Origin of the sequence: Nakamurella sp. UYEF19 (assembly GCF_040546275.1) — a bacterium.
In the GTDB taxonomy this organism is placed as follows: domain Bacteria; phylum Actinomycetota; class Actinomycetes; order Mycobacteriales; family Nakamurellaceae; genus Nakamurella.
Map to the genome: position 1 here is coordinate 1 of NZ_JBEPNO010000016.1, position 115,343 is coordinate 115,343.

At 69.0% G+C, this 115,343-nt stretch carries 94 protein-coding genes, 1 tRNA gene, 1 rRNA gene, 1 pseudogene and 2 riboswitches; of the genes and pseudogenes, 78 read left to right on the forward strand and 19 right to left on the reverse strand.

What is annotated here, in order from left to right; translation table 11 throughout:
• The first annotated feature begins 146 nt into the window (after positions 1 to 146).
• From rrf to der, 19 genes are all read left to right on the forward strand, one after another.
• Positions 147 to 263, forward strand: a 5S ribosomal RNA gene (rrf, locus tag ABIB25_RS19440).
• A 2,428-nt stretch (positions 264 to 2,691) separates the two neighbouring features.
• Positions 2,692 to 3,789 carry a tetratricopeptide repeat protein gene (locus ABIB25_RS19445; protein ID WP_354530170.1) on the forward strand — a complete coding sequence of 366 codons (1,098 nt, stop codon included), beginning with the start codon at positions 2,692 to 2,694 and terminating at the stop codon, positions 3,787 to 3,789.
• Positions 3,786 to 4,838: an HAD-IIA family hydrolase gene (locus tag ABIB25_RS19450; protein ID WP_354530171.1), complete on the forward strand. Its 1,053-nt coding sequence runs from the start codon at positions 3,786 to 3,788 to the stop codon at positions 4,836 to 4,838. The genes ABIB25_RS19445 and ABIB25_RS19450 overlap by 4 nt, the downstream gene beginning before the upstream one ends.
• A gap of 125 nt (positions 4,839 to 4,963) precedes the next feature.
• A complete protein-coding gene (locus tag ABIB25_RS19455) occupies positions 4,964 to 5,377 on the forward strand; it encodes a hypothetical protein (protein ID WP_354530172.1) in 414 nt (137 codons plus the stop codon).
• A 1-nt stretch (position 5,378) separates the two neighbouring features.
• Positions 5,379 to 6,185 (forward strand): TlyA family RNA methyltransferase, encoded by an 807-nt coding sequence (locus ABIB25_RS19460; RefSeq protein WP_354530173.1) that lies wholly within the window; start codon positions 5,379 to 5,381, stop codon positions 6,183 to 6,185.
• Positions 6,182 to 7,075 (forward strand): NAD kinase, encoded by an 894-nt coding sequence (locus ABIB25_RS19465; RefSeq protein WP_354530174.1) that lies wholly within the window; start codon positions 6,182 to 6,184, stop codon positions 7,073 to 7,075. Before ABIB25_RS19460 ends, ABIB25_RS19465 begins: the two co-directional genes overlap by 4 nt.
• A gap of 269 nt (positions 7,076 to 7,344) precedes the next feature.
• Positions 7,345 to 9,102 (forward strand): DNA repair protein RecN, encoded by a 1,758-nt coding sequence (recN, locus tag ABIB25_RS19470; protein ID WP_354530175.1) that lies wholly within the window; start codon positions 7,345 to 7,347, stop codon positions 9,100 to 9,102.
• 156 nt (positions 9,103 to 9,258) lie between these two features.
• Entirely contained in the window at positions 9,259 to 10,425 is a 1,167-nt protein-coding gene (gene steA, locus ABIB25_RS19475) for a putative cytokinetic ring protein SteA (RefSeq protein WP_354530176.1), read from the forward strand.
• Entirely contained in the window at positions 10,425 to 11,363 is a 939-nt protein-coding gene (locus tag ABIB25_RS19480) for a copper transporter (protein WP_354530177.1), read from the forward strand. Before steA ends, ABIB25_RS19480 begins: the two co-directional genes overlap by 1 nt.
• 281 nt (positions 11,364 to 11,644) lie before the next feature.
• Positions 11,645 to 13,432 (forward strand): CTP synthase, encoded by a 1,788-nt coding sequence (gene pyrG, locus ABIB25_RS19485; protein WP_354530178.1) that lies wholly within the window; start codon positions 11,645 to 11,647, stop codon positions 13,430 to 13,432.
• On the forward strand, positions 13,429 to 14,100 hold the full coding sequence (locus tag ABIB25_RS19490) for an NUDIX domain-containing protein (RefSeq protein WP_502919857.1): 672 nt from the start codon (positions 13,429 to 13,431) through the stop codon (positions 14,098 to 14,100). The genes pyrG and ABIB25_RS19490 overlap by 4 nt, the downstream gene beginning before the upstream one ends.
• A 55-nt stretch (positions 14,101 to 14,155) precedes the next feature.
• Positions 14,156 to 15,079 (forward strand): site-specific tyrosine recombinase XerD, encoded by a 924-nt coding sequence (locus ABIB25_RS19495; RefSeq protein ID WP_354530264.1) that lies wholly within the window; start codon positions 14,156 to 14,158, stop codon positions 15,077 to 15,079.
• Positions 15,080 to 15,262: 183 nt separating this feature from the next.
• Complete coding sequence (locus ABIB25_RS19500) at positions 15,263 to 16,435, forward strand: ParA family protein (RefSeq protein ID WP_354530179.1); 1,173 nt, start codon at positions 15,263 to 15,265, stop codon at positions 16,433 to 16,435.
• The gene (locus tag ABIB25_RS19505) at positions 16,432 to 17,289 is read left to right on the forward strand and encodes a segregation and condensation protein A (protein ID WP_354530180.1); all 858 of its coding nucleotides are present in this window, start codon (positions 16,432 to 16,434) and stop codon (positions 17,287 to 17,289) included. Before ABIB25_RS19500 ends, ABIB25_RS19505 begins: the two co-directional genes overlap by 4 nt.
• Positions 17,286 to 17,882 (forward strand): SMC-Scp complex subunit ScpB, encoded by a 597-nt coding sequence (scpB, locus tag ABIB25_RS19510; protein ID WP_354530181.1) that lies wholly within the window; start codon positions 17,286 to 17,288, stop codon positions 17,880 to 17,882. The genes ABIB25_RS19505 and scpB overlap by 4 nt, the downstream gene beginning before the upstream one ends.
• On the forward strand, positions 17,875 to 18,708 hold the full coding sequence (locus ABIB25_RS19515; protein ID WP_354530182.1) for a pseudouridine synthase: 834 nt from the start codon (positions 17,875 to 17,877) through the stop codon (positions 18,706 to 18,708). Before scpB ends, ABIB25_RS19515 begins: the two co-directional genes overlap by 8 nt.
• Positions 18,705 to 19,439, forward strand: coding sequence for a (d)CMP kinase (gene cmk / locus ABIB25_RS19520; RefSeq protein WP_354530184.1), 735 nt, complete (start codon positions 18,705 to 18,707; stop codon positions 19,437 to 19,439). The genes ABIB25_RS19515 and cmk overlap by 4 nt, the downstream gene beginning before the upstream one ends.
• Positions 19,436 to 20,122, forward strand: a complete 687-nt coding sequence (locus ABIB25_RS19525; RefSeq protein WP_354530185.1) for a lysophospholipid acyltransferase family protein — start codon at positions 19,436 to 19,438, stop codon at positions 20,120 to 20,122. Before cmk ends, ABIB25_RS19525 begins: the two co-directional genes overlap by 4 nt.
• The gene (der, locus tag ABIB25_RS19530) at positions 20,119 to 21,579 is read left to right on the forward strand and encodes a ribosome biogenesis GTPase Der (RefSeq protein WP_354530186.1); all 1,461 of its coding nucleotides are present in this window, start codon (positions 20,119 to 20,121) and stop codon (positions 21,577 to 21,579) included. The genes ABIB25_RS19525 and der overlap by 4 nt, the downstream gene beginning before the upstream one ends.
• Positions 21,580 to 21,586: 7 nt before the next feature.
• Here der and ABIB25_RS19535 read toward each other — a convergent pair whose 3' ends face one another.
• Positions 21,587 to 22,336: an ABC transporter permease gene (locus ABIB25_RS19535; RefSeq protein ID WP_354530187.1), complete on the reverse strand. Its 750-nt coding sequence runs from the start codon at positions 22,334 to 22,336 to the stop codon at positions 21,587 to 21,589.
• Positions 22,337 to 22,442: 106 nt separating this feature from the next.
• Here ABIB25_RS19535 and ABIB25_RS19540 point away from each other — a divergent pair.
• Positions 22,443 to 22,516: transfer RNA gene (locus tag ABIB25_RS19540), tRNA-Pro, on the forward strand.
• A 145-nt stretch (positions 22,517 to 22,661) separates the two neighbouring features.
• Here the strand turns inward: ABIB25_RS19540 and ABIB25_RS19545 are convergent.
• Positions 22,662 to 26,330 (reverse strand): glycoside hydrolase family 2 TIM barrel-domain containing protein, encoded by a 3,669-nt coding sequence (locus ABIB25_RS19545; RefSeq protein ID WP_502919858.1) that lies wholly within the window; start codon positions 26,328 to 26,330, stop codon positions 22,662 to 22,664.
• A gap of 678 nt (positions 26,331 to 27,008) precedes the next feature.
• Here ABIB25_RS19545 and ABIB25_RS19550 point away from each other — a divergent pair.
• Together ABIB25_RS19550 and ABIB25_RS19555 are read left to right on the forward strand one after the other, a co-directional pair.
• Complete coding sequence (locus ABIB25_RS19550) at positions 27,009 to 27,299, forward strand: hypothetical protein (RefSeq protein WP_354530188.1); 291 nt, start codon at positions 27,009 to 27,011, stop codon at positions 27,297 to 27,299.
• Between the two features lie 842 nt (positions 27,300 to 28,141).
• On the forward strand, positions 28,142 to 28,579 hold the full coding sequence (locus ABIB25_RS19555; protein ID WP_354530189.1) for an OsmC family peroxiredoxin: 438 nt from the start codon (positions 28,142 to 28,144) through the stop codon (positions 28,577 to 28,579).
• 80 nt (positions 28,580 to 28,659) lie between these two features.
• Here the strand turns inward: ABIB25_RS19555 and ald are convergent, their stop codons facing one another.
• Entirely contained in the window at positions 28,660 to 29,772 is a 1,113-nt protein-coding gene (ald, locus tag ABIB25_RS19560) for an alanine dehydrogenase (protein WP_354530190.1), read from the reverse strand.
• 135 nt (positions 29,773 to 29,907) lie between these two features.
• Between ald and ABIB25_RS19565 the strand changes: the two genes are divergently transcribed.
• From ABIB25_RS19565 to ABIB25_RS19640, 16 genes are all read left to right on the forward strand, one after another.
• Positions 29,908 to 30,510: an Lrp/AsnC family transcriptional regulator gene (locus ABIB25_RS19565; protein WP_354530191.1), complete on the forward strand. Its 603-nt coding sequence runs from the start codon at positions 29,908 to 29,910 to the stop codon at positions 30,508 to 30,510.
• 45 nt (positions 30,511 to 30,555) lie between these two features.
• Positions 30,556 to 31,968 (forward strand): UTP--glucose-1-phosphate uridylyltransferase, encoded by a 1,413-nt coding sequence (locus tag ABIB25_RS19570; RefSeq protein ID WP_354530192.1) that lies wholly within the window; start codon positions 30,556 to 30,558, stop codon positions 31,966 to 31,968.
• Positions 31,969 to 31,971: 3 nt separating this feature from the next.
• A complete protein-coding gene (locus ABIB25_RS19575) occupies positions 31,972 to 32,523 on the forward strand; it encodes an NUDIX domain-containing protein (RefSeq protein ID WP_354530193.1) in 552 nt (183 codons plus the stop codon).
• A gap of 32 nt (positions 32,524 to 32,555) precedes the next feature.
• Entirely contained in the window at positions 32,556 to 33,659 is a 1,104-nt protein-coding gene (locus tag ABIB25_RS19580; RefSeq protein WP_354530194.1) for a DUF881 domain-containing protein, read from the forward strand.
• Positions 33,660 to 33,795: 136 nt separating this feature from the next.
• Positions 33,796 to 34,128 (forward strand): small basic family protein, encoded by a 333-nt coding sequence (locus tag ABIB25_RS19585; protein WP_354530195.1) that lies wholly within the window; start codon positions 33,796 to 33,798, stop codon positions 34,126 to 34,128.
• Positions 34,125 to 34,985 carry a DUF881 domain-containing protein gene (locus tag ABIB25_RS19590; protein WP_354530196.1) on the forward strand — a complete coding sequence of 287 codons (861 nt, stop codon included), beginning with the start codon at positions 34,125 to 34,127 and terminating at the stop codon, positions 34,983 to 34,985. Before ABIB25_RS19585 ends, ABIB25_RS19590 begins: the two co-directional genes overlap by 4 nt.
• A 40-nt stretch (positions 34,986 to 35,025) precedes the next feature.
• Complete coding sequence (gene gcvH, locus ABIB25_RS19595; RefSeq protein WP_354530198.1) at positions 35,026 to 35,409, forward strand: glycine cleavage system protein GcvH; 384 nt, start codon at positions 35,026 to 35,028, stop codon at positions 35,407 to 35,409.
• Between the two features lie 243 nt (positions 35,410 to 35,652).
• Positions 35,653 to 36,033 (forward strand): oxoglutarate dehydrogenase inhibitor Odhl, encoded by a 381-nt coding sequence (gene odhI / locus ABIB25_RS19600; RefSeq protein WP_354530266.1) that lies wholly within the window; start codon positions 35,653 to 35,655, stop codon positions 36,031 to 36,033.
• Positions 36,030 to 36,755 carry a transcriptional regulator FtsR gene (gene ftsR, locus ABIB25_RS19605; RefSeq protein ID WP_354530199.1) on the forward strand — a complete coding sequence of 242 codons (726 nt, stop codon included), beginning with the start codon at positions 36,030 to 36,032 and terminating at the stop codon, positions 36,753 to 36,755. Before odhI ends, ftsR begins: the two co-directional genes overlap by 4 nt.
• A 195-nt stretch (positions 36,756 to 36,950) precedes the next feature.
• On the forward strand, positions 36,951 to 37,472 hold the full coding sequence (locus ABIB25_RS19610; RefSeq protein ID WP_354530201.1) for a bifunctional nuclease family protein: 522 nt from the start codon (positions 36,951 to 36,953) through the stop codon (positions 37,470 to 37,472).
• A gap of 351 nt (positions 37,473 to 37,823) precedes the next feature.
• Positions 37,824 to 38,366 carry a MerR family transcriptional regulator gene (locus tag ABIB25_RS19615; RefSeq protein WP_354530202.1) on the forward strand — a complete coding sequence of 181 codons (543 nt, stop codon included), beginning with the start codon at positions 37,824 to 37,826 and terminating at the stop codon, positions 38,364 to 38,366.
• 235 nt (positions 38,367 to 38,601) lie between these two features.
• Positions 38,602 to 39,129: a MarR family winged helix-turn-helix transcriptional regulator gene (locus tag ABIB25_RS19620; RefSeq protein ID WP_354530203.1), complete on the forward strand. Its 528-nt coding sequence runs from the start codon at positions 38,602 to 38,604 to the stop codon at positions 39,127 to 39,129.
• A 26-nt stretch (positions 39,130 to 39,155) separates the two neighbouring features.
• Entirely contained in the window at positions 39,156 to 40,469 is a 1,314-nt protein-coding gene (locus ABIB25_RS19625; RefSeq protein ID WP_354530204.1) for an MFS transporter, read from the forward strand.
• A 35-nt stretch (positions 40,470 to 40,504) separates the two neighbouring features.
• A riboswitch (glycine riboswitch) is annotated at positions 40,505 to 40,603 on the forward strand.
• Positions 40,604 to 40,731: riboswitch (glycine riboswitch) on the forward strand.
• 105 nt (positions 40,732 to 40,836) lie between these two features.
• The gene (gene gcvP / locus ABIB25_RS19630) at positions 40,837 to 43,743 is read left to right on the forward strand and encodes an aminomethyl-transferring glycine dehydrogenase (protein WP_354530205.1); all 2,907 of its coding nucleotides are present in this window, start codon (positions 40,837 to 40,839) and stop codon (positions 43,741 to 43,743) included.
• A 23-nt stretch (positions 43,744 to 43,766) separates the two neighbouring features.
• Positions 43,767 to 44,654, forward strand: coding sequence for a hypothetical protein (locus ABIB25_RS19635; RefSeq protein WP_354530206.1), 888 nt, complete (start codon positions 43,767 to 43,769; stop codon positions 44,652 to 44,654).
• Between the two features lie 64 nt (positions 44,655 to 44,718).
• Positions 44,719 to 45,609: a hypothetical protein gene (locus ABIB25_RS19640; RefSeq protein ID WP_354530207.1), complete on the forward strand. Its 891-nt coding sequence runs from the start codon at positions 44,719 to 44,721 to the stop codon at positions 45,607 to 45,609.
• A 169-nt stretch (positions 45,610 to 45,778) separates the two neighbouring features.
• Here ABIB25_RS19640 and ABIB25_RS19645 read toward each other — a convergent pair whose 3' ends face one another.
• Complete coding sequence (locus tag ABIB25_RS19645) at positions 45,779 to 47,746, reverse strand: VWA domain-containing protein (RefSeq protein ID WP_354530208.1); 1,968 nt, start codon at positions 47,744 to 47,746, stop codon at positions 45,779 to 45,781.
• A 423-nt stretch (positions 47,747 to 48,169) separates the two neighbouring features.
• Between ABIB25_RS19645 and ABIB25_RS19650 the strand changes: the two genes are divergently transcribed.
• From ABIB25_RS19650 to rny, 7 genes are all read left to right on the forward strand, one after another.
• The gene (locus tag ABIB25_RS19650; RefSeq protein WP_354530209.1) at positions 48,170 to 48,979 is read left to right on the forward strand and encodes a PspA/IM30 family protein; all 810 of its coding nucleotides are present in this window, start codon (positions 48,170 to 48,172) and stop codon (positions 48,977 to 48,979) included.
• The gene (pspM, locus tag ABIB25_RS19655; RefSeq protein WP_354530210.1) at positions 48,979 to 49,833 is read left to right on the forward strand and encodes a phage shock envelope stress response protein PspM; all 855 of its coding nucleotides are present in this window, start codon (positions 48,979 to 48,981) and stop codon (positions 49,831 to 49,833) included. The genes ABIB25_RS19650 and pspM overlap by 1 nt, the downstream gene beginning before the upstream one ends.
• Before the next feature lie 160 nt (positions 49,834 to 49,993).
• Entirely contained in the window at positions 49,994 to 52,162 is a 2,169-nt protein-coding gene (locus ABIB25_RS19660) for an Hsp70 family protein (protein WP_354530211.1), read from the forward strand.
• Positions 52,163 to 52,193: 31 nt separating this feature from the next.
• A complete protein-coding gene (locus ABIB25_RS19665) occupies positions 52,194 to 52,403 on the forward strand; it encodes a DUF3046 domain-containing protein (RefSeq protein WP_354530212.1) in 210 nt (69 codons plus the stop codon).
• A 307-nt stretch (positions 52,404 to 52,710) separates the two neighbouring features.
• A complete protein-coding gene (gene recA, locus ABIB25_RS19670; protein ID WP_354530213.1) occupies positions 52,711 to 53,748 on the forward strand; it encodes a recombinase RecA in 1,038 nt (345 codons plus the stop codon).
• Between the two features lie 390 nt (positions 53,749 to 54,138).
• Complete coding sequence (locus ABIB25_RS19675) at positions 54,139 to 54,666, forward strand: regulatory protein RecX (RefSeq protein ID WP_354530214.1); 528 nt, start codon at positions 54,139 to 54,141, stop codon at positions 54,664 to 54,666.
• Between the two features lie 276 nt (positions 54,667 to 54,942).
• Positions 54,943 to 57,060: a ribonuclease Y gene (gene rny / locus ABIB25_RS19680; protein WP_354530215.1), complete on the forward strand. Its 2,118-nt coding sequence runs from the start codon at positions 54,943 to 54,945 to the stop codon at positions 57,058 to 57,060.
• A 122-nt stretch (positions 57,061 to 57,182) separates the two neighbouring features.
• On the opposite strand, the gene ABIB25_RS19685 is transcribed toward rny, so the two are convergent.
• The 5 genes from ABIB25_RS19685 to ABIB25_RS19705 form a co-directional block, all read right to left on the reverse strand.
• On the reverse strand, positions 57,183 to 57,983 hold the full coding sequence (locus ABIB25_RS19685) for a TIGR03084 family metal-binding protein (RefSeq protein WP_354530216.1): 801 nt from the start codon (positions 57,981 to 57,983) through the stop codon (positions 57,183 to 57,185).
• 151 nt (positions 57,984 to 58,134) lie between these two features.
• Complete coding sequence (locus tag ABIB25_RS19690; RefSeq protein WP_354530217.1) at positions 58,135 to 59,052, reverse strand: amino acid ABC transporter permease; 918 nt, start codon at positions 59,050 to 59,052, stop codon at positions 58,135 to 58,137.
• Positions 59,049 to 59,750 carry an amino acid ABC transporter permease gene (locus ABIB25_RS19695; RefSeq protein WP_354530218.1) on the reverse strand — a complete coding sequence of 234 codons (702 nt, stop codon included), beginning with the start codon at positions 59,748 to 59,750 and terminating at the stop codon, positions 59,049 to 59,051. Before ABIB25_RS19695 ends, ABIB25_RS19690 begins: the two co-directional genes overlap by 4 nt.
• Positions 59,751 to 59,787: 37 nt before the next feature.
• Complete coding sequence (locus ABIB25_RS19700; RefSeq protein WP_354530219.1) at positions 59,788 to 60,768, reverse strand: glutamate ABC transporter substrate-binding protein; 981 nt, start codon at positions 60,766 to 60,768, stop codon at positions 59,788 to 59,790.
• A 95-nt stretch (positions 60,769 to 60,863) separates the two neighbouring features.
• Entirely contained in the window at positions 60,864 to 61,592 is a 729-nt protein-coding gene (locus ABIB25_RS19705) for an amino acid ABC transporter ATP-binding protein (protein ID WP_354530267.1), read from the reverse strand.
• A gap of 300 nt (positions 61,593 to 61,892) precedes the next feature.
• Between ABIB25_RS19705 and miaB the strand changes: the two genes are divergently transcribed.
• The gene (gene miaB / locus ABIB25_RS19710) at positions 61,893 to 63,410 is read left to right on the forward strand and encodes a tRNA (N6-isopentenyl adenosine(37)-C2)-methylthiotransferase MiaB (protein ID WP_354530268.1); all 1,518 of its coding nucleotides are present in this window, start codon (positions 61,893 to 61,895) and stop codon (positions 63,408 to 63,410) included.
• Between the two features lie 105 nt (positions 63,411 to 63,515).
• Here miaB and ABIB25_RS19715 read toward each other — a convergent pair whose 3' ends face one another.
• Both ABIB25_RS19715 and ABIB25_RS19720 read right to left on the reverse strand, forming a co-directional pair.
• Entirely contained in the window at positions 63,516 to 64,187 is a 672-nt protein-coding gene (locus ABIB25_RS19715) for a nucleoside/nucleotide kinase family protein (protein WP_354530220.1), read from the reverse strand.
• 23 nt (positions 64,188 to 64,210) lie between these two features.
• A complete protein-coding gene (locus ABIB25_RS19720; RefSeq protein ID WP_354530269.1) occupies positions 64,211 to 65,749 on the reverse strand; it encodes a DUF349 domain-containing protein in 1,539 nt (512 codons plus the stop codon).
• 514 nt (positions 65,750 to 66,263) lie between these two features.
• Between ABIB25_RS19720 and ABIB25_RS19725 the strand changes: the two genes are divergently transcribed.
• The 3 genes from ABIB25_RS19725 to dapF all read left to right on the forward strand — a co-directional run bounded on the left by ABIB25_RS19725 (position 66,264) and on the right by dapF (position 68,997).
• Positions 66,264 to 67,112 (forward strand): class III extradiol ring-cleavage dioxygenase family protein, encoded by an 849-nt coding sequence (locus ABIB25_RS19725; protein WP_354530221.1) that lies wholly within the window; start codon positions 66,264 to 66,266, stop codon positions 67,110 to 67,112.
• A 52-nt stretch (positions 67,113 to 67,164) separates the two neighbouring features.
• Positions 67,165 to 68,073 carry a tRNA (adenosine(37)-N6)-dimethylallyltransferase MiaA gene (miaA, locus tag ABIB25_RS19730; RefSeq protein ID WP_354530270.1) on the forward strand — a complete coding sequence of 303 codons (909 nt, stop codon included), beginning with the start codon at positions 67,165 to 67,167 and terminating at the stop codon, positions 68,071 to 68,073.
• A 63-nt stretch (positions 68,074 to 68,136) separates the two neighbouring features.
• A complete protein-coding gene (gene dapF, locus ABIB25_RS19735) occupies positions 68,137 to 68,997 on the forward strand; it encodes a diaminopimelate epimerase (RefSeq protein WP_354530222.1) in 861 nt (286 codons plus the stop codon).
• On the opposite strand, the gene ABIB25_RS19740 is transcribed toward dapF, so the two are convergent.
• Positions 68,963 to 70,357 carry an MFS transporter gene (locus ABIB25_RS19740; RefSeq protein WP_354530223.1) on the reverse strand — a complete coding sequence of 465 codons (1,395 nt, stop codon included), beginning with the start codon at positions 70,355 to 70,357 and terminating at the stop codon, positions 68,963 to 68,965. The genes dapF and ABIB25_RS19740 overlap by 35 nt on opposite strands.
• Positions 70,358 to 70,478: 121 nt before the next feature.
• On the opposite strand from ABIB25_RS19740, the gene hflX reads away from it, so the two are divergent.
• Both hflX and tatA read left to right on the forward strand, forming a co-directional pair.
• Positions 70,479 to 71,915, forward strand: a complete 1,437-nt coding sequence (gene hflX, locus ABIB25_RS19745; protein WP_354530224.1) for a GTPase HflX — start codon at positions 70,479 to 70,481, stop codon at positions 71,913 to 71,915.
• Between the two features lie 218 nt (positions 71,916 to 72,133).
• A pseudogene (gene tatA, locus ABIB25_RS29250) lies at positions 72,134 to 72,400 on the forward strand (Sec-independent protein translocase subunit TatA); the annotation flags it as partial.
• A 306-nt stretch (positions 72,401 to 72,706) separates the two neighbouring features.
• On the opposite strand, the gene lexA reads toward tatA, so the two are convergent.
• On the reverse strand, positions 72,707 to 73,471 hold the full coding sequence (lexA, locus tag ABIB25_RS19755) for a transcriptional repressor LexA (RefSeq protein ID WP_502919859.1): 765 nt from the start codon (positions 73,469 to 73,471) through the stop codon (positions 72,707 to 72,709).
• 312 nt (positions 73,472 to 73,783) lie between these two features.
• Between lexA and ABIB25_RS19760 the strand changes: the two genes are divergently transcribed.
• The 6 genes from ABIB25_RS19760 (at position 73,784) to ABIB25_RS19785 (ending at position 83,023) form a co-directional block, all read left to right on the forward strand.
• Positions 73,784 to 74,383 carry a LysM peptidoglycan-binding domain-containing protein gene (locus ABIB25_RS19760; RefSeq protein WP_354530226.1) on the forward strand — a complete coding sequence of 200 codons (600 nt, stop codon included), beginning with the start codon at positions 73,784 to 73,786 and terminating at the stop codon, positions 74,381 to 74,383.
• Positions 74,384 to 74,697: 314 nt separating this feature from the next.
• On the forward strand, positions 74,698 to 75,150 hold the full coding sequence (nrdR, locus tag ABIB25_RS19765; protein ID WP_354530227.1) for a transcriptional regulator NrdR: 453 nt from the start codon (positions 74,698 to 74,700) through the stop codon (positions 75,148 to 75,150).
• 183 nt (positions 75,151 to 75,333) lie between these two features.
• Positions 75,334 to 78,243, forward strand: coding sequence for a vitamin B12-dependent ribonucleotide reductase (locus tag ABIB25_RS19770; RefSeq protein ID WP_354530228.1), 2,910 nt, complete (start codon positions 75,334 to 75,336; stop codon positions 78,241 to 78,243).
• 162 nt (positions 78,244 to 78,405) lie between these two features.
• Positions 78,406 to 80,259 carry a substrate-binding and vWA domain-containing protein gene (locus tag ABIB25_RS19775; protein WP_354530229.1) on the forward strand — a complete coding sequence of 618 codons (1,854 nt, stop codon included), beginning with the start codon at positions 78,406 to 78,408 and terminating at the stop codon, positions 80,257 to 80,259.
• Positions 80,260 to 80,294: 35 nt separating this feature from the next.
• Positions 80,295 to 81,008: a hypothetical protein gene (locus ABIB25_RS19780; protein WP_354530230.1), complete on the forward strand. Its 714-nt coding sequence runs from the start codon at positions 80,295 to 80,297 to the stop codon at positions 81,006 to 81,008.
• A gap of 275 nt (positions 81,009 to 81,283) precedes the next feature.
• A complete protein-coding gene (locus ABIB25_RS19785; protein ID WP_354530231.1) occupies positions 81,284 to 83,023 on the forward strand; it encodes a DUF885 domain-containing protein in 1,740 nt (579 codons plus the stop codon).
• A 153-nt stretch (positions 83,024 to 83,176) separates the two neighbouring features.
• Here the strand turns inward: ABIB25_RS19785 and ABIB25_RS19790 are convergent, their stop codons facing one another.
• A complete protein-coding gene (locus ABIB25_RS19790) occupies positions 83,177 to 83,782 on the reverse strand; it encodes a GNAT family N-acetyltransferase (RefSeq protein WP_354530232.1) in 606 nt (201 codons plus the stop codon).
• A gap of 370 nt (positions 83,783 to 84,152) precedes the next feature.
• Between ABIB25_RS19790 and ABIB25_RS19795 the strand changes: the two genes are divergently transcribed.
• Positions 84,153 to 84,584, forward strand: a complete 432-nt coding sequence (locus ABIB25_RS19795; protein ID WP_354530233.1) for an SAV_6107 family HEPN domain-containing protein — start codon at positions 84,153 to 84,155, stop codon at positions 84,582 to 84,584.
• Between the two features lie 32 nt (positions 84,585 to 84,616).
• Here ABIB25_RS19795 and ABIB25_RS19800 read toward each other — a convergent pair whose 3' ends face one another.
• Positions 84,617 to 85,396, reverse strand: coding sequence for a ParA family protein (locus tag ABIB25_RS19800; RefSeq protein ID WP_354530234.1), 780 nt, complete (start codon positions 85,394 to 85,396; stop codon positions 84,617 to 84,619).
• Between the two features lie 161 nt (positions 85,397 to 85,557).
• Here ABIB25_RS19800 and ABIB25_RS19805 point away from each other — a divergent pair, with 161 nt between their 5' ends.
• The 3 genes from ABIB25_RS19805 to ABIB25_RS19815 all read left to right on the forward strand — a co-directional run bounded on the left by ABIB25_RS19805 (position 85,558) and on the right by ABIB25_RS19815 (position 88,132).
• Entirely contained in the window at positions 85,558 to 86,319 is a 762-nt protein-coding gene (locus ABIB25_RS19805) for a class I SAM-dependent methyltransferase (protein WP_354530235.1), read from the forward strand.
• 3 nt (positions 86,320 to 86,322) lie between these two features.
• Entirely contained in the window at positions 86,323 to 87,639 is a 1,317-nt protein-coding gene (gene dinB, locus ABIB25_RS19810) for a DNA polymerase IV (protein WP_354530236.1), read from the forward strand.
• A gap of 115 nt (positions 87,640 to 87,754) precedes the next feature.
• A complete protein-coding gene (locus ABIB25_RS19815; protein WP_354530237.1) occupies positions 87,755 to 88,132 on the forward strand; it encodes an SCO2097 family morphological protein in 378 nt (125 codons plus the stop codon).
• Between the two features lie 280 nt (positions 88,133 to 88,412).
• Here the strand turns inward: ABIB25_RS19815 and ABIB25_RS19820 are convergent, their stop codons facing one another.
• The 3 genes from ABIB25_RS19820 to ABIB25_RS19830 all read right to left on the reverse strand — a co-directional run bounded on the left by ABIB25_RS19820 (position 88,413) and on the right by ABIB25_RS19830 (position 93,466).
• On the reverse strand, positions 88,413 to 90,872 hold the full coding sequence (locus ABIB25_RS19820) for a transglutaminase TgpA family protein (RefSeq protein WP_354530238.1): 2,460 nt from the start codon (positions 90,870 to 90,872) through the stop codon (positions 88,413 to 88,415).
• A gap of 265 nt (positions 90,873 to 91,137) precedes the next feature.
• On the reverse strand, positions 91,138 to 92,463 hold the full coding sequence (locus tag ABIB25_RS19825) for a DUF58 domain-containing protein (RefSeq protein WP_354530239.1): 1,326 nt from the start codon (positions 92,461 to 92,463) through the stop codon (positions 91,138 to 91,140).
• A complete protein-coding gene (locus ABIB25_RS19830; protein ID WP_502919860.1) occupies positions 92,450 to 93,466 on the reverse strand; it encodes an AAA family ATPase in 1,017 nt (338 codons plus the stop codon). Before ABIB25_RS19830 ends, ABIB25_RS19825 begins: the two co-directional genes overlap by 14 nt.
• Positions 93,467 to 94,235: 769 nt before the next feature.
• Between ABIB25_RS19830 and mraZ the strand changes: the two genes are divergently transcribed.
• From mraZ to ABIB25_RS19890, 12 genes are all read left to right on the forward strand, one after another.
• Positions 94,236 to 94,688 (forward strand): division/cell wall cluster transcriptional repressor MraZ, encoded by a 453-nt coding sequence (mraZ, locus tag ABIB25_RS19835; RefSeq protein WP_354530240.1) that lies wholly within the window; start codon positions 94,236 to 94,238, stop codon positions 94,686 to 94,688.
• Between the two features lie 218 nt (positions 94,689 to 94,906).
• The gene (gene rsmH / locus ABIB25_RS19840; RefSeq protein WP_354530241.1) at positions 94,907 to 95,977 is read left to right on the forward strand and encodes a 16S rRNA (cytosine(1402)-N(4))-methyltransferase RsmH; all 1,071 of its coding nucleotides are present in this window, start codon (positions 94,907 to 94,909) and stop codon (positions 95,975 to 95,977) included.
• The gene (gene ftsL, locus ABIB25_RS19845; protein ID WP_354530242.1) at positions 95,974 to 96,795 is read left to right on the forward strand and encodes a cell division protein FtsL; all 822 of its coding nucleotides are present in this window, start codon (positions 95,974 to 95,976) and stop codon (positions 96,793 to 96,795) included. Before rsmH ends, ftsL begins: the two co-directional genes overlap by 4 nt.
• A 2-nt stretch (positions 96,796 to 96,797) precedes the next feature.
• Positions 96,798 to 99,095 carry a peptidoglycan D,D-transpeptidase FtsI family protein gene (locus ABIB25_RS19850; protein WP_354530243.1) on the forward strand — a complete coding sequence of 766 codons (2,298 nt, stop codon included), beginning with the start codon at positions 96,798 to 96,800 and terminating at the stop codon, positions 99,093 to 99,095.
• 59 nt (positions 99,096 to 99,154) lie between these two features.
• Positions 99,155 to 100,813 (forward strand): UDP-N-acetylmuramoyl-L-alanyl-D-glutamate--2,6-diaminopimelate ligase, encoded by a 1,659-nt coding sequence (locus ABIB25_RS19855; RefSeq protein ID WP_502919861.1) that lies wholly within the window; start codon positions 99,155 to 99,157, stop codon positions 100,811 to 100,813.
• Positions 100,810 to 102,339: a UDP-N-acetylmuramoyl-tripeptide--D-alanyl-D-alanine ligase gene (locus ABIB25_RS19860; protein WP_354530245.1), complete on the forward strand. Its 1,530-nt coding sequence runs from the start codon at positions 100,810 to 100,812 to the stop codon at positions 102,337 to 102,339. Before ABIB25_RS19855 ends, ABIB25_RS19860 begins: the two co-directional genes overlap by 4 nt.
• On the forward strand, positions 102,336 to 103,430 hold the full coding sequence (gene mraY, locus ABIB25_RS19865; RefSeq protein ID WP_354530246.1) for a phospho-N-acetylmuramoyl-pentapeptide-transferase: 1,095 nt from the start codon (positions 102,336 to 102,338) through the stop codon (positions 103,428 to 103,430). Before ABIB25_RS19860 ends, mraY begins: the two co-directional genes overlap by 4 nt.
• The gene (murD, locus tag ABIB25_RS19870; RefSeq protein WP_502919862.1) at positions 103,423 to 104,835 is read left to right on the forward strand and encodes a UDP-N-acetylmuramoyl-L-alanine--D-glutamate ligase; all 1,413 of its coding nucleotides are present in this window, start codon (positions 103,423 to 103,425) and stop codon (positions 104,833 to 104,835) included. The genes mraY and murD overlap by 8 nt, the downstream gene beginning before the upstream one ends.
• Entirely contained in the window at positions 104,832 to 106,502 is a 1,671-nt protein-coding gene (ftsW, locus tag ABIB25_RS19875; RefSeq protein ID WP_354530247.1) for a putative lipid II flippase FtsW, read from the forward strand. Before murD ends, ftsW begins: the two co-directional genes overlap by 4 nt.
• The gene (locus ABIB25_RS19880; protein WP_354530248.1) at positions 106,499 to 107,650 is read left to right on the forward strand and encodes a UDP-N-acetylglucosamine--N-acetylmuramyl-(pentapeptide) pyrophosphoryl-undecaprenol N-acetylglucosamine transferase; all 1,152 of its coding nucleotides are present in this window, start codon (positions 106,499 to 106,501) and stop codon (positions 107,648 to 107,650) included. The genes ftsW and ABIB25_RS19880 overlap by 4 nt, the downstream gene beginning before the upstream one ends.
• Entirely contained in the window at positions 107,647 to 109,155 is a 1,509-nt protein-coding gene (murC, locus tag ABIB25_RS19885) for a UDP-N-acetylmuramate--L-alanine ligase (protein WP_354530249.1), read from the forward strand. Before ABIB25_RS19880 ends, murC begins: the two co-directional genes overlap by 4 nt.
• Positions 109,152 to 109,874 (forward strand): cell division protein FtsQ/DivIB, encoded by a 723-nt coding sequence (locus tag ABIB25_RS19890; RefSeq protein ID WP_354530250.1) that lies wholly within the window; start codon positions 109,152 to 109,154, stop codon positions 109,872 to 109,874. Before murC ends, ABIB25_RS19890 begins: the two co-directional genes overlap by 4 nt.
• A 123-nt stretch (positions 109,875 to 109,997) precedes the next feature.
• Here the strand turns inward: ABIB25_RS19890 and ABIB25_RS19895 are convergent, their stop codons facing one another.
• Entirely contained in the window at positions 109,998 to 110,828 is an 831-nt protein-coding gene (locus tag ABIB25_RS19895; protein ID WP_354530251.1) for a sulfite exporter TauE/SafE family protein, read from the reverse strand.
• Between the two features lie 306 nt (positions 110,829 to 111,134).
• Here ABIB25_RS19895 and ftsZ point away from each other — a divergent pair, with 306 nt between their 5' ends.
• The 5 genes from ftsZ to wag31 all read left to right on the forward strand — a co-directional run bounded on the left by ftsZ (position 111,135) and on the right by wag31 (position 115,116).
• Positions 111,135 to 112,334: a cell division protein FtsZ gene (gene ftsZ, locus ABIB25_RS19900; RefSeq protein ID WP_354530252.1), complete on the forward strand. Its 1,200-nt coding sequence runs from the start codon at positions 111,135 to 111,137 to the stop codon at positions 112,332 to 112,334.
• A complete protein-coding gene (pgeF, locus tag ABIB25_RS19905) occupies positions 112,331 to 113,077 on the forward strand; it encodes a peptidoglycan editing factor PgeF (protein WP_354530253.1) in 747 nt (248 codons plus the stop codon). The genes ftsZ and pgeF overlap by 4 nt, the downstream gene beginning before the upstream one ends.
• Before the next feature lie 113 nt (positions 113,078 to 113,190).
• Positions 113,191 to 113,865 carry a cell division protein SepF gene (locus ABIB25_RS19910; protein WP_354530254.1) on the forward strand — a complete coding sequence of 225 codons (675 nt, stop codon included), beginning with the start codon at positions 113,191 to 113,193 and terminating at the stop codon, positions 113,863 to 113,865.
• 45 nt (positions 113,866 to 113,910) lie between these two features.
• Positions 113,911 to 114,210, forward strand: a complete 300-nt coding sequence (locus ABIB25_RS19915; protein WP_354530255.1) for a YggT family protein — start codon at positions 113,911 to 113,913, stop codon at positions 114,208 to 114,210.
• Positions 114,211 to 114,261: 51 nt separating this feature from the next.
• Entirely contained in the window at positions 114,262 to 115,116 is an 855-nt protein-coding gene (gene wag31 / locus ABIB25_RS19920; RefSeq protein ID WP_354530256.1) for a DivIVA-like cell division protein Wag31, read from the forward strand.
• Positions 115,117 to 115,343 lie beyond the last annotated feature (227 nt).

Consider the following 115,343-nt stretch of genomic DNA (forward strand, 5'->3'; position numbering starts at 1 on the left):
GCAACGCATGCAGCTGACTGGTACTAATAGGCCGAGGACTTACCACAAAAATGCTACGCGTCCACTGTGCGGTTCTGAAGACACGGAACCGCTGCGCCCTGCCCACAGCCACGGGCAGGGGTGCGCACCGAACATCTTCACAGAGTTACGGCGGTCATAGCGAGAGGGAAACGCCCGGTCCCATTCCGAACCCGGAAGCTAAGCCTTTCAGCGCCGATGGTACTGCACCCGCCAGGGTGTGGGAGAGTAGGTCGCCGCCGGAACACCATTCCCACGAGGGGAGGTTGTGTGCGAAATAGTTCGCACCCAGCCTCCCCTTTTGGCGTCCCCAAAAAATTGGTTTCGGCCACCGCCAGCCTCCGCTGAGCCTCCGGCCAGCCTCAGCGGCTCCGCCCGCGGACATCACCGGGTTACCCGTGATCTCACAGCACGTCATCCGGAACGATGGCGCACACTAGAGGGGCTGGCACGCATGATCGTGGTCCGGATGAAGTACCCGTGCCGCCACCACCGAACGAAGCATGGTGCGGCGAGGCAGCACTGAAGCGACGACAGCACTCAGCACCTCGGCAACACGAAGCTCTTCCAAATACACAGTGACGGAGTAGCACCATGACAAATCCCGATGACCGCGTCAGGCCGAGTCGTACGAACGGCTCGCGCGACGGCCGAACTGATGGTCATGGTGGTGCAGGTGGTGACAGTCCCCGCGAGAAGCGCCATGAGGGGACCGACAACCCCGCCGCTCGACCCGCACGAACCGATCGTCCTGCATATGGCCGCGCTGACGACCGTTCCGGTGATCGGGCCCCTCGCAGAGAGGACCGCCCTCAGTCCGATCGATCAGCCGTCGCTCGGGACCGTCCTTTTGCGGACCGCAAGCCGGTGCGCGATGATCGGGCGGCATCTGATCGCCCTCGCGCCTGGGCAGATCGTGGAACAAGCCGTCCCCGGACCGGCGCGACCGGTTCGACCACAGATGGTTCCGAACGAGGTAGCTTGGGTGCGCGGGACGAGAACCGGTCCGCACAGGAGCGTTCAGGATTTGACCGTCGTGATCGTCCTGATGCAGATCGGGCTGGGCGTCGTCGCCAGACCGCAGATGATCGCATTTTTGGGAGCCGCCCCTCACCGGACAACGATCGACCGGCTCGCGACAACGATCGGCGACCCTCTCGTGACGGCGATCGTCCCAGCTACGGTTCCAGTCGGGCTCGTGACGGCGACCGTCCCGGTTACGGAGCGCGGCCCGCTCGCGAGGCGGATCGGCCCGCTCGCGATGGCGACCGTCCCAGCTACAGTGCGCGGCCCGCTCGCGATGCGGACCGTCCGACCTACAGCAACCGGCCGCCTCGCGAGGCGGATCGGCCGGCCCGCGATGGCGACCGTCCCAGCTACGGTGCGCGGCCCGCCCGTGACGGTGACCGCCCGAGTTACGGTGCGCGGCCCGCTCGCGATGCGGATCGGCCCGCTCGCGATGGCGACCGTCCCAGCTACGGTGCGCGGCCCGCCCGCGATGCGGACCGTCCGACCTACAGCAAGCGGCCGCCTCGCGAGGCGGATCGGCCGGCCCGCGATGGCGACCGTCCCAGCTACGGTGCGCGGCCCGCCCGCGATGCGGACCGTCCGACTTACAGCAACCGGCCGCCTCGCGAGGCGGATCGGCCGGCCCGCGATGGCGACCGTCCCAGCTACGGTGCCCGACCCGCCCGCGAGGGCGACCGCCCCGCAGCCTTCGGTGATCGCCGCCCTCAGCGAGACAGCGACCGCCCCAACTACGGGCGCCCGCCGCGTGAGGGAGATCGGCCGTCGTACGGCCGGCCCGCTGGTGATCGCCGCCCTCAGCGAGACAGCGACCGCCCCAACTACGGGCGCCCGCCGCGTGAGGGAGATCGGCCGTCGTACGGCCGGCCCGCTTCCGAGCGGACCGGGGGTGAGCGGACCGGGGGTGATCGCGCGGACCGCACTGAGGGACGCAGCAGTCGTCCGGCATACAACCGCGATCCGCAGCCGCGGGATCGAAACGAGCACCGATCCGGGGAGAGCACCCGCCCCGTGCGCCCGGTGACCGACTTCGGTAGTGACCAGAGCAAGAGTTTCGCCGCCGATGCACGCTCGTGGGCCGCACGCCCCGAGCCGGACCGATCCGAGCGTTCCGATCGTCGGGCTTCTAGTCGGGATGATTCGTCCCCGGCTCCGCGTCGTGAAGGTGGCCCTTCCGGCCCACCTCGTGACGATCGGCAGTCGGCCAGAGACGTGGCCGCGGCTCGTCCGTGGCAGGACCGTTCAACTCCTGATCGCTCGACTCCTGATCGCTCGACTTCGGATCGGCTGCGTTCGGATCGGCCAAGTTCGGATCGGCCAAATTCAGATCGGCCGCGAGGTGACCGGCCCTACTCCGACCGCGCGAATGTGGACCGGTCGAACGCGCTTAGCGCGAGTCGTCCTCGTCCGGAGGCCGACCGACCGTCTTGGCGGGACAGGCCCGCGACTGATCGTCGGCCCTCGACCGGTTTCGACCGGGCCACGCGGCCGGCGTCCGGTTTCGACCGCGGTTCTCGTCCGGAATCCGACGCTCCTCGATTCGAGCGGCGCGAGCCGGACCGCGGATCGCGTGTTCGCGAGGAGGAAATCGGTGAACGCTGGCCGGACATCCCGGAGTGGGCCGATGCCCGTGAGCTGGACCCCGAAGTGCGCCGAGATCTCCGTGGACTGAGCAAGGAAGGCGCCGAGTTCGTCGGCGCGCACCTATTCATGGCCGGCATGCTCGCCGAGGAGGACCCGGCCTCGGCATGGCGTCACGCACGAGCGGCCAGGTCCAAGGGCGGACGGATCGCCGTCGTCCGGGAGACGGTTGGCCTGGTTGCCTACCGTGCCGGCGAATGGGCCGAGGCGATCGCCGAGCTGCGCGCCGCTCGTCGGATGAGCGGTGGCCCCGGGCAGTTGCCCGTGATGGCGGACTGCGAGCGCGCTCTCGGTCACCCGGAGAAGGCGATCGAGATGTCGAGGTCCGCCGAAGCTGCCGAGCTCGATCCCAGTTCTGCCGCTGAGTTGCGGATCGTCGTCGCCGGCGCGCGCGCCGATCTGGGCCAGCTCGATGCCGCGTTGGCCCACCTGGAAGCGGCAGTGCGGTCGGAAGTCGTCGAGCCGTACAGCGCGCGGCTGTTCTATGCCTACGCCGACCTGCTCCTGCAGGCCGACCGTAGAGCGGAGGCCGTCGACTTCTTCATGAAGGCTGCGGAGGCGGACGCCGACGAGGAGACCGATGCCGGCGACCGTCTGACGGAACTGGCCGGCGGAGAAGTCGGCGCGACCGATGCCGAGATCGTCGAGCTGGACGGCGAGTTCACCGATGGAGACGACGTCGCCGGCAGGTACTCCGACGAGACGGATCCGCTCACCGAGGAAGTCACGGACACCCTGGAAGTCACGCTCGAAGACGAACGGGACGACGTGGACGAGGGGTCCGCGGGTGGTGTCGACCAGGGGTCCGACTACTCGCTCAACGACATGGATCTCGACGACGATCAGGCGCATGCAATCGTGAACGCCCCGGCCGAGGTCGACGCCCCGGCCGACGTCGACGCCCCGGCCGAGGTCGAGGTCGGGACCGAAGAGAGCTCGGCCGACGAGAGCTCGGCCGACGAGAGCTCGGCCGACGAGAGCTCGGCCGAGGAATCAGGGGCGACCCAGCTGGATGACGTCCTCAGCGAGCCGACACCGGCCCGTCCGGCGACACCGCCGTCATCGATGAGCTCGCTGTTCAGTCACAACGAGGGGGGCCTGTGACGGTGCTGGTGGAGGAGTCGGACGCGCTCCTGCTGGATCTGGACGGCACGGTGTACCTCGGTGGCCAGGTCATCCCGCACGTGGTTCCGACCCTGATCGAGGCCGCGCGGCGCGGGGCCAGGCCGATGTTCGTCACGAACAACGCTTCGCGCCCACCGGCCGAGGTCGCCGCTGCGCTCAACGAGATGGGCGTAGCTGCAAATGAAGTCGACGTGCTGACCTCTCCGGAGGCGGCTGCCACCATGCTTGCGCAGACCCACCCGGCCGGATCGCCGGTGCTCATCGTGGGTGCCAAGGCGCTCTCCGATGCGGTGGCGAACGTCGGGCTCGTACCCGTCCGACTGGTCACCGACAATCCGGTCGCGGTGGTGCAGGGACATTCACCCGACACCGGTTGGCGCGATCTCGCCGAGGCGTGCATCGCAATCCGATCCGGCGTCGACTGGGTGGCCAGCAACACCGACACCACGCTGCCGACCGACCGGGGACTGCTGCCCGGCAACGGTGCGATGGTTCACGCGCTGATGGCCGCGACCGATAGGACGCCGAGGGTTGCTGGCAAGCCGAACCGGCCGCTCTTGGACGAGGCCGTCCGCCGGGCGGCGGCGACGAGTCCGTTGGTGGTTGGCGACCGTCTCGACACGGACATCGAAGCCGCCGTGTTGGCCGACATGCCGAGTCTGTTCGTGCTCACCGGGGTTTCGACCCCGGCCGACCTGTTGGCGGCGCCGCCTGCGCGCCGGCCGACGTACGTCGCGTTCGACCTTCGCGGGCTGGTGGACAGCACCAGGGTGGCGAAGATTCCGGCGTCCGATGTAGGGGCCGACCGGTCGGCGGCGGCCAGTGCGTGGACCGTGGAAGCCTCGGACTCCGTCCTTCTGCTGCATGCGGTCGATGCGGCCGCAACGAAGCGGGACGACGGCGTCGATCTGGCTGCCCTTGCCCTGCTCGCTGCGCTGGCCTGGTCCACCGGCACAACCGACGTACGAGGTTCTGACGCCACGGCCGCCGCAGTTCTGGAACGATTCGGCTTCCCGACGGCAGCGTGATTCGACCCGGCCGGGCGCTGGTCTAGCGTGGTGTGAGGGCCGGTGATCGAACGCGCTGCACCCTACCGCCTGCCGGGATTGCCTTTCCGCAGGTTGCAACTGTGAACGAGAGCATGAGGAGAGCGATGGATCCGCGGAACGCCCCGCCCAGCGGATCGGGACTCCCGTCGCCGTCAGCCAACCCGTCGCCGATGCCGGTCCGTGCTCCCACCGCAGCCGTGACTGCTGAGGTCGCGGCACCGACCCCGGCCGAGATCGACGCCGAGTTGGCACGACTGGTGGATCTGCCACTCGCCGGGCACGTCGAGGTCTTCGCCGCGATCCATCATCGGCTGACGACCTCGCTCGCCGTGACCGGACAGGCCGGCCACAGCGACAACTCCCAGCCGGGCCATCAGCAGCAGCGTCCCGGCCAACCTCGGCCGGGCGACCAGCTTCCCGGCCAACCGCGGCCTGGGGACCAGCTTCCCGGCCAACAGCATCGTCCAGGTGAGCTGCGGCCAGACCAGAATCGTCCGTTCCAGGACCGGAGCCGCTGACGTGCGTCGCTCGCGTCTGGATGCCGAACTGGTACGACGGGGGCTGGCCAGATCCAGGGAGCAGGCGGCCGAGCTGATCAGATCGGGGCGGGTGCTCGTGTCCGGTCAGGCCGCCACCAAGGCGGCGACCGCCGTCGATCCGGCAGCGCCGCTGCACGTCACACCCGACGTGGCCGACGAGAACTGGGCCTCCCGCGGTGCACACAAGCTCATCGGTGCGCTGGACGCGTTCCCGGAGGTCGTCGTGGAAGGGCGCCGTTGCCTGGACGCCGGCGCCTCGACCGGTGGATTCACCGACGTGCTGCTGCGCCGGGGCGCCGCGCAGGTGGTGGCCGTCGACGTCGGGTACGGCCAGCTGATCTGGCGGCTGCAGAACGACGAGCGGGTCGACATCTTCGACCGGACGAACGTCAGGACATTGACCCCCGAGCTCATCGGTGGCCCGGCCGGGTTGATCGTCACCGACCTGTCGTTCATCTCGCTGTCCCTGGTGCTGCCGGCACTGACGGCCTGCGCCGGGGTCGGCGCCGACTTGGTCCCGATGGTGAAACCGCAGTTCGAGGTCGGCAAGGAACGGCTCGGGGCCGGCGGAGTGGTGCGGGATCCGGCACACCGCGCAGCTGCGGTAGCCGAGGTGGCCGCGGCCGCCGGACGACTGGGCTGGGGAGTGGCCGGCGTGGTCGCCTCGCCACTGCCGGGTCCCAGCGGCAACGTGGAATTCTTCGCCCACCTTCGCGCGAACGCACCGGTCGACGAGGACCGCACCGCTGCACTGATCCGAATCGCCATCGAGGAAGGCCCGTCATGACCGACCGCCGTGTTCTGCTCGTCGCGCACACCGGGCGTGCCGACATGTATGTCACCGCAACGCATGTGCAGAAGGTGCTGGAGGCTGCGTCGATCGAACTGCTGGCGTTGCCCGGCGAGGGAAGAGAACTCGACCTCACCATGCTCGACGAGAGCGTGGCGAACGGCGGCACGCAGGAGTCGCCGGTGGAACTGGTCCTTGCGCTCGGTGGTGACGGCACCCTGCTGCGAGCGGCCGAGGTCGCGCGTCCGCTGCGCACTCCGGTGATCGCGATCAACCTCGGCCGGGTCGGGTTTCTCGCCGAGGCCGAGGCGGACCATCTGGACGACGTGCTGACCCTCATCATCGACCGGAACTACACGCTCTCCCGGCGGATGACGGTCGACGTGGTGATCGAGCACGAGGGACAGGTCATCGACACCTGCTGGGCGCTCAACGAGATCAGTGTCGAGAAGACAACCAGGGAACGCATTCTCGACGTCGTCATCGAGGTGGACGGGAAAGGCGTGTCGGCGTTCGGCTGCGACGGCGTGCTGTGCGCCACCCCGACCGGGTCCACCGCCTACGCGTTCTCGGCCGGCGGTCCGATCATGTGGCCGGACGTCGAGGCGCTGCTGGTGGTGCCCTCGAATGCCCATGCCCTCTTCGCGCGGCCGATGGTGGTGTCGCCGCAGTCGACCGTCTCGATGCACATCGACCCGTCCGGTCACGACGCGATCGTCACGTGTGACGGCCGGCGTACCCACGAGGTGCCTCGCGGTAGCAAGGTGCACGTGCGACGCGGAGTCCACCCGGTCACGATGATCAAGCTGGGGGACCAGTCCTTCACCGACCGCCTGGTCGCCAAGTTCTCCCTGCCCGTGCACGGCTGGCGCGGCCGCAGTCACTGACCGGCGAAAGGGCGGGAACGACGGCGCCCTCGCGATACGGCGCCGACGGGCTCGGGCTAGCGCAGAAGGGTGTGGGCTAGCGCAGACGGGCGTGGGCTAGCGCGCATACAGGACTGCCCGAAATCAGGTGAAATCCGCGATTTTGGGCAGAAACGTATGCGCCGGGCCTTTCTGTATGCGCAGGGGGCGGGCAGGGGCGGGGGGAACACGCGTTCGACACGGGGGAGTGGTGGGGGCCGTTGGTCGGTGCGGTCCGATAGCGTGAAGTCGTGCTCACCGAACTCCACATCAGCGGCCTCGGAGTGATCCAGGACGCTGTGATCGAGCCTCATCCGGGGCTGACGGTGGTGACGGGCGAGACCGGCGCCGGCAAGACCATGGTGGTCACCGCGCTCGGTCTGCTGACCGGAGGTCGGGGTGACGCGGGTCGGGTCCGGACGGGGGCCGACCGGGCCGTGGTGGAAGCAAGGATCGCTGGTCCGCTGGCCGCGGGGCCGCTCCGGGTGCTGGACGCGGTCGGCGGCACGGCCGACGAGGACGGCTCGGTGATCCTGGTCCGATCGGTCGGGGCGGATGGTCGTTCGCGGGCGCACATCGGTGGCCGCTCGGCCCCGCTGTCGACCCTGTCCGAGATCACCGATCCGCTGATCGTCGTGCACGGCCAGTCCGAGGCGATCAGCCTACTGCGGGGCCCGGCCCAACGCGCGGTGCTGGATCGGTTCGCCGGTTCCGACCGCGACCTGACCGCCTACCGCGCCGCTCGTTCCCAGTGGCAGGCGGCGGTGGCCGATCTCGCGGATCGGACGTCCAACGCGCGTGAACGGGCCCAGCGGGAGCAGATGCTGCGGCTCGGCCTGGACGAGATCGACAAGATCGACCCCAAGCCTGCCGAGGACGTCGAGCTGATCGCCGAGGTCCGCCGGCTGGAGAACGCCGATGCGCTGCGGGCCGGCGCCCAGGCCGCTCTGGACGCGCTGACCGGCGAGGCGATGCCGGACGGCGCGAACGCCGTCAGCCTGATCCAGGGGGCTCGGAAGGTGCTCGAGTCCGCCGGCGACGAACGGCTGGAAACCCTTGCTGCGCAACTGCATGCGGTGTCCGCGGTGCTGGTGGACAGTGCGTCGGACCTGACCGGATTCCTCGGGGAGCTCGATGCCGACCCCGAACGGATGGAGAGCCTGCTGTCGCGGCAGTCAGTCCTCCGCGGTCTGACCAGGAGGTACGGCGCGGATGTCGACGCCGTCCTCGAGTGGCGCGGGCAGGCGCAGGCGGAGCTGCAGAGCCTCGACTCCTCCGACGAGGCGCTGACCCAGCTGCGTGATCGGGTCGGGTCGTTGGCCGAGGTGGTCGCGGGCGCGGCCACGGCGCTGACCCGACGGCGCCGGACCGCCGCGAAGAAGCTGGGCGAGGAGGCCACGCAGGAACTCGTCCACCTGGCGATGGGCCGCGCGACGCTCCTGGTCAACGTCACCCATCGGCCTGCCGAGGCGGAGGCCGCCGACGCCGTTCGCATCGGCAAGTCCTGGGTGGTGGCGGGCGCGGACGGTGTCGACCACGTCGAGTTCGCGATGGTGGCGCACCACGGCGCCCCGGAACTGCCGATCGCCAAGGGTGCGTCGGGCGGTGAGCTGTCCAGGGTGATGCTCGCTCTCGAAGTGGTGCTCGCCGCATCGGACCCGGTGGCCACCATGGTCTTCGACGAAGTGGACGCCGGGGTCGGTGGCCGTGCGGCGACCGAGATCGGCCGGCGGCTCGCCATGCTCGCCCGCGACCACCAGGTCATCGTGGTCACCCACCTCGCGCAGGTCGCGGCCTTTGCCGACCGCCACTACCTGGTCGACGCCGGGCCTGGTGATGCGGTGGGGTCGTCGGCCGTCCGGGAGGTCTCCGGAACGCAGCGCGAACTCGAGTTGGCCAGGATGCTCGGTGGCACCGACGGGGTCACCGCACGGGCCCATGCCGCCGACCTGCTGACGGCCGCCGTCGCAAAGCGCAAGCGCAGCAAGACGTCGACCTCCCGCACCTGACACCCTCTGGCAGCGATCGATCCGTTCCCGCAGAGCGATCGGGCCTTCTCCTGCAGAGCGACCGAGCTCTGTCCTGCGGAAAGATCAAGCCCTCTCGTGCCGAAAATCTCGACGCGCCTCCCGCGTTTTGCGTAGCGAGGCTGTCACCATCGGCTCATGAAACTCTTGTCACGCCAGTCACGCGCGTTGCCAGGAGTCACAGGCGTCGCACGGGTGTCGCGACGCAGTGACACCTTGCTGAGCAAGTTGAGCGACGGCGACATCGCCGTCATCGACCACATCGACATCGACCGGGCGACTGCTGACGCCCTGGTCCGGTCCGGGGTCTCCGCGGTGGTCAACTGCGCGCCGTCGATCTCCGGGCGCTACCCCAACCTCGGCCCGGAGATCCTCGTCGCCTCCGGCGTGATCCTCATCGACGACGTCGGGGAGAAGATCTTCACCCGTCTCAAGGACGGCGCGAAGATCCGCCTCGACGGAGCTGCGGTGTACCTGGGTGAGGAACTGGTCGCCGAGGGCGTCGAGCAGACTCCCGAGTCGGTGGCCGATCTGCTGATCGAGGCCAAGGCCGGCATGTCCGCCCAGCTCGAGGCGTTCGCGGCCAACGCCATCGAGTACATGAAGCGCGAGCGCTCATTGCTGCTGGACGGCGTTGGCATCCCGGAGATCGCGACCAAGATGGCCGGTCGTCAGGTGCTGATCGTCGCGGCAGGGGCCGAGACCAAGGCAGAACTCAAGTCGCTGAAGAAGTACATCGCCGACTACCACCCCGTACTCGTCGGCGTCGACGGGGGCGCCGACGCACTTCGTGAGGCCGGCTACAAGCCGAACCTGATCATCGGCAACCCGGAGGAGGTCGGTCCCGACACCCTGCGCGGCGGTGCGGAGGTCGTCATCCCGGCAGACATCGACGGGCACGCACCGGGTCTGGAACGACTGCAGGATCTCGGCCTCGGCGCCGTGACCTTCCCGGCTACCGGGACCACCGAGGATCTCGCCCTGTTGCTGGCCGATGCACGCGAGGCCAGCCTGATCGTGACGGTCGGCATGCACACCACCCTGACCGATCTGCTGGACCACAAGGGCGGTGCCGCGTCGACCTTCCTGGTCCGGATGCGGGTGGCCAACAAGATCGTCGAGGCGCCCGCCGTCGCGCGGCTCTACAAGGCGCGCATCTCCTGGTGGTTGGTGGCGCTGCTGATGATCGTGGCGATCGCCGCCATCATCGGGGCCCTACTGGTCTCCGACGTCTCGCACACCTACGTCGATCTCGCCCGGCAGTGGTGGAACGACTTCGCCAACTGGGTCAAGGGGCTCTTCTGATGATCTCCATGCGATATCACATCGTCTCGCTGGCCGCGATCTTCCTGGCGCTCGCCCTGGGCATCGTCCTGGGTGCCACCAAGATCTCATCGCCCATCCTGGCCGGGCTGCAGACGGACAAGACCGACCTCTCCAGCCAGAACGAAACGCTGACCAGCAACAACACCTCGCTGGGCGCCAGGGTCTCCTCCGACGACAAGTTCGCGTCTTCGGTCGGAGCACTGGCCGTTCGCGGCACCCTGCCGAACGCCACCGTCGTGCTGATCACCACGGCCGACTCCGACCCGGGTGCCCGCGATGCCCTGCTGTCCCTGCTGGCCCGCGCCGGCGCGAAGGTGACCGCGCAGATCCAGCTGACCGCCGACTTCACCGATCCGAGCCACGCCGACGACCTGCGCACGCTGTCCGCGCGCATGCTGCCGACCGGCGCGAAGCTGCCGGCCGTCTCCCAGGTGGGTGCGGTGGCCGGCGGGCTGCTCGCCTCCGTCCTGCTGACCGACAAGACCGGCAAGACCACCACCAAGGCCGACCAGGCCACGGCGGCATTGTCCGCGTTCGCCAGCGGCGGGTTCCTGCAGGCGTCCGGCACGGTGGTGCCCGGCCGTCTGGTCGTCATCCTCACCGGCGGCGCTCTCACCGGCGGCTCCGAGGCGGACCGCGCCGCCGCCATCGCTGACCTGGCCGCTCAGCTCAAGCAGTCCGCGGGCGGTGTCATCGTCGCCGGCAGCTCGGGGTCCGACGGGACCACCGGCAGCGTGGGCGTGATCAGGGGCAACACCGCCAGCTCTGCCGTGGTCAGCACCGTCGACAACGTCGACACGCCCTCCGGCCAGCTCGCCACCGTGCTCGGCCTGGTCGAGCAGAACGGTGGGGGAGTCGGACGATACGGCTTCGCCGCCAGCGCCCAGGCGCAGATTCCCACCCTCGGCGTCGGCTGAGACTCGCTTCGCCAGACGGACTACGGCCCGGCTTCTCCTCGCGCGACGGGGAGGAGCCGGGCCGCTGCCGTTGCCGCGCTGATCATCCGGGCCGCGCGCTTATCATCTTCGTCGGCGCTCATGATCGGGTCGATTCGCGTCCCACCGGTCCCAAAACCGCGACGTTCATGAGCGCGGGCCGTCGCGGACGCCTCGGCCCGACTCGCCCGGGAAACGGCGCCGGGGTGTTAGGGTCAAATTCCGTGGAGTGATGGTCAAAAGACCGGTCACCTGCATCGAGAATGCCTCAGGCCTTCGAGCACACGGGAGTCGTCTTGCCGGTATCGGTACACATCACCAAGCACATCTTCGTCACCGGCGGAGTCGCATCCTCCCTGGGCAAAGGTCTGACGGCGTCCAGCCTCGGCCGGCTGCTCACCTCCCGCGGTCTGCGGGTCACCATGCAGAAGCTGGATCCCTACCTCAACGTCGACCCCGGCACCATGAACCCCTTCCAGCACGGCGAGGTCTTCGTCACCGAGGACGGCACCGAGGCCGACCTGGACATCGGCCACTACGAGCGGTTCCTGGACCGCGACCTGTCCGCCGACGCCAACGTCACCACCGGCAAGGTCTACTCCCGCGTCATCGCCCGGGAACGCCGCGGTGAGTACCTCGGCGACACCGTCCAGGTCATCCCGCACATCACCAACGAGATCAAGGACCGGATCACGGCGATGGCCGAGCCGGGTCCTGATGGGAACAGCCCGGACGTCGTGATCACCGAGATCGGTGGCACCGTCGGCGATATCGAGTCCCTGCCGTTCCTCGAGGCGGCCCGCCAGGTCCGTCACGACCTGGGCCGTGACAACGTCTTCTTCCTGCACGTCTCGCTGATCCCGTACCTCGCGCCGTCGGGCGAGCTCAAGACCAAGCCGACCCAGCACTCGGTCGCCGCGCTGCGCAACATCGGTATCCAGCCCGACGCGCTGGTCTGCCGTGCCGACCGTGACATCCCGGAAGGTCTCAAGCGCAAGATCTCGCTGATGTGCGACGTCGACGCCGAGGCCGTCATCGCCTGCCCCGATGCGCCGTCGATCTACGACATCCCGAAGGTGCTGCACACCGAGGGCCTCGACGCCTACGTCGTCCGGCGGCTGGGCCTGTCGTTCAAGGACGTCGACTGGACGCTCTGGGGCCAGCTCCTCGAGCGCGTGCACCACCCGTCCGAGACCGTCCGGATCGCGTTGGTGGGCAAGTACATCGACCTCCCGGACGCCTACCTTTCGGTGACCGAGGCGCTGCGCGCGGGTGGGTTCGGCAACGACGCCCGGGTGGAGATCGTCTGGGTCGCCTCCGACGACTGCGGCACGCCGGCCGGTGCCGCCGCGGCGCTCGGGGACGTGCAGGGGGTGCTGATCCCCGGTGGTTTCGGCGTCCGCGGCATCGAGGGGAAGCTCGGCGCGATCCAGTACGCCCGGACCAACAAGGTCCCACTCCTGGGACTGTGCCTCGGCCTGCAGTGCATCGTGATCGAGGTGGCCCGCAACCTGGCGGGTCTCGGCGGGGCCAACTCGGCCGAGTTCGACGCGAACGCCGCCGATCCGGTGATCGCGACGATGGCGGACCAGACCGATGTGGTCTCCGGGGTCAGGGACATGGGCGGCACCATGCGCCTGGGTTCGTACCCGGCGCGGCTCGCCGAGGGCAGCCTGGTCGCAGAGATCTATGGAGCAACGTCGGTCACCGAACGGCATCGTCATCGCTACGAGGTCAACAACGCCTACCGCGACCGTCTGGAGGCTGCCGGTCTGCACCTGTCCGGGACGTCGCCGGACTCGTCGCTGGTGGAGTTCGTCGAGCTCGACCGCTCCCAGCACCCGTACCTGGTCGCGACCCAGGCGCACCCGGAGTTCAAGTCGCGTCCGACGCGGCCGCACCCGCTGTTCTCGTCGTTCGTCAGGGCGGCCCTCGACTACCTGGAATCCGAGCGACTGCCGCTCTCCTCGCGCGACGAAGCCGATGCCACTGCGGCGGTCGGGACCGACATCGATGTGCTGGAAATGCCCGAACCCGCGGTCGCCCGGTGACCGATCCGGAGATCTTCTCCGTCATCGACAGCGAGGTGGCCTTCCGTGGACGCATCGCCACCGTCCGGATCGACACCCTGACGATGCCCGGCGGCGGTACCGCCAAGCGTGAGGTGGTCGGGCACGATCGCGCGGTCGCCGTGGTGGCCGTCGACGACGCGGGTCGGGTGGTGATGATCGAGCAGTTCCGCCATCCGATGCGCCGCCGGCTGTGGGAGCTGCCCGCCGGACTGATGGACATCGACGGGGAGTCGGCCCAACCCGCCGCGGCCCGGGAACTGGCCGAGGAAACGGGGATCGAGGCCACCGACTGGTCGGTCCTGCTCGACGTCGCCACCTCACCCGGGTTCACCGACGAGGTGGTCCGGGTCTTCCTGGCCACCGGGCTGACCGACATCGGCCGGCAGGGCGCCATCGAGCACGAGGAGGCCGACCTGAAGATCTCCCGGGTGGCGCTGGCCGATGCCGTGCGCGCCGCCCTCGCCGGGGACATCGTCAATGCCTCCGCCGTGGCCGGCCTGCTGGCCGCCTCCATCGTGCTGGGGATCGCTCCGTCTGGTGGTCCCGGCGTCCTGCGTCCGGCGGACGCGGACTGGACCTCTGGCGCCGGCGTCGTGCACACCGGTCCCGGGGTGCCGGACGCGCCGGTGCTGCGCCACGGTGGCTGATTCCGGCGTTGTCGACCAGACCGCCACCGACGAGCGGGCCGTTCCTTCACCCGCGCTGACGTCCGCCCTACGCGGATATCTGGACCACCTGGCCGTCGAGCGTGGTGTGGCTCGCAACACCCTGCTGGCCTACCGCCGGGACCTCGAGCGCTACCTGTCCTACTGCGCCCAGCAGGGCATCCTGGCCGTGTCCGACATACGGGCGACCGATGTGAGCGGATACCTGGTGTCGCTGCGCGAGGGCTGGCTCGGGCATCCCGCACTGGCCCCGTCGTCCGCGGCCCGGGCGGTGGTGGCCGTCCGCGGGTGGCACCGTTTCCTGCTCGCCGAATCGGCGACCACCGTCGATCCCTCCGGTGACGTCCATCCGCCCGCGGCAGGCCGGCGCCTACCCAAGGCGCTGCCGGTCGAGCTGATCACGGCGATCCTGGAATCGGCGTCGGGCGATGATCCGCGTTCGCTGCGGGACCGGGCGCTGCTGGAGTTCCTCTACGCCACCGGAGCGCGGATCAGCGAGGCGGTGGGACTGGTCGTCGATGACGTGGCCGACCTGTCCTCCCACCCGGTGGTTCGCCTGCGCGGCAAGGGATCCAAGGAGCGGATGGTCCCGGTCGGCTCGTTCGCCTCCGTGGCGATCTCCGCCTATCTGGTCCGCGGTCGGCCGGCCCTCGCAGCGGCCGGCAAGGGAGATCATGCGGTGTTCCTCAACGTCCGCGGCGGCCGGCTGTCCCGCCAGTCGGCGTGGCAGGTGCTCCGCGATGCGGCGGAGAAATCCGGTGTCTCCGCCGAGCGCGGGCCGGTGTCGCCGCACACCCTCCGCCACTCGTTCGCAACCCACCTGCTGGAGGGCGGTGCGGACGTCCGGTCGGTGCAGGAACTGCTCGGCCATGCATCGGTGACGACCACGCAGATCTACACGCTGGTGACGGTCGACGCGCTGCGCGAGGTGTACGCGATGGCCCACCCGCGGGCTCGCTGATCTGCTTGTCCGCGCTGCAGTTCTCGTGTCATCCTCCAGGCCTTGATCGGCGCCGGACACTGGTCGGGAACGAAGCGGGTCGGCCCTCCACCGCGGGTCGCATTGGTCCTTTCGACCTCGCCCGCCTACCCTGGGGAGGTCGTCGGGATGACGACTGGAGATGAAGTGGGAGTTTGACGACCGATGAGTGATTCGGACGACGCAGCGTGGATCGCCGCCGCCGGGGCTCCACGGCCACAGACCAGCAGCCCTTTCTCCTTCCAGAGCTCTGCCCCGGACGACCAGCCGTTCTCGAACGGTGCTGCCGGTGAAGAGTCGGCTCCCGATCAGGTCGTTCCCGCCGACGACACTGCTCCTGACGACGAGTTGGCCGCTGCCCAGAAAGTTGCGGTGTCCAATGCCGAGCCCGACACCGATGCCAACGGTGCCGGCTCGAATGGTTCTATCCGGAACAGTGCAGTGACGCCGGCCGAGGACGAGGTCGTCCCGGCGCTGATCGCCAAGCCCGAACCGCCAGAATCCGAGATGGGCCCGACCGGTCGGCCGCGGCGTTCCATCCCCGAACCGGCGGTCCTCAACTCACACGGACCGGCGCGGGTCATCGCCATGTGCAACCAGAAGGGTGGCGTCGGCAAGACCACGTCGACCCTGAACCTGGGTGCGGCGCTCGCCGAGTACGGCCGGCGTGTCCTGCTCGTCGACCTGGACCCCCAGGGCGCACTGTCCGCCGGACTCGGGATCGGGGTGCCGCCCCACGAACTCGACCGCACCATCTACAACCTCATGCTGGAGAAGAACACCACCATCACCGACGTGCTGGTGCCGACCCGCGTCGAGGGTATGGACCTGCTGCCGGCCAACATCGATCTCTCGGCCGCCGAGGTGCAGCTGATCAACGAGGTCGGGCGCGAGCACACCCTGGCCCGTGCGCTGCGCCCGATGCTCCACGAGTACGACTACATCCTGATCGACTGCCAGCCGTCGCTGGGCCTGCTCACCGTCAACGCCCTGGCCTGCGCCCACGGCGTGATCATGCCCGTTGCGGCCGAGTTCTTCTCGCTTCGCGGGGTCGCGCTGCTGGTGGACACCATCGACAAGGTCAAGGACCGGATCAACCCGGACCTCGAGATCGACGGGGTCCTCATCACCATGTTCGACGGCCGCACCGTGCACGCCCGCGAGGTCGTCGCGATGTTGGTGCAGCGCTTCGGCGATGACGTCTACGACACCGTCGTGGCCCGCACGGTGAAGTTCCCGGAGACCACGGTGGCCGGCGAACCCATCACCACCTATGCACCGACATCGCCTGCGGCAGAAGCATTTCGCACCCTCGCACGGGAAGTGATCGCGAGATGACCGCGCGGGCGGGGGTCATCACCCCGGCCGCAGCGTCGCCAGATTCTCCAAGCACACCGGAGCTGGTTGGCGCGCGGCCGTCATTCCACGTGCACCTGGCCAACTTCGAGGGTCCGTTCGACCTGCTGCTGCAGTTGATCGGGCAGCACCGGATGGACGTCACCGAAGTGGCGCTGCACACCGTCACCGACGACTTCATCCGCCACATCCGCACGATGGGCAAGGATGTCGACCTCGGCGTCGTCACCGAGTTCCTGGTGGTGGCCGCCACCCTGCTGGATCTCAAGGCCGCAAGGCTGCTGCCCGACGGCGAGGTCGAGGACAACGCGGACATCGATCTGCTCGAGGCCCGTGACCTGTTGTTCGCGCGGCTACTGGCCTATCGGGCCTACCAGCAGGTCACCGTGCTGTTCCAGGAGCTGGAAGCCGCTGCGCTGCGGCGCTTCCCGCGGGCCGTCACGCTCGAGGACCGCTACCTCGGGTTGCTGCCCGAGGTGCAGATCGGCATGGACGCGGCACGTTTCGCTGAAATGGCGGCCGGGGTGTTCCTGCCCAAGCCGCCGCCGCCTTCGGTGTCGCTGGATCACATCCACTCCTCCCCGGTCTCCGTCGCGCTGCACACCGCAGCCATCCGGGAACTGTTGGCGGCCAGGGGTCAGGCGACGTTCGGCGAGCTGATCGCCGGGTGCACGCAGACCATGGAGGTGGTGGCCCGGTTCCTCGGGCTGCTGAACCTGTATCGCGAGGCCGCGGTGGCGTTCGACCAGCCGGAACCGTTGGGGCTGTTGATGGTTCGCTGGACCGGCGACGTCCCCGACCCGGCCGGTGTGATCGTCGACGAGGAGTACGAATGACCGCCCCGGAGGAGCTCGCCGAGGAGAGCCCGATCGAGGCCACCGTCGGCATCGTCCCGGAGCACGATGTGGTCGGCGCGCTCGAGGCCGTGCTGCTGGTGGTCGACTCGCCGGCCACCGAATCCACCCTGGCCACGGCCATCGGGCTCGGCGCCGACCGGGTCAGGGCGGAATTGATCGCGCTGGCCCAGCGCTACACCGAGGCGGGCTCTGGCATCGAGCTCCGTCAGGTGGGCGGCGGTTGGCGTTTCTACACCCGCGACCGGTTCGCGCCGGTGGTGGAGCGGTTCGTCCTCGACGGCCAGCAGGGGCGGCTCTCCAAGGCCGCCCTGGAGACGCTGGCCGTGATCGCCTATCGGCAGCCGGTCACCAGAGCACGCATCGCCGGTGTCCGCGGTGTCAACGTCGACGGCGTCATCCGCACCCTGGTCGCCCGCGGCCTGATCGAAGAAGTCGGGCAGGACTCCGAAACCGGTGGCCTGCTGTACCGCACGACCGAGTTGTTCATCGAACGGCTCGGGCTCTCCAGCCTCGAGGACCTTCCTTCCCTTGGCCCCCTGCTCCCGGAAATCGACACCCTCGAAGATGAATGACAACCCTCCCGCCAAGAAGCGGAACCCCTCCACCAGGCTCAAGAACACCGGCCGGATCAACCCGGGCGACCTCGAATTCGACTCGGGCGACGACGCCAACGCCGAGGGGGTCCGCCTGCAGAAGGTGCTGGCCGCTGCCGGTGTCGCCTCGCGCCGCAAGGCCGAGGAACTGATCAAGCTCGGCCGGGTCAAGGTCGACGGCGTCGTGGTCAAGGAGATGGGTCTGCGCATCGACCCGGACAACGCCGTGGTGCACGTGGACGGCAACCGGATCGTGGTCCGCGAGGACCAGGTCTACCTGGCGCTGAACAAGATGCCCGGCATGCTGTCCACCATGTCCGACGAGCTCGGCCGGCCGCACATCGGCCAGCTGCTGGTCGACCGTCCGGAGCGGCTGTTCCACGTCGGACGGCTCGACATGGATTCCGAGGGTCTGCTGCTGCTGACGAATGACGGTGAACTGGCCCACCGGCTGACGCACCCGTCCTACAGCGTCATGAAGACCTACATGGCCGAGATCCCGGGCCCGGTCCCGCGCGATCTTGGTCGGCGCCTGCGCGCCGGGATCGAACTGGACGACGGCATCGCCAAGATCGACCACTTCGACGTGGTCGACCTGCACGCCGGCCGCGCGGTCGTCGAGGTAGTGCTGCACGAGGGCCGCAAGCACATCGTCCGGCGGCTGCTCGGCGAGGTCGGCCACCCGGTGTCGCGGCTGGTACGCACCAAGATCGGTGACGTGCAGCTCGGGCACCAGCGTCCGGGCACCCTGCGCAAGCTGAACCCGGTCGAGATCGCCCTGCTGTACAAGGCTGTCGGCCTATGAGCCGGGGCGGCAGCCGGACCAGCGGTGAGAGATCAGGCGAGGCAGGCACTTTCATCATCGCGATCGATGGCCCATCGGGGACGGGCAAGTCCACCGTCGCGCGTCGGGTGGCCGCCGCGCTCGGGGCCGGCTACCTGGATACCGGGGCGATGTACCGCATGGTGACGTTGGCCGTGCTGCGCGCCGGGGTCGATCCGGTGGACTCGACGGCGGTGGTCGAGGTGCTCGAGGGGCTCAACTTCTCCTCGCCGCAGGGGCCGGGCCACCAGGCCCACATCCTGCACGGCGTGGACGTCAGCGACGAGATCCGCGGGCAGGACGTCACTCTCGCGGTGACGCCGGTGTCGGCGAACCCGTCGGTGCGGGCCTGGCTCTTCGATCGGCAGCAGCTGCTCGCACATTCGGGGCGAATGGTGGTGGAGGGCAGGGACATCGGGACGGTGATCGCGCCCGAAGCCGACCTGAAGATCTACCTGACGGCCGATGCGGCCGAGCGCGCCCGTCGTCGGCATACCCAGAACGTCGGTGCAGCAGCCGGTTCGCACGTGTCGGGACTCGATCTCGCGGCGGTGGCCCAGGATCTCGAGCGCCGCGACACCCACGATGCCACCCGAGCCCATGCTCCGCTCCAGGCAGCGGCTGACGCAGTGGTGCTCGATTCGTCCTCGCTCGAATTGTCCGAGACGGTCGACGAGGTGCTGGAACTGGCCCGGTCCCGGGGCATCCGATGAGGTGGTGGCACCTCGGTGGTGATGACGACCCGACGCCGGAGTCTGCCGGCCACAAGGGCATGGACCGCGGGCGCCGCATCGGTATTGCGCTGTCGCTGCTGATGTACCGGCAGCGGGTGACGGGTGCCGGACGGGTGCCCGCGACCGGCCCACTGGTCGTCGTCGCGAACCACTCGAACTTCTTCGACGGTCCGGTGCTCTTCGGCGCGCTGCCGCGCCGGGTCTCGTTCCTGATCAAGGCGGAGGCGGTGACCGGTCCGATGGGCTGGTTGCTGAGGAACGTCGGACAGTATGCGATCCACCGCGACGTCCCGGACCGGAAACCGTTGCTGGATGCGCTGTCCCAGCTGAAGGCCGGCGGGGCGATCGGAATCTTCCCGGAAGGCACCCGCGGTGACGGCACGGTGCAGAACATCTCCGGCGGTGCCGGTTGGCTGGCCACCAGGGCCGGAGCGGCCGTCCTGCCGGTGGCCGTCCGCGGTACCGCGCGGCCCGACGGTTCCCGCCGGCGGTTCCGGCCGCCGGTGCGCGTGCTGATCGGTGACCCGTTCCCCATCCCGGCCGGCGCCGGCAGGAAAGCCGTCGACGCCGCCACAGACCTGATACGAGATCGGTTGTCCTCGCTGGTGATCCAGCTCGACAAGGCGATCAGCAGCACCACGAATGAGAAGGCAAAGAAATGACTGAATTCAGCGAGGGCAAGGCGTTCAGCGACGGTATTGCGGAGTCGGCTGCGGGCGACGGCATCTGGACCGAGGAGTCGGAATTCGCCGGCTGGGAGAACGACATCGACGGCGAAGGCGAAGGGGGACCGGTCGTCCCGGCCCCGACGCTGGCCATCGTCGGCCGGCCCAACGTCGGGAAGTCGACGTTGGTCAACCGCATCATCGGCCGCCGCGAGGCCGTCGTCCAGGACATCCCCGGAGTCACCCGGGATCGCGTGTCCTACGACGCGCTGTGGGCCGGACGCCGGTTCACCGTGGTCGACACCGGCGGTTGGGAGCCCGACGCGCAAGGTATGGCCGCCGAAGTCGCGCTGCAGGCCGAACGGGCGATGAAGACCACCGACGCCGTGCTGGTGGTGGTGGACGCCTCGGTCGGCGCCACCCACACCGACGAGGCCATCGCGAAGGTACTCCGCCGGTCCAAGGTGCCCGTCATCCTGGTGGCGAACAAGGTCGACGACGAGCGCACCCTCGCCGACGCTGCCGCGCTGTGGAACCTCGGGCTCGGCGAGCCGTGGCCGGTGTCCGCGTTGCACGGCCGCGGATCGGGTGACCTGCTCGACGCGATCATGGCGGCCATGCCCGAGGCTCCGTCCGAGTTCGCCGCGAACCAGGGCGGCCCGCGACGGGTCGCGCTGCTCGGTAAGCCCAACGTCGGTAAGTCCTCCCTGCTGAACAAGCTGTCGGGCGAGTCGCGCTCGGTGGTCGACTCGGTCGCCGGGACCACCATCGACCCGGTCGACTCGCTGGTCGAACTGGACGGCGAGATCTGGCGTTTCGTCGACACCGCGGGCCTCCGCAAGCGGGTGCACCAGGCCAAGGGCATGGAGTTCTACGCGTCGCTCCGGACGCAGTCCGCGCTGGAATCGGCCGAGGTCGCGGTCGTGCTGATCGACTCGTCCTCGCCGCTGTCCGAGCAGGACCAGCGGGTGATGACGATGGTGATCGAGTCCGGCCGGGCGCTGGTGATCGCGATGAACAAGGCCGACCTCGTCGACGGCGACCGTCGTGAGGAGATCGAACGTGAACTGGACCGCGACCTCAACCGGGTGCAGTGGGCCGAGGTCATCAACATCTCCGCCAAGACCGGCCGGGCCGTCCACCGGCTGGCGCCGGCGCTGCGAACCGCGCTCGACTCGTGGGACAAGCGGATCCCGACCGGACAGCTGAACAACTGGCTCGGCACGCTGATCCAGGGCACCCCGCCGCCGGTGCGCAGCGGCAAGCAGCCGCGGGTGATGTTCGCGACGCAGGCCGGCAACCGCCCGCCGACGTTCGTGCTGTTCACCACCGGTTTCCTCGAGGCCGGCTACCGCCGGTTCATCGAGCGTCGTCTCCGCGAGGACTTCGGCTTCAAGGGCTCGCCGGTCCGCGTCAACGTCCGCGTCCGGGAGAAGCGCGGCGCCAAGAAGTAGATCCGGTCTACTCCGGCAGCACTGCGCCGCCGGCGGGCAGGAGGCCGGCGGCGATCAGTTCGACCGTGACGGCCACTGCGATGGACTGGACCAGCAGCAGAGCCACCAGGACGAGCACCTGGGTGGCGCCGGCCTGCCAGGGCGAGGCGCCGGCCAGCAGGACGCCGACGAAGGCGCCGGGCAGTGTCACCAGACCGACGGTCCTGGTCTGGTCCATCCCGGGGATCAGCGCCAAGGCGGCGGCGGGGCGAGCCACCAGGATCACCGCGTCCCGCCGCAGGAAACCGAGCGAGAGTGCCGCCTCGTACTCACCTCTCCGCGACGTCAGCTCTTCCGCGGTGCGGCGGCCGGCCAGCGAGGTGGCCGTCATGGCGCCGCCGATCAGGATGCCGGCGCTGGGCAGCACCGCGACGGGGTGCAGCGGGACGACGGTGCTGGCCAGGATCAGCGTGAGCGTCGGGAGCAGGCCGGCCAGGATCGGCACCACCGCCCACCAGGATCGGAGCCGCAAGGACCCGGTGATCCGCTTCGCGGAGGTCCCGCCGCCGACGACCGTCATCAACGTCAGGAACGCCGCAGTCAGCCACCATGACCGGAGGACGAACCCGATGATGAGCGAGACGGCGGCCAGTTGGACGATGGCACGGGCGACGGCGATCAGGGTGTCCCGGGCCCGCCCCAGCTCGAGCAGCTTGACGATCAGCGCGGCCGCAGCGGCGATCACCACGAGGAGGACCGCGAGCAGCGGGCCGATCATGACGGTGTTCAGCGCATCTCCTCGTGAGTCCGGCCCGGGGCGTGCGGGCGGTCCGGACCATCATGCGCGCTGCGGTAGTCTGGTCAGGCCCGGCATGCCGGGCGGCCGGGATGTGGCGCAGCTTGGTAGCGCACTTGACTGGGGGTCAAGGGGTCGCAGGTTCAAATCCTGTCATCCCGACTAGGCCGCAACGACTCTCACTCAGAGTGGTTGCGGCTTTCGTCGTTCTGGCCCGGACCATCCGGACGCTCCAGCGCAGCCGACGGAAGTTCCCGTCGGCCGCGCTGGTCCGGATGCTCATTCAACAGAACGTCCCGCTTGCTGATCAGCCGACCGGGTCGGCCAGCACCTCCAGCCGGCTGATCCGGACGAAGCCGTCCGAGGCACCCGGCGCAGCACTGGTCATCGTCAGGCGGAGTTGGGTGGTGTTCACCGGGTCGAAGGCGAAGACCGTCGGGTCGCCGGCGGCCGCCCCCGGGGTGGTGGTGAGCCCGGTGACCGCAGACCAGGCCGCACCGTCCCAGAACTGGACCTGGGTGGTTTGCGGTGCCGCGTACCTGCCGGCGGTGACGGTGAAGGCAGCGGTGGCCGAGGACACCGTGTGGGCCGCCGGCCAACTGACCGACACCCAGTCAGCGGCATTCGCCTTGCTGACCGCCGGCAGCAGCGCGGTCGCCGACTTGTTGTAGTAGTTCGACCAGGCGGTGGTGGCCGAGTCATCCAGCAGCGCAGCCGGAACGGTGTCGCCGGCCCCGGAGTAGCTGGCGTCCGCGCTCGATTCGAACGCCGAGCCTTGGCTCGCGATATCGGTAGGGGCGCCGGCCGCGACCACCTCGATCCGGGCGCTGGCCCGGTAGTGGGTGCCGACGAGCTTCCCGGTGACGGTGACGGTGTGTCCGGCGGTGAGATCCGTTGCCGCGGGGCGGTTCCATTCTACGGCTGTGTCCGCCTGGTAGCCATCGGTGTAACCGACCCGGATGGTGCCGGGCAGCAACGGCGCCACCCCGACCACCGTCGTTCCTGCGTACCAGCCGATGTCCTGCACGTCGTAGACCGTCACCACCGCCGTAGCGGCAAGCTTCGACCCAGTGACCTTGCCGATGATCCGGTGGGTACCCGGCTCCGCCCAGCTGCCCGTCTTCTTCCAGACCACCGGCAGCGCGCTCGTCCTGCCGTTGGCGGCGACCGCGGTGATCTTCTTCGGCAGCGTCGGCGTGCCGCCGATGGCGACACGCACGTGCACCGGTTGAATGCCGACCGTGGCCTCGGAGCTGGTTCTGGTCGGGAAGATCGTGGTCGACTGCGGAGTCAGGTTCGCTCCGGTGACCGTCACCGTGATCGGCTCCGCCGAGCCGTTGGATTGCACGATGGCCAGTGCCTTGCCGTTGAAGGCCGAACGATCGGAGGACTTGTAGTTCTCGGCGCTCTCCTGCCGACCGTTGTCCAGCCCGACCAGGGTGCCGCCACCGGTGACCGAGAAGTGCAGGGGGTCATCGGCATCGGGAACCATGGTGCCGGCCTTGTCGACGACATCGACGGTGATGTAGGACAACGACCTGCCGTCGGCCGGGATCGCGGCCCGGTCGGGAGTCAGGCTCGTGGTGGTCGCCCTGCCCGCAGTGGTCAGCTTGTCGGTCGCGATCACCTTGCCGTTCCTGGTGGCGACCGCCTCGAGCGTTCCGGCCTCGAACGGCACGTTCCAGGCGAGGTGCAGCTTGCCGGTGCTGCCGTTCGGGCTGGTGTAGCTGCCGCCGGGGAAGGTCTTGTCGTCGCCGGTCGGTTCGGTGGTTTCCAGATAGCTGCGGCCGTCGGTCGTGGTTTTGTGGTCGAAGGTCCGGACGCCGAGAGACTTGCCGTTGAGGAAGAGCTCCACGGTGTCGGCGTTTGAGTAGGCCCAGACCGAGACCGGCTGCCCCGGCTGGTAATCCGTCCAGTTCATCGGCAGCAGGTGCACCATCGGTGTAGGCGACCACTGGCTCTGGAACAGGTAGAACATGTCCTTGGGGAAGCCCGCAGTATCGACCGCCCCGAAGTAGGACGACTTGACGGGGAACACGTCGTAGGGGGTCGGCTCGCCGATGTAGTCGAAGCCCGACCACAGGAATTCGCCGAGGAAGTACTTGCGGTCGCGGTCCTTCTTGAGTCCGTACTCGCCGCTCATCGTCCAGGACGCAAGGTTGTTGTCGTAGGACGACGCATTGCGCTTGCCCGGCGTGTAGTTCTCACCGGTGTTCGGGTAGGCCGGGTCCTGGTAGGAGCCCCGGGTCGAGGTCTCGGAGGAGGACTCCGACTCGAACAGGAACTTCGTGGGGAATGCGGCGTGCAGCGCATCCACCGACTTGGCGGTGTTGTAGTTCAGACCGAGACCATCCAGGTTGTTCAGGATCTGGGCGGTCGCCGAGGTGGGCGATGGCACCGAACGGTACTTGTCCGAGCCGATGACCACGGGCCGGGTGTCGTCCACTGCCTTGATATCCGCGATCAGCTTCTTGGAGATGGTCAGCCCGGCGGCGCTGGTGGAGTCGGGGATCTCGTTGCCGATCGACCACAGGATCACCGACGGCGAATTGCGGTGCGCGTACACCATCTCCTTGATGTCGGAGTCGCTGTTCGCGTCGAAGAACCGGCCGTAGTCGTAGGTGCGCTTGGGGGTGTGCCAGGTGTCGAACGCCTCCACCATCACCACGATGCCCATCTCGTCGCAGAGCTGCATGATCTCCGGCGAGGGCGGGTTGTGCGAGGTGCGGAAGGCGTTGACGCCCATGTTTTTCATGATCGTCAGTTCGCGGCGCAGCGCGTCCATGTTGGTCGCCGAGCCCAGCGCCCCCTGATCGTGGTGCAGGTCGACACCCTGCAGCTTGAGGTGTTTGCCGTTGAGAGTCATCCCCTGGTTCGGGTCGATGTCGTAGTAGCGGAAACCGAAGGACGTGGTGGTGCTGTCCACTGTCGCGCTGCCGACCTTGACGTCGGTTCGGACCCGGTACAGGTACGGATCTCCGGTCGACCACAGGTGCGGCCTGCTCACCGGAATGGTGGCCGGCACGGTCTGCTGTCCCACCGGCAGGGTGAACTTCGACGAGGCCTTGCCGACCGGCTTCCCGGTGGCATCCAGCACAGTGGTGACGACAGTGGTTGCGGCGTTGCGCTTCCCGTCATTCGAAATGGTGGTCTCGACGTGCGCGACCCCACGGCGTTGGGCGAGGTCGGCCTCCAGCGTCGGGGTGGTGACATACGTTCCCCAGCGGGCGACGTGTACCGGGGCGGTGACGGTCAGGTGGGTGTTGCGGTAGATGCCGCTGCCGGAGTACCACCGGCTGCTCGGCAGCTTGTTCTGCACCTTGACCGCGATCACGTTGGGGGTGCCGCCGGTATGGGCCAGCGTGGTCAGATCGACGCTGAAGCCGGTGTACCCGTAGGGGTGGGCTGCAGCCAGTGTGCCGTTGACGTAGACAGACGAGTCCATGTAGACGCCGTCGAACTCGACCGTGATCTGCTTTCCGGCATCGGCCTTCGGGAGGGTGAAGGTCTTGCGGTACCAGCCGAGACCACCCTGCAGGAAGCCGGTGCCGCTGTCGGTGCCGGCCTCGGCCACCGGGTCGAGGCCGATGCTCCAGTCGTGCGGGAGCTTGACCGCATCCCAGGTGGTGTCGTCGTAACCCGGGTCGGCCGCCCGTGCGTACGCCCCGGTCGGATCGGTGATGTCCTGGGAGTTGACGAGGGCAAACCGCCAGTCGTCGTTGAAGCTGACGGTGCGGGTGCCGTCGTCGAGGGTGCCCTGGATCTTGTCCGACCCGGCCGGCTGCGGTGCAACGGCGGCGACAGGCGCCGACGTCGCTACCGCGAGGCCTGCGGAGGCCTGGGCGGCCTGACCCGGTGGGGCTGCGGCCGAGGGTTGCGCTCCAAGCGGGACCAGTAGTCCCGCCGCCAGAAAAAGGGCGAACGTGGCTGCAAGGCGACGTCGGACCGGACGGGCTCGGCGATCAGCGTTGACCAAGGCAAACCTCCACAAATGGGAATGACGTGCGGTGACCGTATCGTCACGTGTAGACATAGGTCAACAGATCCGAACAGGTTTCTATCAGAGTCGGTTTCGAACTCGACATTTTAGGACAAATACCGTCAAAGATTTCGGCGTCGGTTCCCGGGCCTGCGCGGGGAGAGCGACTGTCGCGACCCGGCGACCACACCGAATCTGCTTCGACCCGGCGACCATGTCGAACCTGCTTCGACTCGGCGGCCCTGGGCCCGACGTGCGAAGCGAGGCAACCCGGCGCGGTGCACACCGATGGTCGGTAAACCCATCGCCGTGGACAGCGGATCGTAGTCAACTGAGTGCGTGGAGCTATATTTGACGGCCGATCCCCGGTCGGGTTCACAGCACGCTGTGGAGTCTTGGGGTCTGGTCGGGAGGTCGGATGGACGTCGCCGAACCCGGTCGCCGCAGACTGGATCGAACCGGTCCGGGGGTAGCCGAGCCGGAATCCCATCGCTCCCCGGACCCGTTGGCCGACATCGGTTTCGGTGCGGATGGTGCCGAACCGAGGCGAAGTCTCCAGCCGCTGGTCTGCCTCAGATCCGGCCGCCGGCGCCGACTCGCGTCTGGAAGAAGAGGGGCCGCCCGCTAGTGCCGACCGACAGGGCGATCAGGACCATCAGCGGGACGATCACCGGGATGCTCAAGACGGTCAACGCGAGGTCCGCGCACCGTTTCACCCGCTCGCCGGAGCGACCGCTCCGCCGGCTGATCGGCAACCAGGGCAAGGCGGCAGGCTTGGGACCTCGACTCGCCCAGGATCGAGTCGAGGCGACCGAGGTCCACCGGAAGATCGAACTGCTCGAGCAGGTGCAATTCGCGGCTCAGTGCCGGTGTCAGCGGTGGCGACTCCGGCCCACCGACGGTGACGGCGCACCAGCGCATCGAGGACTTCCGGCCGGCTGGGGCGTCGTCGGGGCCGGCCGGTAACAGGGTCAACGTCGCCGGGCTCGGTCGTTCCGATGAGGTTGACGAGTTGGGCAGGGCGAGGTACGGATCGACCTCCGGTGGCCCGGATCTCGACGGATGGCCGGGTACGACAGGGCTGGTGGTGATGTGGCACCCACTTGAGTTCAGGTGATGCTCGTGGCCGATAGGACCAGGGGTGCGAGGAGAGCTTTCCAACTCCGGGTAACGAGACGCTGACCCTGTGAAGCTGGATCGGAAATTAGCCGACTCCCCGGACAGTGGGCAATATGTCGCTCGAAGCTGCGCGGCGAATCACTCTGGAGATGGGTAAGGTTGACCAAGTGTGACGACGTCTGGACCGTACAAATAGGCAGGCGGGGGATCGGCCACCTTTCCGTGAATAGCCGGCGAAGCGTTCGGGCGGCAGTCGGCAGATCCCAACAGTCAGTCGACTATGGACGAGCCGGATAGCCGGAGATCCGCTCCGGTAGAGATGATCCCGATGTCGTCGTGAATGGCGGACCTGCTTGGTGTCGCCGCCCGACCGGGCGGTTGTCCCTGCGAGGCCGGGTATTTCGGCGTGTGGTCGAAATGGCCGATTCCAGTCGGACTGGCGAGGTGCCTATGGATCAACGGCTGGTACGGAGTCGGTGCAGTGGCCGGTCGCGCGGCTTTTCCCACAGGTATCTTTCCCTGGTCAGGAGCCTTCCTGCGCGGCCGGCACCGGTACTCCGCAGGCATGATCCGTGCGGTGATGGGGCACCATGTGGGGGTGATCAGGGGTCGCCCGAAGGACGCCCGGATCGCACACCACGACAGGGCCGGCCCGTGCGGCCGGCCCTTTGGAGAAGAAGGAGTCATCAATGCCATCACGCAAGGCGCGTACCGAATGGAGCGGCGGACTGCAGGACGGGTCCGGGAAGGTCTCGCTGGTCAGCTCCGGCATCGGCAGCTACGACGTATCGTTCCCGCGGCGCGCCGCCGACGAAGCCGGCGGAACGACCAGCCCCGAAGAGCTGATCGCCGCGGCTCATACCTCGTGCTATGCCATGCAGCTGTCCGCGATCATCGGTGAGGCCGGTGGCACGGTGAAGAGCCTGGTCGCCGACGCGGAGGTCGGACTGGGACCGGACCCGGCGGGCGGATTCCGGCTCACCGGGATCAAGCTCACCGTGCGCGGACAGGTCGAGGGCCTCGACGCCGACGGATTCGCCACGGCCGCGCAGGCGGCCAAGGAGACCTGCCCGATCTCGAAGGCGCTCACCGGCGTGACCATCACGCTGGACGCCGCCCTCGCGTAGTCCGTAGCGGCCGGGCCTTGCGGAGTCGACCCCCGCATGGCCCGGCCGTGCGTCCGGCCGGGCCTTCCAGACCCGGTCGGTCAGCCCAGCAGAGCGGCAGGCTCGACGACCGTGATGCCGTGGGCCGAGCCGACGGGTGCGTTGGTGAGCGAACCGGCCGAGGTGGTGAGCCCGGCAGCCAACGCCGCGTCGGCGCGCAGCGCAGCTTTCCACCCCTGGTTCGCCAGCGAGCTCATGTAGGGCAGCGTCGCGTTGGTCAGGGCAAACGTCGAGCTGCGCGGCACCGCGCCTGGCATGTTCGCCACGCAGTAGAAGACCGAACCGTGCACGGTGAACGTCGGGTCGTCGTGGGTGGTGGGGTGAGAATCCTGGAAGCAGCCGCCCTGATCAACGGCGATGTCCACCAGCACCGAGCCCTCGCGCATCTGCGCGACCAGTGCGTTGGTGACCAGCTTCGGCGCCTTGGCGCCCGGGATCAGCACCGAGCCGATCACCAGGTCGGCGTCGCGCACGGCCTCGGCGATGTTGAAGGCGTTGGAGGCGATGGTCTTCACACCGCCATGGAACTGGGTGTCCAGTCGGCGCAGCGTCGGCAGGGACAGATCGATGACGGTCACCTCGGCGCGCATCCCGAGGGCGATGGTGGCCGCGTGCATGCCGGCGACACCGCCGCCGAGCACCACGACCTTGCCGTTGGTCACGCCCGGCACGCCGCCGAGCAGCACGCCGCGGCCGCCCTCGTTGCGCATCAGGTGGTAGCCGCCGACGAGAGGTGCCATCCGGCCGGCGATCTCGCTCATCGGGGCCAGCAGCGGGAGTGAGCGGTCGGGCAGCTGCACGGTCTCGTAGGCGACGGACGTGGTACCCGCAGACAGCAGGGCGTCGGTCAGCGGGCGGTCAGCGGCCAGGTGCAGGTAGGTGAAGAGCAGCAGATCGTCACGGAGGTGGCGGTACTCGGACTCGATGGGCTCCTTGACCTTCACCACCATCTCGGCGGCCCAGGCCTCCTCGGCGGTCGCCACAACCGTCGCACCGGCCTCGACGAACTCGGCGTCACCGATCCGGGAACCCTCTCCGGCCCCGGCCTGCACCAGCACCTGGTGCCCCGCGCCGACCAGATGATGCGCGCCGGCCGGGGTGAGTGCGACGCGGTACTCGCGGTTCTTAATCTCTGCGGGTACGCCGATGAGCATGGGGAGGTGCCTTCCTGATGGGTTTCGAGGGGTGTGAAGACGAACAGCGAAGTTGAGTGTCTTCATTCTGAACTTATGCCCTGGCAAGGGGAAGATCTTCATCCGAAGATTCGGTGCAGAGGTAGAATTCAAAGCATGGATTCGACGACGAACGGGCCGCGGCCCCTCCCGTCGCAGATTGTTCGGCCACCGGCCTCCGCTTCGAATCCGGTGCCGGGCGTGCACCATGGTCGTCGCTCGGATCCCGCTGCGGTCGGCGGCACTGCGGACCGCCCTGGCCCGCCGTCCACCCTCGACGAGGTCGATCGCCAGATCCTGAAACTGCTGGCCGCCGATGCCCGTACCCCGAACAACGCGTTGGCCGCGGCGGTGGGGATCGCGCCGTCGACCTGCCTCGGCCGGGTGAGGGCACTACGGGCCGGCGGTGCGATCCGTGGATTCCACGCCGACATCGACCCGACCGCGCTGGGCCGCCCGCTGCAGGCGATGATCGCCGTCCGGCTGCAGGCCGGAGCACGCAGCCGGATGAAGGCCTTCACCGATCGCATCCGCTCGTTGCCCGAAGTACTCGACCTGTACTTCCTGGCCGGCGCGGACGATTTCCTCCTGCACGTCGCGGCCGCCGACGCGATCGGCCTACGCGACTTCGTGGTCGATCAGCTCTCTGCCCACCCCGAGGTCGCCCTCACCGAGACCAACCTGATCTTCGAACACCTCCGCGGCTCCGGCCCGGCCTGACGCATCGGCCGACGCACTGTCGGATGCGTGTTTTACCATTCGGCAATGCCGATCTCGCCCGCAGTCCCCGCCTCGAACGGCCTGATCCTCGCCGAAGAGCTCATGAGAAGTTCAGGGGTGCATCCGAGTGCGATCGCCGCTTTTGCCCACTCCTACCGGACGCTCGCGTCGGGTGAGACGGGCATCCTGGCGGAGGCCGATCTGGAGCCGATCGAGTCGCTGCCACGCCTCGCCGATCTGGAGACCGACGAGGTAGCGGCGAAGGAAGCCCTGCGGCAGACGGCGGTCGTCAAGCTCAACGGCGGCCTCGGGACATCGATGGGCATGGAACGCGCGAAGTCCCTGGTGCAGGTGCGGCCCGGCAAGAGTTTCCTGGATCTCATCGCCCGGCAGATCATCGCCCTGCGCGGCGAGTACGGCGTGGAGCTACCGCTGCTGCTGATGGACAGCTTCCGCACCCAGACCGACTCGCTCGCCGCGCTGGCCGCCCACCCGGATCTCGCGGTCGAGGACCTGCCGCTGGACTTCCTGCAGAACCGCGAACCCAAACTTCGGTCCGACGACCTGACACCGGTGAGCTGGCCGGCCGACCCTTCGCTGGAGTGGTGCCCGCCCGGGCATGGCGACATCTACACCGCGCTCGATGCGTCAGGCGTGATGGATCTGTTGCTGGACAGAGGTTTCCGCTATCTCTTCGTCTCCAACTCCGACAACCTGGGCGCCGTCCCGGATCCACGCCTTGCGGCCTGGTTCGTCGGCTCGGGGGCGCCGATCGGCGCGGAGTACTGCCGTCGGACCCCGGCCGACCGCAAGGGTGGTCACCTGGCCCGGCGCCGCAGCGACGGTCGGCTCGTGCTCCGCGAGTCCGCGCAGACCAGCCCGCAGGACGCGGCGGCGTTCGGCGACATCAACCTGCACCGTTACTTCAACAGCAACAACCTGTGGCTGGATCTCCGGGCGCTGCGCGACACGCTGCGGTCCAACGGTGGTGTCCTCGGGCTGCCGATCATCCGCAACGTCAAGACGGTCGATCCGTCCGATCCGACGTCACCGGAGGTGATCCAGATCGAGACGGCAATGGGCTCGGCGATCGAGGTGTTCGACGGCGCGATCGCGATCGAGGTCGACCGCACCCGGTTCCTGCCGGTCAAGGCGACCAGTGACCTGCTGGTGCTGCGGTCCGACGCCTACCTCCTGACGGACCGGGCGGAGGTCAGGTTGGTGCCGACCCTGACCACCGCCCCGCTCGTCGAACTCGACGACGTCTACAGGCTGCTGGCCGATTTCGACGCCAGATTCCCGTACGGGTCGCCATCGCTCGTCGGCGCGGAAAGCCTGAAGGTGAAGGGGGACTGGACCTTCGGACGCGATGTCACGGTCGTCGGGGCGGCGACGATGACGGCGGAAGGTGCCCCCGGCGTCATCGCCGACGGCACGGTTCTCGGCAGAGCAGGCTGATCGATGTCGGACGAACGCCACCCGCCCGACATGTGGCCGACCGGGTCGACGGTGAAGTACGCCAACCCCTGGATGAGCATCCGCGAGGACACCTTCGAACGCACCGATGGGCAGACCGGCGTCTACGGCGTGGTGGACAAGCCGGACTTCGCGCTCGTCATCGCCGAGCAGGACGGCCACTTCCACCTGGTCGAACAGTTCCGGTACCCGGTGGCGCGGAGGTCGTGGGAGTTCCCGATGGGCGGGTGGCCGCCCGGGAAGGGCGGCGACACCCTGGCCCTCGCGCAGGCGGAACTGCGCGAGGAGACGGGCCTGACGGCACAGACCTGGACGCATCTGGGCCGGCTCCACGAGGCGCCCGGATTCTGCTCGCAGGGTTTCGACCTGTTCCACGCCACCGACCTGACGCCCGGGGAACACGCCCGCGAGGACACGGAGATCGACATGGTGCACCGCACCTTCTCCGAGGCTGAGCTACGGGCGATGATCTCGGACGGGACCATCGTCGACGGGACGACGGTGGCCGCCTATGGCTTGTTGCTGGTGCGACGCTGACCGGGGAGATCGGCGAGACCGGCGGCCAGGACGTGCGGAGCGATCTCGTCGGCGAGCCGCACGGCGGGGACCTCCGGTACGACGAGGGCGGCCGCCCGGCGCTGTCCCTTCGTCATCCGCTCCCGTTGCTGGAGTCCCTCGTCTCCGACCACCTCGATCCTGGATACCAGGCCGCGGCCGATCGTCGCGCGGCCCTTGCCGACGACGCCACCTCGTCGGTCGGCACGGCCAGGGCGGGTCGCTCACGAGCCACCTCCTATCTCAGCGCCGGACTGGTGATCGTCGGCCTGGTCCTCGGCGTTGCCGCGGCCAGCACCCAGGACCAGGCGGCGGGGGCCGATCAAGCGCGGCTCGGGCTGCTCCAGGACATCGACACGGCGCAGGCCAAGCAGAGCGCGCTGGCCTCCCGGCAGAACCTGCTGGCCGACGAGGTCCGTTCGGCGCAGGCCGCTCTCGGGGTCGGCGGTCCACTCCAGACGGTGCAGGCGCTCGAGGTGCAGGGCGCTGTCACCGCAGTCACCGGGCCTGGCCTGACGGTGGTCATCGACGGATCAACCACCAGTTCCGGAGCCGGCGTGATCCTGGACCGCGACATCCAGCTCCTGATCAACGGGCTCTGGTCGTCCGGAGCAGAGGCCATCGCGATCGGCGGAGTGCGGCTGCGCACGACGAGCGCGATCCGTCAGGCGGGAAACGCCATCCTCGTCGACAACCGGCCGGTGTTCTTCCCCCTCGGCATCGAGGCCATCGGCGACCCGTCGAACCTGCACGTCAAGTTCGTCGACACGATCGGGTTCGGCCGGTTCCAGACGTTCGTCTCGCTCTACGGCATCAGGTTCGACATCTCCGCCCAGTCGACGCTGACGCTGCCGGCGGGCGCCTCGCCTGACCTCCGGTACGCCTCGGCGCCGGTCACCGCTGTGTCCAGGACCAGGTCAGCGGTGACCTCCCGGGACCGCGCCACGACAGTTCCGCCACCAGCGGCAACGTCCACCGCGGCTACGTCCACCGCGGCTACGTTCACCGCGGCTACGTTCACCGCGGCTACGTCCACCGTGGTGCCGACCACCGCGGTGTCCGCGTCGACCGCAGTGCCGATCACGCCGACTCCGACGGCATCATCCGGCAGCCGGTGACCAGCCGGTCGCCGGCCGGTCCGCCTCACACGGATCCGCGCCTGCCCGCCCGTAGAGTTCGACCCGGCCGGACTTCCGACCCCAGTCCCGGAGTGTGCGTCGGCAGACCTGGAGAATCGAGAGGGGATTCGAGACCTTGTACGCGGCAATCGCACTGGTCATCGGGGTCGCCATCGGCCTGTTCCTGCACCCGACCGTGCCCGACTGGCTGGGGCCGTATCTGCCGATCGCGGTGATCGCCGCCCTCGATGCGGTCTTCGGTGCGATCCGGGCGAACCTGGCGAAGATCTTCGACGCCAAGGTGTTCGTCATCTCGTTCATCGCGAACGTCCTGGTGGCTGCCTTCATCGTCTTCCTCGGGGACCAGCTCGGTGTGGGCTCGCAGCTCTCCACCGCCGTGGTCGTGGTGCTCGGCATCCGGATCTTCGGCAACGCCGCCGCCATCAGGCGTCACATCTTCAAGGCATGACGGACCCGGAGGTACCACCGGCCGACCAGCCCCCGGCCGACCGGCCCCCGGCCGATCGGCTCCCGGCCGATCGGCTCCCGGCCGATCGACGTCCGCCCGAAGATGGCCATCAGCCGAGCGAGTCGAGCGAGCAGCACGAGCACCACGAACCCGGCCGTCATGAGCGGCAGCCGTTGCGCCGCAGGGTGGTCGCGCGGTTCGCGGTGGCCGCCCTGTGTGCAGTGCTGGGTTTCGCGGGTGTCATCCAGGTGCGCCGTACCGCCTCCGGGGATGCGTTGGCGTCCGCCCGGCCGGACGATCTGGTCCAGATCCTGGACGGTCTGCAACGCCGCGAGGACGACCTCAACAAGGAGATCGGCGACCTGCAGGACACGCTGGCCCGGTTGCGGGGGAGCGGTGCGTCATCGGCGGAGGCGCTGGCCGAGGCGAAACGTCAGGCCGAGGCCCTCGGCATCCTGACCGGCGCCGTCCCGGCCACCGGCACCGGCATCCGGATCGTCATCGACGATCCGAAACGGCAGGTGCCGCCCGAACTGCTGCTGGACGCCGTCGAGGAATTGCGCAACGCCGGCGCCGAGGCGTTCCAGGTCGGGCCCGTCAGGATCGGTGTCGATTCGTCGTTCAGCGGGACCGGCGGTGCGATCAGCCTCGACGGCACCGCCCTGACCGCCCCGTTCACCATTCTGGCGATCGGCGATCCGCCGACCCTGGCCGCCGCGGTGGCCATCCCCGGCGGGGTCCTCGACACCGTCCGGCGGGCCGGCGGTGCGATGACGAGCACGCAGTCGCCGCGGATCGCGATCACCGCCTTGCGACCGGCCCGTACACCGCAATACGCTCGGCCGGCCGGGGGCTGAGCGAGTCCGTCGTGCATTCGACAAGAGAGGCCGGAACGCCGTGATCCCGCAGGACCTGCACTACAGCTCGGACCACGAATGGATCAGGAGCTCCGGAGAGGACACCGTGCGGATCGGCATCACCGATTACGCGCAGAACTCGCTCGGTGACATCGTTTTCGTGCAGATGCCCGAACCGGGCAGCACCGTCAGCCCGGGCGACTCGATCGGCGAGGTCGAGTCGACCAAGTCCGTATCGGACATCTTCGCGCCGGTATCCGGCACCGTCCTCGCCCGCAACGACGCACTCGACTCCACGCCCGAGCTGGTGAACGCCGATCCCTACGGCGACGGTTGGATGATCGAGGTGCAGCTGTCCGATCCGGGCGAGCTCTCCGACCTGCTCGACGCCTCCGCCTACGCGGAGCTGACCGGCGAGGCCTGATCGCCTGCGACCGGCCGCACAGCACTTCGTCATCCGGGTGTGCCGGCAACGCCGGGCACGGTACGGTCGTCTGCAACTGATCACGGTAAGTCGGCGCAGGGTGACCGGCGACCCCGCAGCGATGAACTACCCAGGATCTTTCTGACGAAGGAGTGCCGAGTGACCAGCAGTGAGCGCGAGTCCCCGTCGGTCCCCCCGCGGGCGGCCGATGTGTCCGACTCGACCACGGTCTTCTCCACGGGGTTGTTCGGTGGCGAGGCCGAGGTGACCGAGGAAGGGCTCGGTGGTCTCGAGTCGCTGTCCACCGGTTCCGCGCTGCTCGTCGTCAAGCGAGGCCCCAACGCCGGGTCGCGCTTCCAGTTGGACAAAGAGGTCGTCAGCGCCGGACGCCACCCGCAGAGCGACATCTTCCTGGACGACGTCACGGTGTCGCGTCGGCACGCCGAATTCCGACGGTCCAGCGAGGGCTACGAGGTGTCCGACGTCGGATCGCTGAACGGCACCTACGTCAACCGCGAGCCGGTCGAGTCCTCCACCCTGTCGAACGGTGACGAGGTGCAGATCGGGAAGTTCCGCCTGGTCTTCCTGACCGGGAGCCAGCCGGTGGGCGACACCGGGTCATGACGGCAGCAGGCCTCCCCTGGACCGGAGTGGCCAGCATCGGGTCCGTGTTGGGCCGCCTGAAGTCCGAGTTCCCCGACGTGTCGATCTCAAAGATCCGCTTCCTGGAATCGGAAGGTCTGGTCACCCCCCACCGCACGCCGTCGGGATACCGGCAATTTTCTGCCGCGGACGTCGAACGACTCAGGTACGTGCTCGCCGCGCAGCGCGACCACTACCTGCCGCTCAAGGTCATCAAGGAACACCTCGAAGCCATCGATCGAGGGCTCGAGCCGGCCACCCCGAGCCCCCGGCTGCCCCGCGCGCTCGTCTCCACCCAGGGACCGAGCGCCCGCGACTTCGCTCCGGCGCCCGAGATCCGGTTGACGAAGGCCGAACTCCTCGCCGAATCCGGGCTGGAGGCCAGCGACCTCGCAGAACTGGAGCAGTTCGGGTTGCTCGCCCCGGGCACGGGTGGTTATTTCGACGCCGATGCGGCGGTGATCGCGACCACGGTCGCCGAACTCCTCGCCGCCGGCCTCGAGCCGCGTCATCTGCGGCCGTTCCGCACGGCCGCCGAGCGGGAGTCGGCACTCGTCGCCCAGTTGGTGTCGGCGCAGGCCCGCCAGAAGGATCCCGATGCGCGCGAGCGCGCCGGAGCGGCTGCGGCTTCCGTCGCAGCGACCGTGCTGAGGTTGCACTCCCTGCTGGTGAAGGCCGGGCTGCGCCGCGAGCTCGGGATCTGACGACTGCTCGATCCCCGGTTGTCGCATTTCGGTTGCGGGTGTGTCGCGGCGTGTCGCTCGTCAGGCGTGAAGTGCTTCCGCCGTGAGCGAAGTCCGGCTGTCCGTACTCGCCGGGATCGTGCTCCGTGTAGCGTTCGCGAATGGGTAGTTGCAGTAGGTGGATGGGCGCAGGACGAATCAGGAAGGCACACCGAGATGATCGAGATGCGCATCGTCGGCGTCCATGTCGAGATGCCGAATTCGCAGCCCATTCTGATGCTCACCGAGGTCTCCGGACCGCGCAGCCTCCCGATCATGATCGGCTCGGTCGAGGCGACCGCGATCGCCATGCACCTGCAGGGTGTCCGACCGGCCCGGCCGCTGACCCACGATCTGCTCGGACAGGTGATCACCGCCCTGGGCCGCAAGGTCGAGCAGGTCCGGGTGGTCGACTTCCGCGAGGGCACCTACTTCGGTGAGCTGGCCTTCGACGACGGCACCACGGTGTCCGCCCGTCCGTCCGACGCGGTGGCGCTCGCCGTCCGCGCCGGCATCCCCGTGTTCGTCGACGATGCCGTGCTGGCCGAGGCCGGGGTGGTCGTCCCCGAAGAATCGGAAGAGGACGTGGATGACGCCCTCAGTGCCGAGGAGGGTGAACCCGAGGACGCCGAGGACGAGGTCGAGCGCTTCCGCGAGTTCCTCGACTCCGTCTCGCCCGAGGACTTCGACAAGTCCTGACCGGCTGGTGTCGCGCTTATCAACTTCCACGGCGCTCATGAAGTCGTCTCTTCCTGTCCCTCCGGTCCCATTTCGTGCACGTTGATGAGCGCGGACGAAGATGATAAGCGCGGGCAAGTGGCCTAACCCTGAAGTGAAGGTTGAGGACACGCCGCGGAGGCCGTTGACCCTGGCCCGTCGCACGCCTACCGTCAGGGACAAGTCACGCGCTTGTGATTCGACCCGGCCAGGTGTGCGGATCGGATCCTCCTCCACCGGCACCTGCCGGTGGGGACAGAGCGATGCGGTCGAGGCTTCACGACCAGTTCAGCTCCGCGCCGGAGTCCGGACGAAACCAGGAAGGTGGGCGCAATGCGCGAGAGCGAGCAGGGCGCGCTCTTTCCGGACGAGTCGGTACCCGACGAATTCGTCGGGTACCGCGGCACGACCGCATGTCAGGCGGCCGGCATCACGTATCGGCAGCTCGACTACTGGGCCAGGACGTCGCTGGTGGTTCCGACAGTGCGGGACGCCACCGGTTCCGGGACCCAGCGGCTCTACTCCTTCACCGACATCCTGGTGCTCAAGGTGGTCAAGCGACTGCTGGACACCGGGGTGTCGCTGCACAACATCCGCGTGGCGGTGGAGCACCTGCGCAACCGCGGGATCGAGGATCTCGCCGGCGTGACGCTGTTCTCGGATGGTGCGACCGTCTACGAGTGCACCTCGGCGGAGGAGATCGTCGACCTGCTCCAGGGTGGTCAGGGTGTGTTCGGCATCGCGGTCGGCGGAGCCATGCGTGACGTCACCGGGACGCTGGCGGAGTTCCCGGCCGAGCGCGTCGACGGTGACCGGGTGGTCCCGGTCGCCCACGACGAACTGTCCCGCCGCCGTCAGGCCCGCACCGCCGGCTGAAGTTCCTCCGGAGCGGCATCGAATCCCGGGCTGCTCCACTCGTGCCTCACCACCCCTCCTGCTTCACCACCCCGCCCCCCGGCGCCCACTCGGTGCCGGGGGGTTTCTTCGGCAGGTGCAGGGTGGCGCGGTCAAGCCAACCGACTCGCCTCCGGGGCCCCGACGGGAAACAGTGCCGGGTACGAACCATGAGGAAAACTAATGAGCAAGGCTACTAATGAGGTAACCTAAAGATATGAGCACCAGCATGACGATCCCGGTCATCGAAGACCCGGTCGTACCCACCGCCAGCGCGGAGATGGCGGCAGCGGAGATCGCGGCAGCGGAGTTCGCGTCAGCCGAGATCGCGGTCGAGGACGTGGCCGCCCTCCGCGGCGCCGTCCTGATCCTCGCCCGCCGCCTCCGTCACCAGCAGGCCGGCGACGAGCTGTCGCCCTCCGAGGCCGCGGTGATGGGCCGGGTCGGCCGCGCCGGCCCGATGACCCCGGGTCACCTGGCCAAGTCCGAACACGTCCAACCCCCGTCCATGACGCGCATCATCGAGCGGCTCGAGGCACGCGGATTCCTCCGTCGGGATCCGGATCCGGGGGACCGGCGTCAGGTGCTGGTGTCCCGTACGCCCGCCGGTGACGACTTCGTCGAACGGTCGCGTGCGGTTCGGACGGCATGGCTCACCCAGCAGGTGGGGCGGCTCGACCGCGACGACCAACTGGCCATCGCCGCGGCGGCGGCGGCGCTGACGAGACTGGCGGAACTCGCGTGAGCCGGTCCGTCATCAATTGTTCCCAGATGGATCCGCAGGACGGCCAATCGCCGGCAGTGGAGACCCAGGAGGCCGCCAGGATCACGATGTTCGCAGCGCTGCGGGTGCGCAACTACCGGCTCTTCTTCTCCGGCCAGGTGGTCTCCAACACCGGGACCTGGATGCAGCGGATCGCCCAGGACTGGCTGGTCCTGGAGATCACCAACTCGCCACTCGCGGTCGGTATCACCACGGCCCTGCAATTCCTGCCGATGCTGCTGCTCGGCCTGTGGGGCGGCCTGATTGCCGACCGCTACCCCAAGCGCCGGCTGCTGCTGATCACCCAGGCCAGCATGGGTCTGCTGGCCGTGGTCCTCGCGGTGCTGACGCTCAGCGGGCACGTCCAGGTCTGGCACGTCTACGTCATCGCTCTCGGCCTCGGCCTGGCCACCGTGGTCGACAACCCGTCCCGCCAGACGTTCGTCAACGAGATGGTCCCGCACGAGCTGGTGCGCAACGCGGTCAGCCTCAACTCGGGCAACTTCCAGCTCGCGCGGATGCTCGGCCCGGCCGTGGCCGGCGTGGTGATCAGCCTCGTCGGGTCGGGGTGGGCCTTCGCCCTGAACGCCCTGACGTACCTCGCCGTGATAGCCGGGCTGGCCATGATGCGTACGTCCGAGCTGGAGCCCCAACCCCGACCGCAGCGCGGGCCCGGTCAGATCCGGGAGGGTCTGCGCTACGTGAGGCACCAGCCGCAGCTCCTCTGGACCATCGTGCTGGTATTCTTCGTCGGCACCTTCGGCTACAACTTCGCGATCATCCTGTCGGCGTACACCAAGGACGTCTTCCACTCCGGGGCCGACCTCTACGGGCTGCTGAACACGGCGATGGCCGCCGGCTCGGTCGTCGGCGCGCTGCTCGCGGCCCGCCGGACCACCGGTCGGATGAGCCTGCTGTTCGGCACCTCGGCGGCCTTCAGCGTGATGCTGATCCTGCTCGGCGTGACGCCGTGGCTGTGGATCTTCGTCGGTCTCCTCGTCCTCACCGGACTGTTCTCGGTCAGCTTCAACACGCTGGCCAATTCGACCGTGCAGCTCCGGACCGACCCGGCGCTGCGCGGCCGGGTGATGAGCCTCTACATGCTCGTCTTCATGGGCGGGACGCCGTTCGGGTCCCTGATCGTCGGGGCCATCACCGACAAGTGGGGTGCGCCCCTGGCCCTGGTGATCTCCGGGATCGTCTGCGTGCTCGCGTCCGTCGGCACCGCCGTGCTGGCCGCCCGGAGTACCGGCATCACGGTGCACGTCGACCTGCACAAGGGTGCCGAACGCCACGTCACGCTGGTCCAGCAGAACGCCTGACCCGCAAGCGTCGCTGGTAGCGTGACCAGTGTCGTTGACCCCCCGCGGGAGAGCCCGGACACTGCAGTTCGCCGGGCGCCGAAGGAGCAAATCTCCCCACCAAACTCTCAGGCCGAACGGACCGCGAGGGACAGACACCTCTGGAAAGAAGCCCGCGCCAGGCGTGGGCTCGCCGAAGGGGCAAGCGTTGCCGATCTTCTGCTCCGTGGAGCAGGGACCGGCGGCGTGGAAGCTCTCAGGTACCGATGACAGAGGGGGAGGGCGTGACTGTGCCCTGGCCCCGGCCCGGACCGACGCAGTGACGTGGTGTCCTGGTTTTCCCGTCATCGGCACGCAGCCTTCCGAGCTGCGAGAACGGCAGGTCGACATGGCCCCGATCGATCACCCCCAGCTCGCGCATCCCGCGGCGGCACACACCGACTTCTCGCGATCGTCCCCACTGGACCCGGAGAGCTTCGCGGACCGCCACATCGGGGTCGACGAACCCGGCCTCGCGGCGGTGCTCGAGGCCCTCGATCAACGTGATCTGGACGCGTTGGAACTCGCCGTCGTCCCGGCCGGCATCCGGTTCGGCCGGCCGCTCGACCTGCCTGAGCCGGCCACCGAGACGCAGACGCTGACCGAACTGCGCACGCTCGCGGCCAAGAACCGTCCGATGGTGCAGATGATGGGTCTCGGCTACCACGACACCATCACCCCTGGCGTCATCAAGCGGAACGTGCTGGAGAACCCGGCCTGGTACACGGCATACACGCCGTACCAGCCGGAGATCTCGCAGGGTCGCCTCGAGGCGCTGCTCAACTTCCAGACGGCCGTCTCGGACCTGACGGGTCTCGACATCGCCAACGCCTCGATGCTCGACGAGGCCACTGCGGCTGCCGAAGCGATGACGTTGATGCGCCGCACCGCCCGCTCCAAGTCCAACCGCTTCGTGGTCGACGCCGACACTTTGCCGCAGACCATCGCCGTCATCCGGACCAGGGCGGAACCGCTCGACATCGAGGTGGTCGTCAGCGATCTGTCCGCCCCTGACTCACCTCTGCCGGTCGGCGACTTCTTCGGTCTGCTGCTGTCCTACCCTGGTGCTTCCGGGGCCGTGCGCGACCAGCAGGCGTTGATCGCCGAGGCGCACAGCCGCGAGGCCAAGGTCGCAGTCGCCGCCGACCTCCTCGCACTCACCCTGTTGCGCCCGCCGGGTGAGATCGGCGCAGACATCGCCGTCGGTTCGACCCAGCGGCTCGGCGTCCCGCTCGGGTTCGGTGGTCCGCACGCCGGCTACATGGCCGTCCGCACCGACGTGCAGCGGCAACTGCCCGGCCGTCTGGTCGGCGTCTCCCACGACGCCGCCGGCAACCCCGCCTACCGGCTCGCCCTGCAGACCCGTGAGCAGCACATCCGCCGCGAGAAGGCGACGTCGAACATCTGCACCGCCCAGGTGCTGCTGGCCGTCATCGCCTCGATGTACACCGTCTACCACGGCCCCGAGGGTCTGACCAAGATCGCCCAGAAGATCCATCTGCAGGCCGGTCAGGTCGCGTCCGCGTTGGAAGCCGGTGGCATCACCGTCGAGCACGCCCACTTCTTCGATACCGTGCGTGCGCTGGTCCCCGGACGGGCGCGGGCCGTCGTCGCCGCAGCGCGTCAGGCCGGCATCAACCTCTGGGCGGACGGCGAGGACGCCGTCCAGGTCAGCGTTTCGGAGAAGACCACCGCGGAGCACCTGCGCCTGGTCGTCGAGAGCTTCGGCGCCGAGACCACCGACGCCCCTTGGGTTCCCGAGGGTGACGCACCGACCAGAACTTCTCAGTTCCTGACGCACCCGGTCTTCCACGAGCACCGCTCGGAGACTGCGATGCTGCGGTACCTGCGCCGGCTGTCGGACATGGATCTGGCGCTGGACCGCAGCATGATCCCGCTGGGCTCCTGCACGATGAAGCTGAACGCCACCACCGAGATGGAGGCGGTGACCTGGCCGGAGTTCGCCGGTCTGCATCCCTATGCTCCCCTGGAAGACGCCACCGGCATGCTGGAACTCGTCGACCAGTTGGAGAAGTGGCTGGTCGAGATCACCGGCTACGCGGCGGTTTCGCTGCAGCCGAATGCCGGTTCGCAGGGTGAGCTGTCGGGGCTGCTTGCCATCCGTGCCTACCACCGCTCGCGGGGCGACGAGCACCGCACCATCTGCCTGATCCCCGCCTCTGCGCACGGCACCAACGCCGCGTCGGCCGTGATGGCGGGCATGAAGGTGGTCGTCGTCGGGACGGATGACGGCGGCAACATCGACATGGCCGACCTGGGTGCGAAGGTGGCGCAGCACGCCGACAACCTGGCGGCGATCATGGTGACCTACCCGTCGACGCACGGCGTCTTCGAGGACACCATCACCGATCTCGCCGCGCTGGTGCACGGTGCCGGCGGTCAGGTCTACGTCGACGGGGCCAACCTGAACGCGCTCGTCGGGGTGGCCCGTCCGGGCGAGTTCGGCGGCGACGTCTCGCATCTCAATTTGCACAAGACGTTCTGCATCCCGCACGGTGGCGGTGGCCCCGGCGTCGGTCCGGTGGCGGTCGCGGCGCACCTCGCGCCGTTCCTGCCCAGCCACCCGCTGGGGCTGAACGACACCGGAACCTTCGGATCGATCGGGGCCATCTCGGCGGCGCCGTGGGGTTCGGCGTCGATCCTGCCGATCTCCTGGGCCTACATCCGGATGATGGGCGCGGACGGACTGCGGCGGGCCACGCTGACCGCCATCGCCTCGGCGAACTACATCGCCCGGCGGCTCGACGAGCACTTCCCGGTGCTCTACACGAGCGCCACCGGTTTCGTCGCGCACGAATGCATCCTCGACCTCCGCCCGATGACGGCCACCACCGGCGTCACCGTCGACGACGTGGCAAAGCGACTGGCGGACTACGGTTTCCACGCACCGACCATGTCGTTCCCGGTGGCCGGCACCTTGATGGTCGAGCCGACCGAGAGCGAAGACCTGGCGGAGATCAACCGCTTCTGCGACGCGATGATCGCGATCAAGGGCGAGGTCGACAAGGTCGGCTCCGGGGTCTGGCCGGTCACCGACAACCCGCTCCGCGGCGCCCCGCACACGGCGGAGTCGCTCGCGGGTGAGTGGGACCACCCGTACACCCGCGCCGAAGCGGTCTTCCCGCCCGGTGTGGTGCCGGCCCGCAAGTACTTCCCGCCCGTCGCTCGCATCGACGGGGCGTTCGGGGACCGGAACCTGGTCTGCTCCTGCCCACCGATCGAGGCGTATGCGTAGCGAGGGCCAGTACCGTCGCAGGCATGGACCGACGGCTGGCGGGTGCGCTGCTGCTGGTGGGGGTGCTGACCTGCGCCCTGGTGGTACCGGCCGCCCTCGGGCGCACCGTCGTCGGTGTGCCGGTGGCAGCCCCGGCCCCGGGACCGCCCGTACCGGGTGACTGCCTTGCCTCGATGGCCGGCATCGCCGATTCGTCCGTCGTCTACTCGCAGGCCTCGGCACTGCAGCTGCCGACCGGCACGATCGGGAGCTGCGCAGGCCCGATGGTCGGCGAGGTGGTGTCGGTCGACCCGACCGGATCCGAGCCGGCCAACGCGACCATCAACAGCTACGTCACCGGGGCGAAAGCCTGTGCTACCAGCACCATCGGCTACCTCGCCGTGCCGGCGACCCGCACCGTCGACGGCATCACCTGGAAGCCGGGACTCGGTTCGGGCTCCGACCAGATCGGGCCGGACGCCCGGCAGGCGGCCGCCGGTCAGCAGTGGTCAGCCTGCGTGGTGACGGGCGCGACGTCGCGCTACTCCGGATCGTTGCGCGGCGCCTTCGCGCACGGTCCGCTGCCCGTCGCCCTCGGGCTCTGCTGGCCGGGCGGCGTCAGCATGGCCACGGAGCTGATTCCCTGCGACCAGCCGCACCAGAGCCAGCTGCTCGCCACTGGAGTGGCGTCCGGCGCGGCCCCGGGTCCAGCACTCGCCGAACGAACGGTCCTGACGGCCTCCTGCCGGCAGTACGCCCGCACCATGATGGCCGGCCGCGCGGTCACCGCCGGTGATCCGTTGGCAATCCAGGTGGTCGCGCAGGGTCTCGGCCCGCAGGTGCTGCTGTGTTCGGCGACGGTGACCGGGTCGAACCGACTGACCGGGTCACTGATGGGGATCGGGACGCGGCCGCTGCCGCTCGCCAACTGAGGCGCGTCCTGCCGCCCGATCTCTCATCGGTGATGCACGTCACAACGAGGTCTAGCATCGGTGGATGACCGGTCGTCGGACGGGTTCTCTCGTCGTGGTGCTGGCGATGCTCGCTGTGCTGACCGGCCATGCCTTTCTCCGCCCGCAAATGGCCGGAACCGCGGTGGCGATCACCGTGCCCGGTCCGCCCCGCCCCGGCGACTGCGTGCTCTCGGCCCCGGATCCGTCCCTGTCGATCACTTCCGGGCTGACGACCGACGTCTCGGTGGTGCTCGGCCCCTGCGTCAATGCGGTCGGCATCGTCGGCGAGATCGTCTCCGTCAGCGCCGGGCGGCGGTCGGGTTCCGACCAGACGATCGGCGCGTTGATGGGTACGTCCGGAGACTGCTGGGCAGCCGCCTCGCGATATGCCGGGTTGGTCGCCGACGACGGCGTGGCCAGGCTCCCGACGGTGGTGTCCGATCCGGGCGAGGCCATCCAGTGGCATCCGGACCTGCGTGTTCGCGGCCAGCGGATCGGGGCGGATCTGCTGCAGCAGGCCGTCGGGCGCGGGTGGTCGGCATGTGTGGTGCGCCCGCTCACCCTCGCCGCCTACACCGGCTCGATCCGCGCAGCGCTGCGGACCGGCCTCGCGCCGGCCGAGTACGGCAGTTGCTCGGCCACGGCAGATCTGCGGGAGTCGTCGCTGGTGCCATGCTCCCGGCCCCACAGCACCGAACAGCTGGGGTGGGCCGGCCTTCCGATCGGCTCGGTGGCTCAGGACCGCCTGCAGCAGTCATGCCGATCGCTGGCCGTCCGCCTGCTGCGCACGGGGGACCCGACCTATGCGGGGGCACTGCGGATCGTCACCGTCACGCACGACATCACCACCTGCGCAGCAGTTGTCACTGGGCCGGGCCGGCTGGTCGGGTCCCTGATCGGTCTCGGGGCCGGGCCACTTCCTTTCGCCGGCTGACGCTTTCGCCGGCTGACGCTTTCGCCGGCTGGAAGCGTTCGCCGGCTGGCGAAACTTCCCCGGCTGGCAAAACTTCCCCGGCTGGCAAAACTTCCCCGGCTGGCGAAACTTCCCCGGCTGGCGAAACTTCCCCGGCTGGCGAAACTTCCCCGGCTGACGGAACTCCCGGTCAGCCGGTGGATGTCAGCGTTTGCAGGGCGGGCGCCAGGTCTGCCAACGAGCCGAGCGAGGTGTAGTTCCCCCCGCCGGCCTGGGCGATCTCCGTCATGGCCGCCTCGTTGACATCGCCGGAGAGTCCGATGATGTAGAGCCCGACATTCTTGTTCTGCCCGGCCAGGGCGGCGATGGTGCTCTTCAGGGCTGAGCGGGTGAGGCCGGGTGTGGTGTCCGCGCCATCCGTCACCACGATCACCTTGTTCGGACGGCCCGCGACCGCGCTGTTCACGGCGTCGGTGTACGCGGCCTGGATGGTGCCGTAGGTCCAGCTGTTGCCGCCGGGGAACAGCCCGGTCACGGAGGTGTTGATGACCGCGGCCCTCGTGCCACCACCGATCTGGTCGGTCAGCGCACCGGTGGGGACCAACTTCTGGTATCCGGCAGCACCGTCCTGGGTCGAGAACGACCACAGGCCGAAGAAGTCGAGCGGGTTCTTGGCCAGTGCGGCGGTGGTGGCCTCACGCATCCAGGTGATCCGTTGCTGACCGCCCTCGACGGTGTCCATCGACCCCGACGTGTCCAGCACCAGGGTGATCACCGGCGTCGTCGGGGCGGCCGGTGTGGTCGGGGTGGTGGGTGTCGTCCGCGTGGTGGGCGCGCTGCTGGCCTTGGTCGGTGCAGTGCCCGCAGACGTCGGAGGGGTCGACTTCGTGGTCGGGGAGGTGGGCGCGGAGGTCGTCGAACCGGTCGGGCCGGTGGCCGTCGTGGCGCTCGAGGCCGGTGCACTCGGGACGGGAGCACTGGAGGCGGGAGGACTCGACACGGGTGTACTCGACACGGGTGAACTCGGCACTGGAGCACTCGAGGCGGGAGGCGGCGAACTGGCGGTCGGCGACGACCCCCTGGCCGTCGCCCAGGCTGCGTGCAGTGCGGTGCGTACCTCGGTTTTGGCCTCCGGCAGGGCGGTCACCGTGCTGCGCAGGTCGACTCCGGGTGCCGTGGCAGGGGTCGCGCTGGTCCGCAGGTCGTCCTTCGTCAGGATGGCGATTCCGGCTGGATCACCGAGGTACGCGTCGAAGGCCGCGGCGGCGTCGGACATCGCGTCGCTCACCCAGGGCGCGGTGAGCTGGATGGCCATGATCTCGTCGTGGGCGGTGGGGCCTGCGGGATAGACGGCCGCGAGACCAGGGGGGTTTGCGGTGTTGAACGAGGCGAGATCGGACTCGACGACCGGAACGGCGTCGAACGTCGCCTGTCCGGCGGCGAGAGCGGTGAGGGCGACGGCGGTCTTGTCCGGCGGTGCGGGTGTCGACGAGGCAAGGCGGGCCAGCAGCGAGGACGCCCCGGTCACGGCCGCGGCGTCCAACGGCTTGTCGTCCGGATTGGCCGTCGAGGCGGCCACGAGGGACTCCAGGGCGTAATTCGACGCCCGGTTGGTGACGGGATCGGGCATCGCCAGGACGAGCGCCGTGCCTGACCCGGTGGCCAGCGAAGACCAGGTCGGTGCAGCGCCGGTCGGGGCAGCCCGAACCGCCAGGACGACGGGGGAGATCGCGAGGCTGCTGTTCGTGTGGCCGGCCGTCATGGCGGAGTTGCTCGCGTCGACAGCAGCGACATCAGAGGCCGAGTCGACCACCCAGAGGGCCGGGGCGGGAGTTGGCTGGTTCTTCCAGCCTGCGGCCAGCGCGGACGCTGCGACAGCGCCGTCGGTGACGCTCACGACGACGGACACGCAGGTGGACCTGGCGACCGGCTTGGTGGCGTTGAACGCTGCGGCGGCGTCCGTCGCCGCGCGACCCGCGCCCGGAGAGGCAGTGACCTCCAGCACGGTGTTACCGGTGCAGGCCGCGACGTCCTTGTTCCTGTCCAGGACGACGAAGTACCCGACGGTGAGAGCCGCAACGAGCAGGACGACGACCGCGACGACGATCGGCCACGCTGCTACCCGCCGTCGGCCACCGGCATCGGCGTGACGCCCCATCGAATCTCCTGTCCGTGCCTGACTGCCCCGGCGTCCAGTGCCGGCCGTCCCGCTGGATGTCCCGGCCGGACCCGGGTACAGGACCTGATGACGCTGGTTCCATCCGGTCGTGGCCGCCGAATCCGGCTCTGGCTGCCAACTCTAACCGTGAGAACGACGGTTCAGCGGCCCGGAGCGGCCCCTCGCGGCCGGGGTGAACCCTGTCCCGGCTCCGGGATCCTCCGGAAATTACCCGCTGACCGGGGTGGAAATTACCCGCTGACCGGGGTGGAAGGTGGAAGCTGGAAGGATCACCTGACACGATGGTGAAGTACAAGATGGTGAAGTAACGGTGGCGGGTGCCGCCCGACCGGCTATGCGTTCCGCCGATGCCTTCCGCTCCGGGGAATGCGATCGGGAAGCGATTGAGAGAGGACTCCAGCGATGGCCAACCCATTCGTCAAAGGATGGAAGTACCTGATGGCGCTGTTCTCGTCGAAGGTGGACGAGTACGCCGATCCGAAGGTGCAGATCCAGCAGGCGATCGAGGATGCACAACGCCAGCACGCCGCACTCTCCCAGCAGGCCGCCGCGGTGATCGGCAACCAGCGTCAGCTGGAGATGAAGCTGACCCGGCAGATGGGCGACGTGGAGCGACTGCAGTCGCAGGCGCGTCAGGCACTGGTGCTCGCCGACGACGCCAGGGCCAAGGGCGACACGGCCAAGGCTGCGCAGTTCGAGCAGACCGCAACGACGCTCGCCACCCAACTGGTGGCCAGCGAGCAGGGCATGGACGACCTGAAGACCATGCACGACCAGGCGCTGCAGTCTGCGGAGCAGGCCAAGAAGGCCGTCGAGAACAACGCCATGGCCCTGCAGACCAAGCTCGCCGAGCGCACCAAGCTGCTCTCGCAGCTGGAGCAGGCCAAGATGCAGGAGCAGGTCTCCGCGTCGTTGAACTCGATGTCCGCCCTCTCCGCGCCCGGCAACACCCCGTCGCTGGACGAGGTCAGGGACAAGATCGAGCGCCGCTATGCCAACGCGCTCGGTTCGGCCGAGCTGAGCCAGAACTCGGTCGAGGGCCGGATGCTCGAGGTGCAGAAGTCGACCTTGGACATGGCTGGCGCCTCCCGTCTGGACCAGCTCCGCGCCCAGCTCCACCCCGAGCTCTCGGGTGGGCAGGCCCGCGCCATCGACCAGTCGACGACGGCGGCCCCTGCCTCTCCCGGGATTGACATCAACAAACAGGCCTGATGGGCGTCAACCCCGTCGTCAGGGCCCTGCGCAACTCTGTCCTGAAAGGGGCGGCAGGCCGGCGCCCGGCCGACGCCCTCGCACGGGGGGTCGAGGCCGCGGGCCAGGTCGGCGCCTCGGCGTCGGAGTTTCTCCGGGTGCGCCGTGATCCAGCCGAAGCCGCGGTGCGCCGCCGGAAGGCCGCCGTGCGCCGCGCGAACATCTGGGGTGCCGGGGCGGTCGTCGGTGTCGCCGGCGGCGCGGCCCTGACCATCGGAATCGTCAACGACGGTGTGACGGCGTCGGCCGTCTTCTCGTTCATCCTGGTCGCCGCGCTGGTGATCTGGTGCCTGCTCGGGGTGATCCGGTCGGTCCGCGATGTGCGGGCCCGTTCCAGGGTGCTGGCCGCCCTGCCGCCGCCGCAGCCTGGTCGCCGGCCGGTGGCCGCGCCGATCCGCGGCGAGATCGCCCACCTCGACTCGTATTCCGACCGATTGCGGCAGCTGGTCCCGATGTTGGACCAACGCTCCGGTTCGACCGACCTCGGCCGTGAGGTGATCGCCGCGGCAGACACTGCGGAGGTCGTCCTGCGTCGTCAGGCGCAGGAGTTCACCGGTGTGCGCAAGGCCGCCTCGGCCGGTCCCGGTTCCGCCCGCGCCAGGCTGGACGCCTCCTCCGGTGAGCTCGCGGGGCGGATCCGGGCCGGTGTGCAGGAGTACGGCAGGCTGGTGGCAGCAGCCGCCGAGACCGTTGCGGCGTCGGCCCAGCTCGATGTGGCCGCCACGGGGCTCAGCGGTCCGACCGACCGGCTGGAGGCGCTCACCGTCGGCATGCAGGAGATCGCCCTGCATGCTCGTCCTGGCGGCCCTTCCTAGCACCTGTTTGCCGAATCCGGTTCCTGGGGTCGGTCCCGGCTAGATCGTTTCCGAGCGGGTCGAACGGGCGTCATGGCAGACTCCGAGCAGGCTGCGGAACCAGTGGGACGGGCAGCACGTCAAGCCTGCGAACAGAAGAGGAACGGAGGCGGGCACCGGCGTGGACGTGCTCGGCATCGATTTCGGAACGTCCAACACGGTGGCTGTGCTGGCCGGCGATGGACGTCCCCCCAGGGTGCTGGCTATCGACGGTGGGGGCTGGCTGCTCTCCTGCGTCTACATCGAGGACGATGGCACGCTGTCCGTCGGACGTGATGCCGAGCGCAAGGCCCGGCTGGCCCCTGAGCGGTTCGAGGCCAATCCGAAGCGTCGCATCGACGACGGCGAGATCCTTCTCGGTGTCCGGGTGGTGCCGGTGGTGGACGCCATCGCCGCTGTACTGCGGAGGGTCATCGACGAGGCCCGGCGACAGCTCAACGGGCGTTCCCCGGATCAGATCAATCTGACCCACCCCGCCGAGTGGGGCGCCTCCCGACAGAACGTGCTGCTCGCCGCCGCCCGTGCCGCGGGTCTCGGTCCCGCGCTGTCGCTGATCCCCGAACCGGTGGCCGCAGCTGCCCACTTCTCGTCCCTGCCGGGCAAGGCCCTCACCGTGGGATCGAACCTGGCCGTCTACGACCTCGGCGGCGGCACTTTCGACTGCGCCGTGGTCGGTTCGACGAGGTCAGGTTTCATCGTGCTGGCCGAGTCGGGACTGGCCGACGTCGGCGGGGTCGACTTCGATCAAGCCATCGTCGACCATCTGGGACGAACCGTCTCGGTGGAGGATCCGGGCAGGTGGCAGGCCCTCTCCCGGCCGCGCAACTCCTCCGACCGGCGGGCCGCCCGGAGTCTTCGCGAGGACGTGCGTGCGGCGAAGGAGACCTTGTCGCGGTATGCGCAGACGGACCTGCCGCTGCCCGATCCGTTCGACGACACCCTGCTGACCCGCAAGGAGTTCGAGGGCCTCGTCCGTCCGGTGGTAGCGCGCACCGTCGAGGTCCTGGCCGAGACCATCGGCCGTGCTGGCTTGAGCGGCGACCGGTTGGGCGGCATCTACCTGGTCGGGGGTTCCAGCCGGATCCCGCTGGTCGCCGGCATGATCGGCGAGAAGCTCGGCGTCGTCCCCACCACGCTGGACCAGCCGGAGACGGCAGTGGCGATGGGGGCTGCGCTGATCCCCTCGGTGTCCCGCCAACAGGGCCGCACCGACCTGCTCGGTGCCGGTCCGGGATCCGCGCCCCCGAGCTCCATCGGCCCGAATCCCATGGGGCCGACGTCCATGTCCCAGTGGGGCGGTCCTCCAGGGCCGGGTGGCGCGGGCGGCCCGCAGTCCGGTCCGGGCGGCCAGGGTCCGCAGGGTCCGGGTGGCAGTCAGGGACCTCCGACCAGGGCTCAACCGGGTCCGAACGGGCCCTTCAACCCGCCGCCGCCGGGGGGCCGCGCCGGGGGCCCGCCGTTCAACTCCGGCCCACATGCCCCCGTGCCGGCCGGTGCCGGGCCGGGGCCGTCCAAGCGCAACCGGATGCTGCTGGTCGCCGCCGTGGTGGTGGCTCTGCTGGTGGCCGGCACCGTCGTCGTGTTGACCACCAGGTCCGGTTCGTCGACCGCTGATCCGGTGACCACCACGACCCCGCAGACCACCGCGACCAGCTCCGCCGTGTCGTCAACACCGGCCTCGACGTCACCCGGGACCACCCCGAAGACGACGCCCACCACCAGGACGACGCCGACGACCCCCACCACCAGGACGACGCCGACCACCCCTGCGACGCCTACGACGCCGACCACCAGGACCACTCCGACGACGCCTACCGACAGCACCACCGGGTGCAGCGTGGTCAGCGACTCGACCGGCATCACCTCGTGCATGAGGTCGGCCATCGGGTCGCTCGCCGATCTCGACTGCACCACCGATCCGAACGTGCTGAGTCTCGATGCCAAGACGGTGGCCCAGCTCCAGACGCTCACCACCTCGTTCTCGACCTGCATCGACAGCACCAACGGCTTTGCGGCGGTCATCTTCCAGACCACTGGTGCGGCCGGCCGGGATCTGCTCTGGCCCTTCATCGAGGAACAGTTCACTGCCAGGCGCAGTGGCACCTGGAAGACCGCGACGGACTCGGGGGAGTACTCCGGCGGCCCGAGTCCCACCGGCGGCGTCACCCTGATGGGGTGGCGTGATTCGAAACTTCCGGTGCTGGCCTTCATCGGCGCGACCAAGGGCGCCGACCTCGACGCGACGATCACCTACTGGAAGGCCGCGCTCGGGGCGACGATCACCGGCTGACGACCCCGGCCCGGCGGTAGCATCGGAAACCATGCGCCTCACCGAGTTCCGTGCCCTGATGCGGGCCCATTTCGGCCAGCATCGTGCGACTTCGGTGGCTACCGACCACGTCTTCTCCGCGCTCGGCGGTCGGACCGTCGACGAGGCTCTGCGTGGTGGCGAGAATCCCAAGCGGGTGTGGGCGGTGGTGTGCGAGACCTTCGATGTCCCTGCGGCCCTGCACCACGGGTTGCCCGACTGATCTGTTGATCGCTTGCCGCTGGGTGGGCTTCCCTCTCACCGGCGACTGGACCAGTTGGTCTCACCGGCGACTGGTCCAGTTGGTGCCGGGCAAAGGCATCGCGACACGCCCATCCCACCTACTGGCATCTCGAACATCTGTACGTCTAGAGTTATCCCCATACCTGTTGGTTGTCCACATTCTGCGGCGGCTACGGGCGGCTGTCGGTGGTGGCCTCTACCGTCGGTCAGGACAAGCAAGCAGACATCACGCCAGTCGGTGCAGCACCGGTCGGGCGACCTGAGAACACGAAAGGCACGGGGTTGCCATGTCGGCACCGGATCGTGAAAAAGCACTCGGCATCGCACTAGCGCAGATCGAGAAGCAATTCGGCAAGGGATCGGTGATGCGTCTCGGTGACGAGGGCAGAGCACCGGTCGAGGTGATTCCCACCGGCTCGATCGCACTCGACGTCGCTCTCGGGATCGGTGGTCTGCCTCGCGGCCGCGTGGTCGAGATCTACGGTCCGGAATCGTCGGGCAAGACGACCGTCACCCTCCATGCGGTGGCCAGCGTGCAGGCGGCCGGCGGCATCGCGGCGTTCATCGACGCGGAGCACGCGCTGGACCCCGAATACGCCAAGGCTCTCGGCGTCGACACCGACAGCCTGCTGGTCTCCCAGCCGGACACCGGTGAGCAGGCGCTGGAGATCGCGGACATGTTGATCCGATCCGGCGCGATCGACCTGGTCGTCATCGACTCGGTGGCCGCGCTCGTGCCACGAGCCGAGATCGAAGGCGAGATGGGCGACAGCCACGTGGGTCTCCAGGCCCGGTTGATGTCCCAGGCCCTCCGGAAGATCGCCGGTGCCCTGAGCAACACCAACACGACGATGATCTTCATCAACCAGCTCCGCGAGAAGATCGGTGTCATGTTCGGCTCGCCGGAAACGACCACCGGTGGCAAGGCGCTGAAGTTCTACGCCTCCGTCCGGCTCGACATCCGCCGGATCGAGGCGTTGAAGGACGGCACCGACATCGTCGGCAACCGGACCAGGGTGAAGGTCGTCAAGAACAAGATGGCGCCCCCGTTCAAGCAGGCCGAGTTCGACATCATCTACGGCCAGGGCATCTCCCGCGAGGGCTCGCTGATCGACGTCGGCGTCGAGCAGGGTCTGGTCCGCAAGGCCGGTGCCTGGTACACGTACGACGGCGAGCAGCTCGGGCAGGGCAAGGAGAACGCGCGGACCTTCCTGCGTGAGAACCCGGACATCGGGCAGGAAATCGAGAAGCGGATCAAGGAGAAGCTCGGTGTCGGTGCCCGCATCGACGACGACACGGTTGCTCCGGCTCCGGTCGACTTCTGAGGGTTCTGTTGATGGCGGCTCCGAGAGCAGGGAGAACAGTTCGTGGCGATCGGTAGTGATCGCATCGAACCCGATTCCGTTGACGTGACGTCGTCCGCCTCGCCGATTCCTCGGCAGGCGGGCGGCGAACGCCCTTCTGGGCAATCACCCGCGGCGGCACCATCCGAACCGGCGGCGTACGAGAACGGCCGGAGGCGGCAACAGATGGACACGGCTGAACGGGAATCCCGGCTGCAGACCCTGGCGGAAGAGATCGCCGCAGTGCAGAGCACCGGGCCGTCGGCCGTTCGGACCCCGGCCGGACCGGCTGACGCCGTGCCGGCTGACACTGTGCCGGCTGACACTGTGCCGGCTGACACTGTGCCGGCTGACGCTGTGCCGGCTGACACTGTGCCGGCTGACACTGCACCGGTCGGCAGCAGAACAGCGCGTGAGCTGACCATTGCGGCGAAGGCGATCTGCCTGCGACTGCTGGCCGTCGCGCCGAGGCCGCGGGCCGGCCTCGCGCAGGCTTTGAGGCGCAAGGAGATCCCCGAAGAGATCGCCGAATCGGTTCTCGACCGCCTCACCGAGGTCGGGCTGATCGACGACGTCGCCTACGCCAACAGCTACGTCCGGGTAAAGCACCGCGATCGAGGTCTCGGTCGTTCCGCTCTGCGCAGCGAACTACGCAAGCTCGGCGTCGAGCCCGACGTGTTGGCGGCAGCCGTCGAGACGGTCGACAGCGATGCCGAACGCGCCAGAGCCCGCGAGTTGATCGGCAAGCGGCTCGATGCTGCGATGGCGGCCGGTCCGATCGCTGCCCGTCGGCGTCTGCTCGGTCTGCTGGCCCGCCGGGGCTACTCGCCCGAGATCGCCGTCCCGGTGGTGGAAAGCGCTCTCGAGGGGTACTCGCAGGCGCAGGATGGTTGGTCCTAGACCGAGCCGCCGTCGGGTTGGTGCGCTTCAGTTGTGCGGGTCAGCTTGACCGCTCATGGGCACGTCTTTAACCTCAAAGTCACAGGAGAATCACGAAGCGTGCGCTGCAGGTCGGTGCGCAATCGATAGCGGTGTAGTTCTGCCGCATTTGCCCAGCTCAGATGGGCCAAGCGGGACGGTCCCTCCGTAGGGTCGTTCCGAAGATGGCTGGTGCCCCCATGGCGCGCGCCCGCGAAACTCCCTCCGTCCACGGACGGCGACAACGAGGGAGGTGCCATGCCGAACGCCTTGATCATCGTGCTCGCCGTGGCGCTGGTAGCGACCATGGTCGCCTTGATAGCTCTACTTCGACGGCAACCGACCGCTCCGGCGCTCGACGAGAACATGCTCCGCAAACTCTTCACCGAAACCATGAATACCGCTTCGCAGCGCGAAGGGGCTTTGGATCACGACCGGCCAGGCGCCCACTCCGCCGGAACCAACGACAAGCTCCGCACCGGCAGTCCCAGCACCGGCAGTCCCAGCACCGGCAGTCCTAGTACCGGCAGTCCCAGCCCAGACAGTCTCAGCGCGAGCAGTCTCGGCACCGATGGTCCCAGCACCGACAGGATTGAACTCGCCGGCGAAGTCGCGAGTCCGACGGGGACCGATTCGACCGCATCCGGGGGTTCGGTCGGGTCGGTCAGTTCGCTCGGTTCAGCGGATGCAGTCCCGGCCGCAGGTGGTCAGGGTCCGGCCCACGCCACCGCGCAGGACCATGCTTCGCTCCACTTGCTTCGGCAGGAGGCCTCGGCAGCGGCAGCGGAGATCAGGCGGGTGGCCGCCGACGCGGCGGATTCGACCAGGGAACGGTCACTGGTCGACGCGGCCCGGCTGCGGACGGAGGCCAAGGCCGAGGCCGACAGGACGTTGTCCGAGGCCAAGGTCGAAGCGGATCGGGTTCGCGCCGGCATCCAGTCCGAGAAGCAGCGCCTCGCGCAGGAGGCGCTGGACGCTCTCAGTGGCGAACGGGCCGAATTGGCCGAGTCGCAGCAGCGACTGCGGAACTCCGCTGCGGGCGTCGCCGATCAGCAGAAGCAGCTCTCCGACGAGCAGGAGCGCATCAGGGCCGAACGTCAGGAGCTCGGACGGTCCAGAACTGCCGCCGACTCGAGGGAGAACGATCTCCGCACCCAGGCCGCCGACCTGTCGGCCAAGGGCCTCGCCATGGACGAGCGGGCCAGGGAGATCGATCTGCAGGTTGCCGTCCAGCAGGCCGAACTCGCCCGGATCTCCGGGCTGACCGTGCCCGCGGCCCGAGCCGAGCTGCTCGCGTCGCAGGAGCAGGCCGTCCGCCGGGACGCCGCCTTCATGATCAGGCGGGTGGAGGCCGAGGCCGAGGCAACGGCCAAGACCCGGGCTCGCGCCATCGTCGCGGAGGCCGTGCAGAGGGTCGCCTCGGACCAGACGGCGCAGACGGTCGTGTCCGTCGTGCACCTGCCGGCCGACGAGGTCAAGGGCCGCATCATCGGCCGCGAGGGCCGCAACATCCGGACGTTCGAGACGATCACCGGGGTCAACGTCATCATCGACGACACACCAGAGGCCGTCCTGCTGTCCTGCTTCGACCCGGTGCGCCGGGAGGTCGGGCGGATCACGCTGCAGATGCTGATCGACGACGGTCGCATCCATCCGCACCGCATCGAGGAGGCCTTCGAACGGGCCGGGGACGAGGTCGATGCCCTGTGCCGTCGGGCGGCCGAGGACGCAATGCTGGACGTCGGTATCACCGACCTGCACCCCGAGTTGGTCAACCTGGTCGGGCGGCTGAAGTACCGGACGTCCTACGGACAGAACGTGCTCGGTCATCTGGTCGAGACCTCGCACATCGCCAGGATCATGGCGGCGGAGATGGGGATCGATCCGCAGATCGTCGCCAGGGGTGCCTTCCTCCACGACATCGGCAAGGCGCTCACGCACGAGGCGCAGGGCTCGCACGCCATCGTCGGCGCGGAGTTGGCTCGCAAGTACGGCGAGTCCGAGGAGATCGCCCACTGCATCGAGGCCCATCACGACGAGGTATTGCCGGGCACCGTCGAAGCGGTGCTGACACAGGCCGCGGACTCGTGCTCGGGTGGGCGGCCGGGCGCGCGCCGAGAGTCGCTGGAGTCCTACGTCCAACGGCTGGAACGGATCGAAGCCATCGCGAGTGCGAAGAAGGGCGTCGAGAAGGTGTTCGCGATGCAGGCCGGCCGCGAGTTGCGAGTCATGGTCAAGCCGGAGATCGTCGACGACCTCGAGGCGCACCTCCTCGCACGGGAAGTGGCCAAGCAGATCGAGGAGGAGCTGACCTACCCGGGGCAGGTCAGGGTCACGGTGATCCGGGAGTCGAGGGCGACCGAGATCGCCCGCTGACGGTGGGCGGCGCCGGATACCCCTCGATCCTCGTGCGGATCCGACGCCGCCACCAGCCCGGCCTGGCACTGACTTGATGCAGCGCCCATTTGCCCGAGCAGGGGATCGCCCACACCGGGCGGCTAGGCGGTGACCTGCGGCTGGCGGCCGGCTCCGGCCGGCCCGGCGAACACCTGGGCGATGTCCAACCATTGGTCGGCCATTCCCGGGGTGGCCTCGAGCGCAAGGTCGTCGCGATGCCTCCGCTGGGTGATCAGCAGGCAGAAGTCCAACGCCGTACCGGTGATTCGATCCGAGGCCGAGGTCGAGCCCCAGGTCCAGCTGCTGCCGTCAGGAGCCTTCAATTCGACGCGGAACGGCGAGCTCGGGCTGCGGCTGCCGTGGATCGAGAACGCGAAGTCACGGGTACGGATACCCAGTTCTGCGATGTGCCGTAACCGGTGGGTGGCCGATGGCTCGCGGCCCAGAGCGTCGGTGACGTCCAGCCCGTGGGCCCAGGTCTCCATGATGCGCGACTCGGCCGCGGTACCGATGGCCATGGCAGGGCCGAACCATGGGATGCGCGCACCGGCGGGCAGGCCGGACAGCGTGGCCACCAGATCCCGGCGGACCTGACGCCACTCGGCGAGTAGTTCGTCGGCGGGTCGGCTCGCCTCGAAGGCGGCTCCGGCGTTGACCGTCATCTCCGGGTCGGCACCGAAAGCCTCGGCCTGACGGGCGAATCCCGTCCGGTCGTGGCAGGCGAGGGCGGTGACCCGGTCGGTCCACAGCAGGTGGCCGATCTGATGGCCGATGGTCCACCCCACTGCCGGAGTCTCAGCGGTGAAATCCACGTCGTGACCGGCCACCACCCGGTCGAGATATTCCCCCTCGTCACGCAGGTCGGACAGCACCAATTCCAGATCTCCGGTGTTGCTGGGCATACTCGCTCCCTCGCGGTGGAACATGCTGTGGAGCGTGTCCGGTGCTCTGGAAACGCGCACAACCTATGGGCGGGGGTTCGGAGACATCCCCGTGAGGGTTTGCCGTCCGGGGCCGGAAATCTTGCATAGGTCGCTGGCTATCGGATATCGGTCACTGCGCAGCTGCCGCGTTTGCAGCCGCGACGGTGGACGTACCGGGCAGCGGGGTCGTCCCCGTGCCGACGGCTCCGGCCGTTCCGGGGTCGCTCCTGCCCGCCCGGTTGCGCAGCCTTCGCTCCAGCCGACTCGCCGCGAAGGTCAGGGCGACATTGAGCAGGATGTAGATCACGCCGACCACGACGTAGGTGGGCAACAGATTCTTGTAGAAGCTGGCGGCGGTGGAGGCGGCGCGCCGGAGTTCCACGTAGCCGATCAGCAGGCCGCCCAGGGCGGTGTCCTTGAGGACGACGACCAGCTGACTGACCAGGGCCGGCAGCATCACGGTGACGGCCTGCGGCAACAGCACCGACGTCATCATCTGCGACTTGCTCAGTCCGATGGCCGCGGCCGCCTCGCTCTGCCCACGGGGCAGCGACAGGATTCCGGCGCGGACGACCTCGGCGATGACCGAACCGTTGTAGAGCACCAGGGCGATGACGACCCCGGCCAGTGGGCTGGACACCGAGAACACGGTGAACCAGAGGGTGAAGGCGAACAGCATCAGGATCAGCACCGGGATGGCCCGGAAGAATTCCACGACGGCCGCCGCCGGGCGACGGAGCCAGGCGTGGTCCGACAGCCGGGCGATCCCCAGCGCCGCTCCGACCGGCACGGCGATGACCACACTCAACGCGGCGGCCAGGACCGTCGCCCAGAGGCCCGGCAGCAGATAGGTGGTCCAGGTGCCGGCCTGCAGGAACGGCTTCCACTTGTCGGCTGCCAACTGCCCCTTGTCGGCGAGTGTCGAGAGCACCCACCAGAGGGCGAGCATCAGCAGGGCGCCGAAGATGACCGTCAGGACCAGATTGAGCCGCCTGGCCTTGGGCCCCGGGTGGTCGTAGAGCACGGTGACCGCGTCTTTGGTGGTCACCGGCTGACCGCCGCCCGTCGGGCGACCCAACCCAGAATCAGGCCGATCGGGAGCGTCAGCACCACGAAGCCGAGAGCGGTGACCAGGAACACCGCGGTGAACTTGTCACTCTCGTTCTCCATCAGCTCACCCATCAGCAGTGCGGCCTCGGCCACGCCGATTGCAGAGGCGACGGTGGTGTTCTTGGTCAGCGCGATCAGCACACTGGCCAACGGGGCGATCACCGCCCGGAAAGCCTGCGGCATCACGATGATGGTGAGCACCTGGGTGAACTTGAGGCCAATGGCCCTGGCGGCTTCGGCCTGCCCCGGCGGGACCGTATTGATGCCGGAGCGGATGGCCTCGCTGACGAAGGTGGAGGTGTAGAGCACCAGCCCGAGGACGGCGAGCCGGAAGTTCTGGGTGTCGAGGAACGCCTGCGGGTTGACGCCCGCCTCCCTGGTCGCCAGCTTGACCCCGAGCTGCGAATAGAGCACCTGGGACATCATGATGATGATCAACGTCAGCGGGATGTTCCGGACGATGTTGACGTACCCGGTGGAGAACGTGCGCATCAGGGCGATCGGCGCGACACGCATGGCGGCCAGGACGGTGCCGAGGATCAGCGAGCCGATGGCCGCCCAGAAGGTCAGCTGCACGGTGACCCAGAACGCGCCCCAGATGTCGTACTTCGGATTGGACAGGAAATCGAAGTTCAAGTGCTCTCACCCCTGCCGAGCGGGGTCACGACCGCGTTCAGCTGATCGTCGGAGGGGTCGGGATGGTGTAGCCGGACGGGCCGACCGTCGCCTCGAGGGCCTTCTTCCAAGACCCGTCGGCGATCATCTTCTTGATGGCGTCGTTGACGGAGGCGGTACCGGCGGTGTCGCCCTTCTTCAGCCCGATGCCGTAGTTCTCGTCGGAGAAGCCCTTGCCGACCAACTTGAAATCACCGGGGGACTGGGCCGCGAATCCGGCCAGGATGACATCGTCGGTGGTGACCGCGTCGACCGTTCCGGTCTTGAGCGCCTCGACGCACTCGGAGTAGGTGCCGAACTCCTGCAGTGCAACGTCTTTGGCGTACTTTTCCTTGACCTTCTGGGCTGGCGTCGAGCCGGTCACCGAGCAGAGGATCTTCCCGGCCATCGTCTCGGGTCCGGTGATGTCGGTGTTGTCGGCCTTGACCAGGAGGTCCTGGTGGGCGACGAAGTACGGTCCGCCGAAGTTCACCTTCTGCTTGCGGGTATCCGTGATCGAGTAGGTCGCGACGATGTAGGCGACCTCGCCACGTTCGATCAGTCCTTCGCGCTCGGCCGACTTCGACTCCTTGAACTCGATCCCGGACTCCGGGACACCGAGATGCTTGGCCACGTACTTGGCCACCTCGACGTCGAAGCCGGTGAAGGATCCGTCGGGATTTTTCAGCCCGAGGCCGGGCTGGTCGACCTTGATGCCGACGATCAGCTTGCCGGCCTTCGCATTGGCGAGGACCTTCGAAGCTCCGGCCGGGACCGCCGAACCGGACGCGGACGGTGCGGACGAGGACCCGGCCGGCGAGGAAACGGCCGGCGCAGCCGCGGAGGTCGAGGAACTCGTCGATGCTGCGCCGGTGCTGGAACTGCCGCAGGCGCCGGCGACCAGGGCGACCGCGACCGCACCGGCGGCGATCAGGACGATCCGGAAACGGGACGGAAGATGCGCCCTGAGTCGGGAACCGGACGGGGAGGACGTTCTCATGACTGTCCCTTCACAAAACGGATGGCGCCGGACGGTCCAGCACCAGGCGTGGATCTGTGGGCACCGATGCGGGTCTGCCGCGCCGGGGCACCGGATCAGTGGGTCAGGATCTTGGAGAGGAAGTCCCTGGCACGGGCCGACTTCGGCGTGGTGAAGAACTCGTCCGGCCCGGCGTCCTCGACGATCTCGCCGTCGGACATGAACAGCACCCGGTCCGCGGCCTTGCGGGCAAAGCCCATCTCGTGGGTGACGACCACCATCGTCATGCCGTCCCTGGCCAGGGCCGTCATGACGTCCAGTACCTCGCCCACCATCTCCGGGTCGAGGGCACTGGTCGGCTCGTCGAAGAGCATCACCTTGGGCTTCATCGCGAGTGCCCGGGCGATGGCCACCCGTTGTTGCTGGCCGCCGGAGAGCTGCGCGGGGAGTTTGGACTTCTGGGACACGATGCCAACCCGGTCCAGCAGCGAAAGACCAAGCACCTCGGCAGCCCCCTTGTCCATCCCACGGACCTTGATCGGCCCCAGCGTGACGTTCTCCAGAATGGTCTTGTGGGCGAAGAGGTTGAATGACTGGAAGACCATGCCGACGTCGGCGCGCAGTTGCGCGAGAGCCTTTCCCTCTGCCGGCAGCGGGATCCCGTCCACCAGAATTTCGCCCGCGTCGACCGGTTCGAGACGGTTGATGGTCCGGCACAATGTCGATTTGCCCGATCCGGACGGCCCCAGGACGACCATCACCTGACCGCGCGGAACCTCGAGGTTGATGTCCTTGAGCACATGCAGGGAACCGAAATGCTTTTGCACGTCGTCCATCCGGATCATCGGTTCGCTGTTCTGGTCGCCTCCCGGCGGATTTTTTCGCCAGCCTCCCTGCACGGCGTACGGACCGATGTCGGATGCGGTCGAATCATCGGACACGAGCTCTCCTTCGTGGCGTCGGCAGCTGCGGGAAACGCTTGTCGGACCGGCGGACCTGTGACCGACTTTGGCAGAGAAAGCGAGGGTGCGTCCGCTCAGGGTACCAATGGTAATCAAACCTTTACTTTTGCGTCTTCTGGAACGGGCCGATCACGGCCGGTGAAGCCGCGCCGGCGACGTACCCTGATCGGCGTGAGTACCGCCATGACCGGCCCTGCCGTCCTTCCAGTGACCGGCGGAGCTGGGCGCACCTACCAGGTTCGCACCTACGGCTGCCAGATGAATGTCCACGACTCCGAGCGGCTCTCGGGTCTCCTCGAGCAGGCGGGCTATCGCGAGGCCACCGATGGGCAGGACGCGGACGTGGTGGTCTTCAACACGTGCGCGGTGCGCGAGAACGCCGACAACCGGCTGTACGGGAACCTTGGCATGCTGGCCCCCCGCAAGACGGCCGACCCGAACATGCAGATCGCTGTCGGGGGCTGCCTGGCGCAGAAGGACCGCAGCGAGATCATCCGGCGAGCCCCCTGGGTGGACGTCGTGTTCGGCACCCACAACGTCGGATCGCTGCCCACCCTGCTGGACCGGGCGCGCCACAACAACCAGGCCCAGGTGGAGATCCTGGACGCGCTGGAGGTCTTCCCGTCCTCGCTGCCCGCCAAGCGCGATTCGGCGTCCTCGGGGTGGGTGTCGATCTCGGTTGGCTGCAACAACACCTGCACCTTCTGCATCGTGCCGGCGTTGCGCGGCAAGGAAACCGACCGCCGTCCGGGCGACATCCTCGCCGAGGTCGGCATGCTCGCTGCCGAAGGCGTCCTGGAGGTCACGCTGCTGGGGCAGAACGTGAACTCCTATGGCGCAGAATTCGGCGACCGCGGTGCGTTCGCGGACCTGTTGCGGGCCTGCGGCCGGATCGACGGACTCGAGCGGGTCCGCTTCACCTCGCCCCATCCGAAGGACTTCACCCCCGACGTCATCGCGGCGATGGCGGAGACGCCGAACGTCTGCCACCAGCTCCACATGCCGCTGCAGTCGGGTTCCGATCGCGTGCTGAAGTCCATGCGTCGGTCCTACCGCAGCGAGCGGTACCTGCGGATCCTCGACGACGTCCGCGCAGCCATGCCTGATGCAGCCATCACCACCGACATCATCGTCGGCTTCCCCGGCGAGACCGAGGAGGACTTCCAGCGCACCCTGGACGTCACCGAGCAGTCGGGGTTCGCCACCGCCTTCACCTTCCAGTACTCACCGCGCCCCGGGACGCCCGCGGCGACCATGCCCGACCAGGTACCGCCGCAGGTCGTCACCGAGCGGTACCAACGGCTCAAGGCAGTGGTGGACAACTCCGCGTTGCGCGGGAACCAGGACATGGTCGGACGGGGCGTCGAGGTCCTGGTCTCGGCCGGCGAAGGCCGCAAGGACACTTCGACCCACCGGATGAGCGGACGGGCGAGAGACGGCCGCCTGGTTCACTTCTCGCCGACCGGCCGGCTGGTGGACGGCGCAGTTCGCCCGGGCGATGTGGTCACCACCGTGCTCACGCGAGCCGCCCCCCACCACATGGTGGCCGACGGCGACCTCACCGGCCACCGCCGGACCAGGGCCGGGGACCGGCATGCCGAGGGGATCACCCCGCGCACGCCGGGCGTCGGTCTCGGCATGCCCTCGCTCGGTCGCCCGCCGGCCACCGCGCCCGACGCCGTCGGTTGTTCGACCTGCTGAAGTCCGACCTTGCCGGTCCTGCCGGTCCTGGACTGAAGAGCCCCGAATGCTGGGCCCCGAATGCTGGGACCCGATTGCTGGGCCCGACCAGGGGGATTCCCGCCATCAGATCGGCTGCAGAAGCAGGTCGGCCCGCGAGCGGGTGGCCAGCACACAGGCGGCGTTGCGTCCGTCCGTTCCGGTCGTGGAGCGGGTCAGTGCCAACTCCGGGGTCCGTCCGAACGCGATGTGGCGTGACACCAGGCGCTCCAGCCGTAGATCCTCGGGCGTGTCCAGGTACCAGGCCTGCGTGAGCAGGGGTTTGACCTGGTCCCAGGGCTCTTCGTCGAGGAGCAGGTAGTTTCCCTCGGTGACGACTACTTCGATCTCCGGGCCGACGGGCACCGCGCCGGCGATCGGCTCCTCGATCGCCCGGCGGAACTCCGGGGCGTAGACGATCTCCTGACGGCCGTGGTCGCGTGCCGAGACCAACCGCTGTAGCAGGGCGACATAGCCTGCGGCATCGAAGGTCTGCGGCGCACCCTTGATCTCAGCCGTGCCGGCGGAGTCCAACACGTGCTGGGCCAGGTGGTACCCGTCCATCGGAACCAGTGCGGTCGGGATCGGTACCGGGCCGTGCACGAGATGCTCCTGGACCGCGGCCGCGAGCGTCGACTTGCCCGAGCCCGGAGCTCCGATGATGCCGACGAGCACTCGTCGCCCCGGCCGGTGCAGTCCGCGGATCCGGTCCGCCAGCAGCTCGGCATCCGCCGGTACGACTGGGACTCCTCCAGCCACGGGCGCGGCGGTCGTCGTCCCGGTCACCGCTCGACGGCGCCCTGAGCCGCGGCGAGCCATTCTTCCCACTGTGCCGCCTGGGCGTCGGCCTCCCTGGCCTTGCGCTCGTTGCCCGCGGACCGGGCCTTGGCAGCCTGGGTCCGGAAGGATTCCGCGCGCGACCGGAACTGCTCGATCCGCGCGCTGGTCTCCGGATCGGTCCGGCGCCAGTGCGAATCCTCGGCCGAACGGATCTTGTCCTCGACGGTCCGCAGACGTGAGTCGAACTCCTTGATCCGCTCACGCGGAACCTTGCCGGCGGCCTCCCAGCGCTCCTGGATGGATCGCAGCGCGGCCTTCGCAGCGTCGAGACCGCCGGCCGGGTTGATCTTCTCGGCCTCCAGGAGCAGTGCGTCCTTGATCGCGGCATTGGTCTCGAACTCCTGGTCGCGCTCGGAGAACGTCTGGTTGCGGTGGGAGAAGAACTTCTCCTGCGCCGCCCGGAACCGGTCCCAGAGGGCATCCTCGACGTCCCGCGGTGCGCGGCCGGAGGCCTTCCACTCCTCCATCAGCGTCCGGTAGTCGCCGGCGGTCTTGCCCCACTCCGTCGAGTCGGCCAGCGCTTCGGCTTTCGCGATCAGCGCTTCCTTGGCCTCACGTGCTGCGCCGCGCTGCTTGTCCAGATCGGCGAAATGCGTCCCGCGGTGCCGGGTGAAGCCGTCACGGGCCTTGGCAAACCGCTTCCAGAGAGCGTCGTCGGTCTTGCGGTCGATCCCTTTGATGGTCCGCCACTCGTCGACGATCTCCTTGAGCCGGTCGCCGGTCGACTTCCACTGCTCGGACTCGGCCAGCTGCTCGGCCTCCACGCACAGTGCTTCCTTGGCTGCCACTGCGGTGGCGCGGGCGGCTGCCCGAGCGGTCGACGCACCGGCGATGGCAGCGTCGGCAGCGCCGATGACGATCTCCAGCCGGGCCGCCGCCGAGTCCAGATCACCGATGCCCGAGAGGGTCTCGACGGTCTCCCGCAGTTCGATGGCGTGTGCTTTGGTGGCCTTGGGATCTCCCGAGCCGGTGGCCAGACGTGTTTCCAGCAATGCGATCTCGGTCGCGAAATCATCGAACCGGCGGGCGAAGTGGGCCAACCCTGCCTCAGCGTCACCGGCCTGCCAGTTACCGACCGCCCGCTCCCCGGTCGGCCCGTAGACGTAGACCACGCCGTCGTCGTCGATGCGTCCCCACTTGTGGGGATCCGTCGGCTCGACGGTCGGCTCGACCGTGATGGTCGGTGCTGCCGCGCCGGTGGGGCGGGACGCTCCCCGACCACCGGGGACGCCGCCGGGCCGTCCGCCCGGTGCCCGACCAGGGCGGCCTCCCGGTCCGCGACCGGGGTTGGGCCGCTGCGCGGCCGCCGGAGCGGGAGTTGCGGGAGGGACTTCGGCCGCGGGGACTTCGGCCGGTGGGACTTCGGCCGGTGGGACTTCGGCTGGTGGGACGTCTACCGGTGAGACGTCTACCGCGGGGACGTCGGCCTCCGGGACGGCAGCCTCCGCGTCGTCAGAAGTGCACTGGTCTTCGGCTGGCAACGGAACCTCGGGAACACCCGGAACATCAGGGATCTCCTCGACTTCAGTCGGCACTGATACCTCGGGGGCTCGCGGCGCTACGGGGATGTCCGAGGCCGTCGACGCGTCAGGAATCTCGGACTCCGACGGCCCTGCCGCGGCGTCACCGATGGGCGCCTCGAGTGATGCGGCCTGCTCGACCTCCGATGCCTGGATGTCTTCCGCCGGGAGGCTTGTCGAGCCCTCCGGAAGTTCGGCGTCGCCGTTCTGAGCGCGCATGTCCTCGGTCATCGTTGCTGGCCTTTCTGCTGCTCGACTGGGGAGTCGTGACTCCCGGCACCTCACGGTGCCCGTGCTACCTCGCCGGATACTCGATGATCCGCGCCCACCAGTGTGCCTGTTGGCCCCTTTGCTCCACTAGCCCGGGCCGCGAATACGCTGCCGACCGGTCCTGCGCTCGTGGTTGCGCCGGTCAGCCTGCTCGTGGTCACGACGGTGGGCCTGCGCTCGTGGCTGCGCCGGTTAGCCTGCAACGGTGATCGTCGGAGTCGCTGTCTGCCCTGGGGCGCCCTTCTTGGTTGCCGGCCTGGCTCCGGCGCTGGAGCGATCTGCTCGCGGTCTGTCCGACACCTGTGCTGCCGCGGTCGCCCGGCTGGCCGGCGCGGACCGCATCCTGCTGATCACGAGTGGGCCAAGGGCCCGCGATCTCGGTGTGCCCGCAGCGCGCCGTTCCGTCCTGCACCCGAGCGGTACCACCGTGACGTCCGCGCCGCTCACCGACAGCCGGTTGCCACCGCTGTTCGAGGGCCGGCTGGCCGGCGGCAGCGACCTGGGTGCGGCCCCGATCGCCGGCGCACCGGTCCCGCTCTTCCCACGGGTGGGGATGTCGCCCGGGGTGGGTGTCATCGTCGGCGCAGCGTTGCTGGCCCAGTCCCACCTCGAGATACCAACCGTCGCGATCGAGCTCGCCGCCGCCGCCGCCGATGCCGATGCAGGGGCCGGACTCCAGGGAGCAGCGGACGCCGTCGATCCGGCGCTCGACCTGCTGCATGCCGCGTGCCGCTCCAGCGACCGAGTGGCCCTGCTGGTCGTCGCCGACGGATCCGCCAGCCGTGGACCGGATTCGCCCGGCGGCGGGCACCTGGGCGCTGCACCGCTGGACGCCGCCCTGGCCGCCGCGCTGGCGTCCGGTAGTCCCCGGGACCTCGCTGATGCCGTCGATTTCGTCGGCGACGACGCGGGGGCACTGCTCTTCACCTCCGGACCCGCGTTTGCCGCCCTGGCCGATCTCACCGCGGCGACACCGCCCGGGCGGGCGACACTGTTCTACGACGACGCTCCGCTCGGCATCGGGTACCTGGTCGCCACCTGGTCCTGGTCGTGACCTCGGCACACCTGCTTGTTCCTGCGCGCCCGAGGCAGGCGGGGACGTGGCGTTGAACCGCCTGATCGTCCTGGCCGGCCCGACCGGGACGGGCAAGTCCGATGCCGCCCTCGACATAGCCGAACTCCTCGACGGCGAGATCGTCAACGCCGACTCGATGCAGCTGTACCGGGGCATGGACATCGGCACCGCGAAACTGCCACCCGACGCGCGCCGCGGGATCCCGCACCACCTGCTGGACGTTCTGGACATCAGCCGTCGGGCCAGCGTCGCGGCCTATCAGCAGCAGGCCCGGCAACACGTCGAGGACATCCTGGCCCGGGGCCGCACGCCGTTGCTGGTCGGGGGCTCGGGCCTCTACATCAGGGCGGTGGTGGACCGCATCGATTTCCCGGGCACGGATCCGCTGGTGCGCGCCGAGCTGGAGGCCGAGCTCGCCGACGTCGGCACGGCGCCCCTGTTCGAGCGTCTGACGCGGTTGGATCCGGCAGCGGCCGCCGCCATCGAACCTGCCAACGGACGGCGATTGGTCAGGGCGCTCGAGGTGATGAGGGTGACCGGACAGCCCTTCACCGCCACCCTGCCCATTTCCGGACCCCCTCTGTACGACGCGCTGCTGGTCTGCCTCGACCGCCCGAGCCAGGTGCTGGACGAACGTCTGGACCGACGCGTCACCCTCATGGTCGGCGCCGGGTGGCTGGACGAGGTCAGAACGCTCGACGCCGCCGGCCTGCGACACGGGGTGACCGCCTCCCGCGCGCTCGGCTACCCGCAAATGCTCGCCGTGCTCGACGGCGAGGTGGACCTGGCGACGGCGATGGCGGAGACGACCAGGCTGACCCGCCGGTTCGTCAGGCGACAGCGATCCTGGTTCGGCCGGGACCATCGGATGCACCGGCTGGACGGTGGTCTGCCGCAGCTCGCCGCCGCCGTTGCGGGCCTGGCCGGGCTGTCCGGGTAGGCCGTGGGGAGTCGGCGCCGGACAGGCATCCGCCGCAGCGAGCGGGCCCGTAGGCTCGTCACCGTGCAATCCGGTGGCGTCAGATTTCTCAAAGGGCATGGGACGCAGAACGACTTCGTCCTGATCCCCGATCTCGACGATGCCCTCTCGCCCACCGCGGCGCAGGTCATCGCCATCTGCGATCGCCGGGCCGGGATCGGAGGCGACGGGCTGATCCGGATCGCTCCCGAGCCCGGAGGCGGCTACTTCATGGACTACCGCAACGCCGACGGGTCGCTGGCGGAGATGTGCGGGAACGGTGCCCGACTGTTCGCCCGGTATCTGGTAGACGCCGGTCTGCAGCAGCCGGGATCCTTCGAGTTCGGCACCCGCGGGGGCGTCCGGACGGCGCAGTTGGAACCCGCCGGAGACGTGAGCATCGGGATGGGTCCGGCCAACGTGGGCGCCGAGTCCAAGGCCGAGCTGGGTGGGCAGGTGTACTCCGGGACGGCCGTCGATGTCGGCAACCCGCATCTGGTCTGCCTCCTCGATGCGTCCGCCTCGTCCACCCTTGCCGCTCTCGACCTGAGCGCGGCGCCGCACTTCGACGCCGACGTCTTCCCGCACGGCGTGAACATCGAGTTCGTGGTGCCACTGGGCGCCGACCGCGTGCGGATGCGGGTCTTCGAACGTGGCGTCGGCGAGACCCGTTCGTGTGGAACCGGAACGGTAGCGGTGGCCGCTGCCTTCCGGCACTCCCTGCGGATCGGATCAGCCATCGGCCGCCCGGTCGGCGACGTCGGCCCGGTCACCGTCGATGTACCCGGTGGCACCGTGTGCGTCTCGTTCGAAGATGGTCAGGACGGCGGCGCGACCCTGACGGGGCCGGCCGTCATCGTGGCGCAGGGCGTCATCGAGCAGGACTTCTGGGACCGTCACCGCTGACGACGACGATGGCCGCTGGGGTCGCAGGCAGATCGCCGGGGGCAGCTGCCACGTCATCGTGCTCGGGCAGTTTCTTCATCCGCCACACCGCGCGGGAGGCCACCGGCAGCACGGCCAGGCACCCGAGCGAGGCGGCCACCCACATGGTGGCCATGACGCCGAGATGGGAGCCCATCAGGCCCCCCGTCATCGCGCCGAGCGGGATCGTGCCCCAGACCAGGAATCTCGCCGACGCGTTCATCCGGCCGAGCAGTTCCGGCGGGCACAGGCGCTGCCGAAAACTCACCGTGGCGATGTTGTAGGCGACGATCGACGCCATCGCGAAGACCCCTCCGACGATCAGCGTCGCCACCGCCGGCAGGACGGCCGCCAGCGGGTTGGCGAAGGTCAGGACGGCGACTGCGATTGCCGTCAGGACGATCGACGGGCCCTCGCCGATCCGGCGCGCGATGGCCGTCGCGAGCAGGGCACCGGCCAGCCCGCCGACCGCGGCCGCCGAGTCGACGACCCCGATGGTGAAGGCCGACAGGTGGAGGTCGTCGATCATGTAGAGCACCGCCAGGGAGGCCCCGATCGAACTGGTGAAGTTGCCGATGGCGGTGCAGGCGATCAATCGGCGCAACAGGGGATGGCCCAGGACGAACCGCAGTCCCTCGACGATCTCGCGCCGCAGCGGCTGACGGTCCTGCGGATCCGCGGCGACCTCGCGGTGGCGGATGCGGTGCAGGAAGAGCGCCGACACCACGAACCCCGCGGCGTTGAGCACGATGACGGTCGGCGGGCCGACCGTGCGGAGCAGCAGGCCCCCGACGGCCGGTCCGGCGGACTGCGAGACCGATTGACTGGCTTGAAGTTTCGCGTTTCCCTCGACGACCTGGTCGTCCGGGACGAGGAACGGCAGGTAGGACTGGTAGGCCACGTCGAAGAAGACCGTCAGCATTCCGATCAGCGTTGCGACGGCCATCACCTGGGCGAGCGTGAGGGCATCGAGCCACCACATCAGCGGCAGGCCGGCCAGCAGCGCCGCCCGTCCGAGGTCCGCGGCGATCATCACCCGCCGCTTGCTGCGACGGTCGACGATCGCGCCCGCGGGTAGCCCGATGACGAGGAAGCCGAGGCCGGACAGGGTCGAGAGCAATCCCATCTGGAACGCGGTCGCGTGCAGCGCGGTCACCGCCAGATAGGGAATGGCCAGCGACCCGAGCGCAGCACCGAGCTGGCTCGCCGTGTCGCCGATCCACAGCTGCCGGAAGTCCCGGTGGTGGATCAGGCTGGGGGGCTTGTCCTCGACGACCGGGACAGCAATCGGGACGACCGGGACAGCCATCGGAGCGGGCGAACCTCCTCCGGTGTCGGGCACCCGCAGAGTGTTGGGCACCGTCGAGGAGCTGTCAACGTTCGGGTGTCGACCCTCCTGGCCGTGCATCCCGACGGGCAAACCGGTGGCACACCGGGGTCATGATGAGGCACCCTGGAGTTATATGACGAAACATGACGATTTCCTTGCCCGCGCCGGTCGCAACGGCGATGTGGACGCCGACACCGGTGGCGATCGGGATCTGGCCGACAGAGCAGCCCTGCGGCGCGTCGGCAGCCTCTCCACCCAGCTCACCGACATCACCGAGGTCGAGTACCGCGAACTCCAACTCGAGCGCGTGGTGCTCGTCGGTGTCTGGTCGACCGGCACCGCCCAGGACGCCGAAGCCTCGATGACGGAACTCGCGCGGCTCGCCGAGACCGCCGGTTCGGTGGTCCTCGAGGCCCTGTCCCAGCGCCGGCGCAACCCGGATGCCGGGACGTACATCGGGTCCGGCAAGGTCAAGGAGCTGGCCGAGGTGGTCCAGCTGACGGGCGCCGACACGGTGATCTGCGACGGCGAGTTGTCGCCGGGCCAGCTCCGCAACCTGGAGGAGCAGCTCAACGTCAAGGTCGTCGACCGGACCGCGCTGATCCTGGACATCTTCGCCCAGCACGCCAAGTCCAAGGAGGGCAAGGCGCAGGTCGAACTGGCCCAGCTCAACTACTTCCTCCCGCGACTGCGCGGTTGGGGTGTCGCACTTTCCCGGCAGCGGGGTGGACGCGTGGCCTCCGGCGCCGGTATTGGTTCGCGTGGTCCCGGTGAGACCAAGCTCGAGATCGATCGCCGACGCATCCACCGGCGCATCGCCCTGCTCAAGAGCGAGCTGTCGGCGATGCGTCAGGTCCGGGACACCAAGCGGTCGCAGCGGCGCGCCAATGCGGTCCCGGCGGTGGCGATCGCCGGGTACACCAATGCCGGCAAGTCCTCGCTGCTGAACTCCCTGACGGAAGCGGGCGTGCTCGTCGAGGACTCGCTGTTCGCGACTCTTGATCCGACCACCCGCAAGACCACCACCACGGACGGGCGCCTCTACACGCTCACCGATACCGTCGGGTTCGTCAGGCATCTGCCGCATCAACTGGTCGAGTCCTTCCGTTCCACGCTGGAGGAGATCGCCGACGCCGACCTGGTGGTTCACGTGATCGACGGGTCGGATGCGAATCCGGAGGACCAGGTCGTCGCGGTCCGCGAAGTGCTGACGGAGATCGACGCCGCCCAGGTCCCGGAGATCATGGTCGTCAACAAGATCGACGCGGCGGACGAGATCACCCTCGGGCGTCTTCGTCACCTGATGCCGCATGCCGTCTTCGTCTCCGCCCGGACCGGTGAGGGGATCGCCGAGTTGCGCGCCGTCATCGCCGGTGCGCTGCCCGACCCGGCGATGCGGATCGAGGTGCTGGTCCCCTTCAAGCTGGGCGCTCTGGTGTCCCGGGTGCACGCCGAGGGCACGGTCCTCACCGAGGAGCACACGGCGGAGGGCACCTTGATCCAGGCGAAGGTCTATCCCGCGCTGGCCGGAGTGCTGGCCGACTACCGGGTGGCGGCCACGTCGGCCTGAGCGGACCGCAGGCACACCTTCCCGGCCGCCTCCGGGCGGAGCCAGGACATCGGTGGCAGGTGACCCTCAGCGACATCGGTGGCAGGTAGCCCTGGAAAGGATCCGGTGGCGGGGTATCGTGGGAATTCGATACGAGCGGCTCGCTGCTCCCATCGAAGTCGGCAGCAGCCGCGAACAAGAACTGACAGGCAGTCGAAAAGGATTCTGGAGGTCGAATCATGGGTGGCATTCAGCCCTGGCACATCATCTTGGTCGTCGTGGTCTTCCTGCTGTTGTTCGGTGGAAAGAAGCTTCCTGACGCAGCACGTGGGCTCGGACGCTCCCTGCGCATCCTGAAGTCCGAGGTCGGTGCCATGCACGACGAGGACGGCAGCAAGGCGAAGGCTGCCGCTGCAGCGGAAACCGACGTCACGGCCGCACAGCCGACCGCCGCTTCGCAGATCGCCCCCGCGCCGATTGCGCAGCCGGTCGTCCAGGCTCCGGTGGCTTCGGTGCCGGCTACGGTTTCTGCCGTCAATGGAGCCGTGCCGGTGGCAGTGCCAGCGGCCTCCAACGGTCAGCCCGCGCCGTCGTTCGTGGTGCCCGCGCCCGTCGTCCAGCCGGTCATCAACGTTCCGGCGAATGGCCCGCAGGGCAACTGATCCACGCAAGCCCGAAGAACCCGTAGGTCCTGGACCTGCGGGTTTTTCGGTCTATCGCCTGGCCAGATTCCTGTGTTCAGGCATGCAGAAGGGCCCCTCCTCGCGGAGGGGCCCTTCTGCGTTTCTCCGTCCCGCGGTGGCCGGCCGCGATCAGAGCTTGCGGAGCACGGCGACCACCCGGCCGAGGATGACGGCGTCATCGCCCGGGATCGGGGAGTAGGCCGGGTTGTGCGGCATCAGCCAGAGGTGACCGTCCTTGCGCTTGTACGTCTTGACCGTCGCCTCGCCGTCGATCATGGCGGCCACGATGTCGCCGTTCTCGCCGACCGGCTGCTGGCGAACGACGACCCAGTCGCCGTCGGTGATGGCAGCCTCGATCATCGAATCGCCGACCACCCGAAGCAGGAAGAGAGTCCCTTCCCCGACGAGGTCCTTGGGCAGCGGGAAGATGTCCTCGATGGCCTGCTCGGCCAGGATCGGACCGCCGGCGGCGATGCGGCCGACCACCGGGACGTAGGCCGGCGTCGGGTAGCCGGCATTGTCGTCCGCCATCTCGTCGGCCGACCGCACGTCCACCGCCCGGGGGCGGTTCGGGTCCTTGCGCAGGAGGCCCTTGCGCTGCAGGACGCCGAGCTGGTGGGCGACCGATGACGGTGATTTGAGCCCCACGGCCTCGCCGATCTCGCGGACGCTGGGCGGATAGCCGCGGCGCTGGACCGAATCCCTGATCACCTCCAGCACCTTGCGCTGGCGAACGGTCAGGGTGCGGCCGTTGTCGGCCTCGGGGAATTCGGTGACGGTGTCGTCCGCGGGATCGAGTTCCCTCGACGCTGCAGACGCTGTCGAATCCTCCGACACATCCCCGTCATCGGCCTGACCTGTGCTCTTACCTACTGGAGTTCGTCGTGTCGCCACGTTCGATACCTTCCTGTCGACCCCGCCTCGGGTCGTTCGATGGGACGCCTGCGTTCCGGGCATGGGGATCACCGTACGACCACACGGGTAACAATTCAAACAGGCGTTCGACAAACACGCCGGTAAATCTTCCCACTGTCGGTGGTCCGATGTACAACTAGTCCAGGCGTTCGATAGAACGCTCGTTCGAGGTGGACAGTACATCGTCGCGGTCGGGATCGAGTGAGGATCTCGCGGCCGTGTCGGCGGCCTTTCCATCAAGGACGTGGATGCGACCGCGAAGCGGTCGCCGACCATCGAGAAGGCACCGTCATGGCTACCGCTACCTCCACCCTCACGAAGTACTCGGCTTCCCCGTACGCCGGCGTGCCTGCCCCATCGCGTGCGCCCCGTGCGGCCGGTGCGGCCGGTGTGCCCCGTGCGCCCCGTGCAGCCCGTGCGGCCGGTGTGCCCCGTGCGCCTCGTGCAGTAGCGGGCGAGGCGATGGCACCCCGGACCGCCGCCGGCGAGCGCGCTGCGCAGCGTCGTCGGGCGCGGGTCTCCGCCGACCGCCGCCCGCCGTCGGGCATGTTGCCCTCGACCAACCGCACGGCCGCGGTGGTCTCCGCCGATCGGGGCGACCAGGTCGCCTACCGCCCGTTCCGGATGGGCCGGTGGGCGCGGCTGATGAGTACCGTGTCGGTGGCTGCGGCCGCGCTCGCCCTCGGCGTTGCCCTGCTGTCGGGCAGCGGCCGTCAAGTGATGGGTGAGGTGACGGTGGCGCCGGGTGATTCGCTCTGGTCGATCGCCCAGCAGTCCGACCCCGGTGCCGACCCGCGGGCCGTCGTCGACCAGATCCGTCAGCTCAACGGTCTGAGCGGCGATGCCATCTCCGTCGGTGCGGTGCTGCAGGTCCCGACGGCCGCCCGTTGACAGCGATCGGTCAGCGCTGCGTGACGGCCCCACGGCAAGAGGGAACGTCTTCCGACCGGAAGGGTGAAATCGCCCGGCCAACCAGGAAACTCGATTCGACACGCCGGGTGCGCTTGCGTGAAGTTGGTGTCCCGATCTACGGTCTACCCCTACATGTAGTAGTTACAAGGATGTAAGCTATCCACAGGTTGGGTTACCTTGCAGGGCGAGTTGTCCACAGTTCCAGCCGGTTACCCACCGGCGATCCACATTTCCAGTCACATTCGGCTCGGTTCGCAGCCCTGGGTGACCCGTCGTCAGGGAGGTGAGCCGTCATGCGTTGTCCGTTCTGTCGCCACCCCGATTCCAGGGTCATCGACTCTCGGGAGGTCGAGGACGGCCAGGCCATCCGCCGGCGTCGGTCGTGCCCGGAGTGCTCCCGCCGATTTACCACGGTCGAGGAAGCGGTGCTCGCAGTGGTCAAGCGCAGCGGCGTCACCGAGCCGTTCAGTCGGGCCAAGGTCGTCCTCGGGGTGCGTCGCGCCTGTCAGGGCCGCCCGGTCGACGAGGATGCGCTCGCGCTCCTCGCCCAACAGGTCGAGGAGACCATCAGGGCCACCGGTGCCGCCGAGGTGCCGAGCCAGGAGGTCGGGCTGGCCATTCTCGGTCCGCTGATGCAACTGGACGAGGTGGCCTACCTCCGTTTCGCCTCCGTCTACCGGTCCTTCGAATCCGCCGCTGATTTCGCTGCCGAGATCGAACGTCTCAAGGCAGTTCCGAGCGGCTGATCGGCCGCTCCCAGTCTTTCGCTCCAGGTGACCGCCGTCGTTCGCCGCCCCCGCTCGTCCGCTCCATCGCAGTTCGGCACGTCCGATGATCCATCGGGCGGGTCAACGGCCGGCCGCTCCGGCACCTCAGCTCCACACCAACACCCGCTCAGCACCAGACCCGCACAGGGAAGGGAACGCTCCATGACCGAGACCCTCGGTAGTTCAACCGGATCCGCAGCCGCCAACGGAGGTACGGCCGGCCGCCGTCGCCCCAGGGCCGACGGGACCGCCGGCCTGCGGCTGGAGCGTCTCTACACGACCGCCGGCGTGCACCCGTACGACGAGGTTACCTGGGAGCGCCGCGACGTGGTGCTGACCAACTGGCGCGACGGCACCGTCAACTTCGAGCAGCGCGGGGTCGAGTTCCCCTCCACCTGGTCGATCAACGCCACCAACATCGTCACCAGCAAGTACTTCCGCGGCGCCGTTGGCACCCCCCAGCGCGAGGTCAGCCTCAAGCAGATCATCGACCGCGTCGTCACCGCCTACACCGACTCCGGCCGCGAGAACAGCTACTTCGCCACGCCGCAGGACGAGGAGATCTTCTCCCACGAGCTCACCTGGATGCTGCTCCACCAGGTCTTCGCGTTCAACTCCCCGGTCTGGTTCAACGTGGGAACCTCGTCGCCGCAGCAGGTCTCGGCCTGCTTCATCCTGGCCGTCGACGACACCATGGACGCCATCCTGAACTGGTACCGGGAAGAGGGCCTGATCTTCAAGGGCGGTTCCGGCGCCGGTCTGAACCTGTCCCGTATCCGGTCCTCCAAGGAGCTGCTGTCCTCCGGCGGTACTGCCTCCGGTCCCGTGTCGTTCATGCGCGGCGCCGACGCGTCCGCCGGCACCATCAAGTCCGGTGGGGCCACCCGTCGCGCGGCGAAGATGGTCGTCCTGGACGTCGATCACCCGGACATCGTCGAGTTCGTCGAGACCAAGGTGAAGGAGGAGCGGAAGATCCGCGCCCTGCGCGACGCCGGCTTCGACATGGACCTCGGCGGCGAGGACATCGTCTCCGTCCAGTACCAGAACGCCAACAACTCGGTTCGGGTGTCCGACGAGTTCATGCGTGCCGTCGAGTCCGGCTCGGAGTTCGGTCTGCGTGCTCGCGCCACGGGCGAGGTCATCGAGTCGGTCGACGCCCGCGAGCTCTTCACCAAGATCAACACCGCTGCGTGGGCCTGCGCCGACCCCGGAATCCAGTACGACGACGTCATCAACGACTGGCACACCTCGCCGGAATCGGGTCGGATCAACGCCTCGAACCCGTGCTCGGAGTACATGCACCTGGACAACTCCTCGTGCAACCTTGCCTCGCTCAACCTGATGAAGTTCCTGTCCGACGACGGCGTCTTCGATGCTGCGAAGTTCGCCAAGGCTGTCGAGTTCGTCATCACCGCGATGGACATCTCCATCTGCTTCGCCGACTTCCCGACGCAGCCGATCGCGGAGACCACCAGGGCGTTCCGTCAGCTGGGTCTCGGATACGCCAACCTCGGCGCACTGCTGATGGCCACCGGCCACGCCTACGACTCCGAAGGTGGCCGCTCGCTGGCCGCAGCCATCACCTCGCTGATGAACGGCACCGCCTACAAGCGCAGCGCGGAGCTCGCCGGGATCGTCGGTCAGTACGACGGCTACGCCCGCAATGCCGACGCCCACAAGCGGGTCATCCGCAAGCACGCCGCGGCCAACGACCAGATCCGCACCTACGGCGGGAACGATGCCGCCACCCTGAAGCTCGCAACGGCCGCCTGGGCCGAGACGGTCGCCACCGGTGAGAAGAACGGCTACCGCAACGCCCAGGCCACGGTGCTCGCCCCGACCGGCACCATCGGCCTGATGATGGACTGCGACACCACGGGCATCGAGCCGGATCTGGCGTTGGTCAAGTTCAAGAAGCTGGTCGGCGGCGGTTCCATGCAGATCGTCAACCAGACGGTCCCGCGTGCGCTGGCCTCCCTCGGCTACCAGGCCGAGCAGGTCGAGGCGATCGTCGAGTTCATCGCCCAGCACGGCCACGTCATGGGTGCTCCCGGGTTGAAGAACGTGCACTACTCGGTGTTCGACTGCGCCATGGGCGAGCAGTTCATCGCGCCCATGGGGCACGTCCGGATGATGGCCGCCGTGCAGCCGTTCATCTCCGGTGCCATCTCCAAGACGGTCAACATGCCGGAGGACGCCACCGTCGACGACGTCGCCGAGATCTACCTGCAGGGCTGGAAGATGGGCCTCAAGGCGCTCGCCATCTACCGCGACAACTGCAAGGTCGGTCAGCCGCTGTCGGCGTCGAGCAAGAACAAGGATGCTGCTGACAAGTCGGACGCGGAAGCGGCCGCCGCTCCGGCAGCACCGGCCTCGCACACCCCGGTCCGTCGTCGGTTGCCGAAGAAGCGCCCGTCGCAGACGGTCTCGTTCACGGTCGGCGGTGCGGAGGGCTACCTGACCACCGGCTCCTACCCGGACGACGGGCTCGGCGAGGTGTTCATCAAGCTCGGCAAGCAGGGCTCGACGCTCGCCGGTGTGATGGACGCCTTCTCCATCGCGGTGTCCGTCGGACTGCAGTACGGCATCCCGCTCGAGTCCTACGTCGCCAAGTTCACGAACCTGCGGTTCGAGCCGGCCGGTATGACGGACGACCCGGACATCCGGATCGCCACCTCGGTGATGGACTACCTGTTCCGTCGCATCGCGCTGGACTACCTGCCGGTCGACGCCCGCGCCGAGCTCGGCATCTTCTTTGCGGAGGAGCGCACCGCGCAGGTCTCCGGGGCGTACGGATCGACCACGGTCGAGGACGCCGCGGAGACCGTCGAACTGGTCGAGGAGATGCGGTCCTCGGTCGATGCCACCCCGGTCGTCCGCCCGGCCGTCGAGTCCGGGAGGCCCACTGCCGATCTGGCCGGTCGCCGGGCCGGCTCGTCGACCGAACTGCTGGAGATGGTGATCGGCAAGTCCGCCGACGCTCCGCTCTGCTTCACCTGCGGAACGAAGATGCGCCCCTCCGGCGCCTGCTACGTCTGCGAAGGCTGCGGCTCCACGTCCGGCTGCAGCTGACCTGATCGACGCCGCGAGCCCGGCCCCGGACATCGGGGTCGGGCTCGCGACAGTTCCTGGCCCTGAGCGTCGCGTGCCCGATTGCCCCACCGGACGTCCGCTGCCGTTGGTATGTTCCCCGCACGCGTCCGTCTCGGACGCCGGGGGACAGGAGTGTCAGACGTGGCAGGCCGTAGCAAGGCACCGTTCATTGCAGCGGCGATCGCGGGAGTCGTGCTGATCGCCGGCATCCGGTACTTCAGCACCCACGACAGCGGTACGACGAACCAGACGGCGGACCCCGGCACATCGGTATCGCCGACCACCGGTACCGCCTCGGAGGTCGTCCCAATTCGGGAGGGGTGCACGACCGTCCAGGTCGGTGCGTCCAGCGAGAAGGCAGCGCTGATGGCCGGTATCGCGAAGTCGTACGCCGCCTCCGGGCGCAAGGTGGGCGGCGCCTGCTACGACATCGTCGTGACCTCCCTGGCTTCCGGCACCGGTGAGGCGAACCTGGCCGCGGGGTGGAACGAGTCAGTGGACGGGCCGGCCCCGGACGTCTGGACCCCGGCGGCGTCCACCTGGGTGACGTTGCTGCGCAGTGATCTCACCGCCAAGGACAAGCCGAGTATCGTGCCGGCCGAGTCCAAGTCGGTCACCTCCACCCCGCTCGTGCTGGCGATGCCCAAGCCGATGGCCGAGGCGCTGGGATGGCCGAAGGCGTCGCTGGGATGGTCCGACGTGCTCGGGCTGGTGCAGGCCAAGGACGGCTGGGCCTCGAAGGGTCACAAGGAGTGGGGCGCCTTCACCCTCGGCAAGACCAACCCCACTGTCTCCACCTCCGGCCTGGCCGCCACCATCGGCACCCTGGTGGCAGCGACCGGCAGATCCTCCGACCTGACGACGACCGATCTCAAGAACGCCAAGATCCGCAGCTACGTCCAGGCCGTCGAGCACTCGGTGATCCACTACGGCGACACCACGCTGACGTACCTCTCGAACCTGCAGCGGGCCGACGACGGGGGCGCCGCCCTCGGCTACCTCTCCGCGGTCGCGGTCGAGGAGAAGTCGGTGCTGGACTACAACGCCGGCAACCCGAGCGGCGACCCTGCCACCCTCGGCAAGCACGCGCCGCCGAGGGTGCCGTTGGTGGCGGTCTACCCGAAGGAGGGGACCCTCTACAGCGACAGCCCGTACGTGGTGTTGAACGCCCCGTGGTCCACGCCCGCGAAACAGGCCGGCGCCAACGACTTCCTGGCCTACCTGCTCGCTCCGGAGCAGCAGAAGGTCTTCACCGACGCCAACTTCCGCACCTTCGACCACCAGCCGGGAGCCCCGATCAAGGCGAGCGGCGCGGTGCTCGCCGACGGCGTGACGGTCGCGCTCAACCCACCCGGCTCGGCCGTGCTGACCGGTGTCCGCGCCCTGTGGGGCGACCTGCGCAAGCGGGCGAGAGTGCTGATCCTGCTCGATGTTTCCGGCTCCATGCAGAACGATGCCGGATCCAGCGGCCAGACGAAACTGGACCTGGCCAAGGCCGCGGCGGCCACCGCCCTCGGGCAGCTGTCCGACACCGATCAGGTGGGCCTCTGGACGTTCACCACGGAGATGCCGACCCCGTCGACGATCTACCAGGACAACGTGGCGATCGAGCCGCTGACCAAGGACCATCGGGCGCTGCTGACCACCACCCTGCAGGGCCTCATCCCCCAGAAGGCGACTCCGCTGTATGCCGCGGTCCGGCAGGCCAGCAAGTACATGAACGGGAGCGCCAACCCCGACCTGATCAACGCGGTGGTCATGTTGACCGACGGCAAGAACGAGTACCCCAATGATGACGATCTGGCTTCCCTGGTGTCGGACCTGGGCTCCAGCGCAACGGAGAACGGGGTGCGGGTCTTCTCCATCGCCTACGGGGCGGACGCGGATCTGGGAACCCTGCAGAAGATCTCCGAGGCCTCACGGGCGGCGGCCTACGACGCGCGGAAGCCGGAGAGCATCGCCAAGGTCTTCAGCAACGTACTGTCCAACTTCTGAACCCGTCCAACGCCGCTCCGACGGGAGGGCTGACCTTGCCCGAGTCACGCATGCGCCGCGCCGCCCAGGCTCTCCGCGATCCGTGGAGCCTGCTGGCTGCTGCGGTGGGTGCCGGTGCCGCCTGGGCGCTGGCGCTGCCGGTCGTCGGCGTCGGCGCAGTCGGGATCGCGATGCTGGCCGTGGCAGCAGTGGCCGGCGCAGCCGTGTCCGAGCGGCAGGCGACGGTGGAAGCAAAGCTGTTGATACCAGGCACGATCCAGTTCGACCTGGTCGGAACGCTGGATGGATACCTCGACGATCTCATCCGCCTGGCCGCCGGGGCCCTCGCCCCGGTCCTGGCCGGGCAGGCGGCTGACGGGGTGGAGGCGGCTCGTTCAGCGCGAGGCGTTGCCGTCGGCGTGGCTGGTTCGATCGACGTCCTGGACGGGGCGCTGAGCGAGGCGGACCAGGTCGCCAGGCGCATGACGTCGGCTGACAAGGTCGCCGGTCCGATGGACCGGATGGCGGCCCGTCGTCAGGGTCTGCTGGACAAGCTCTCCACGGCGGTCGACGGGGTGGGTGAGCTGTACACCAAGTTGCTGGAACTGTCCTCGACGCCTGAACTGGCTCCGGGCGCGGTACTCGATCATGGCCCCGACCCGGTCGCCGAGGTCAACGACTCCCTCGACGCGATCCGCGGGGCGTTCGCCGACCTGGACTCCGCTGCCCGGACTGCGATCGCCGGCCTGGACACGCCCCGGCCCCGCTAGGGCAGGCATCGGGGCCGGGATCGCCCGGACCGGCACCCGCTCGTGGCAGGCTGGTCGAACACAGGCCATGGCGTCGAGCACCCATCGAGCGCCAGGGATCCGTCAACCTCGAGGAGTCACCATGGGCGCCATCATGAGACTGGTCAACCGCATCGTGTCCGCACTGGCCAGACGTAAGGTGCAGCGCGACGAGAACCCTGGTGGTCGCTGACCACAGTCCGCCGGCCCACCCACCCGAGTGACCGCTGAACAGTCAGCGCCTAGGGTGATCGGCCATGACGGAAAACTCTGCGACGACCAGCGGTTCGACCATGCCCGACCCGGCCCGGGACCACGCCGCCGGGCAGAAGACAGCAATCAACGCGCTGTCCGACGAGTTCGTGGCGGCAATGGTGAAGTTGAGCCCGACGCTGGCCACCGAACTCGGCGTGCCCGGTCATGACGACCGGCTCGATGATCTTTCGCCGGCCGGTCTGGCCGCGGTGGACGAGTTGATCGGACGCACCATCACGGCGATCTCGGCGGCGGAATCCACCGGGCGGCTCGACGACGTGGCTCGCAATGTCATCCTCGAGCGGTTGCTCCTGGAGCAGGACCGCTACCGGAGTGGTTGGGCGCATGCCGCCCTCAACGTGCTCGCTTCTCCGCTGCAGCACGTCCGGATGGTCTTCGACATGACGCCGACCGACACCCCCCAGCAGCTGGCGACCTACGCCGCGCGGATGAGGGCCGTGCCGGCCAGCCTGGCCGGCTACCAGGAGAGCCTGCGTCTGGCCGCGTCCCGGGGCCAGACGGCGGCCGTCCGTCAGGTCGACAAGTGTGCCCAGCAGTGTGCCGCCTACGCCGGGACTGCCGAGAGCCCGGGATTCTTCACCCGCACGGTGCAGGCGTTCGGTGCGGACGAGTCGGCGGTCGCCGAGTTGGCCGCGGCCGCGAAGGTCGCCGAGCAGGCGTACGCCGACCTGGGGACCTTCCTCACCGGCGAACTGCGTGCCTCCGCGCCCGCCAAGGACGCCGTCGGCCGGGAGCGATATGTCCTGGCCTCCCGCGAGTTCCTCGGCGCTACCGTCGATCTGGAGCGCACATACGAATGGGGCTGGCAGGAGTTCCTCTCGATCGAGAAGGAGCTGCTGGAGGTCGTCGAGCGGATCGCTCCCGGCCAGGACGCCAAGGGTGCGGCAGCCGTGCTGGACGCCGACCCGGCCTACCTCGTCCACGGCAACGACGGGTTGAAGGACTGGATGCAGCAGCTGTCCGATCGGGCGGTGGAGGATCTCGGGCGGTCGCACTTCGACATCCCGGCTCCGCTGCGGCGGCTCGAATGCCTGATCGCGCCTCCGGGTGGCAGTCTGGGGGCCTACTACACGCCGCCGAGCGACGATTTCAGCCGGCCGGGCCGCATGTGGTGGTCGGTGGGCGAAGGCCGCCCGACGTATACGACCTGGCGCGAGACCACGGTCGTCTACCACGAGGGTGTGCCCGGGCACCATCTCCAGCTGGCCACGGCGGTATGGCGCAAGGACAAGCTGAACGACTTCCAGCGGCTCCTGGCCGGGACGTCCGGACATGCCGAGGGCTGGGCTCTCTACGCCGAACGTCTGGTGCGCGAGCTGGACTACCTCTCCACGGACGGCGATCTGCTCGGCATGCTGGATTCTCAGCTGTTCCGGGCGGCCAGGGTCGTCATCGACCTCGGGATGCACCTCGAGCTGACCATCCCGGCGGGCACCGGCTTCCACGAGGGCGAGGTGTGGACCCCCGAGCTCGGTCTGGAGTTCCTGCTCACCCGGACGCTGAACGAGGCCGACAACAGCCGCGACGAGATCGACCGGTACCTCGGCTGGCCCGGACAGGCGCCGTCGTACAAGGTCGGCGAGCGGATCTGGCTCGAGGGTCGTGATGCCGCCCGGGCGCGTCATGGCGCCGACTTCGACGAGAAGGCCTTCCACACAGCGGCGCTCGGCCTGGGAGGGATGGGTCTCGACCCGCTCGCCACCGAGCTCGCGCTGCTCTGAGCCAAAGTCTGCGCCGGTCCTGGCAAGGTGTGCGTGGTGCCGGCAAGGCGGGCGGGCGTTGCCGGCACCAGGCAGCCGTTGCCAGGTGGCCCTGCGGCGCTCCCGCCGCCGGGCGCTGGTGTCGGGTGTCCTAGCCTTGCCTCTGCCCGCCGGTTACCTCCCGGTGGGGCTCGGCAGAACCGGACCGAGCGGCAGCGTGCGGCCGAGCACCCCGAACGGCCGCGGGTCGCCGGTGAAACGGTACTGCCGCAGCACGTCCACGAATCCCATGCGCCGGTAGAGCTTCCACGCGCGGTTGGTGCCTTCGGGGGTGGACAGCAGCACGGCCTTCTCCGGACGGCCGGTCAGCAGAGCGGTGAGCAGGGCCTGGCCGATGCCGGCGCCCTGGGTGTCGGGCCGCACGTGCAACTCGGTGAGCTCCAGGTAGTCCACGAGCCAGGGCGAGTCCCGACGTCCGATGCCCCGCTCCACCTCGGAGAACCACCACTGACCGGGATGCCCGGTGTAGCCGTAGGTGAGCCCCCGGATGCGGTCCTGGGCGTCGACGGCGACGACGCTCGCGAAGCCGTTGCGGCGGCTGTGCTCCTGCCAGAGCGACGCTCGAGCTGCGGCGATGCCGTCGGGATACTGCATGGCCGAGACGTAGACCTCCACCAGTTCGGGTAGTCGCGCGACGAACGACTCGGGGTCGAGCGGGCGCAGTGTCAGCTGCGGAGCGGTCGATCCGGGAGGTCCCGCTTGGGTGGGGCCGGTGGTCATCCGCGACTGGGCCTGCGGGTCGCGACATGCATGGCGTCATCCCACCACGTCACACCCACCGTTCTCGACTCGGGATGCCTCCGGACGCCCGCCCGGCCTGGCCCCGGAGGGTTCACCGGAGGGCTCTCCGGAGCGCGACTGTCGGACCGACCTGGTGGACTGTCCTCAGGTCGGTGGTAAGCGCCGCCGGTGTCCGGTTTTCGCAGCACTACCACCGAGCAGGACCAGGCGCGACGGTCCCAGCGAGCTGCCGGCCCGTGACACTGTCGGTGGTCGGGGTTACAGTCGAACAATAGTTCGAGAACCAACTCGACGACAGCGTCATGACAGTTTTCCAACGGTCTTCCAACAGTAGGGACAGGTGAAGAAGATGACGGTCACCACCAGCATCCGGCCGACTCGGGTCGAGACAGCACAGGGGCGCCTGCCGCTGGGCGTGGCTCGTCCGGTGCCGCAGGCGGCCAGGGATCTGCTGGCCGACGCCGGGCGCGGGCTCGGTCGGGCCATCCGGGCGGATCAGCCCACCGATCGCTATGCCGCGGCGCATCTTGCCGCGCTCAGGGGCGCGGCCGCGCTACTCGCGACCAGGGCGAAACCGGGTCGCGCCCGGCAAGCAAGCGCCTGGGAGCTGATGGCCAAGGTCGCGCCCGAGTTCTCCGAGTGGGCGGCGTTCTTCGCGGCGGGGTCGGCCAAGCGGCAGGCCGCCGAGGCCGGCATCTCCCGGTTCATCACACCCCGCGAGGCCGACGACATGGTGCGGCAGTGCGGCGCCTTCCTCGATCTGATCGAGGGGGCACTCTGATCGCCGGAGCTCTCCCGTACCGAGGGTCTCGCTCAGGCCCGGGTCTTGTGCTTGGCCGATCGCATCAGGCGGTCCAGGAGCTGGTCGAACATCGCGGCGATCTCGCGGGCTCCCGCGGTCGGCCAGTGATGGATCGGCACCGCGGCACCCTGGGCCTGTTGGATGGCGGCCCGATCGGGCAGATTCGGGTTCAGCACGAGAGGGCCGAAAAGGTCCCTCAGCTCGCCCAGCCGGTACTCGTGTTCGGTGTTCCGCGGGCGCACTCGGTTCACCACCACCCCGAGTGGTTGCAGGTGCCGGTGGGTCAGGCGTTCCTTCTGGACTGCTTCCAGAGCCCGCTGGACACCGGTCACGGCGTAGAGCGAGGGTTCGGTGACCAGGACGGCACGGTCGGAGGCGACGAGAGCGCTGCGGGTGAGCTGCCCCAGCGAGGGCGGGCAGTCGATGAGCACCAGATCCGGCGCTGGGTCGACCTTGGCGATGGCAGTGCTCAGCCTGGCCAGCTGCTTCGCGTTCGGGTCCGGATTGTTGTGGGACTCGGCGGCCTCACTGCCGGGCAGCACCCGGAGCAGGTCGCTCCAGGACGACTTCTGGAGTGCTCCGTTGACGATGGAGCGTCGCGGGTTGTCCAGGACGTCGGCGATGCTCGGGCCGCTCTCGTCGATCTCGACGGTGGTGGTGGCATTCATCTGGGGGTCGAGATCGACCAGCAGGGTGCTCACACCCGCGTGGATCGCCGCGGAAACCAGTCCCAGCGTGACGGTGGTCTTCCCGACGCCGCCCTTCAGACTCAGCACACTGGCCACCAACATCGCCACACCGTACAGGTCGTGGATGACGCGTCGGCCGTCGGTCGGCCGCGCCGAGCCGGACCCCGATACGCTGCTTGCAACCGATCTACGCTGGCCCGAAGTCGATCGATCACCTCTGGTCCGCCGGTGCGGACCCGACATCCTGCGAAGGAGCATCCCGAATGAATGCGGCTTCGCGTACGGCGCCTCCCGATCCGGTGGGCGAGGCCCTGATCGGGTTGGCCGGGCTGGTCCCGGGCGCTGTCGTCGTCGACGTCGGCGGTGGGAGTGGTACCCGTGCGGTCCCGCTGGCCAAGCTGGGTTGCACCGTGCTCGTCGTCGACTCGTCGATCGATGCACTGGCGATTCTCGGGCGGCGGGCCGCCGATGCCGCTGTGGCGGAACGTATCTCGGCGATCCAGGCGGATGCCGCAGCACTGTCGACCGTCGTTCCGCACGGTGCGGCCGACCTGGTGCTGTGCCATCACCTGCTGGAGAACGTGGACGATCCGGTGGCGGTCATCGAGGGGATCGCCGGGTCGTTGAAGCCAGGTGGCGTCGCCTCGGTGCTGGTGGCCGGCCGGCTCGCCGCCGTCCTGGCGCAGGCTGCCGCAGGCCGTTTCGGTGACGCGGCGGCGATCCTCGCCGATGCGTCCGGCCGCTTCGGGCCCGCGGATCCGCTGCGGCGGCGGTTCGACATCGAGGGTCTGGTCGCCCTGCTGGCCGGTGGCGGGCTGGAGATCGAGACCATCACCGGCATCGGAGTGGTGTCCGGTCTCGTCACCGGGGGAACCCGTCCGGGCGGGACCAGACCGACGGTGCCCCGGTCGGTCGGTCAGATCGAACCCCGGCTGGCCGAGCTCGAGGCTGCCCTCTCGGTGCACCCGGCCCTGCGGGAGATCGCCACCGACCTGCACGCGGTCGCCCGGTTGACGGTCGGCTGATCCGTGGGCCGCAGCGCCGACGGCCGGAGGTACGTCACCGATGATCTCGAATCGATCGACGACCGCCGGTGCACCATCCTGCACGTCGACATGGATGCGTTCTTCGCCTCCGTCGAGCTCCGGCGCCGACCGGAGTTGCGCGGTCGCCCGATGATGGTCGCCGGCGACAGCGGCCGCGGCGTCGTGCTGTCCGCCACCTACGAGGCCAGGACCAGCGGGGTCCGATCGGCGATGCCGACGGGCCGGGCCAAGGCGCTCTGCCCTGGAATCGTCGTCATCCAGCCGGACATGGCCGCCTACCGGCAGGCGTCCGACGAGGTGATGTCGATCTTCGGCGATGTCACCCCGCTCGTCGAGCCCCTGTCGGTCGACGAGGCGTTCCTCGACATCTCCGGGGCTCGGCGGCTGGCCGGCCGACCCGGGCGGATCGCCGCCACTCTGCGGGCGCGACTGTCGGAGGAGCTGTCGCTGACGGCGACCGTCGGCGGCGCCGCGTCCAAATTCATGGCCAAGTTGGCGTCGGGGCTTGCCAAACCCGACGGGTTGTTGCTCGTCCCGCCGCAGGACGTGCTGTCGCTGCTGCATCCGTTGCCCGTGCAGGCGCTCTGGGGTGTCGGGCCGCAGACGGCAAAGACCCTCGAGTCGCTCGGGCTCTCCACCGTCGGCGAGATCGCTGCGGTGGACAGGGCTGCCCTGATCCGGCATCTGGGCAAGGCCACCGGCAGCAAGCTGCACGACCTGGCCAACGGCCTCGACGACCGGTCGGTGGAGACCGAGTCGACCGAGCGGTCGATCGGTGCCGAGACCACATTCGGGGTGGATTCGGCAGATCGGCTGTTCCTGCGTCGGCAGCTGCTCGGGCTGGCCGAGCGCACGGCCCGCCGGTCACGGGAGGCCGGACTCTGCGGTCGGACTGTGGCCCTCAAGGTGAGGTACGAGGATTTTTCGATGGTCAACCGCTCCGTCACCCTCCCGACGGCGACCGACCTGTCGGGGGTCATCCACTCGGCCGCGGTCGCATTGCTGGACAAACTGGGGTCGGGCAGCCGCGTGCGACTGGTCGGGATCCGGCTCGAGGGACTGGTTCCGGCCGACCAGGTCAGCGAACAACTGGAACTCGGATCCGGTGCTGACGGACCCGGTTGGCGCGAGGCCGAGGGTGCCCTTGATCGCGTGAGTGCCAGATTTGGGTCCCTTGCGGTGCGTCGAGCGTCACTCTTCGACCGCCCGAGTCCCCAGAACGGGCCCGAAAAGGGCGTCGGCGCGCCTGCCGGGCACCTAAAGGTGTCCGATTCACCACCAGATTTGCCCGGTCGCTAGAAGTCCCCGCCGAGTGCTCGTATCCTTGTGGGAGGTCGCCGTTCGACGACCGTTTCCACAGTCAACACTTAACGACAGGACCGGCCAATGTTGGCCGGGTGCCGGAGGAGGACTCATGCCGCTCTCCGAGCACGAGCAGCGCATGCTTGATGAGATCGAACGCGCTCTGTACCAGGATGACCCGAAGTTCGCCACGAGCGTGAACGTCAGTCGCATCCGGCGGCGTCGGCCGATTCTGGCCGCCACCGCCTTTTTGGTAGGCCTCGTGCTTCTGGTCGTCGGGGTGATCGCAACGCAGAGTGTGCTGACTCTGGGTGTGATCGTCAGCGTTCTGGGCTTCTTGGTCATGGTGGGCTCGGTGGGCCTCTTCGTCTTCGGTCAGCCGGGGGCAAGAGCAGCTGGGAAGCCGGCACCGAGTGCGCCAGGCGCAAACGCCTCGTTGTCCGAACGGATGGAGGAACGCTTCCGCCGTCGGTTCGACGAACAAGGCTGACTCCCCGGCTCGACCAGCGACCGCCTGATAACCGAACGTCACAATCACCCACCTCGACCGACCAATGGCCCTGAGGTGGGTTTTGTGGTGTCGCTTCATAGTCACCGCGGTCGAACGGGCCCGCCGCCGCGCCGGGAGCGACAGATCGCAGGCAGGCAGACAGACAGACAGACGTTGCCGCCGCGCCGGGATCCACAGATCGCAGGCAGGCAGGCAGACGTGCCCGACCCCCGGTGCCGCCTGCGGCGCGGCCGACCCACCGTGCCGCTCGTGGCGCGGCCTAGCGGCCTGAGCGCCGCAGGGACCGGGGGTAGAGACGTTCCGTCGGTCGGGTCGGAGCATTCCGCTGGAGGCCCTCGATGATGCTCTTCGCACCGGCCACCAGATCGTGGCCGTTGATCGCGGCACTGCCCGGGCGGTCCAGCGTCGTGGTCGAACCGGCCGCGGCCCCGTTCCCCGAGGAAGCGCCATTCCCGCTCGCGGCACCGTTCGGCGCCAGACCACCGTTGCCGGCCACTGCAACCTCACCTGCAGTACCTGCAGTCGAGAGGGGACCACCGTCGTCAGAATGATCCTGGCCGTACCACTCCAGCTCGGCGGCCATCACGAGGGCGCGCAAGCGCACCCGGTCGGCGTCCTCGAGGTGTGCCCGTCGGGCGAGGCGGTTCGCCGTGACCCTGGCCGATTCTGCGGAGTGCGGCAGGATACCGTGGTCGATGGCAGTGTCCTCGATCTCGGCCCAGGCCGCGGTTGCCGCGCCCGGCCCGCCGTGGGCCGCGACGGACAGCCGATGCCGCCGCCGTCGGGTGCGGATCGCGGTCGGAATCAGGACCAGCCCAGTGATCAACGCCAGCGCGATCAGCACGATCAGCACGACCTCGATCCAGCTAGCACCGGCTCCGCCGGCACCGGACGCGACATCGACCTGCGTGGCCACCGCGCTCGACGCCGTCGGCCTCGTGGTGGTGGCTCCCTCCGGGGCCCGTGTCCGGCCGGACACCGTGGCCGGCGGGGCCACAGCGCTTGAGGACGACGTGCTCGCACCGGTGCTTCCGCTGTCCTGGTAGCCCTGCTGGCCGCCCTGCCCGCCGACGGGCGGTGTCGGGTCGAAACGGATCCAGCCGTTGGTCTCGAACTTGACCTCGACCCAGGCGTGCGCGTCGTGGCTGGTCACCAGGTAGGTACCGTCCGCCTGCCGGACGCCCTGGGTGAAGCCGACGACCACCCTGGTCGGGATGTTCAGCGACCGCAGCATGATCGCCATCGCCGAGGCGTACTGCTCGCAGAAGCCCTGCTTGTTGGTCAGGAAGTCGACCAGCGCGTCGCCGCTGCTGCCGACCGGGACGTCCAGCGAGTAGACGAATCCATTGGCTGGGGTGGTGAACCACTGCTCGAGAGCCCTGGCCTTGTCGAAGGCTCCAGTCTCGCTCTGCGTCACCTGACGGGCCTGCTCGATGACCGACGCGTTGAGCGAACCGGTCTCGGTCAGCGAGCCGCCGGACACCACGCTGTCCGCCTCGAGGTCGACGTCGGTCGGCTTCTTCTGGTCGACGGCGAGCACGTACTGGCCCGGCTTCACCCGGTCGCCGCGAAAGACGGTGTCGAGGGTGGAGTCGAAGTTCCAGATGTCGCCGAGCCCGCTGATCGAACTTGTCCCGGTCAGGATGGGTAGGAATCGATCCTGGTAGTCCTTGGTGGTGACGGTGACCCGCTTGTCCGTGACCGCGCCCGTGCTGTCGAGCGGCTCTGCCGAGACGTCCGAGACGTCGGCGTCGAGCGCCCCGAGCGACCAGCCCTGGTTCGGCGTCCAGGTCGTCAGGGACACGGTGCGGAAGTAGTCCGGCCCGGTGAGCCCGGAGGCGGTGAGCACGTCGACCGGATCGGAGGTGCGCAGGTTGCCGCGGAGGGAGGCAAGTGGGGAGAGCCCGATGGCCCCCGAGCTCGCACTGGATTTCGGTAGCCGCCCGGTGGTGCCGATACCGGACACCGATCCGGCGACGAACAGGGCCACGACCGTGGCCAGCGCGATGATGGCTCCGCCGTTGACGGCGAGACCAACACCCGCGCGGACCCCTGTCCGTCGGTCCCGATGCCCGGTGACCGCGAGCAGCACGGCGTAGAGCACCGCCGGCGCCGCGAAGCTGTACCAGCTCAGCATGGTGTTCGAGATCGACGCGGGGACCGAGTAGAGGCAGAGGAGCGGGAGCGCGACCAGGGCCGGTGACTTCGCCTCCGCCACCAGGAAGTCGGCGATGAAGGCCGCACAACCGATGGCAAGGGCGATCAGGAAGCTGAGCTCGGGGGTCGAGGGCGCCGGCGGGGACGTCTTCAGGATCTGGTCCCAGGCACCGGACAGCAACGCCCCGGCCTCGGAGACGGCAGACGCGTTGGGAAGCACGCCGCCGATACCGGTCGTGGTGAACAACGAGGTCAGGGCAATGGCGAAACCCACCAGCTGCAGCAGCGCCGTGACAGCCGTCGGCAGCCTGATCAGCCGACCGCCGATTCCGACCAGCCAGATCACGGCGACCACCTCGACCAGCGGTAGCACCCAGGAATTTCCGCTGATCGGAGTACCCAGCGCGCTTGCTCCGGTGAGAATCGCGGCCGCGGCGAGAAAAGTCGGGCCGATGCCGATCGACGGGTTCGGTGCCGAGGAGGGCGGCGGGGGAGAGACGCGCGGGCGGGTGTCGGGTCCGTCCGGCTGCGATCCCGGCCTCTGCACCGTCGGCGCGCTCATGCTGAATCCCGACTCTGTGCTGAATCCTGGCTCTGTGCTGAATCCTGGCTCTTCGCGCAAGCGCTCATCGCTCGCTGCGCTCCGCTCCTCGCTCGTTCCTCGCTGCGATGCTCACTGCGCGGTCTTTCCTCGCTGCGATGCTCACTGCGCGGTCGTTCCTCGCTGCGATGCTCACTGCGCGGTCTTTCCTTGCTGCGATGCTCACTGCGCGGTCGTTCCTCGCCGCGATGCTCACTGCGCGGTCGTTCCTCGCTGCGATGGTCACTCATGCGGTTCGTCCGGCGGGTGCGCGTCCGGCGGCGACGCGCGGGGGAACGGCGTCGGCGGTCGAGTAGCCGTCACCCGCGTTGCAGGCGCGGCGCCAGACAGCGGCCAGGTCGTCTCCGGGGTGCACCACCACGACACGCCAGTTGGCGGCCCGCAGGGCGTCGACGGTCGACCTCGAACCCGCACCAGACGGCGCCTGCGGATCCCAGTCCTCCGTGGCCATCACCAGCGCGACCGCATTGACCCCGCGGCGCCGGGTGGCGGCCAGGAGGTGGGCGTCGGCGGCGATCATCTCGCCGAGAATGGCGATCACCAGGCCGGCCCGGCCGAGGCTGAGGGGCTTGAGGGTCGGGTTGACGTCATGTTCCACCATCGCCAGACCGGCCATCACGTCATCGGCGATGTCGTGTCCGTCGGCGATCACGCTGCCGCGGTGGGAGACCAACTTGACCTGGTGGTCGGAATCGAGCAGGTGCAGCGAGATAGAGGCGGCCAGCACGACCGCGGTCTCGAGGCTCGACGCGGGGCCGTCCCCGCGGTGGGCGATCGCGCGGTGGTCGAGCACCAGCGTCGCTCCACCGTGAGACACCGGTTCCTCCAGACGGACCATCAGATCGTCGTGGCGGGCCGACGCGCGCCAGTGGATCGTCCGGATGTCGTCACCGCTGCGGTACTGGCGGACGCCGATGTCCGGGTCGCCGCCGACGGTGCCGACCGAGGCGCGTCCGGAGGCCGCCGACCGGGCACCGGAACTGCTCGGCATGCCAGTCAGGGCAACGACATTCGGCACCACCAGGACTTCGGTGCACGCGTCGAGGGTGCGGTTGTCCTCCCAGAGGTCGAACGGGTCGCCGATCCGGATGTGGGCGGGACCGAGCGTGAACCGGCCGCGCTGGGTCGCCATGATCGGGTAGATGATCCGGGATGATTCGCCACTGCGGATCGGCGCGATCAGGTATCGCATGCCCGTGGTCAGACCGGGCACCGGCGGCTCGGAGATCTCGATCGACGGAGTCCGGGTCAGCCCGGAGTTGGTGATGACCAGGACGGCCTGCCCACGGGTGCCCGGGCGGAGGCGTTCCGGCATCACCTGGTGGACACCGCCCAGCTGGATGCGGCGAAGGGCGGTGATCGCGACGGCGAACAAGGGCAGGGCGGTGGCCATCACGCCGACCCGCAGCAGATCGCGCTCGTCCAGGACGAAGGCGCAGATGATGGCGGCGATGCCGCCGGCAACCAGACAGCGGCCCCGGGTGGTCAGGCCCCGTCCCACACTCCGGTCGTGACGGGCAGCGCGATCGGCGGCCCGATCAGACACGACCACCTCGCGGCACCCGGATCCGGCCCAGCAGGATGCCGATGATCTCCTCCGCCGACCGGTGAGCGGCGTGCGCCTCGACCGTCAGCAGCAGGCGGTGGGCCATCACCGGCGCAGCGAGCCGCTGGATGTCGTCAGGAACGACGTAGCCGCGCCCGTCCAGCGCAGCCGCCGCCTTCGCGGCCCGTGCCAGGTGCAGGACGGCGCGGGGTGAGCCGCCCAGCCGGATCTCCGGGATCGCCCGGGTCGAACCGACGATCTCGACGATGTACTGACGGAGCTCGTGAGCCAGGTGCACCCCGGCGACCGCGTCGATCAGGGCGGCGACGGTGGCGCCGTCGGTGACGGCCGCGAGGGTGTCGAGGGGATCGGAGTGGTCACGGCCGGCCAGCATGGCGACCTCGGTCGCCGGGTCCGGGTAACCGATCGAGGTGCGGGCCAGGAACCGGTCTCGCTGGGCTTCGGGGAGGGGATAGGTGCCCTCCATCTCGACCGGGTTCTGGGTCGCCAGCACCAGGAACGGCCGTTCCAGCGGGTAGGTAGTGCCGTCCACCGTGACCTGACGTTCCTCCATGCACTCCAGGAGGGCCGACTGTGTCTTGGGGGAGGCCCGGTTGATCTCGTCCGCCACGATGATGTTGGCGAAGATCGGACCGGGGCGGAACTCGAACTGGCCGGTCTGCCGGTCGTAGATGCTCACCCCGGTGACGTCACTGGGCATCAGGTCAGGAGTGAACTGCACCCGCGCGACAGCCGCGCCGACCGACCTGGCCAGCGCCTTGGCCAGGCTGGTCTTGCCGGTGCCGGGCACGTCCTCGATCAACAGGTGACCTTCGGTCAGCATGCAGATCACGGCCAGCCGAACGACTTCGGGTTTGCCGAGCACTACTTGGGAGATGGCACCGGCGATCCGCGCGCCGACCGCGGCGACATCCGTCAGGTCGACTCGTGCGGCGTGGGCCGGGGCTGCGGGATAACTCGACCCGTTCAGGTCGACATGCTGTGCCACTTTGTGGTCCTCCGGGTCTCGCCTCGCTGGGCGACGTGCGGTCCCCCCACGAGGGTGAACTCCAATGGGCGCCGACATCTGCTTTCACAGTCTGCCAGTTGGTACGTCGATACGACGTGAGATGTCCGGAGGCGACGTGTGGGCCCTCGAAGAGGTTGCCGCGTGGCCATCATCGGCGACCACCACGGGCCTCACGCTGTCCCCTCCCCACCTGATGCCCCACCTGATGCCCCACCGCTCCCCACCTGATGCCCCACCGCTCCCCACCCGGAGGTCGAACGGGGTGATTCGGAGCGTTCTCGCACCCCGGTGGGCCGTCCTCCCTCCAGCCCGACCGGTCCCGGCGGGGGCGCAGAACGATGCCGTGGTGCGAGGTATTTTCACGAAACTGCTGGTCAACGGGCTTGAGGTCACTCAACGTAATGACAAAGGTCTCGACATCCTCGGGACGGTGACAGGCCTTTCCAACGAGTGATCGACGATGCCGCCCCACTTCGTCCCACCTGGCTGACCAGCGATAACGGGCGGAGATCCGGACTCGTCGGAAATTGGGGGGTCGAAAGTGGCAGAGGGTGGGGTAATGTGGCAGAAGTTGGGGCCGAGGGGTGCAGGTGCTCAGGTCAGACCAGACCGTGGTCGGACGTCAGGCGATTCCTCTCAGATGGTCGTCAGCAGCAGTTGCCCTCCAGCAAGAGATGTCCGGAAGTAGTAGTTACTAGCAGCGGTTCAGAGCTATCGGTGTGAATGGGGCGAGATGAGGTGTTGAGAGTTGTTCACAGGCTTCCTCGGCACCTACACGCCCCGGATGGACGACAAGGGCAGGGTGACCCTGCCAGCGCGTTACCGGGAGACGTTCGCTCCTGGGGTCATGATCGTCCGCGGTCAGGACCACTGTCTATACCTGTTCACCCCCGACGGCTTCGATGATTTCGCGGAGGTGGCCATCAACGCCCCCATCACGAACGCCGAAGCCCGCGGATACCAGCGCTACATGTTGTCCAACACCGATGACCAGCGTCCGGACGCCCAAGGTCGGATCAGCATTCCGATCCGCATGCGCGAGTACGCCGGTCTCACCAAGGACGTCATCATCGCCGGCGTCGGCAAGCGGATGGAGGTCTGGGACGCGGACGAGTGGGCGCGGTACGAAGCAAGCCAGGAAGCCGGCTATGCATCGCCGCCCAGTGGCGTGCTGAACCAGCCCGGCACCGCCAGTAGCTAGCAGTACCACCAGCAGCGAGCAGTGCAGTAGCGAGCAGTGCAGTACTGAACCGAAGTATCAGCACCGAGCAGAACGAGTGGCACCACGCAGTTCCTGCCGTCCGGCCTGCACCCGCACCGGACCTGACACGACTTCCCCCGTGCCAGGCCCGATGCGGGTGGGGACCCGTCAGCACGACCTGCGCCCGGCAGAGGTACGGCGAAGAAGGGGACTGACAGATGGTCTCCGGCGCCGCTTCCCACGACCCCGGCGCCCCGCACGACCCCGGCGCTGCGCCGCACCACCCCGTTGCCCCGCCCGACCCCGTTGCCCAGCGCGATCCCGGATCCGACCGGATCCACCTCCCCGTTCTCGCCAGACGGGTCACCTCCCTGCTTGCCCCGGCCTTCAGTGACCTCGACCGTCCAGTCTTCGTCGACGCCACGCTCGGCATGGGCGGACACACGCTGCTGCTGCTGGACGCCCATCCCACCCTGCACGTCATCGGCATCGACCGTGACCCGGCCGCGTTGCGCATCTCGGCGGAGCGGTTCGCCGCGGCCGGCCACACCGACCGGGTCGACCTCGTGCACGCCGTCTACGACCAGGTCGGTCCGGTGATCGCGCGCCGCGCCAAGGGCGGGGTCCAGGGCATCCTCTTCGACCTCGGGGTGTCGTCGCTGCAACTCGACCAGGCCGACCGCGGCTTTGCCTACTCCGTCGACGCACCCCTGGACATGCGGATGGACCCGACCACCGGGATCTCCGCCGCCGAGGTGCTGAACAGCTACACCCCAGGTGATCTCGCCCGTGTGCTCAGCCGCTACGGGGAGGAACGCTTCGCCAAGAAGATCGCCTACGCGATCGTTCGGGAGCGCGATCGGACACCGTTCACCACCAGTGCGCGGCTGGTCGAGCTGCTCTACCGGGAGATCCCGGCGCCCGCCCGACGGACCGGGGGACACCCGGCGAAACGGACCTTCCAGGCCCTGCGCATCGAGGTCAACAACGAACTCGGCGCCCTCACCGAAGCGATCCCGGCCGCGGTCGCCGGCCTGGCCGTCGGCGGCCGCATCGTCGTGATGTCCTACCAGTCGCTCGAGGATCGGATCGTCAAGCGGGCGATCGCCCCGGCCACCCTGTCGACCGCACCCGTCGACCTCCCGATCGACCTGCCCGGCCACGAGCCGAAGCTCGAGTGGCTGACGCGGGGTTCCGAGACACCCACCGAAGACGAGATCAACGAGAACCCGCGGGCGGCCTCGGCCCGTCTCCGGGCGGCGCGGCGTGTGCGAAAGGCGACGGTATGACGACGCAGGAAACCGATCGGATCGATGGTGCCGCCCGATCCGGTTCGACGAAATCCACGAAGTCCTCCGACAAGGCCTACGAGCGCCGAATGCGGCGCGACCGGGCCCTTGCGGACCGCCGCCTGACCCGGACCGGATCGCCGATCTCCTCCGCGCTGACCAGGGTCCCGTTCGTCGTGCTGGTCATCCTGCTGTTGGCCGGCGGTGTCGTCGGCGTCCTGTGGCTCAACACCATGTCCGACGCGGTGGGGCTGCGAGCCGGCTCGAGCCGGCTCGAGCAGGCCGCGCTGACCGCCAAGATCCAGGCTGAGAACCGCTCTGTCCAGGCGCTGCGCGATCCCTCCGTGCTGGCATCGGAAGCCAGCGCGCTCGGGATGGTTCCGCCAGGCGACGCGGCGATCCTGGTGGTCGACCCCAAGGGCAAGGGGTCGGTCGTCGGTACCCCCAGTGCGGTCCCGGGTCCGGCCGCGGCGGCCGGCGCGTCCCCGACGACGGCCGCCACCACCGCGCGTGTCACCACCGCGCCTGTCTCCACCGCGCCCGCCACGACCGCGCCGGTGGCACCGCCGAAGACCACCGCGCCCAGGACCACGCCGAAAGTGGTTGTCCCGCCCAAGGTCACGCCACCGAAGGTGACGACACGGGCCGCGGCCCCCAGGACGACGCGGGCGAAGACGGCGGTGCCCAGGACCGCACCGAAGACGACCGCACCGAGGACGACCGCACCGAAGACCACCGCCAAGACCACCGCGCCGAAGACGACAGCGCCCGGAACGACAGCGGTCAGAGCCGCGTCGACCGCAACCACAGGAGGCTGACGATGAGCACCGGACGACGGGACGACCCACAGGATCCGTACCACCCAGCCCGTTCGAGGCGCGTCGAGCCGACCCCCGACGGTCGTCGTCGGGTCGCCCCTGACGCACTGCCGGACTACCTGGCGCACCCTCGGCAGCGGGTGCCCAACCGTCCGGCCCCGGCCCGGGCCCGTAGTGCCGGCGAGCGGCGCCCATCGACGCGTGTGCGACGCGACGACCGCAGTGATGACCGCCCGGGCGAGGGACCTGAGCTCATCGGTGCCAGGGCCGGTTCGGCCGCGGGCACTTCTCGGACCACTTCGTCGTCACGGGGCACCGCCGGCCGGCAGACCGCCGCACCCCGCCAGCGGACGGCGCCACCCACCGGGGCGGTGCGCGCGCCGGCCGGTCCAGCGCCCCGCACCAGGCCGGCCCGGACCGCCTCCCGGAAGAAGGCCGTCTCACAGCGTGGCCGTCGTACGCGGCGGGACCGTGGAGCCCGGGTCAACCATCGGCTGCGTACCCGCGGTGCTCTCGGACTGATCCTGGTGCTGCTCACGGTCGCGCTCGGCAAGCTGATCACCATCCAGACCGTCGACTCCAAGGCGCTTGCACTGGCCGGCCTCGACCAGAAGCAGTACGTGCAGAACCTGCACGCCCTGCGCGGTTCGATCGACGACCGCACCGGGGCCCCGCTGGCCTTCACCATCGCCGGCAAGCTCATCGCCGCCCACCCCGCAAGCTTCCAGAACGATGCCCAGCGCAGCCAGGTGGCCGACATCCTGGTCGCCGGACTCGGGAGCGCGGTCAACAAGCAGGACCTGATGACGAAACTCAAGTCGAAGAAGAACTACGTCTACCTCGCCCGGGACGTCCTGCCCGCCGTCAGCGCGGCGATGATGGCCAAGGTGGCGAAGGTGCTCGTCCTGAGCAAGGCCGACAAGGCGCTCGCCCTGAAGTCCCCTGCGGACGGCAAGAGGGTCGCGGCGGTCCAGAAGAAGCTCGTCAACGCCGTGGTGACCGAGAACCAGGACATCCGCACGCAGCCCGGCGACGGGCTGGCTGCCGCGGTGGTCGGTACGACCTACGCGAACGGGCACGGGCAGGCCGGCATCGAGTCCAAGTTCGATGCACTGCTGACCGGCAAGGACGGCTCCCGCACGCTGCAGCTCGACAGCAACGGGGTGGCCATTCCCGACACCGTCACCAAGCTGACCCCGGCGATGGACGGCACCAGCATCACCCTGACCCTCGATCAGGATCTGCAGTACAGCGTGCAGCAGTACCTGCAGGCCCAGGTGAACTCGTCGCAGGCCAGGAGCGGTTGTGCCGTGGTCAAGGGCATCAGCGACGGACAGATCTACGCCATGGCCTGTTTCCAGCCCGGCAAGACGGCGGCGGAGATCGGCAATCCCGCGGTCAGCACCCCGTTCGAGCCCGGTTCGGTCAACAAGGTGGTCACCTTCGCGGCCGCACTGGACCGCGGGTTGATCAGCCCCAACGCGGTGTTGAGCGTGGACGGTCAGATCTCGATGGGTGGCCGGAACATCCACGATGCCTGGGCGCACGGCGCAGTCAACATGACCGCGACCGGCATCCTGGCCAAGTCGTCGAACGTCGGCACCCTGATGATCGCCCAGAAGCTCGGCCCGTCCGTCTTCGCGCAGGAACTCGCCAAGTACAACCTCGGTCGCAAGACCGGGATCGAGTTGCCGGGTGAGTCCGCCGGCAGCTACCCGGCGCAGGCGCAGTGGTCGGCCACCAGCTTCGCCAACCTGCCGATCGGACAGGGCATCAGCATGACCCTGCTGCAGTTGGTCGACATGTACCAGGCGATCGGCAACAAGGGTGTGATGGTGTCCCCGACGATCATCGCCGGCACCACCAAGGCCGGCGTCTACACGCCGACCAAGATCCGGGCGACCGCCCAGGTGATGAAGCCGACGACGGCCACGACCCTGCTGGGCATGCTGCGAGGGACGGTGCAGGGAGGCAACTGGTATCACGACGGGACCGCACCCAAGGCGGCCATTCCGGGGTATCAGGTGGCGGGCAAGACCGGAACCGCTCAGCAGGTGGACCCGGTGACCAAGTCCTACTCCCCGACCCTGACCAACGCCACCTTCGCCGGGGTGGTCCCGGCCGACAACCCGAAGTTCGCGATCGCCATCATGATCGACGCGCCGGTGAACGGCTCCGAGGGCGGGGACAGCGCAGCTCCGCTCTTCCACAAGATCGCCTCGTATGCGCTACGGGCCTACGACGTCCCGCCGTCGGCCACCGCGGCGCCGGTCTACGATCTCTACACCCAGAACCAGTGACGTCGACGTGCCCCGTCGACGACGAACACCGAACGATGAACCCCGAACGATGAACCCCGATGTGCCCTGAACCGGTAGCCTTCACCGACGTGTCCACCTCATCAGTGCCCGGCTCCGGCGGGCTGCGCCCGGCTGCCGTCGTCGGAGTGCGGTTGGGTCATCTCGCTCTGGTGGCGGGCCTCCGCGACGGGGCGCTCACCTCCTCGGGGTCGGGCGACAGCCCCCCCGATCCCGACGTGAGCGTCACCGGTATCACCCTCCGCGCGCAGTCCATCCGTCCCGGCGACCTGTTCGCCGCGCTCCCGGGGACCAAGGTGCACGGCGGTGTCTTCGCCGGCGAAGCCATCCGGGCCGGCGCTGCGGCGATCCTCACCGATCGCGCCGGTCTGGCCGCCGTCCGGAGCAACTCCGACGGTTCGGCTGACGAGACCACGGCAGTCCCGGTCCTGCTGGTGGAGGACACCAGGGCGGTGCTCGGCCAGATCTCGTCCGCCGTCTACGGTGATCCGAGCCGGCGTCTGGCGGTGGTCGGGGTCACCGGTACGTCCGGGAAGACCACCACCGGCTACCTTCTCGAGGCGGCGCTGTCCGCGGAGGGCCACCGGACCGGGTTGGTCGGCACCGTGCAGACCCGGATCGCAGGACAGGCCAGCAATTCCCTGCTCACCACCCCGGAGGCGCCGGATCTGCAAGGCCTCTTCGCCGTGATGGTGGAACACGGGGTCGACGCCGTCGCGATGGAGGTGTCGTCACACGCTCTGTCCCTCGGCCGCGTGGCCGGCACCGCGTTCGCCGTTGGTGCGTTCACCAATCTCTCCCACGACCACCTCGACTTCCACCCGGACATGGAGTCGTACTTCCAGGCCAAGGCGATGCTCTTCGACGGGCGGGCCGCTGCCGGAGTGATCGACGTCGACGACGAGTACGGCCGCCGACTCGCCGCCCTGCATCCCGATGCGGTGACCGTGTCGGCCACCGCCGACACCGGAACCGGTTGGGCGGTCCTGGATGTCGCCGCTTCCGCGGCCGGACGACAGCAGCTGGTGGTCCGGCGTCCGGCTGGTGACCTGTTGACCGTGGAACTCGCACTTCCCGGTCATTTCAACGTGTCGAACGCCGTGGTCGCCCTGGCCTGCGTCGACGCTCTCGGACGGGACGTCGAGCTCGCGGCGGCCGCCCTGCGTGACGTGGTCGTGCCCGGCCGGATGGAGCGGGTGGACGCCGGCCAGGGTTTCCTGGTGGTCGTCGACTATGCGCATAAACCGGCCGCCATCACCGCAGTGCTGGAAGCGATCAGCGCCGGCCTCACCGGACGCCTCATCGTCGTGGTCGGTGCCGGTGGCGACCGCGATGCCGGCAAGCGCCCGCTGATGGGGGCGGCCGCGGCGGCCGTCGCGGACCTGCTCATCGTCACGGACGACAACCCCCGGTCCGAGTCGCCGGCTGCGATTCGGGCGGCAATCCTGTTGGGCGCCAAGGGTGCTGTCCCTCGAGCTCGTCCGGGAACGGTACAGATCAGCGAGATCGGCGACCGTCACGAGGCGATCCGCGTCGCGCTGGCAGCGGCTCGCACTGGCGATGCCGTGGTGATCGCCGGCAAGGGCCACGAACAGGGCCAGGACGTCGGGGGAGTGATCCACCCGTTCTCCGACCGCTCCGAAGCAGAGGTGGCCCTGGTCGGCCTCGGTCATACCGGCGAGGCGGTGGCCGCCCGATGATCCCGATGACCCTGGCCCGCATCGCCGACATCATCGGCATCCCGGTTCCCGCCCCGGCAGATGCCGACGTCGTGGTGACGAGCGTCGAATTCGACACCCGCAAGGTCACCCAGGGGGCGCTGTTCGTCGCGCTGCTGGGCGAGCGGGTGGACGGCCACGACTTCGCCGCCGCCGCCGCTGCGGCCGGGGCGGTCGCCGCGCTCGGCTCGCACCCGCTGGACGGGACCGGCGAGACCCTTCCGTTGCTGCAGGTGCCGGACAACGACGCGGTGCTGCAGGCTCTGTCGCAGATCGCAGCGGTGAGCGTGGCGGAGTTGGTGGAGCGCGGCGGCCTGACCGTCATCGGGGTGACCGGATCGGCCGGCAAGACCTCGACCAAGGACCTGATCGCTTCCGTGCTGCGCGCCGGGTTCGGGGATAGCACCAGGGCGAGCGGAGCGTCGGGGGATGACACAGTCGTGGCGCCACCGGAGTCGTTCAACAACGAGCTCGGCCATCCCTACACGGCGCTACGGGCCGGGGCAGGGACGAGATTCCTGGTCATGGAGCTCTCCGCCCGCGGCATCGGACACATCGCAGCACTGGCCGCCTCGGTCCCGCCCCGGATCGGTGCCGTCCTCAACGTCGGCACCGCCCACCTCGGCGAGTTCGGTTCGGTCGAGGCCATCGCGAATGCCAAGGGTGAGCTGGTCGAGGCACTCCCACCCGCCTCCGCCGGCGGGGTGGCGATCCTCAACGCCGACGACCCGCGGGTGTTGGCCATGTCCGCCCGCACCACGGCCGAGGTGGTCACGGTCGGGACCGGGACCGGCGCAGTGGTCAGAGCCGTCGACGTCACCAACGACGGTGGCGCGCGCGCCCACTTCACCCTCGTCACGCCGGAGGGTTCCGCACCGGTCTCGTTGCAGGTGGTGGGAGCACACCAGGTCGGAAACGCGCTGGTCGCCGCGGCGGTCGGCCGCGCAGTCGGGATGGCTGTCGCGCAGATCGCCGACGCCCTGGACGGCTCGCGCCCGGCGTCCAGGTGGCGGATGGAGATCACCGAGCGGGCCGACGGCGTGACCGTCATCAACGACGCCTACAACGCCAATCCGGAGTCGATGCGCGCCGCGCTGCAGTCGCTTGCGGTCATCGGCGAGCACCGTCATACCTGGGCCGTGCTGGGCGAGATGGCCGAGCTCGGCGACCTCGCGCAGCAGGCGCACGATGCCATCGGCCGGCTGGTGGTCCGGCTGGGGGTCGACCGGCTGATCGTCGTCGGTCAGGCCGCCCGGCCGCTGCACCTGGGGGCGCACCTGGAAGGCTCGTGGGGCGGCGAGAGCGAGATCGTCGACGACATGGACGCTGCCCTGGCAATACTTTCCGCCCAGTTGGAACCGGAGGACGTGGTGCTGGTCAAGGCTTCCCGCTCGGTCGGTCTCGACCGGCTGGCAACCGCATTGCTGGCCGAGGCGTCCACCCTGACCTCGGTCCCCGAGGGTGATGCAGCGACAACCGGATCGTCGACCTCCCAGGAGCCAGTGTGAAGTCGATCCTGATCGCCGCGGTCGTCGGGCTGGTGGTGTCGATCCTGCTGACGCCCTACCTCATCAAGGTCTTCTCCCGGCAGGGTTTCGGCCAGGAGATCCGGGACGACGGCCCGCAGACGCACCTGAAGAAGCGGGGTACGCCGACCATGGGCGGCACCGCGATCATCATCGCGATGTGGACCGGATACCTGGCGTCGGTGATCGTCCAGATGGCCACCGGCGGCGCCGGTCCGACGGCCTCCGCCTGGCTGCTGCTCTACCTGACGACCGGACTCGGCGTCGTCGGCATGCTCGACGACTACATCAAGATCAGAAAGCAACGCAGCCTGGGGCTGAACAAGCGCGCGAAGTTGATCGGACAGTTGTTCATCGCGGTGTCCTTCGCGGTCCTGGCGTTGCAGTTCCGCAACGTCGGCGGATCGACGCCCGCGTCCACCCACCTGTCCTACGCCCGGGATTTGAAGTTCATCACCTTCGGTGCCATCGGCTTCGTGATCTTCGCGATCCTGGTCATCGCCGCCTGGTCCAACGCCGTCAACTTCACCGACGGGCTCGACGGCCTCGCGGCAGGCTCGTGCGTCATGGTGCTCGGCACCTACGTCTTCATCTGCTATTACCAGTTCCGCAACGCCTGCTTCAACACCGAGCTTTCCGGCGCCGCCCTCAACGGTTGTTACCAGGTCCGTGACCCACTGGACATCGCGGTGGTCGCGGCGGCGGCGCTCGGTGGCTGCATCGGTTTCCTGTGGTGGAACGCCCATCCGGCCCGCATCTTCATGGGTGACGCCGGATCGCTGGCCCTGGGCGGCCTGATCGCCGGGCTGTCGATCCTGACTCGGACCGAGCTCCTGACGGTGGTGATCGCCGGCCTCGCCGTGGTCGAGATGCTGTCGGTGGTGGTGCAGATCCTGGTCTACAAGACGCGCAGGATCCGGATCTTCAAGATGGCTCCGTTCCACCACCACTTCGAGGTCGGCGGCTGGACCGAGACCACCGTGATGGTGCGCTTCTGGCTGCTCGCGGCCATGTCGGCCGCGCTGGGGGCCGCGCTGTTCTACGCGGACTGGCTCTCGCACACCGGTGGCTGAGCAGGCGCCTTCGGCCGGCCGGTCATCGACGCTCGTGCTGCCGCGCGCCGGTGACCTGGTGGTGGTGACCGGTGGCGGGGTCTCGGGTCTGGCCGTCCTGAAGTACCTGGTCGGGATCGGGGCCACCGTGCTGGTCACCGCCGACCGCGTCGCGCCGACGCTGCCGGCCGACCTGCGGGATGCCGTCCGGTCGGTCGCCGACCTGCCCGCCCCGCCGGCCGGCACCACGTTGTTGGTCACCTCTCCCGGATTCCGGCCCACCACACCGATCCTGGTCGCGGCCACGGCGGCCGGCGTCGAGGTGATCGGCGAGATCGAACTGGCCTGGCGGGTCGACCGGGCATCGGTGCGGCCCCGGGACTGGCTGGTGGTCACCGGCACCAACGGCAAGACCACCACCGTCGGCATGTTGGAGTCGATCCTGCGCGCCGACGGTCAGGTCGCGACGGCCTGCGGCAACGTCGGCTGGCCGGCGTTGGAGGCGGTCATGGCCGATCCTCGTCAGGAGACGATCGCCGCCGAACTGTCCAGTTTCCAGTTGCACTACGCGCCGTCCGTCAGGCCGGCCGTCGGTCTCCTGTTGAACCTCGTCGAGGACCACCTCGACTGGTACGGCGGTTCGATGCAGGCGTACGGCGCCGACAAGGCGAGGGCCCTCACCGGCGCGGTGGCGATCGCGGTCGTCGACGATCCCGGAGCGGCTGCCCTGCTGTCTGCCAGCCCGGCGCCGCGCAAGGTGGAGGTCACCGCCGGACCACCGCCGGTCGGCGGGCTCGGCGTGCTCGACGGATACCTGTTCGACGACGCCTACGGCGCCGGACCGCTGCTGCCGGCGGCGGAGATCCGGCCGGCCGGCGTGCACAACGTCACCAATGCACTGTCCGCCGCGGCCATGGCCCTCGCGTCCGGTGTGTCGGGAACCGCGGTGGCGCAAGGACTCCGGGACTTCCTGCCCGGGGCGCACCGCAACGTCCAGATCGCCGAGGTCGACGGGGTCGCCTACGTCGACGACTCCAAGGCGACCAACCCGCACGCCGCCGCGGCGTCGCTCGCCTCCTACGCCAGGGTGGTCTGGATCGCCGGCGGGCAGTTGAAGGGTGCCTCCATCGACGACCTGGTGCTGGCGATCGCGGACCGATTGGTGGGCGTCGTGCTGATCGGCGTCGACGCCCCCATCATCGCGGCGGCACTTTCCCGACACGCGCCGAATGTCCCCCGGATGGACGTCACCGGCAACGACGATGGGGTCATGACCGAGGTGGTGGGAGCGGCCGCGACGATGGCTGCGCCGGGCGATGTGGTGCTGCTGGCACCGGCCGCGGCGTCCCTGGACATGTTCGCCTCCTACGCCGCCCGCGGCGCCGCCTTCGCGGCGGCTGTCGCCTGGCTGGAAACGCGCTCGTGACGTCGACGAACACCACGCGCGGCGTCTCCTCCGGTGGGTCCGGTCGCCGGCCGCTGTCCGGTCTGCGCCGCACCGCCAAGGACTGGCTCGACCGCCCGATGACGTCGTGGCACCTGATCATCGGCATCACCTTCCTGATGCTCGGGTTCGGGCTGTTGATGGTCCTGTCGGCGTCGTCGATCGCCTCCTTCCACGCCAACGGCGGCGCGCCGTTCGCCACGTTCGAGAACCAGGCGATCTTCGCGGTGATCGGGCTGAGCGGATTCCTGTTCGCGTCCCGACTGTCCGTGCGCGTGATGCGGACGTTCTCGTTCCCGCTGGTGGCGGTGTGCCTGGCTCTGCTGGCCGCAGTCCTGCTCCCGGGCATCGGCAAGCGAACCGGAGGTGCCCGCAGCTGGATCGACCTCGGCCCGATCCAGTTCCAGCCCAGCGAGGTGGCCAAGCTGGCGCTGCTGATCTGGATGGGTCACACCCTGGCCGCCCGGCGCAACACCCTTCGCTCGATCCGGGCTCTGCTGTTCCCGGTGCTGCCGATCTTCGTCCTGATGGTCGGCCTGATCATGTTGGAACCCGATCTCGGCACCACGGTCAGCCTCGGCATCGTCTTCATCGCCGTGCTGTGGTTTGCCGGCGCCCCCTGGTGGATGTTCGCCGGGCTGACCGCGGCCGGCGGCGCAGTCGTCGTCTACCTCGCCACCTCGGCCGGCTACCGCTCGGCGCGGATCGCCACCTGGCTGGACCCCGGCTCGGCCTCCAAGGCGGCCGTCTACCAGATCCACCAGAGCTACTACTCACTGGGGACCGGCGGTCTCTTCGGCGCCGGACTCGGCGCGTCGCAGGCGAAGTTCGGCTGGTTGCCGAACGCCGATTCCGACTTCATCTTCGCCGTGATCGGCGAGGAACTCGGTCTTGTCGGGGCCGGTCTGGTGCTGCTGCTCTTCGGCATGCTGGCCTACACCGGTCTGCGGATCGCCCGCCGCAACGTCGACCCGTTCATCAAGATCGTGGCCTCGGCGGCCACCATCTGGCTCGTCGGTCAGGCCGCGATCAACATCGGCTACGTCGTCGGTCTGCTGCCGGTCACCGGTATCCCGTTACCGATGATCTCCCGGGGCGGAACGTCGTTGGTGATCACCATGGTGGTGTTCGGGCTGCTGGCCAATTTCGCACGCCGGGAACCGCACGCCGCCGCTGCGCTGCGCTCCCAGGGGCCCGGCCGGATGGCCAGGTTCCTCGGACTCGGCGCGAAACCGCCCAAGCCGCCCAAGGCCCGCAGGCCGCCGAAGGCCCGCAAGCCGGCAACGGCCCGTCCGGCGCGCCGGCCCCAGCGGCCCGTCAGGTCCACGGCGGTCAGCGATCCTGGGCGATCCGCCGAGCGCACGGTCCGGCGCCGGGCCGAACCCGCCAGACGATCCGGCCGTTCGGTCCGCGTCGATGGTCAGGATAGTCCGAACCGCACCGAACGTCAGGCGCGTCCGGACAGCGCGGCACGGTGGGCCGGGTACGGGCCGGGTGCCGACCGGACTCCGCCACCACATTCCCCGTCGCTCCGCTCGCCCGTCCGGCTGCGGCGGTCCGGTGACTCCCGGGGCACGCTGCCGTCCGCCGATTGGCAGGGTCGTTCCTTCGTCGAGCCCGACCGCCGCCCGCGGCGCGGTCGCCCGTGAGCGGCGTGCGGGTCCTGATCGCCGGTGGTGGCAGTGCCGGGCACGTGCAGCCCGCCCTGGCAGTGGCCGACGCACTCGTCCGGGCCGACCCGTCGATCCGGATCATCTGTCTCGGCACCGCCGGCGGGCTGGAGACCATCCTGGTGCCGGAGGCCGGCTACGAATTGCGGCTCATCCCCGAGGTCAAGTTCCGCCGCAAGATCAATCTGGAAGCGCTGCGCATCCCGGCGCGTCTGGTGCGTACCGTCCGGGCCGCCGCCGCGGTGATCAGGGCGGAACGAATCGACGTCGTCATCGGATTCGGCGGATATGTCTCGCTGCCGGCCTATCTCGCGGCGAGAGTCTCGCTGCGCCACCGGATTCCGGTAGTGGTCCACGAAGCGAACGCCAGGGCCGGGATCGCGAACAAGGTCGGCGCCCGGGTGGCCGCCATCGTCGCGGCCGCCGTCCCGGGGTCCGGACTCAAGGATGCGGTGGTGGTGGGCAATCCAGTGCGGCGATCGCTGTCCGGGCTGGATCTGAAAGCGCTGCGGGTGGAGGCCAGGGCGTACTTCGGGCTCGATCCCGATGCACCGACCCTGCTCGTCATCGGTGGGTCGCTCGGCGCGATCAAGCTCAACGACGCCTTCAGCGGCATCGCGGCGGAATTGGGCCGGGCCGGGGTCGGCGTGCTGCATGCCCACGGCCGGGCCAAGCCCGTGGTGCTGCCGAGGGCGGAACCCGGTGTGCCGCCGTATGTCCCGACCCCGTACCTGAACCGGATGGACCTCGCCTACGCCGCGGCCGATCTGATCGTGGCCAGGTCGGGCGCCATCACCGTCGCCGAGATCGGTGCCCTCAAGGTGCCCGTGGTGTATGTGCCGTTGGTCTTCGGCAATGGCGAGCAGCGGCTGAACGCGGTGCCCCAGGTCGAGTCCGGCGCGGCCCTGACCATCGACGAGGACGAGCTGACCGGTCGGGCCATCCTGGACCGGATCGTGCCGCTGGTGAAGGACCCGGACCGGCTGGCCAAGATGTCCGCGGCGGCCAACACCAGTTCCACCCTGGACGCCGACGACGTGATCGCGCGGCTGGTCCTTGGTGCCGCCGGTCGCCGGGACCCCGGAGCGCCCCGGAGCGGCGACATGACCAGCGGCGAGGCGAGATGATTAGCGGGACAGAGGGTCTGCCTGTCGATCCACCGATCGCCGCCGACGGTACCTCGCTCTCGCGGGTGCACATGGTCGGCATCGGCGGAGCGGGGATGAGCGCGATCGCACGGATTCTCGCCGATCGCGGTCTCCCGGTCTCCGGGTCCGACGCCAAGGGCTCCCACGTCCTGACGGGGCTTGCCCAGCGCGGGGTGCTGACGGCGGTCGGCCACACGGGCGACAACCTGGATTTGCTGCCCGGCGGCCCGACGGCGGTCGTCGTCTCGACGGCCATCCGGCTCACCAATCCCGAGGTCGTCGAGGCCAGGCGCCGCGGCATCCCGGTGCTGCAGCGGGCCATCGCGCTGGCCGCGTTGATGACCGATCACCGCAGCGTGTGCGTCGCCGGCACCCACGGCAAGACCTCGACCACGTCGATGCTGACGGTGGCACTGCAGGCCGCCGGACTCGACCCGTCCTTCGCCATCGGAGGCGAACTCAACGAATCCGGATCGGGTGCGCACCACGGCACCGGTGACATCTTCGTCGCCGAGTCCGACGAGTCCGACGGCTCCTTCCTGGCCTTCGCGCCGCACGGAGCGATCATCACCAATCTCGAGGCGGATCACCTCGACCACCACGGCACCGCCGAGGCCTACGCTGCCGTTTTCCGGCAGTTCGTCGACCGGATCATGCCCGGTGGATTCCTGGTGCTGTGCCTGGACGATCCGGGTACCAGGACGCTGATGTCCGAGGTGGCCGGGCAGCCGGGTAGCCCCCGCATCGTCACGTACGGCTTCACCGACGGTGCCGACCTGCGGATCACCGACCACCGGCCGGCCGGGCACGGCGGGACGGCGGTGGTGCAGGTCGCCGGTGAGGTGGACGTACTGCTGCATCTGGCGGTCCCCGGTGCGCACATGCTGTCCAACGCGGTCGCGGCGCTGGCCGCCGGCATCGCACTCGGAGTTTCCGCCGACACGATGGCGGCCGGGCTCGCCGCCTACACCGGCGTGCGGCGCCGCTTCGAGTACAAGGGCCGGTCCTGCGGCGTGTCCGTCTACGACGACTACGCCCACCACCCGACCGAGGTCGCCGCCCAGTTGCTGGCCGCCCGCTCGGTGCTGGCCGGCACCGCGGACTCGGGTTGGACACCGGAACCGCACGAGGCGGGCCGGCTGGTGGTGATCTTCCAGCCGCACCTCTACTCGCGGACGGTGGCGTTCGCCGCGCAGTTCGCGACCGCCCTCTCGGCCGCCGACGTGGTGGTCGTGCTCGACGTCTACGGTGCCCGTGAAGATCCGGTGCCCGGGGTCAGCGGCGAGCTGATCACCCGGCAGATCCCCGATGGTCCGGTCACCGACGGGGCGGACAGCCGTCAGGTGCTGTACCTGCCGTCGCTGGCCGCGGTACCCGAGACGGTCGGAAACCTGGTGCGGCCGGGCGATCTGGTCATCACCATGGGAGCGGGCGACGTCACCATGCTCGGTCCGCAGCTGCTGGAACACCTGGAGTCCCGATGACGTCGGGACAAGGGGTTCAGCAGCGCCCGCAGCACCGGCGGTGGCCGTGGGTGCTGGCCCTCGCCCTGGTGCTGACCCTGATCGGCGGCGGCGCCTTCGTGGTCTACGCGACGCCGGTCCTCGGATTGCAGCGGGTCGACGTCACCGCGTCGGCCGGAGATCTGTCGGCGGCGGTCAGCGAGGCGGTGACGTCGGCGGTGGACGTTCCCGACGGCACGCCGCTGCTGCGCATCGATCTCGGTGAGGTGAGGGCCAAGGTCCTTGCCGTGCCGCAGGTCTCGGCCGTGTCGGTGTCCCGTCACTGGCCCAACAACCTGATGATCACGGTGACGCAACGGGTTCCGGTTGCGGTGACCAGCGCCAACGGAGCGTTCTGGCTGCTGGACGCCAGCGGCGTGCCTTACCTGAGGGTCGTCAAGGCGGCCGTGCCGACCGCTCTGCCGACCGTCGAACTTGCCACTCCCGGCCCACTCGACCCGTCCACCCGGGCCGCTCTCGCCGTGGTCGAGCAGCTGACCGGACCGATCCGGTCGACGCTGGCTTCGGTCAGCGCCCGGTCGCCCTACGCGGTGGTGCTGCAACTGCGCGACGGCCGCTCGGTGGTCTGGGGCAGCCCGGAGGAAGGCGCCCGCAAGATGCAGATCCTCGCGGCTGTCCTTGCCCAGCCGGGCAAGACCTACGACATCTCCGACCCCGCCTACGTCACCGTCCGCCCCTAGCCCCGCCCCGCCCCGCCCCGCGCTTATCAACTTCGACGGCGCTCATGATCGGGTCGATTTCTGTCACTCAGGTCCCAAAACCGCCAACTTCGTCAGCGCAGTCGATGTTGATAAGCGCGAACCTCAGCCCAGCCACAGCTTCACGGCGAGGGCGAACCCGGCGGTGGCGATGACGACGCGCATCAGGGTGGGGGGTACGCGTCGCACGATGGCCGGGCCGACAGCGCCGCCGACGATGCAGCCCAGCATCAACGGGATGACGGCCGCCCAGCGGACGTCGGCGAAGATCGAGAAGGCAACGGCGGCAACGGCGTTGGCCATCCCGAGCAGGAGGTTCTTCAGCGCGTTGGCGGCCGGCAGCGTCTTGTCGGTGGCGAAGAGCAGCAGCGCCAGGATCATCACCCCGGCGGCCGCGCCGAAGTAGCCGCCGTAGAGGCACGTCAGGAACAGGGCGATCGGCATCAACGGCCCGCTGGGGGACGGGGCGATCGGCTCGGCCGCCCCGGACCCAACGCCTCCTCCGGGCCCGACCGCCTCGGGTCCCGCCACCTGCGGCACCTTGCTGCGCCCGGCCCTGATGGCCCGCAGGCGTGGGCTGAACAGCAGCAGCACCGACGCGCCGGCGACCAGGTAGGGCACCAGGTCCTCGAAGGTTCCGGCCGGCCCGACCAGCAGGAGAATGGCTCCGACCGCCCCACCGACGATCGCGATCCCGGTCCACCGGCGGATGTCCCGGCCCTGGCCCCCGAGTTCCCGCCGGGAACCGGACACCGATCCGATGCTGCTGCCGATCAGGGCCACCGTGTTGGTGACGTTGGCCGTGACCGGCGGGAGGCCGATCGCCAGCAGCGCCGGGTAGGACACCAGGGAAGCCAGACCTGCCGTTGAGCCGGTGATCCCGGCGCCGATGCCGGCGAGCACCAGCAGCGCGATGGTGCGCGGTCCGATCTCCATGGTGATTCGACAGTACGGTCAACGCGATCAGCGAGAATCGCCGCCACGATCGACAGGGTCCATACGAAGTCACGTTCGACACGAAGTAGGCAAACGAACATTGATCGCGCAGACATCCGGCGCGCCTTGCGCCGACCGGCACCGGCGGCACCTATTTTCATCATCAGAACCACTTGACATAACTATAACCATCTGGTTGAGGTTCAGGGTTTGAGCCGTAGCCTGCGATGCCCAACACGCCCAAGCCCAGCACGCCCACCCAGCAGTCCAACCAAGCATCTCCAACCAAGAGGAAAGGCTCAGGCGATGACGCCACCGCACAACTACCTCGCCGTGATCAAGGTCGTCGGCATCGGCGGCGGCGGCGTCAACGCGGTCAACCGGATGATCGAGGTCGGCCTCCGCGGGGTCGAGTTCATCGCGATCAACACGGACGCCCAGGCGCTGCTGATGAGCGACGCCGACGTCAAGCTCGACGTCGGCCGCGAACTCACCAGGGGACTGGGCGCGGGTGCGAACCCGGACGTCGGGCGCCAGGCCGCCGAGGATCACCGCGAGGAGATCGAGGAGGTCCTCAAGGGCGCCGACATGGTCTTCGTCACGGCCGGCGAGGGTGGTGGCACCGGCACCGGTGGCGCGCCCGTCGTCGCGTCGATCGCCCGCAAGCTCGGTGCGCTGACCATCGGTGTCGTCACCCGGCCGTTCGCCTTCGAGGGCAAGCGGCGCGGCGGGCAGGCGGAGTCCGGCATCCAGGATCTGCGCAACGAGTGCGACACCCTCATCGTCATCCCGAACGACCGACTGCTGCAGCTCGGCGACATCAACGTTTCCCTGATGGACGCCTTCCGATCGGCCGACGAGGTGCTGCTCAACGGCGTCCAGGGCATCACGGACCTGATCACCACCCCGGGCCTGATCAACGTCGACTTCGCCGACGTCAAGTCGGTGATGGCCGGAGCAGGCACCGCCCTGATGGGCATCGGGTCCGCCCGCGGCGAGGGGCGCGCCGTCCAGGCGGCCGGCAAGGCGATCAGTTCGCCGCTGCTGGAAGCCTCCATGGACGGAGCACACGGCGTGCTGCTGTCGATCGCCGGCGGCTCCGACCTGGGTCTGTTCGAGATCAACGAGGCTGCTTCGCTCGTCCAGGCGGCCGCACACGAGGACGCCAACATCATCTTCGGCACGGTGATCGACGACTCGCTCGGCGACGAGGTCAGGGTGACCGTCATCGCCGCCGGTTTCGACTCGACACCGTCCATCACGACGCCCGACCGTCGCCCGGCGCGCAACATCGCCGACGCCACCGCGGGGGAGCTCCGTCCGCCGCCGCAGCCCTACCAGGGAGAGGGCCAGCCGGGTCAGCAGCCCGCCCAGCAGGCCCCGTACGTCCCGCACACGCCCGCCTCCGCACCGCCCGCGCCGCACAGTGGTTACGGCGCACCGCGTCAGGCCCGTCCCATCGATGACGACGACGACGTGGACGTGCCGCCCTTCATGAAGCGGTGAAGGTCCCCCGGGATCAGGAGTACCACGACCACGGATCACGGTGGCGGTTCACGACCAGGGCGGGATTCGAAGGGGCGGAGGGTATCTCCCGCCCGCCGTACGAGCAGTTCAACCTCGGCCTGAACGTCGGCGACGATCCACTGGCCGTGCAGGTCAACAGGTCCGTTCTGACCAGGGAGATCGGTGCCGAACCGCAGCTCCTCGCCTTCATGAGCCAGGTGCACGGTACGAACATCGCCGAGATCAACGGCCCGACACCGGAACCCGTGCCTTATACCGATGGAATGGTCAGCGCGACACCGGGTGTCGGCCTCGCGGTGCTGGTCGCCGACTGCGTCCCGGTGATGGCGCAGGATCCGGAACGCGGCGTCATCGGAGTGGCCCACGCCGGCCGTCTCGGCGCGGCGGCCGGCATCGTCCCGGCGCTGGTCGACCGCATGGTGTCCCTCGGCGCGCATGCACCCGATCTGCAGGTCGTCCTCGGCCCGGCGATCTGCGGCCGGTGCTACGAGGTGCCGGCCGCCATGCGCGACGCGGTGGAAGCGCAGTTGCCCGGTTCTGCATGCGAGACCGCCCAGGGCACAGCAGGTCTCGACCTCCGGATCGGTCTGGCTCGTCAGTTGCGGGCGCTTGGCGTCGGTGCGGTCGAAATCGACGAACGCTGCACCCGCGAGGACCCGGACCTGTTCAGCCACCGCAGATCTTCCCCGACCGGGCGGTTCGCCGGCGTCATCCGGTTGTAGCGGCAGCCCCGACACGGTGTGTCGCAGCACGATGACCGTTGCAGGGGCCGATAACCTCAGTCACAGCAGGAGATCCGGTGCACTCCGCACCGGCCGAGGAAGGAAGCAGACCAATGGGATCGTGGCGCAGGGTCGGGGCCTTCCTCGGATTGGTTCCGGACGACCAGCACCCCTACGACGCCGATGGCTACGACGCCGGCCCGTACGACGACGGCTATGAATCGCCTCGCGATCGTGGCTCGTACGCCGGTTCCGCCACCCGCGACGGCCGTGAGGCACCGGGCGCCAAGGCCTACCCGGAGAGCGGCTACACCCGGTCCAAGGTCGATACCCACGCCGCCGACGGCTACCACCCGTCCGGCGAGGAGAACCTGACTTCCGCCGCCCCGCACGGCGGGCGCGGCGGATCGACCAGGCGCCCCTTCGGCAGCGAACCCGTCACCCAGGGAGCACTGGCCATGAAGGCCGAGCAGCGTCGCGACACGGACACCAGCACCGCCTCCCGCCCGGCCAGCGTGAAACTGACCGGCTTCGGCGAGGCACGCATCGTCGGCGAGAAGTACCGCGACGGCCAGTCGGTGATCCTGGACATGACCGGGATGTCCGACGCCGACGCCCGCCGACTCGTCGACTTCTCCGCCGGGCTCGCCTTCTCCCTCCGCGGGTCCATCGAAAAGGTGGCCCCGAAGGTCTTCATGCTGCTGCCGGCCGAGGCCGATATCGCGGGCGGGGCAGCCCACGCGCTCGAGGACGCCCGGGCCTACGTCGGCGGATACGCAGGCCGCTGAGCAGCGGCGGACGTCATCGGCCGCGGAGTCAGGTAAAAATAGAGAGTGAACATCGTCTGGCAGATCGCTTACCTGCTGCTCTGGATCTTCCGGTTGTTGCTGATCGGCCGGATCGTCATCGAGATCGTGCGAGCCATCGCCAAGACCTGGCGGCCGATCGGTCGACCCGCTGCCTCGATGGAGATTCTGTACGCGAGCACGGACCCTCCGGTGAAGCTCTTTCGCCGGGTGATCCCGATGGTGCGGCTCGGCGGGGTAGGGTTCGACCTCAGCATTATTGTTTTGTTCATCGTCGTCTGGATCCTGATGGGTGTGGCCGGGAGTCTGGCAGTCGCCAGCGCCTGATCTCAGCCGTCGTCATCGTCATCGTTGACATCGCCACGCAAGGAGTTAGCAATGCGGCTCACGCCAGCCGACGTCCACAACGTCGCATTCAAAAAGCCATCGATCGGTAAGCGAGGGTACGACGAGGACGAAGTCGACGCCTTCCTCGATCTGGTGGAAGCGGAGCTCAGCCGTCTCATCGAAGAGAACAACGAGCTGACCCAGCGGCTGTCCGCCGCGCAGGCGGGCGGATTCGCCGGCGGCGCTCCGGTCGAGCAGGCGCCGCAGTACCAGCCGGAGGCCGTGCAGCAGTACATCGAGCAGGCTCCGGTCGAGACGCAGCACGACCACGAGGCCGTCGAAGCCCAGGCGGCTCCTGTCTCCGTCGAGAAGCCGGTCGAGGTCGCGCCCCCCGTGGTCGCCACTCCCGAGCCGGTGGCCGCAGTTGCTGCCGAGGCCGGTCCGGCCGCGCACCACGTCCAGGCGGCCAAGCTGCTCGGGCTGGCCCAGGAGACGGCCGAGCGCCTCACCGGCGATGCCGCCGCCGAGGCCGAGGCCACCAGGGCCGCAGCCAAGGCCGAGTCCGAGAAGCTGGTCGGAGATGCCCAGACCGAGGCCAACCGTCTGGTGTTCGAGGCACAGAACAAGTCCGACACCATGGTCAACGAGGCCACCGCGAATGCCGAGGCGCTCGAGCGGGACAGCCGGATCAGGGCCGATGCCATGGACCGCGAGGCCCAGGGCAAGTACTCGCAGGTGATGGGCCAGCTCACCGAGCAGCGCACCACGCTGGAGAAGAAGATCGACGATCTCCGGGTCTACGAGCGGGAGTACCGCAGCCGGCTCAAGAGCTGGATCACCGAACAGCTCTCGCAGCTGGACGAGAGCGGCGCTCCGGCCAACGAGAACAGCGAACAGCACGCCTGACGCTCGGGAGTAAACTCCCGAGCAGAACTTCAGTGGTAGGAATTCGAGCAGTGCGGCGACGACCCGGCCATCACCGGCGAGCCATTCGGAAGAACGACGTCGCAGGTCCCCGGCCCAGGTCGGGGACTTTGGGCGTTCACTAGAACCGAACGGGACCGGCCCGACACAGCCGGAGTGCGTCGGGCCTTCGGTCGGTCGGAAGTGCCGATGCACACGAGTGGTCCCGG

What these genes read in the sequence shown, in the direction of transcription:
- ABIB25_RS19455 (WP_354530172.1), top strand. Translation starts at nt 4,964, where the DNA reads ATGGATCCGCGGAACGCCCCGCCCAGCGGATCGGGACTCCCGTCGCCG.
- ABIB25_RS19465 (WP_354530174.1), top strand. Translation starts at nt 6,182, where the DNA reads ATGACCGACCGCCGTGTTCTGCTCGTCGCGCACACCGGGCGTGCCGAC.
- steA (WP_354530176.1), top strand. Translation starts at nt 9,259, where the DNA reads ATGAAACTCTTGTCACGCCAGTCACGCGCGTTGCCAGGAGTCACAGGC.
- ABIB25_RS19480 (WP_354530177.1), top strand. Translation starts at nt 10,425, where the DNA reads ATGATCTCCATGCGATATCACATCGTCTCGCTGGCCGCGATCTTCCTG.
- pyrG (WP_354530178.1), top strand. Translation starts at nt 11,645, where the DNA reads ATGCCTCAGGCCTTCGAGCACACGGGAGTCGTCTTGCCGGTATCGGTA.
- ABIB25_RS19500 (WP_354530179.1), top strand. Translation starts at nt 15,263, where the DNA reads ATGAGTGATTCGGACGACGCAGCGTGGATCGCCGCCGCCGGGGCTCCA.
- ABIB25_RS19505 (WP_354530180.1), top strand. Translation starts at nt 16,432, where the DNA reads ATGACCGCGCGGGCGGGGGTCATCACCCCGGCCGCAGCGTCGCCAGAT.
- scpB (WP_354530181.1), top strand. Translation starts at nt 17,286, where the DNA reads ATGACCGCCCCGGAGGAGCTCGCCGAGGAGAGCCCGATCGAGGCCACC.
- ABIB25_RS19515 (WP_354530182.1), top strand. Translation starts at nt 17,875, where the DNA reads ATGAATGACAACCCTCCCGCCAAGAAGCGGAACCCCTCCACCAGGCTC.
- cmk (WP_354530184.1), top strand. Translation starts at nt 18,705, where the DNA reads ATGAGCCGGGGCGGCAGCCGGACCAGCGGTGAGAGATCAGGCGAGGCA.
- ABIB25_RS19525 (WP_354530185.1), top strand. Translation starts at nt 19,436, where the DNA reads ATGAGGTGGTGGCACCTCGGTGGTGATGACGACCCGACGCCGGAGTCT.
- der (WP_354530186.1), top strand. Translation starts at nt 20,119, where the DNA reads ATGACTGAATTCAGCGAGGGCAAGGCGTTCAGCGACGGTATTGCGGAG.
- ABIB25_RS19535 (WP_354530187.1), bottom strand. Translation starts at nt 22,336, where the DNA reads ATGATCGGCCCGCTGCTCGCGGTCCTCCTCGTGGTGATCGCCGCTGCG.
- ABIB25_RS19550 (WP_354530188.1), top strand. Translation starts at nt 27,009, where the DNA reads ATGCTCAAGACGGTCAACGCGAGGTCCGCGCACCGTTTCACCCGCTCG.
- ABIB25_RS19555 (WP_354530189.1), top strand. Translation starts at nt 28,142, where the DNA reads ATGCCATCACGCAAGGCGCGTACCGAATGGAGCGGCGGACTGCAGGAC.
- ald (WP_354530190.1), bottom strand. Translation starts at nt 29,772, where the DNA reads ATGCTCATCGGCGTACCCGCAGAGATTAAGAACCGCGAGTACCGCGTC.
- ABIB25_RS19565 (WP_354530191.1), top strand. Translation starts at nt 29,908, where the DNA reads ATGGATTCGACGACGAACGGGCCGCGGCCCCTCCCGTCGCAGATTGTT.
- ABIB25_RS19570 (WP_354530192.1), top strand. Translation starts at nt 30,556, where the DNA reads ATGCCGATCTCGCCCGCAGTCCCCGCCTCGAACGGCCTGATCCTCGCC.
- ABIB25_RS19575 (WP_354530193.1), top strand. Translation starts at nt 31,972, where the DNA reads ATGTCGGACGAACGCCACCCGCCCGACATGTGGCCGACCGGGTCGACG.
- ABIB25_RS19590 (WP_354530196.1), top strand. Translation starts at nt 34,125, where the DNA reads ATGACGGACCCGGAGGTACCACCGGCCGACCAGCCCCCGGCCGACCGG.
- ftsR (WP_354530199.1), top strand. Translation starts at nt 36,030, where the DNA reads ATGACGGCAGCAGGCCTCCCCTGGACCGGAGTGGCCAGCATCGGGTCC.
- ABIB25_RS19610 (WP_354530201.1), top strand. Translation starts at nt 36,951, where the DNA reads ATGATCGAGATGCGCATCGTCGGCGTCCATGTCGAGATGCCGAATTCG.
- ABIB25_RS19615 (WP_354530202.1), top strand. Translation starts at nt 37,824, where the DNA reads ATGCGCGAGAGCGAGCAGGGCGCGCTCTTTCCGGACGAGTCGGTACCC.
- ABIB25_RS19620 (WP_354530203.1), top strand. Translation starts at nt 38,602, where the DNA reads ATGAGCACCAGCATGACGATCCCGGTCATCGAAGACCCGGTCGTACCC.
- ABIB25_RS19625 (WP_354530204.1), top strand. Translation starts at nt 39,156, where the DNA reads ATGGATCCGCAGGACGGCCAATCGCCGGCAGTGGAGACCCAGGAGGCC.
- gcvP (WP_354530205.1), top strand. Translation starts at nt 40,837, where the DNA reads ATGGCCCCGATCGATCACCCCCAGCTCGCGCATCCCGCGGCGGCACAC.
- ABIB25_RS19635 (WP_354530206.1), top strand. Translation starts at nt 43,767, where the DNA reads ATGGACCGACGGCTGGCGGGTGCGCTGCTGCTGGTGGGGGTGCTGACC.
- ABIB25_RS19640 (WP_354530207.1), top strand. Translation starts at nt 44,719, where the DNA reads ATGACCGGTCGTCGGACGGGTTCTCTCGTCGTGGTGCTGGCGATGCTC.
- ABIB25_RS19645 (WP_354530208.1), bottom strand. Translation starts at nt 47,746, where the DNA reads ATGGGGCGTCACGCCGATGCCGGTGGCCGACGGCGGGTAGCAGCGTGG.
- ABIB25_RS19650 (WP_354530209.1), top strand. Translation starts at nt 48,170, where the DNA reads ATGGCCAACCCATTCGTCAAAGGATGGAAGTACCTGATGGCGCTGTTC.
- pspM (WP_354530210.1), top strand. Translation starts at nt 48,979, where the DNA reads ATGGGCGTCAACCCCGTCGTCAGGGCCCTGCGCAACTCTGTCCTGAAA.
- ABIB25_RS19665 (WP_354530212.1), top strand. Translation starts at nt 52,194, where the DNA reads ATGCGCCTCACCGAGTTCCGTGCCCTGATGCGGGCCCATTTCGGCCAG.
- recA (WP_354530213.1), top strand. Translation starts at nt 52,711, where the DNA reads ATGTCGGCACCGGATCGTGAAAAAGCACTCGGCATCGCACTAGCGCAG.
- rny (WP_354530215.1), top strand. Translation starts at nt 54,943, where the DNA reads ATGCCGAACGCCTTGATCATCGTGCTCGCCGTGGCGCTGGTAGCGACC.
- ABIB25_RS19685 (WP_354530216.1), bottom strand. Translation starts at nt 57,983, where the DNA reads ATGCCCAGCAACACCGGAGATCTGGAATTGGTGCTGTCCGACCTGCGT.
- ABIB25_RS19700 (WP_354530219.1), bottom strand. Translation starts at nt 60,768, where the DNA reads ATGAGAACGTCCTCCCCGTCCGGTTCCCGACTCAGGGCGCATCTTCCG.
- ABIB25_RS19705 (WP_354530267.1), bottom strand. Translation starts at nt 61,592, where the DNA reads ATGATCCGGATGGACGACGTGCAAAAGCATTTCGGTTCCCTGCATGTG.
- miaB (WP_354530268.1), top strand. Translation starts at nt 61,893, where the DNA reads ATGACCGGCCCTGCCGTCCTTCCAGTGACCGGCGGAGCTGGGCGCACC.
- hflX (WP_354530224.1), top strand. Translation starts at nt 70,479, where the DNA reads ATGACGAAACATGACGATTTCCTTGCCCGCGCCGGTCGCAACGGCGAT.
- ABIB25_RS19760 (WP_354530226.1), top strand. Translation starts at nt 73,784, where the DNA reads ATGGCTACCGCTACCTCCACCCTCACGAAGTACTCGGCTTCCCCGTAC.
- nrdR (WP_354530227.1), top strand. Translation starts at nt 74,698, where the DNA reads ATGCGTTGTCCGTTCTGTCGCCACCCCGATTCCAGGGTCATCGACTCT.
- ABIB25_RS19770 (WP_354530228.1), top strand. Translation starts at nt 75,334, where the DNA reads ATGACCGAGACCCTCGGTAGTTCAACCGGATCCGCAGCCGCCAACGGA.
- ABIB25_RS19785 (WP_354530231.1), top strand. Translation starts at nt 81,284, where the DNA reads ATGACGGAAAACTCTGCGACGACCAGCGGTTCGACCATGCCCGACCCG.
- ABIB25_RS19790 (WP_354530232.1), bottom strand. Translation starts at nt 83,782, where the DNA reads ATGACCACCGGCCCCACCCAAGCGGGACCTCCCGGATCGACCGCTCCG.
- ABIB25_RS19795 (WP_354530233.1), top strand. Translation starts at nt 84,153, where the DNA reads ATGACGGTCACCACCAGCATCCGGCCGACTCGGGTCGAGACAGCACAG.
- ABIB25_RS19800 (WP_354530234.1), bottom strand. Translation starts at nt 85,396, where the DNA reads ATGTTGGTGGCCAGTGTGCTGAGTCTGAAGGGCGGCGTCGGGAAGACC.
- ABIB25_RS19805 (WP_354530235.1), top strand. Translation starts at nt 85,558, where the DNA reads ATGAATGCGGCTTCGCGTACGGCGCCTCCCGATCCGGTGGGCGAGGCC.
- ABIB25_RS19815 (WP_354530237.1), top strand. Translation starts at nt 87,755, where the DNA reads ATGCCGCTCTCCGAGCACGAGCAGCGCATGCTTGATGAGATCGAACGC.
- ABIB25_RS19820 (WP_354530238.1), bottom strand. Translation starts at nt 90,872, where the DNA reads ATGAGCGCGCCGACGGTGCAGAGGCCGGGATCGCAGCCGGACGGACCC.
- rsmH (WP_354530241.1), top strand. Translation starts at nt 94,907, where the DNA reads ATGGTCTCCGGCGCCGCTTCCCACGACCCCGGCGCCCCGCACGACCCC.
- ftsL (WP_354530242.1), top strand. Translation starts at nt 95,974, where the DNA reads ATGACGACGCAGGAAACCGATCGGATCGATGGTGCCGCCCGATCCGGT.
- ABIB25_RS19850 (WP_354530243.1), top strand. Translation starts at nt 96,798, where the DNA reads ATGAGCACCGGACGACGGGACGACCCACAGGATCCGTACCACCCAGCC.
- ABIB25_RS19855 (WP_502919861.1), top strand. Translation starts at nt 99,155, where the DNA reads ATGTGCCCTGAACCGGTAGCCTTCACCGACGTGTCCACCTCATCAGTG.
- ABIB25_RS19860 (WP_354530245.1), top strand. Translation starts at nt 100,810, where the DNA reads ATGATCCCGATGACCCTGGCCCGCATCGCCGACATCATCGGCATCCCG.
- murC (WP_354530249.1), top strand. Translation starts at nt 107,647, where the DNA reads ATGATTAGCGGGACAGAGGGTCTGCCTGTCGATCCACCGATCGCCGCC.
- ABIB25_RS19890 (WP_354530250.1), top strand. Translation starts at nt 109,152, where the DNA reads ATGACGTCGGGACAAGGGGTTCAGCAGCGCCCGCAGCACCGGCGGTGG.
- ABIB25_RS19895 (WP_354530251.1), bottom strand. Translation starts at nt 110,828, where the DNA reads ATGGAGATCGGACCGCGCACCATCGCGCTGCTGGTGCTCGCCGGCATC.
- ftsZ (WP_354530252.1), top strand. Translation starts at nt 111,135, where the DNA reads ATGACGCCACCGCACAACTACCTCGCCGTGATCAAGGTCGTCGGCATC.
- ABIB25_RS19910 (WP_354530254.1), top strand. Translation starts at nt 113,191, where the DNA reads ATGGGATCGTGGCGCAGGGTCGGGGCCTTCCTCGGATTGGTTCCGGAC.
- wag31 (WP_354530256.1), top strand. Translation starts at nt 114,262, where the DNA reads ATGCGGCTCACGCCAGCCGACGTCCACAACGTCGCATTCAAAAAGCCA.